General features: G+C 48.0%; 93 protein-coding genes (2 of these 93 cut by a window edge). 29 read left to right on the top strand and 64 right to left on the bottom strand.

Annotation, left to right across the window (positions count from 1 at the left end; all coding sequences use genetic code 11):
* The 4 genes from acpS to IEX62_RS11770 form a co-directional block, all read right to left on the bottom strand.
* Positions 1 to 296 carry the 5' portion of a holo-ACP synthase gene (acpS, locus tag IEX62_RS11755; protein ID WP_188775722.1) on the bottom strand. The gene continues 118 nt to the left of window position 1, outside the view, so the window shows 296 of its 414 coding nt (coding positions 1-296); it begins with the start codon at positions 294 to 296; its stop codon lies beyond the left edge, outside the window.
* A gap of 270 nt (positions 297 to 566) precedes the next feature.
* Positions 567 to 1,373, bottom strand: a complete 807-nt coding sequence (gene nadE, locus IEX62_RS11760) for an NAD(+) synthase (RefSeq protein WP_188775723.1) — start codon at positions 1,371 to 1,373, stop codon at positions 567 to 569.
* Between the two features lie 119 nt (positions 1,374 to 1,492).
* Positions 1,493 to 1,927 (bottom strand): BrxA/BrxB family bacilliredoxin, encoded by a 435-nt coding sequence (locus tag IEX62_RS11765; RefSeq protein WP_188775724.1) that lies wholly within the window; start codon positions 1,925 to 1,927, stop codon positions 1,493 to 1,495.
* Between the two features lie 99 nt (positions 1,928 to 2,026).
* Positions 2,027 to 3,733, bottom strand: a complete 1,707-nt coding sequence (locus IEX62_RS11770; protein WP_188775725.1) for an ATP-binding protein — start codon at positions 3,731 to 3,733, stop codon at positions 2,027 to 2,029.
* 317 nt (positions 3,734 to 4,050) lie between these two features.
* Between IEX62_RS11770 and IEX62_RS11775 the strand changes: the two genes are divergently transcribed.
* A complete protein-coding gene (locus tag IEX62_RS11775) occupies positions 4,051 to 5,322 on the top strand; it encodes a BaiN/RdsA family NAD(P)/FAD-dependent oxidoreductase (RefSeq protein WP_188775726.1) in 1,272 nt (423 codons plus the stop codon).
* A gap of 166 nt (positions 5,323 to 5,488) precedes the next feature.
* On the opposite strand, the gene IEX62_RS11780 is transcribed toward IEX62_RS11775, so the two are convergent.
* Positions 5,489 to 6,400, bottom strand: a complete 912-nt coding sequence (locus IEX62_RS11780) for a glycerophosphodiester phosphodiesterase family protein (protein WP_188775727.1) — start codon at positions 6,398 to 6,400, stop codon at positions 5,489 to 5,491.
* A gap of 750 nt (positions 6,401 to 7,150) precedes the next feature.
* Between IEX62_RS11780 and IEX62_RS11785 the strand changes: the two genes are divergently transcribed.
* Positions 7,151 to 7,618, top strand: a complete 468-nt coding sequence (locus tag IEX62_RS11785) for a MarR family winged helix-turn-helix transcriptional regulator (RefSeq protein ID WP_188775728.1) — start codon at positions 7,151 to 7,153, stop codon at positions 7,616 to 7,618.
* Positions 7,619 to 7,783: 165 nt separating this feature from the next.
* Here the strand turns inward: IEX62_RS11785 and IEX62_RS11790 are convergent, their stop codons facing one another.
* The 4 genes from IEX62_RS11790 to IEX62_RS11805 all read right to left on the bottom strand — a co-directional run bounded on the left by IEX62_RS11790 (position 7,784) and on the right by IEX62_RS11805 (position 11,795).
* The gene (locus tag IEX62_RS11790; protein ID WP_188775729.1) at positions 7,784 to 9,454 is read right to left on the bottom strand and encodes an ABC transporter ATP-binding protein; all 1,671 of its coding nucleotides are present in this window, start codon (positions 9,452 to 9,454) and stop codon (positions 7,784 to 7,786) included.
* The gene (locus IEX62_RS11795) at positions 9,444 to 10,046 is read right to left on the bottom strand and encodes an ECF transporter S component (protein ID WP_188775730.1); all 603 of its coding nucleotides are present in this window, start codon (positions 10,044 to 10,046) and stop codon (positions 9,444 to 9,446) included. Before IEX62_RS11795 ends, IEX62_RS11790 begins: the two co-directional genes overlap by 11 nt.
* Positions 10,047 to 10,148: 102 nt before the next feature.
* Entirely contained in the window at positions 10,149 to 10,889 is a 741-nt protein-coding gene (locus IEX62_RS11800) for an energy-coupling factor transporter transmembrane component T family protein (RefSeq protein WP_188775731.1), read from the bottom strand.
* A 570-nt stretch (positions 10,890 to 11,459) separates the two neighbouring features.
* The gene (locus IEX62_RS11805) at positions 11,460 to 11,795 is read right to left on the bottom strand and encodes a hypothetical protein (RefSeq protein WP_188775732.1); all 336 of its coding nucleotides are present in this window, start codon (positions 11,793 to 11,795) and stop codon (positions 11,460 to 11,462) included.
* 310 nt (positions 11,796 to 12,105) lie between these two features.
* On the opposite strand from IEX62_RS11805, the gene msrC reads away from it, so the two are divergent.
* Entirely contained in the window at positions 12,106 to 12,585 is a 480-nt protein-coding gene (msrC, locus tag IEX62_RS11810) for a free L-methionine (R)-S-oxide reductase MsrC (RefSeq protein ID WP_188775733.1), read from the top strand.
* Positions 12,586 to 12,943: 358 nt separating this feature from the next.
* Here msrC and IEX62_RS11815 read toward each other — a convergent pair whose 3' ends face one another.
* Positions 12,944 to 13,633 carry a hypothetical protein gene (locus IEX62_RS11815; RefSeq protein WP_188775734.1) on the bottom strand — a complete coding sequence of 230 codons (690 nt, stop codon included), beginning with the start codon at positions 13,631 to 13,633 and terminating at the stop codon, positions 12,944 to 12,946.
* Positions 13,634 to 14,144: 511 nt separating this feature from the next.
* Between IEX62_RS11815 and IEX62_RS11820 the strand changes: the two genes are divergently transcribed.
* The gene (locus IEX62_RS11820) at positions 14,145 to 18,041 is read left to right on the top strand and encodes an LPXTG cell wall anchor domain-containing protein (RefSeq protein ID WP_188775735.1); all 3,897 of its coding nucleotides are present in this window, start codon (positions 14,145 to 14,147) and stop codon (positions 18,039 to 18,041) included.
* A 203-nt stretch (positions 18,042 to 18,244) separates the two neighbouring features.
* Here IEX62_RS11820 and IEX62_RS11825 read toward each other — a convergent pair whose 3' ends face one another.
* Entirely contained in the window at positions 18,245 to 19,765 is a 1,521-nt protein-coding gene (locus tag IEX62_RS11825) for a dihydrolipoyl dehydrogenase family protein (RefSeq protein WP_188775736.1), read from the bottom strand.
* 317 nt (positions 19,766 to 20,082) lie between these two features.
* Between IEX62_RS11825 and IEX62_RS11830 the strand changes: the two genes are divergently transcribed.
* Both IEX62_RS11830 and IEX62_RS11835 read left to right on the top strand, forming a co-directional pair.
* Positions 20,083 to 20,814 (top strand): hypothetical protein, encoded by a 732-nt coding sequence (locus tag IEX62_RS11830; RefSeq protein ID WP_188775737.1) that lies wholly within the window; start codon positions 20,083 to 20,085, stop codon positions 20,812 to 20,814.
* A 202-nt stretch (positions 20,815 to 21,016) separates the two neighbouring features.
* Entirely contained in the window at positions 21,017 to 21,634 is a 618-nt protein-coding gene (locus IEX62_RS11835) for a hypothetical protein (protein WP_188775738.1), read from the top strand.
* Between the two features lie 124 nt (positions 21,635 to 21,758).
* On the opposite strand, the gene IEX62_RS11840 is transcribed toward IEX62_RS11835, so the two are convergent.
* From IEX62_RS11840 to IEX62_RS11890, 11 genes are all read right to left on the bottom strand, one after another.
* On the bottom strand, positions 21,759 to 22,976 hold the full coding sequence (locus tag IEX62_RS11840; RefSeq protein WP_188775739.1) for an ROK family protein: 1,218 nt from the start codon (positions 22,974 to 22,976) through the stop codon (positions 21,759 to 21,761).
* A gap of 490 nt (positions 22,977 to 23,466) precedes the next feature.
* On the bottom strand, positions 23,467 to 24,840 hold the full coding sequence (locus IEX62_RS11845; RefSeq protein ID WP_188775740.1) for a TraB/GumN family protein: 1,374 nt from the start codon (positions 24,838 to 24,840) through the stop codon (positions 23,467 to 23,469).
* 207 nt (positions 24,841 to 25,047) lie between these two features.
* Positions 25,048 to 26,001 (bottom strand): alpha/beta hydrolase, encoded by a 954-nt coding sequence (locus IEX62_RS11850; protein ID WP_188776056.1) that lies wholly within the window; start codon positions 25,999 to 26,001, stop codon positions 25,048 to 25,050.
* Positions 26,002 to 26,146: 145 nt separating this feature from the next.
* Positions 26,147 to 27,523 (bottom strand): TraB/GumN family protein, encoded by a 1,377-nt coding sequence (locus IEX62_RS11855; protein WP_229685743.1) that lies wholly within the window; start codon positions 27,521 to 27,523, stop codon positions 26,147 to 26,149.
* A 116-nt stretch (positions 27,524 to 27,639) separates the two neighbouring features.
* A complete protein-coding gene (locus IEX62_RS11860; RefSeq protein ID WP_229685767.1) occupies positions 27,640 to 28,761 on the bottom strand; it encodes a M23 family metallopeptidase in 1,122 nt (373 codons plus the stop codon).
* Positions 28,762 to 29,016: 255 nt separating this feature from the next.
* A complete protein-coding gene (locus IEX62_RS11865; protein ID WP_188775741.1) occupies positions 29,017 to 30,339 on the bottom strand; it encodes an ABC transporter permease in 1,323 nt (440 codons plus the stop codon).
* Positions 30,332 to 31,237, bottom strand: a complete 906-nt coding sequence (locus IEX62_RS11870) for an ABC transporter ATP-binding protein (protein ID WP_188775742.1) — start codon at positions 31,235 to 31,237, stop codon at positions 30,332 to 30,334. The genes IEX62_RS11865 and IEX62_RS11870 overlap by 8 nt, the downstream gene beginning before the upstream one ends.
* Positions 31,234 to 32,202, bottom strand: a complete 969-nt coding sequence (locus tag IEX62_RS11875) for an ABC transporter ATP-binding protein (RefSeq protein WP_229685744.1) — start codon at positions 32,200 to 32,202, stop codon at positions 31,234 to 31,236. The genes IEX62_RS11870 and IEX62_RS11875 overlap by 4 nt, the downstream gene beginning before the upstream one ends.
* 14 nt (positions 32,203 to 32,216) lie before the next feature.
* Positions 32,217 to 32,606 (bottom strand): GntR family transcriptional regulator, encoded by a 390-nt coding sequence (locus IEX62_RS11880; RefSeq protein ID WP_188775743.1) that lies wholly within the window; start codon positions 32,604 to 32,606, stop codon positions 32,217 to 32,219.
* 46 nt (positions 32,607 to 32,652) lie between these two features.
* Positions 32,653 to 33,369, bottom strand: coding sequence for a hypothetical protein (locus IEX62_RS11885; protein ID WP_188775744.1), 717 nt, complete (start codon positions 33,367 to 33,369; stop codon positions 32,653 to 32,655).
* A 371-nt stretch (positions 33,370 to 33,740) separates the two neighbouring features.
* Positions 33,741 to 33,929 carry a hypothetical protein gene (locus IEX62_RS11890; RefSeq protein WP_188775745.1) on the bottom strand — a complete coding sequence of 63 codons (189 nt, stop codon included), beginning with the start codon at positions 33,927 to 33,929 and terminating at the stop codon, positions 33,741 to 33,743.
* Between the two features lie 825 nt (positions 33,930 to 34,754).
* Here IEX62_RS11890 and IEX62_RS11895 point away from each other — a divergent pair.
* Entirely contained in the window at positions 34,755 to 35,969 is a 1,215-nt protein-coding gene (locus IEX62_RS11895; protein ID WP_188775746.1) for an MGDG synthase family glycosyltransferase, read from the top strand.
* 153 nt (positions 35,970 to 36,122) lie between these two features.
* Here the strand turns inward: IEX62_RS11895 and IEX62_RS11900 are convergent, their stop codons facing one another.
* Positions 36,123 to 36,695 (bottom strand): xanthine phosphoribosyltransferase, encoded by a 573-nt coding sequence (locus IEX62_RS11900; RefSeq protein WP_188775747.1) that lies wholly within the window; start codon positions 36,693 to 36,695, stop codon positions 36,123 to 36,125.
* A 591-nt stretch (positions 36,696 to 37,286) separates the two neighbouring features.
* Here IEX62_RS11900 and IEX62_RS11905 point away from each other — a divergent pair.
* The gene (locus tag IEX62_RS11905; protein ID WP_188775748.1) at positions 37,287 to 37,646 is read left to right on the top strand and encodes a helix-turn-helix domain-containing protein; all 360 of its coding nucleotides are present in this window, start codon (positions 37,287 to 37,289) and stop codon (positions 37,644 to 37,646) included.
* Between the two features lie 525 nt (positions 37,647 to 38,171).
* On the opposite strand, the gene IEX62_RS11910 is transcribed toward IEX62_RS11905, so the two are convergent.
* From IEX62_RS11910 to IEX62_RS11995, 18 genes are all read right to left on the bottom strand, one after another.
* Positions 38,172 to 39,497, bottom strand: coding sequence for a UDP-glucose dehydrogenase family protein (locus IEX62_RS11910; RefSeq protein ID WP_188775749.1), 1,326 nt, complete (start codon positions 39,495 to 39,497; stop codon positions 38,172 to 38,174).
* A 513-nt stretch (positions 39,498 to 40,010) separates the two neighbouring features.
* Complete coding sequence (locus IEX62_RS11915) at positions 40,011 to 41,159, bottom strand: glycosyltransferase family protein (protein WP_188775750.1); 1,149 nt, start codon at positions 41,157 to 41,159, stop codon at positions 40,011 to 40,013.
* Complete coding sequence (locus IEX62_RS11920; protein WP_188775751.1) at positions 41,123 to 42,490, bottom strand: sugar phosphate nucleotidyltransferase; 1,368 nt, start codon at positions 42,488 to 42,490, stop codon at positions 41,123 to 41,125. Before IEX62_RS11920 ends, IEX62_RS11915 begins: the two co-directional genes overlap by 37 nt.
* An 83-nt stretch (positions 42,491 to 42,573) precedes the next feature.
* The gene (locus tag IEX62_RS11925) at positions 42,574 to 43,866 is read right to left on the bottom strand and encodes a glycosyltransferase family 4 protein (protein ID WP_188775752.1); all 1,293 of its coding nucleotides are present in this window, start codon (positions 43,864 to 43,866) and stop codon (positions 42,574 to 42,576) included.
* Positions 43,867 to 43,899: 33 nt separating this feature from the next.
* Complete coding sequence (locus IEX62_RS11930; RefSeq protein ID WP_188775753.1) at positions 43,900 to 44,484, bottom strand: WcaF family extracellular polysaccharide biosynthesis acetyltransferase; 585 nt, start codon at positions 44,482 to 44,484, stop codon at positions 43,900 to 43,902.
* A gap of 128 nt (positions 44,485 to 44,612) precedes the next feature.
* A complete protein-coding gene (locus IEX62_RS11935) occupies positions 44,613 to 45,863 on the bottom strand; it encodes a glycosyltransferase family 4 protein (protein ID WP_188775754.1) in 1,251 nt (416 codons plus the stop codon).
* The gene (locus IEX62_RS11940) at positions 45,793 to 47,052 is read right to left on the bottom strand and encodes an O-antigen ligase family protein (RefSeq protein WP_188775755.1); all 1,260 of its coding nucleotides are present in this window, start codon (positions 47,050 to 47,052) and stop codon (positions 45,793 to 45,795) included. Before IEX62_RS11940 ends, IEX62_RS11935 begins: the two co-directional genes overlap by 71 nt.
* Complete coding sequence (locus tag IEX62_RS11945) at positions 47,049 to 47,663, bottom strand: DapH/DapD/GlmU-related protein (RefSeq protein WP_188775756.1); 615 nt, start codon at positions 47,661 to 47,663, stop codon at positions 47,049 to 47,051. Before IEX62_RS11945 ends, IEX62_RS11940 begins: the two co-directional genes overlap by 4 nt.
* Positions 47,660 to 48,820 (bottom strand): glycosyltransferase family 4 protein, encoded by a 1,161-nt coding sequence (locus tag IEX62_RS11950; RefSeq protein WP_188775757.1) that lies wholly within the window; start codon positions 48,818 to 48,820, stop codon positions 47,660 to 47,662. The genes IEX62_RS11945 and IEX62_RS11950 overlap by 4 nt, the downstream gene beginning before the upstream one ends.
* 370 nt (positions 48,821 to 49,190) lie before the next feature.
* On the bottom strand, positions 49,191 to 49,340 hold the full coding sequence (locus IEX62_RS11955) for a hypothetical protein (RefSeq protein ID WP_188775758.1): 150 nt from the start codon (positions 49,338 to 49,340) through the stop codon (positions 49,191 to 49,193).
* Positions 49,341 to 49,567: 227 nt separating this feature from the next.
* Positions 49,568 to 50,935 (bottom strand): flippase, encoded by a 1,368-nt coding sequence (locus tag IEX62_RS11960; protein ID WP_188775759.1) that lies wholly within the window; start codon positions 50,933 to 50,935, stop codon positions 49,568 to 49,570.
* 15 nt (positions 50,936 to 50,950) lie between these two features.
* The gene (gene gmd, locus IEX62_RS11965; RefSeq protein WP_188775760.1) at positions 50,951 to 51,934 is read right to left on the bottom strand and encodes a GDP-mannose 4,6-dehydratase; all 984 of its coding nucleotides are present in this window, start codon (positions 51,932 to 51,934) and stop codon (positions 50,951 to 50,953) included.
* 77 nt (positions 51,935 to 52,011) lie between these two features.
* Positions 52,012 to 52,947 (bottom strand): GDP-L-fucose synthase family protein, encoded by a 936-nt coding sequence (locus IEX62_RS11970; RefSeq protein ID WP_188775761.1) that lies wholly within the window; start codon positions 52,945 to 52,947, stop codon positions 52,012 to 52,014.
* 33 nt (positions 52,948 to 52,980) lie between these two features.
* Entirely contained in the window at positions 52,981 to 53,676 is a 696-nt protein-coding gene (locus tag IEX62_RS11975) for a sugar transferase (RefSeq protein ID WP_188775762.1), read from the bottom strand.
* Positions 53,676 to 54,581, bottom strand: a complete 906-nt coding sequence (gene galU, locus IEX62_RS11980) for a UTP--glucose-1-phosphate uridylyltransferase GalU (RefSeq protein ID WP_188775763.1) — start codon at positions 54,579 to 54,581, stop codon at positions 53,676 to 53,678. The genes IEX62_RS11975 and galU overlap by 1 nt, the downstream gene beginning before the upstream one ends.
* A gap of 452 nt (positions 54,582 to 55,033) precedes the next feature.
* Positions 55,034 to 55,702, bottom strand: coding sequence for a CpsD/CapB family tyrosine-protein kinase (locus tag IEX62_RS11985; RefSeq protein ID WP_188775764.1), 669 nt, complete (start codon positions 55,700 to 55,702; stop codon positions 55,034 to 55,036).
* The gene (locus IEX62_RS11990; protein ID WP_188775765.1) at positions 55,686 to 56,441 is read right to left on the bottom strand and encodes a YveK family protein; all 756 of its coding nucleotides are present in this window, start codon (positions 56,439 to 56,441) and stop codon (positions 55,686 to 55,688) included. Before IEX62_RS11990 ends, IEX62_RS11985 begins: the two co-directional genes overlap by 17 nt.
* Before the next feature lie 500 nt (positions 56,442 to 56,941).
* A complete protein-coding gene (locus IEX62_RS11995; RefSeq protein WP_188775766.1) occupies positions 56,942 to 57,319 on the bottom strand; it encodes a hypothetical protein in 378 nt (125 codons plus the stop codon).
* Between the two features lie 527 nt (positions 57,320 to 57,846).
* Between IEX62_RS11995 and mscL the strand changes: the two genes are divergently transcribed.
* Positions 57,847 to 58,329: a large conductance mechanosensitive channel protein MscL gene (mscL, locus tag IEX62_RS12000; protein ID WP_188775767.1), complete on the top strand. Its 483-nt coding sequence runs from the start codon at positions 57,847 to 57,849 to the stop codon at positions 58,327 to 58,329.
* Between the two features lie 680 nt (positions 58,330 to 59,009).
* On the opposite strand, the gene IEX62_RS12005 is transcribed toward mscL, so the two are convergent.
* Together IEX62_RS12005 and IEX62_RS12010 are read right to left on the bottom strand one after the other, a co-directional pair.
* Positions 59,010 to 59,315 carry a hypothetical protein gene (locus tag IEX62_RS12005; RefSeq protein WP_188775768.1) on the bottom strand — a complete coding sequence of 102 codons (306 nt, stop codon included), beginning with the start codon at positions 59,313 to 59,315 and terminating at the stop codon, positions 59,010 to 59,012.
* Positions 59,316 to 59,925: 610 nt separating this feature from the next.
* Complete coding sequence (locus IEX62_RS12010; protein ID WP_188775769.1) at positions 59,926 to 60,099, bottom strand: hypothetical protein; 174 nt, start codon at positions 60,097 to 60,099, stop codon at positions 59,926 to 59,928.
* Positions 60,100 to 60,322: 223 nt separating this feature from the next.
* Between IEX62_RS12010 and IEX62_RS12015 the strand changes: the two genes are divergently transcribed.
* Positions 60,323 to 60,979: an NUDIX hydrolase gene (locus IEX62_RS12015; RefSeq protein ID WP_188775770.1), complete on the top strand. Its 657-nt coding sequence runs from the start codon at positions 60,323 to 60,325 to the stop codon at positions 60,977 to 60,979.
* Here IEX62_RS12015 and IEX62_RS12020 read toward each other — a convergent pair.
* Entirely contained in the window at positions 60,963 to 61,748 is a 786-nt protein-coding gene (locus IEX62_RS12020) for a TrmB family transcriptional regulator (protein WP_188775771.1), read from the bottom strand. The two genes, IEX62_RS12015 and IEX62_RS12020, sit on opposite strands and share 17 nt — an antisense overlap.
* A gap of 302 nt (positions 61,749 to 62,050) precedes the next feature.
* Positions 62,051 to 62,911: a zinc ribbon domain-containing protein gene (locus IEX62_RS12025; protein WP_188775772.1), complete on the bottom strand. Its 861-nt coding sequence runs from the start codon at positions 62,909 to 62,911 to the stop codon at positions 62,051 to 62,053.
* Positions 62,912 to 63,205: 294 nt separating this feature from the next.
* Here IEX62_RS12025 and IEX62_RS12030 point away from each other — a divergent pair, with 294 nt between their 5' ends.
* Positions 63,206 to 65,290 carry an ATP-dependent helicase gene (locus tag IEX62_RS12030; RefSeq protein ID WP_188775773.1) on the top strand — a complete coding sequence of 695 codons (2,085 nt, stop codon included), beginning with the start codon at positions 63,206 to 63,208 and terminating at the stop codon, positions 65,288 to 65,290.
* Positions 65,291 to 65,820: 530 nt separating this feature from the next.
* Here the strand turns inward: IEX62_RS12030 and csaA are convergent.
* The 4 genes from csaA to IEX62_RS12050 all read right to left on the bottom strand — a co-directional run bounded on the left by csaA (position 65,821) and on the right by IEX62_RS12050 (position 71,358).
* Positions 65,821 to 66,153, bottom strand: a complete 333-nt coding sequence (gene csaA, locus IEX62_RS12035; RefSeq protein WP_188775774.1) for a chaperone CsaA — start codon at positions 66,151 to 66,153, stop codon at positions 65,821 to 65,823.
* A 58-nt stretch (positions 66,154 to 66,211) separates the two neighbouring features.
* A complete protein-coding gene (locus tag IEX62_RS12040) occupies positions 66,212 to 67,267 on the bottom strand; it encodes a M15 family metallopeptidase (RefSeq protein WP_229685745.1) in 1,056 nt (351 codons plus the stop codon).
* Between the two features lie 81 nt (positions 67,268 to 67,348).
* Positions 67,349 to 68,227, bottom strand: a complete 879-nt coding sequence (locus IEX62_RS12045; protein ID WP_188775775.1) for a hypothetical protein — start codon at positions 68,225 to 68,227, stop codon at positions 67,349 to 67,351.
* On the bottom strand, positions 68,224 to 71,358 hold the full coding sequence (locus IEX62_RS12050) for a DEAD/DEAH box helicase (protein ID WP_188776061.1): 3,135 nt from the start codon (positions 71,356 to 71,358) through the stop codon (positions 68,224 to 68,226). Before IEX62_RS12050 ends, IEX62_RS12045 begins: the two co-directional genes overlap by 4 nt.
* Before the next feature lie 476 nt (positions 71,359 to 71,834).
* On the opposite strand from IEX62_RS12050, the gene IEX62_RS12055 reads away from it, so the two are divergent.
* A complete protein-coding gene (locus tag IEX62_RS12055) occupies positions 71,835 to 72,551 on the top strand; it encodes a copper homeostasis protein CutC (protein ID WP_188775776.1) in 717 nt (238 codons plus the stop codon).
* A 462-nt stretch (positions 72,552 to 73,013) separates the two neighbouring features.
* Here the strand turns inward: IEX62_RS12055 and IEX62_RS12060 are convergent, their stop codons facing one another.
* Positions 73,014 to 73,946, bottom strand: a complete 933-nt coding sequence (locus tag IEX62_RS12060) for an ROK family protein (protein ID WP_188775777.1) — start codon at positions 73,944 to 73,946, stop codon at positions 73,014 to 73,016.
* A 273-nt stretch (positions 73,947 to 74,219) separates the two neighbouring features.
* Here IEX62_RS12060 and IEX62_RS23950 point away from each other — a divergent pair, with 273 nt between their 5' ends.
* The gene (locus IEX62_RS23950; RefSeq protein WP_268239810.1) at positions 74,220 to 74,345 is read left to right on the top strand and encodes a hypothetical protein; all 126 of its coding nucleotides are present in this window, start codon (positions 74,220 to 74,222) and stop codon (positions 74,343 to 74,345) included.
* 588 nt (positions 74,346 to 74,933) lie between these two features.
* Here IEX62_RS23950 and IEX62_RS12065 read toward each other — a convergent pair.
* The 4 genes from IEX62_RS12065 to IEX62_RS12080 form a co-directional block, all read right to left on the bottom strand.
* Complete coding sequence (locus IEX62_RS12065) at positions 74,934 to 77,378, bottom strand: glycoside hydrolase family 31 protein (RefSeq protein ID WP_188775778.1); 2,445 nt, start codon at positions 77,376 to 77,378, stop codon at positions 74,934 to 74,936.
* A gap of 778 nt (positions 77,379 to 78,156) precedes the next feature.
* Positions 78,157 to 79,431, bottom strand: a complete 1,275-nt coding sequence (locus IEX62_RS12070; protein WP_188775779.1) for an ABC transporter substrate-binding protein — start codon at positions 79,429 to 79,431, stop codon at positions 78,157 to 78,159.
* A gap of 318 nt (positions 79,432 to 79,749) precedes the next feature.
* Positions 79,750 to 80,586, bottom strand: a complete 837-nt coding sequence (locus tag IEX62_RS12075; RefSeq protein WP_188775780.1) for a carbohydrate ABC transporter permease — start codon at positions 80,584 to 80,586, stop codon at positions 79,750 to 79,752.
* Positions 80,586 to 81,515 (bottom strand): carbohydrate ABC transporter permease, encoded by a 930-nt coding sequence (locus IEX62_RS12080; RefSeq protein WP_188776062.1) that lies wholly within the window; start codon positions 81,513 to 81,515, stop codon positions 80,586 to 80,588. Before IEX62_RS12080 ends, IEX62_RS12075 begins: the two co-directional genes overlap by 1 nt.
* A gap of 1,041 nt (positions 81,516 to 82,556) precedes the next feature.
* Here IEX62_RS12080 and IEX62_RS12085 point away from each other — a divergent pair.
* Positions 82,557 to 83,315 (top strand): TspO-related membrane protein, encoded by a 759-nt coding sequence (locus tag IEX62_RS12085; protein WP_188775781.1) that lies wholly within the window; start codon positions 82,557 to 82,559, stop codon positions 83,313 to 83,315.
* Positions 83,316 to 83,525: 210 nt separating this feature from the next.
* Here the strand turns inward: IEX62_RS12085 and IEX62_RS12090 are convergent, their stop codons facing one another.
* Both IEX62_RS12090 and IEX62_RS12095 read right to left on the bottom strand, forming a co-directional pair.
* Positions 83,526 to 83,906, bottom strand: coding sequence for a RidA family protein (locus IEX62_RS12090; protein WP_188775782.1), 381 nt, complete (start codon positions 83,904 to 83,906; stop codon positions 83,526 to 83,528).
* A gap of 345 nt (positions 83,907 to 84,251) precedes the next feature.
* Positions 84,252 to 85,652 carry an ATP-binding protein gene (locus IEX62_RS12095; RefSeq protein WP_188775783.1) on the bottom strand — a complete coding sequence of 467 codons (1,401 nt, stop codon included), beginning with the start codon at positions 85,650 to 85,652 and terminating at the stop codon, positions 84,252 to 84,254.
* Between the two features lie 273 nt (positions 85,653 to 85,925).
* Between IEX62_RS12095 and IEX62_RS12100 the strand changes: the two genes are divergently transcribed.
* The 5 genes from IEX62_RS12100 to IEX62_RS12120 all read left to right on the top strand — a co-directional run bounded on the left by IEX62_RS12100 (position 85,926) and on the right by IEX62_RS12120 (position 92,707).
* Positions 85,926 to 86,783, top strand: coding sequence for a carbon-nitrogen hydrolase family protein (locus tag IEX62_RS12100; RefSeq protein WP_188775784.1), 858 nt, complete (start codon positions 85,926 to 85,928; stop codon positions 86,781 to 86,783).
* A 6-nt stretch (positions 86,784 to 86,789) separates the two neighbouring features.
* Positions 86,790 to 87,482 (top strand): GNAT family N-acetyltransferase, encoded by a 693-nt coding sequence (locus tag IEX62_RS12105; protein ID WP_188775785.1) that lies wholly within the window; start codon positions 86,790 to 86,792, stop codon positions 87,480 to 87,482.
* A gap of 16 nt (positions 87,483 to 87,498) precedes the next feature.
* Positions 87,499 to 88,170, top strand: a complete 672-nt coding sequence (locus IEX62_RS12110; protein WP_188776063.1) for a GNAT family N-acetyltransferase — start codon at positions 87,499 to 87,501, stop codon at positions 88,168 to 88,170.
* 708 nt (positions 88,171 to 88,878) lie between these two features.
* A complete protein-coding gene (locus IEX62_RS12115) occupies positions 88,879 to 89,601 on the top strand; it encodes a YoaK family protein (RefSeq protein WP_188775786.1) in 723 nt (240 codons plus the stop codon).
* A gap of 427 nt (positions 89,602 to 90,028) precedes the next feature.
* Positions 90,029 to 92,707, top strand: a complete 2,679-nt coding sequence (locus IEX62_RS12120; RefSeq protein ID WP_188775787.1) for a YhgE/Pip domain-containing protein — start codon at positions 90,029 to 90,031, stop codon at positions 92,705 to 92,707.
* Positions 92,708 to 93,326: 619 nt separating this feature from the next.
* Here the strand turns inward: IEX62_RS12120 and IEX62_RS12125 are convergent.
* Positions 93,327 to 94,844 (bottom strand): HD domain-containing phosphohydrolase, encoded by a 1,518-nt coding sequence (locus IEX62_RS12125; RefSeq protein ID WP_188775788.1) that lies wholly within the window; start codon positions 94,842 to 94,844, stop codon positions 93,327 to 93,329.
* Between the two features lie 248 nt (positions 94,845 to 95,092).
* Here IEX62_RS12125 and IEX62_RS12130 point away from each other — a divergent pair, with 248 nt between their 5' ends.
* Complete coding sequence (locus tag IEX62_RS12130; RefSeq protein ID WP_188775789.1) at positions 95,093 to 96,565, top strand: potassium/proton antiporter; 1,473 nt, start codon at positions 95,093 to 95,095, stop codon at positions 96,563 to 96,565.
* A 256-nt stretch (positions 96,566 to 96,821) separates the two neighbouring features.
* On the opposite strand, the gene IEX62_RS12135 is transcribed toward IEX62_RS12130, so the two are convergent.
* Complete coding sequence (locus IEX62_RS12135; RefSeq protein ID WP_188775790.1) at positions 96,822 to 97,784, bottom strand: anti-sigma factor domain-containing protein; 963 nt, start codon at positions 97,782 to 97,784, stop codon at positions 96,822 to 96,824.
* Positions 97,777 to 98,358 carry an RNA polymerase sigma factor gene (locus IEX62_RS12140; protein ID WP_188775791.1) on the bottom strand — a complete coding sequence of 194 codons (582 nt, stop codon included), beginning with the start codon at positions 98,356 to 98,358 and terminating at the stop codon, positions 97,777 to 97,779. Before IEX62_RS12140 ends, IEX62_RS12135 begins: the two co-directional genes overlap by 8 nt.
* Positions 98,359 to 98,626: 268 nt before the next feature.
* Between IEX62_RS12140 and IEX62_RS24110 the strand changes: the two genes are divergently transcribed.
* The 3 genes from IEX62_RS24110 to IEX62_RS12155 all read left to right on the top strand — a co-directional run bounded on the left by IEX62_RS24110 (position 98,627) and on the right by IEX62_RS12155 (position 101,686).
* Positions 98,627 to 98,671, top strand: a complete 45-nt coding sequence (locus IEX62_RS24110) for a hypothetical protein (protein WP_373289133.1) — start codon at positions 98,627 to 98,629, stop codon at positions 98,669 to 98,671.
* Positions 98,672 to 98,938: 267 nt separating this feature from the next.
* Positions 98,939 to 100,633, top strand: a complete 1,695-nt coding sequence (locus IEX62_RS12150; protein WP_188775792.1) for a copper amine oxidase N-terminal domain-containing protein — start codon at positions 98,939 to 98,941, stop codon at positions 100,631 to 100,633.
* A gap of 561 nt (positions 100,634 to 101,194) precedes the next feature.
* Entirely contained in the window at positions 101,195 to 101,686 is a 492-nt protein-coding gene (locus IEX62_RS12155; RefSeq protein WP_188775793.1) for a stalk domain-containing protein, read from the top strand.
* A 1,907-nt stretch (positions 101,687 to 103,593) separates the two neighbouring features.
* Here the strand turns inward: IEX62_RS12155 and IEX62_RS12160 are convergent.
* Complete coding sequence (locus IEX62_RS12160; protein WP_188775794.1) at positions 103,594 to 103,929, bottom strand: MTH1187 family thiamine-binding protein; 336 nt, start codon at positions 103,927 to 103,929, stop codon at positions 103,594 to 103,596.
* 726 nt (positions 103,930 to 104,655) lie between these two features.
* On the opposite strand from IEX62_RS12160, the gene IEX62_RS12165 reads away from it, so the two are divergent.
* The 4 genes from IEX62_RS12165 to IEX62_RS12180 all read left to right on the top strand — a co-directional run bounded on the left by IEX62_RS12165 (position 104,656) and on the right by IEX62_RS12180 (position 109,360).
* On the top strand, positions 104,656 to 106,599 hold the full coding sequence (locus tag IEX62_RS12165) for an anaerobic ribonucleoside triphosphate reductase (protein WP_188776065.1): 1,944 nt from the start codon (positions 104,656 to 104,658) through the stop codon (positions 106,597 to 106,599).
* A 14-nt stretch (positions 106,600 to 106,613) separates the two neighbouring features.
* Positions 106,614 to 107,117: an anaerobic ribonucleoside-triphosphate reductase activating protein gene (gene nrdG / locus IEX62_RS12170; RefSeq protein ID WP_188775795.1), complete on the top strand. Its 504-nt coding sequence runs from the start codon at positions 106,614 to 106,616 to the stop codon at positions 107,115 to 107,117.
* A gap of 449 nt (positions 107,118 to 107,566) precedes the next feature.
* Positions 107,567 to 108,394, top strand: coding sequence for a TerC family protein (locus tag IEX62_RS12175; RefSeq protein WP_188775796.1), 828 nt, complete (start codon positions 107,567 to 107,569; stop codon positions 108,392 to 108,394).
* 456 nt (positions 108,395 to 108,850) lie between these two features.
* Positions 108,851 to 109,360 (top strand): PLAT/LH2 domain-containing protein, encoded by a 510-nt coding sequence (locus IEX62_RS12180; RefSeq protein ID WP_188775797.1) that lies wholly within the window; start codon positions 108,851 to 108,853, stop codon positions 109,358 to 109,360.
* Between the two features lie 101 nt (positions 109,361 to 109,461).
* Here IEX62_RS12180 and IEX62_RS12185 read toward each other — a convergent pair whose 3' ends face one another.
* The 3 genes from IEX62_RS12185 to IEX62_RS12195 form a co-directional block, all read right to left on the bottom strand.
* The gene (locus IEX62_RS12185) at positions 109,462 to 111,168 is read right to left on the bottom strand and encodes an NAD(P)H-hydrate dehydratase (protein WP_188775798.1); all 1,707 of its coding nucleotides are present in this window, start codon (positions 111,166 to 111,168) and stop codon (positions 109,462 to 109,464) included.
* A gap of 308 nt (positions 111,169 to 111,476) precedes the next feature.
* On the bottom strand, positions 111,477 to 112,109 hold the full coding sequence (locus IEX62_RS12190) for an NAD(P)-dependent oxidoreductase (RefSeq protein ID WP_188775799.1): 633 nt from the start codon (positions 112,107 to 112,109) through the stop codon (positions 111,477 to 111,479).
* 79 nt (positions 112,110 to 112,188) lie between these two features.
* Positions 112,189 to 112,641 carry an Rrf2 family transcriptional regulator gene (locus tag IEX62_RS12195; RefSeq protein ID WP_188775800.1) on the bottom strand — a complete coding sequence of 151 codons (453 nt, stop codon included), beginning with the start codon at positions 112,639 to 112,641 and terminating at the stop codon, positions 112,189 to 112,191.
* Between the two features lie 364 nt (positions 112,642 to 113,005).
* On the opposite strand from IEX62_RS12195, the gene IEX62_RS12200 reads away from it, so the two are divergent.
* Both IEX62_RS12200 and IEX62_RS12205 read left to right on the top strand, forming a co-directional pair.
* The gene (locus tag IEX62_RS12200) at positions 113,006 to 113,356 is read left to right on the top strand and encodes a hypothetical protein (protein ID WP_188775801.1); all 351 of its coding nucleotides are present in this window, start codon (positions 113,006 to 113,008) and stop codon (positions 113,354 to 113,356) included.
* Between the two features lie 114 nt (positions 113,357 to 113,470).
* Positions 113,471 to 114,313, top strand: a complete 843-nt coding sequence (locus IEX62_RS12205) for a hypothetical protein (RefSeq protein WP_188775802.1) — start codon at positions 113,471 to 113,473, stop codon at positions 114,311 to 114,313.
* Between the two features lie 241 nt (positions 114,314 to 114,554).
* On the opposite strand, the gene IEX62_RS12210 is transcribed toward IEX62_RS12205, so the two are convergent.
* On the bottom strand, positions 114,555 to 115,343 hold the 3' portion of the coding sequence (locus tag IEX62_RS12210) for a lactonase family protein (protein WP_229685746.1). It continues 282 nt past the right edge of the window; 789 of the gene's 1,071 nt are visible here — the last part of the coding sequence; the start codon falls outside the window, past its right edge — the gene reads right to left on this strand; it ends in the stop codon at positions 114,555 to 114,557.

Here is a 115,343-nt window from a genome sequence, read left to right on the forward strand (position 1 = left end):
CGTTGCCAGGCAGCCCCGGAGAGGGTGACGTTCGGTTTGCCCAGTGGATCTGGTAAAATCTCGATATCTTCAAATCCGATCACTTTGCCGATGCCGCAGCCGAAGGCTTTGGTGATGGCTTCTTTGGCGGCAAAGCGGCCGGATACAAATTCGGATTGACGTGACCCTCGATGATGAGCCACTTCTAGCTCGGCTGTGGTTAGCACGCGTGCCATGAATCGTTCTCCATGTGGACGCTCCAGAATTGCGACTACACGCTCGATTTCCAGCACGTCATGCCCTATTCCATAGATCAATATGCTACCTCCCGATCTGTGTGTATCTCTGCTTACGCATATGATCTATTGTACCAAATTCTTTGCTCTCAATCTGCCGCCGATGCAGATGACTTCGCGTAAGCATGAACATGATTTCGTACGATGGTGAAGAGACGTGATTGAAGCGCATAAAAAAGCGACTACAACCATAGGATGGATTGTAGTCGCTTGGTTCACTTTTTAAAAGCCATAGATGGCATGCTTTGCACCTCTTACGCTAGGGCAACAACATCGCTATCTGACCAGCTATTAAATACCTGGAATCGGATCGCGCTTGTGAGCGGTGCGCTTGTAGTAGCTTTCCAGACGCTCGGCTACTTCTGGCGCCACTTCTTTGCCTTCCAGATAATCGCAGTTATCGGCATAGGTGATGCCTAGCTCAGCTTCGTCGGTCTGATTTTCCCACAGACCCGCAGATGGAGCTTTATCCAGTATGGATTGCGGCACGCTCAGGTGGGAAGCTAGCTCGCGCACCTGACGCTTATCCAGCGTGCTCAGTGGCGTAATATCGACTGCACCGTCGCCATATTTGGTAAAGAAGCCTGTGATCGCCTCGGAGGCGTGGTCTGTACCGACAACAAGCAGATTGAGCGAGTTCGCAATGGCATACTGAACGACCATACGCGTTCTTGCTTTGATATTGCCTTTCGCTTGTGGGCTGATTGCTTCTTGCTCCAGATGTGGCATTACGCTGTTCACGGTTTCTTCGATCGCGTCGACGGCTTTGTGCACATTCGTTTCTACTTTGTATTTCAGGTTGAACGCTTCGGCTACCGCGTAGCTATCGTCGATATCTGCCTGTGTGCTGTATGGCTGGAATACGCCAACCGTTTTGTACTCAGTACCCTTTTCCTCGGTCAGCTCATCGGTTGCCTGCTTGCACAGCCCTGTCGCTACTGCGCTATCAATCCCGCCGCTGATTGCGATCAGCAAGCCCTGAGAACCGGACTTCTCGATATATGATTTCAGAAAATCCACCCGTTTGCGAACTTCTGCTTCCGGATCAATCGTAGGCTTTACTTTCAGATCATCAATAATTTGCTGCTGCATACTCATAACTGTTATCCACTCCTTCTGCTGTTCTGAACGTTTCTCTTTATATATACCCACAAACAAGTGAATCCTGCAACATCACATGATGTGATAGTTGCAGGATTCAGGGGCTTACTTCTCAATTACAGGCAGTACTTTTCGAAAGCATCATTCAGCGCAATGGAGATATCCTCTGCGGAATTGTTCTCGATCTGGTGACGCTCGATAAAATGAACCAGCTCGCCGTCTTTCATCAGAGCGATCGATGGGGAAGATGGTGGGAACGGTGCAAAATATTCGCGCGCCTTTGCTGTTGCTTCTTTATCCTGACCTGCAAATACTGTATACAGATTGTCAGGCTTCACATCGCTTTGCAGTGCATGAGCCACACCTGGACGGCATTGACCAGCTGCACAGCCACACACGGAGTTGATTACGATCAGTGTTGTACCTTTCGCGTTCTCCAGTGTTTCCTCTACTTCTTCCGGTGTACGCAGCTCTTGAATACCGATGCTAGTCAGCTCGTCACGCATAGGTTGTACCATATCTCGCATATATTGATCAAATGACATTGACATTGAAGTTCACTCCTTACTTTTAATAAGCATTACCTCTATTATACACAGGTTCAGCCATAATACCACCGCCGAAGAGCCGATTTCCAATAAAAAACCGCCTTAATCCTCGTCTTCCTCCGTTAAGCTTTCCGTTTCCTCATTCGTACTCATTTGTTCAAAAATGACCGAAAAGGTCGTTCCCTTTCCTTCCACCGAATCCACGACAATTCGTCCATGATGCCGCTCGGCAATACTCAGACAGAGTGATAAGCCCAGACCTGTGCCTTTGGACTTGGTCGTATAAAAGGGCTCGAACAGCTTGTCCAGACGATCTGCTGGAATACCCGGCCCTGTATCGCCAATGCGCATTACAACCTCACCATCCACCAGATCGGTTTCGATCCGCAGCTCACCCCGATCATCCATCGCTTCCATCCCGTTACGCGCTAGATTCAAGATCAGCTGCTTAATCTCTCTGGAGTTCATCGCGATTCGTGGTAGCTGCTCATACGCATAGAATGCAATAGACTGTCCGCGTAGATTCGCATCTGCCCACATGAGCGGCAGCAGCTCTCGAATGACCGTATTCAGATCGCCAGCTTCCTTTTCGATAACTCGATTCTGCGCGAGCGACAGAAAGTCATTAATAATACTATTCGCACGATCCAGCTCCTCCATCACGATCATATAATAATGATCGAGCGTAGCTGGACTTTTCTCTTTCATGAGTTGCAGGAAGCCACGCACCACAGCCATCGGGTTACGAATCTCGTGCGTAATGCTCGCTGCCATCTTACCAACCAGACTGAGCTGCTCGACATGGCTCAATTCACTGCGCAGATTCTCGATCTCCGTCACATCCTGACCGACGATAACGAATCCGGTTAGCTGCTCCCCCGGCTCATACCATAGAGGCGCAACATTCATATATAATACAGCATGATCTAGCCGTAAAATCTCACTTTCATTGGCATGGCTTTGCCTGGAGCGCTCGATCATATGAATCGTCCCTGCCAGACCCTCTGTCATCTGTGGCTCCTCTACCTCGAACAAGCATATTTCATGGATTCGCTCCCGTGTAGCATGCGGGAATGCTCTGCGCAATTGCACCAATGCCGCATCGTTGATGGCGGTAATGCATCCGTTTGCATCAATAGATGTGATCATCATCGGGGCGACGTTCATAAGCTGACGTAGCTTTTCCGCTTCCAGAATGACACGATTGGATAACTCCATCATCTGCTGACTCACCTGCTTACGCTCGATCACACGCTCAATCGCCTGCACGCAGTAGTCACCGACGATCACACCGGAAGCAATAATGAGACCGATCAATATCAACAGCGAGCTATCCATCTGCTGAAGCCGCTGCTCTATAAATAGCACCACGATTCCAAATAGTGATCCTGTTAGGATGAGCAGCAGCGCAATCATTCGCTTGATCCGCAGCGAAGAACGCTGGAATAACGGCGCACAAAGACCTGCTACCGGATACAATAACAGCCCGGTTTGAATAAGGAGATCGCTTACATGATGCTCCGCACTAATTAACCAGTACATCGCCACACTTAATATAAATAGTATCAGTCCACGCTTTGCGCCTATATAAAGTACGCCAACCATCAATGAGACAGCACCTAACGAAATCTGGATATCCACCGCGCTATAGATCGTCAATAGCCAGCCAATCACAATACTACAGGCAAAAGCAATTAACAGCACCGGGGCATAGCCACGCCATTTCAGACGGATATCCTGAACAGCATCATCACCACTACGTTCTACAACAGCCGAGAAAATAAATACAGAGGAGCCTACAGTCAGCATTTGCAGCAGGATTTCCTTGACGGCAATAATAATGGTGCGCCCCTCCTTTAGTGTCTGTCCTATTTCGATTAAAGCATAGCCTGCTTTTCATTACAATATATAGTAGCTTCTACTATTATTTTGAATTCATTATTTGATTCAATTGTTATTTAGTTGTTACTGATTAGTATAGATCATTTTGTTGGTTAGTATTCAATCATTATCGCGAATATTCAACATAATTTTTCAGTAAAATGCAAACCAGACACTGACGCTCTCATGTTCATGGTATACTATAGAGATAGCTTCATATTATGTATATAAAGGAACGATTACGTTTGAAATACGATATTATTGTGATCGGCGGCGGTTCTGCTGGTTTGATGGCAAGTGTGGCTGCCAGTGAGAACGGCGCACGCGTACTGCTTGTGGACAAAGGTAACAAGCTGGGACGGAAGCTGGGCATCTCCGGTGGTGGACGCTGTAATGTAACCAATGCGAAGGAAATTGACGAATTAATCAAATACATTCCGGGTAACGGACGCTTTTTGTACAGTGCGCTGGCGAATTTTAGCAATCTGGATATTATGCGCTTTTTTGAGGATATGGGTATTGCACTAAAGGAAGAGGATAATGGGCGCATGTTCCCGGTATCGGATAAAGCGAAGACGGTTGTTGATGCGCTGGTAAGTCGAGTACGTGCGCAGGGTGTAGAGATTCGAGTAAACAGCCCGGTCGCTGAGGTGCTGTACGAGGATGGAGCGGTCGCAGGTGTGCGTCTACGTTCCGGTGAACGTCTGCGCAGCAAAGCGGTCATTATCGCTGTCGGCGGCAAGTCTGTACCACAAACTGGCTCTGAGGGCGATGGATATCCGTGGGCAGAGCAAGCCGGGCATACGATTACCGAGCTATATCCGACCGAGGTGCCGCTCACCTCGCCCGAAGCATTTATTCAAAGCAAGGAGCTACAGGGGCTGTCCCTGCGCGATGTCACCCTGACCGTCTGGAATCCGAAGGGCAAAAAGCTGATCATGCACGAGGGCGATATGCTGTTCACGCACTTTGGAATCTCTGGCCCAGCGGCTCTGCGTTGCAGCCAGTACGTTGTTAAAGCGCTGAAAAAGTTCCCGGTCACCTCGGTACAGCTTACCATCGATCTGCTGCCTGATCGCAGCACAGACGATGTGTATCGCGAGACACTACAGCTCGCCGAGCAGGAATCTCGTAAAGCGGTCAAAAATGTGCTCAAAGGCTATGTGCCGGAGCGACTCATTCCGCTACTTCTACAAAAATCAGGTATTTCCGGTGATATCACCTACGATCATATTCCGAAGCAGCAATGGATGGAGCTGGCTCGCCTGATCAAGGCATTTCCGGTAGCCATTCACGGTACACTGTCGATCAAGGAAGCCTTTGTTACAGGTGGTGGCGTGAACCTGAAAGAAATTCATCCGCAAACGATGGAATCGAAGATGATGCCAGGGCTGTATTTCTGCGGTGAGGTGCTGGACATTCACGGCTATACCGGTGGTTATAATATTACCGCTGCGTTTACGACCGGTCATGCGGCAGGTCGGAGTGCTGCGGAGGCTGTACAAGTGCTGGTGTAATGCACCATAACGACAATTCCGATTATCTTTTAAATTGAGTATAAAATAAACGACCTCCTGCATCGTGGAATGATGCTCAGGAGGTCGTTTTGTTTGTTCAGCTCTAATAACTATCATTCGATATGATCTCACCCATCATGTGTACATAAAGCGGGTCGTAGTCATTCTACTCCACCTTCACCGAGCGATGCGCAGCACGCTCTGGCTGCTCCACTTCATCCAGATACCGGCGTAGCTTCTCCGTATCATCCGTCTGAATCATCGTAAAGCCCTGCTGCAAATGAGCCTGCCAGTTCGCTTCCGCATCACCTAGCTCAGATTGACCTGCACACAATGAATCCCACATCGTGTTCACCCACAGGCGGCAATTATGCTGACGAATAGTACGCAGCACCTCGGGCGCAACCAGCGGGCTATCCTCTCGTTCAAAACAGATTTCCACCGCCTGTGGCTTCACATAGCGGCAGAAGTCATCCATCTGTGCGGCATGCTGCTCATTCGTACTATCTAAAACGTGCATATATAACGGCTTTTCCCCCACTCGGTGGATAAAACGATGGATCTCCTCAGGCTCTGCGGTGCTTTTGAACAGTGTTTGCTGCACGGTTCCGGTTCGCTCCAGAATCGGATAAATCTCCTCACGCCATGCCCAGCATTTATCCAGGTTAATCATCACCTTATTGCGCACAAGGATCATCACCTCTTCCAGCGTTGGAATGGTGTAGTTCGTCAGCAGCTTCGCCGAGCCGCCCTGATATTGACGTAGCCGCAACTCACGTAGCTCAGCAAGCGTCATCTCCGCAATCGTTCCACTGCCATTCGTCATGCGATCCACTGTCTCGTCATGCATCAGTACAAATGCACCATCGCGTGTCTGCTGTACATCGATTTCGATTAGATCCGCGTGTGCGACGATGGAATACTGAATCGCCGCCAGTGAATTTTCTGGCGCGTGTCTCCAGTCGCCACGATGGGCTGCAATCATGACACGTCCATCTGGATTATGGAAGCTGGATACAATCTCGTTATAGCCTGTCCGACCTGGTTCATGTTCTGTTGTCAGGAAGTCATCTCTCATTGGCGTTATCTCCAGTTCGTTATTTCCGGTCGCTGCCGGTAGCCTCGAATGCTTGTTATCCACTTTAACGTGTCAACATTAACGGGATTGGATATTTGTGCAATTTTTACGTAAACGTTTTGTAAACGCATCGATAAGTTACCAACATCCTATACACAAATTAGTACCAGATATTAAGTGCTTACGCACAAGTTATTAACAAGTTATACACAGCCTGAGGATAGAAATTAGTAAAATACTTCCACACTATACAGGACGGGAGATAATTATGCAGATAGGCATGTGAATAAAAAGTTGATTTGGAGCTATTTTATCCTCACACGGTGTATAAACTGTGGATTTTATGCAGATCGAACCCACTAAAAATAATGGATCGAATTTATTCACAAGGATATCCACAGTATTTATCCACTTTTCCACAGGGTATACACATCTTGCACACATATTTTTTCCATTTTATTTGTGCGTAGGAAAATGAATGTTCATTCATTTATCCACAATATGCTTGCTTTCTTTTTAATAAAATACGGTTATCTCCAGCGTCAATTGTGAAATATAGAACACTTCGCTTACCGTTTAAATGAAATTTAATCCTTAAATTTAATATTTAAAATGCGCGGCATTGTGACAAATCACACATTTTTTAATTTTAATTGCAGGTAAGATAAAGATAGTAATCATAACTACTTCAACATTTGTCTTAATAGATTGGATGCCGTAATGATTCCATACAGAAAGGATGACCGTATCATGATTAATATGTCTATGAATAATACCGAGCAATCTATGCATCTGTACCGTGTTTTTGCCAAAGCTTTTAAAAGCTTGAGTGAACACGCTGTAGCAGGCAGTAAGATCGAAGGCTTCAACTCCACCGCATTCTCTGTTATGGAGGTTTTGTATTTTAAAGGAGCACAGCCGATTCAGCAGATCGGTGCGAAGCTGCTGCTACAGAGCGGCAATGTGACGTATGTGATCGACAAGCTGGAGCACGGCGGCTTACTGCGCCGACACCCATGTCCAACCGACCGCCGCGTAATCTATGCTGAGCTGACCGATCAGGGACGTGCGATGATGGATGATATCTATCCAAAGTACGAGGAACGTCTGAACTTCGCTCTAAGCGGATTGAATGTACAGGAAAAAGATCAAATGATCTATCTGCTCAAAAAGCTAGGTATGGAAGCGGAGCGCCTGTCTCCATCCATGCGTAAATAATGTAGCGCTTCAGATCTATCTGGAGTCCAGCAACACGATAGAACCTAAAACAAAAAACGGATGCCCTATACGATAAGGACATCCGTTTTTTTGATGTTTGATATACGCCAGCTTACCTGTGTACTTTATAGGCTGGTAATCGTTTTGATCATCATTTATTCACGATCATTGAGGATTGATACTCATTCGACCTCGCTCTAATGTACACATACGAGACGCATAACGATGGAACAACTCCGGCTCATGCGTCACAACCAGCAATGAAGCTCCACGCTGTATCGCATCTCCACATAGCTCGAGCAAGCGCGCAATTGTAAAATAGTCCGCCGCCGAGCCCGGCTCATCTAAAATGTACAGTGGGCGCTCCAGTAGAAACTGTGCCGCTGCTGCCAGCAAGCGCTTCTGCCCACCACTCAAGCTATACGGCGAGGCATCGCGCTGCTCCAGCAGACCGATTCGCTCCAGCATCTGCTCTACTCTGGATGAATGCAGCTCTGGCAATTCCTCATGTCGACGCAAGCGGAGCTGAGCGCGCAGACCGAAGGCACATTCCTCCCATACGGTCGCCGCTACCCATTGATGATCTGGATGCTGGAACAGATAAGCGGTGTCCACTGCACGCCTGTCCAGCTTATCTCGATACGTGTCGTGTACGCCGCGATAGATCGTTCTCGCAGGAGGTTGAAGCAGACCGGATAGCAGACGTGTTAATGTCGTTTTCCCCGAACCGTTGGCACCACATAGCAATGTCATTTCGCCGGGAAATAGCTGCAAATCGATAGCCTGTAACGCAGGCAACGCCGCTCCTGGATAGGTGTAACTCAGCTGCTTGATCTTCACGACTGCTGTACGCTGCTTAGCAGACAGGGCAGTTGGGTTCGCTGCTGATTTTACCGCCATTACTCTGCCTGCGTCTGGCAGAGCGATAGACTGTTCAATCGAATGCTGTGCTGACTGCATCGTCATCCCTTTTACCAATCCTACTGATTGTTCTGTTGCCGAGTGTTCTCCTGCCGAACTTTCTGACGACCTTTTTATAGAAGAAACCGATGCTGATGGCAAAATAAATAACGTCTCGAGCTGCTCGCGATGCTGCTGCTTTATCGTCGCAGGCTCACCCTCCAGCAGCACCTTTCCTTCCTGGATAATGCTCACACGATCAGCTCGATCTGCAAGCTCATCCCAGCGTGCAGATGCAGTAATTAGCGTTTTGCCTTGATCATGCCAGCGCTGGATCATCTGTGCCACACGCTTTCTACCGATCGGATCTAAGCTCGCCGCCGGTTCATCCAGCACCAGCATTTCCGGTTCCATCGCCAGTACAGCGCCAAGTGCTGTACGCTGGCGCTGCCCACCAGACAGACGATGCACCGCCTGGGAACGCACATGCTCAAGCTCCAGCTCCTCTGTTAATCGATCGATGCGCTTCCCGATCTCTGTAGCAGGTAGGCGTAGATTTTCCGGGCCAAATGCCAGTTCATCCTCTACCGTACCGACGACCAGCTCTGCATCCGGGTCCTGTCCCAGTGTACCGAGCACATCCACCAGCTCACCCGGTGGTGCAAAGGCAGGATCAAATCCATGCACCTGTACGGTTCCTTCACGTTGCCCGCCAGCAAGCCGTGGCAGCTGTCCGTTAATCAGACGGCAGATGGTCGATTTCCCGCTACCACTTGCACCAATCATTGCCACCCATTCACCAGAAGCTACCGTTAGCGATAAGCCTTGAATAACAGCTGTAGAGCTACCCTCATATCTATACTGTACATCCTGTAACACAATCGCTGGATCAGACACCATTGCCGCAGAAGACGTTGTCGACGATTTAGCGTCCATTCGAGAAGGCTGCGAAACGGCGCAGCAGTCCTGTTTTGCCTAGTGCGCGTGCCAGTCCGACAGTCAGCAAGCCACAGAGCAGAATACCGCTCAGAATGCGTACAACCATCGCAATCGCCAGCACACCAAAGCCAAATTTACTATATCCGAACAATTGAATCGCTACGATAAACCAGATCGGCACCATCGCACCACCGACGAGCATCATCACACCTGTCGACCAGTTACGGTAACGCAGCACAGCGAAAATAATCTCCGCAATCGCCATATAGCATACCGCTGCTGCCAGCGCCGAGATCATCCCATACGACGTTCCGACAAAGCTCTGTACCAGCGCACCGAGCGCGTACGTAATCACGGCTGTACCAGGCTTACGAATAATATAGTAAGCGAGTAAGCCATATACCATATACAGACCGGTAATGGTCGATGTGAGAATCGGACCACCCAGACTGCTCAGCAGCTGATTCACACCGGACATGTACATCGTCAGCACGGCATTGGCTGTAGCCAGTAGCGCCATCAGCACGATATCCATCGTTGTGAACGCTTGAAATGTTTTGTTCATTGTATTCTGAATTGGGGTACTCATACATTCTCTCCTTACGGTATGCTCTAGCACACACTTATATTGTTAACCACGAATTATAATTTAGGTTAACAATAAACAGAAGTCAATCCCTTTTTTCATAGACTACAGTAGAATACATACTATTGCCGTCAGGATCAGACCGGTAATCATCGTCGGTATCGCTGAGGCTGGCAGTACAAATGGACGGTAAAATGTACGCTCTGTATACGCCCCAAAGCCCTTTGCATCCATCGCACCTGCAATATGCTGAATGCGGCGTATCGATCCAGTGAACACAGAGCCGAGATACTCGCGGTTTTGCCGAATCGCCTCCAGTCCGCGTCCACGGCGTTCGCCGCGAAGTCTGCGTGCTGCCAGCGCAAGCGTTGCTTCCTCACGCAATAACGGTAAGAAGGTGAGCGCCAGCGCCAATCCATAGGCAAATCGATACGGCACTCTCAGCTTCTGCACCAGCGCACTCACCAGCTCGCGATAATCGGTCGTGAGCGATAAGGCAACCGAGGTCATACAGAGGATAAAAATACGAAGCGTCATCACAGCTCCATAATCCATCCCGCCTGCTGTAATCTGTAGCGCTCCTGCTTGCCATAGCACCGTGCCACTACGTACCGTCAACAGAGATAAGACGAAATACGGAATGCCAATCACCAGCAATAGCTTGAATAATGGACGTCCAATGACCTGCCCCGATCCCCACAGAATCGCCAGCCATACACATGCAAATAAAATCGCCTGCGGCAAGGCATGCTGAATATGCACAGCCAGCACCGAGACGCACAACAACAAAACGATCTTCGTCAGCGGGTCCATACGGTACAGCCATCTATGTTTGTTTATATCCAATCGTTCCACTCCCTGTGCTCTGCCGAGCCTTACTAGATCACGTCTCTTATGTTCAGCTTCTATATCTTACACCCACCCGTACATGACCAATCATCGCTCAAGCATCGTTGCTCGTAATCGCTTGGACTTGGTTACCGGGAAGTACATTTTTTTGAGTCAGAAGCGCTGTCCGCAATCGGTGTTAGAATACCGCATGCCTGTCATTTACGCAAGCATGGCTGCATCCGTTTTATGTATGATTGCCGCATTTATCGTTACTGCTATCTAGCGCCTAGCACCTATCGTCACTTAGTAGGATGGTGCTGTTATTGTTGTAAGGGTACTGCTAAAATTTGCTGATATGACTGCTATAGCTATCGTGATGATACGTTCTATGCTCATCTATATGTAATTCGCATCTAGCTTTATTTCTGTACAAGCCAAAAACCGGTATCCGCCCCAGTTGGAACGAATACCGGCAACTTGCCAGAGTTAATACTACGATCATGTTATGTAGCATCAAGCCCTTTTCAGTGGCATCGAATAGCAGCTTTCTCTTATCCGAAATCAGAGAATGATCGGATTCGGTACTTAGACGACGACGGAAGATTTGGGCTTGGAAGAGCGAGCACGCTCTGGAGAATTGCCGGTATCCGCAGACACGACCTCGCCGCATAGCATAGCAAGACGTTTGCGAATCTCGCGCAGCTCACCGATACCAGTACCTGTAATCCGGTACTCTTCACCACTCACGGTCAGCATATTTTCGGCGGTTAGATGCTCAAGCTGCTGCTTGACCTCGCGATCACCGACACGATATCCCCAATTTTCCAGCACAGGCTGCATATCAGCAATGGTCAGCATATGCTGATTCGCCTGATGCAGCATATGAATCCGAATAAACAAATTTTGTACCTCCGCATGCATATACCCTTCTCTCCTTCCAATCGACTGATTGATATAGCGCTGAATAGATGTGCACAGGTCCGGAAACCGATTTGATTCAAGCTGTACTTACCCTGCCAGCCAGTGAGGTAAACATATTTCCAGTTTATATTCCAAATTTTACCTTACATTAAAAGTAATCGTCATCACTCCATCGAGCAGCCATCTTTTCCTAATCTTCATTGGCAAAATATTAGTACAGCGGTATACTAGGACGTACACGTCAACACATTAGCTGACCGCAGGATGAACCTGCGACCTGCAACCAATTTATACGAAAAAGGTGATTTCCATGTTTGAAAATATAGCGTACACTGGCTCACGTGAGGAGCAATATGCCACTGCACTAAGCCAGCTGAAAGCACTGATTCATGACGAAAGCGATCGAATCGCCAATCTGTCGAATGCGTCTGCACTGCTCAAGCAATTCCTACAGGATACGAACTGGACAGGCTTCTATCTGTATAATGGCACCGAGCTTGTACTGGGTCCTTTCCAAGGTTTGCCTGCCTGCATTCGCATTCCGCTTGGCAAAGGCGTATGCGGAACTGCTGCTGCGGAGCGCCGCACATTGCTAATTGCCGATGTGCATGAATTCCCGGGTCATATCGCATGCGATGCAGCATCTAACAGTGAGATCGTTGTGCCACTCGTTCGTGGTGATGAGCTGATCGGTGTGATCGATATCGATAGTCCGCTGAAAAATCGCTTCGATGAGCAGGATCAGCAATTTTTGGAGCAATTTGCTACCATTTTGCTAGAAGCAATCTGAGTGGCTGAGCCTCAACCATAGATCACTCGTTACACAAAAAGCCATTCCCACATCAGAGCAGCAATCGTGCATCTGATACAGGGAATGGCTTTTTAGGCTGAAACGATACTATAGTCGCTTCCATTCATTATTATCGTTTTATAAAAGGCAGCTACCTTATTAGAAGCCAGCTTATAGCATGAAGAGTTAGTGTATAGCTATAAGATGATTTCAAAAAGTTGTCCACATGTGGATACTTTTGATCGCTTATGCACTTCAACCTTATGCTCTACATGGGCTAAATGGAATGTATCATAAGTCAGAGAATATATCATGAGATAGAAAATACGCTATACACTCAGCTCAGGCAAGCAACGAATCAATCGCCTACGCTACTACCGTCCTGATACTCACCGCGTACACGCACGACATTGCCGTCCTTGTCCAGATCGACACGTACGGTTGTCCCTGCCTTACGCTCATTGGCTGGACCGTCTGTACCTTCAAAGTTCGCAGCTTTTTTATATTTTTTCTCATCTGTACCTTGCTTGATCACCACTTCGGTATCGGTTTCGGATACGAATTGACCTACGATATCACGCTGGGAATTGTCCATATCGTCTGCGTCCTTCGCCAGCTGTGCAGTAGCAATCGTGCTATCCTGCGCATTCAGCGTTACGCTCACCTCTTGACCGGGCAGGTCTACCGAGGTTGGTAGGCCAGCGGCTGGCTCGTAGGAATTGCTTTTTGGAATCACGAGCTGATTGCCACCCACATCGAGTGTCATCGTGTCGCCATTTTCAGATACATATTTACCAACTACGTTATAATCCGAGCTGGAATCACTTTTGTTCGGATCAGTAGAGTACTGACGGAAATCTCCCTCCAGCGTTTGCGCATTTGTGTTCGCCTGTCCAGTATCCTCTGGAGTCGCCTCACTTGCGCTTTGCAGAGGTGCGGTTGGATCGCCGCTCTGACTTGCCTCTTTATTATTCGTGTCGCCACATCCGGCAATCACACCTGATAATAAAACTGCCGCAGCAGTTCCCATCCATAATCGATTCTTCATACGAAAAAGCTCCTCTCGCTAGTAATATCCGTATTCGCAAGCAGTGTACATCGCTCATATGACCTTATACCCCAAACAACGGTCTTTCCAAACCTGCACCCTATGGAATCATTCGCTTCTTATCACTGACACGCTATGAATAGACAGCTATTTAGCAAGGATAAATGTACATTTTTTACCATGTTTCACCATAAACCGCGTGGTTTTAATAGTTCATACGGCTCGCTAAATGAAGCAGGTCATTGGAACTATAGTAAGGTGGTCAACTATCCGCAAAATTATTTACTAAATTCATTAATAAGTACGTTACATCAAAGGATGCAATAGAGTATAATCAAGTAGGTCACCTTACAGAAATTAACTATTTATTCATTGCATAGTTGCAGTGAAATAGTTAGCACATTTACTCCAATCTCCTCATTAGCACTTTAGCCGCAATGCTTCATCAGGGAGTACGGACACTTCAAGCTGACGACCGGAATCTATGAACTACATAAGAAAGGGGTTTTTTATGCATCTATTTAAGAAAGTTAGTGTAATAATGATCGCTGTCATTTTGTTGATGACAGGTACGCTCATGCCCACACTAACGTATGCGGAGGATAACACATCCACGACTGCGAATGATTCCAGTTCATCCAGTGCCTCCACAACGACAGTACAATCGGACACGTATGGAACGAATGGATCAACAACGGCACCAGACAATACGAGCGGAGCCGCTACACCTGATCCAGCAACATCAGCAGCCCCTGCGGCTACAACCCAGTCCACTCCAGCAGCGAAGAAAAGCATTTTAACCGATGCGTTTTTGACAGATGCGAATGGTAATGTCATTCAAGGGGACGGATCGGGCGCAGCGATCGACCCGGATGCACCAATCAATCTGAATTACAAATGGTCATTGCCGGAGGATGGCTCGTACAAAGCCGGATCGACATTCGAATTCGATCTGCCCTCTACGTTTACACTTTATAATGATATCAACAATGTTTCACTCGACTTTGGCGGTCAATCTGTCGGTAGCTTCAACGCTACACAAAGCGGTCATGTAACCGTTACGTTCAACTCTACGATTGAACGCTACTCGGATATTCATGGCACCATGCAGTTCCGCACAGCGCTGAGTAAGCAAACGGTAAGCGGTAGCACCGAAGTGAAGATTCCTGTTCCCCTCGGCGATAGCTCCCAGGTTATCATCATCTATATCAAGCCAGCCAAAGGCAACGCCATTAGCAAAAAAGGTGCTGTCATTACGGGCGGCAAAATTCGCTGGACTGTCGATCTGAACACCAACGGTGAGAAGCTCGACAATGCCGTTCTGAGCGATCCGATGCTAGCCGGACTCAAGCTCGATCCAGCAAGCATTCAGGTGTACACACTGAATGTCAAAGGCGATGGCAGCACAAGTCAGGGCTCACAGCTTAGCTCCGGCTACACACTGACAGCAGACGATAGCCAGTTCAGCCTATCCTTTGATAGCTCGACTCGCTCTGCTTATCGTGTGATCTATGTAACCTCGATTACCGATAACGCTCAAACGGTATTCAAAAACAAAGCAACTCTGAGCACAAGCAGCGGTAGCGCTACAGCCGAGGCACAGGTTACCGTACAACAGCAATTTTTGAGTAAAAAGGTCGATAGTTACGACTCTGCTACCGGAACGATCAACTGGTCGATTGGCTACAATCTGAACAATCAGTCGATTCCGCAAAGTCAGGCGATTCTAAAAGACCGCTTTAATAGTTCACAGAAGCTGGTTGCTGGTTCAGTCAAAGTCTATGACACGAACAACAATGTGCTGACCGAAGGCACGGACTACACCGTAACGACAGTAGCGCCGCAAAATGGCACAACCGGCTTCGATCTGCAATTTAATAAGGATGTCCAAACAGCCTATACGATCAAGTACAGTACAGCCCCAGTTGGACAGATTATTCAGAATGACACCATTAATAACACCGTTACAGCAGGCAATACAAGCGCATCTGCCAGTCAGCCGATCAAGGGTCTGTCCTTTGTCAAAACATTGACGGATGCCAACTATATTCGTAAGGATGCAACGTGGAAGCTCGCACTGGATAATCAGGGACAGCCTCTACAAAATGCATTGATCGATGATCAATTCCCGAATGGTGGACTGGAGTTCCTGCCAGATACGCTAAAGGTTATGCGTTCAGACGGTAGCGATTATCCTGCATCACTGTATACCGTAACTGTTAACGATGCACGCGCAGGCTTCCGCATTACGTTCCTTCAGCCGCCTAGCGAGCCGCTCAACATTACGTATCGCACGACATTCGATGCAGACTGGAAAAAGAACAAATCCGAAGTCTCCTATCAGAATATCGCTGCATTGTACTGGCAGGAAAACGGTACGTATCGTACTATTCCATCCGAAGCTCGCTTCTGGCCAGATAATCTGACCGTAAACAATGGCTCCAAAGATGGAACCTATAATGCGGTCACCAAAGAAATCACATGGACGATCAAAGCGAACTACAACAACAAGAAATTAACAAATGCAGTCTTAACCGATACGATCGAAGCAGGACAGAGCTATGTTCCTGGCTCACTCACTGTATCAAATATGACACTACTCGGCTGGTGGAATGGTGTAGAGCAAGGCGCACCGGTTAATCCAGCAGACTATACGGTCACCACTCCAGCCGATGGAGCGAATGGCGGCACATTGCAAATTAAGTTTGCCAAGCCGATCAATTCCGCTTACTGGATCACCTTCAAAACAACACTGACCGGTCAGGTCATCCCAAAAAGCGTGCACAATGCGGCAACGCTTAAAGGTAATGAAGGCGACTACCCATGGGCAGCGAATGTGAGCATCCCGAACGGTGGCGAGTACGTTAACAAAACAGGTGAGCAAAAAGGCAACAACATCAATTGGACGATCAATATTAACCGCGGCCAATCCTATGTTGAAAATGCCAAAATTATTGATACACCAACGTCCAATCAAATTTTGTTAACTGATTCATTCCATCTGTACAATGCAACAGTTGGGACGGATGGCTCATTGAAGCGTGGTACTGAGGCTGTTCAAGGTACAGACTACAAGCTGTCTGTCATTCCGGGCACACCGGAGCAGTTCGAGTTATCATTCACCAAGCCTATTCAATCGGCCTATATTCTCGACTATGCCACACTGATCACTGCGGGCGACCGTGATAAGGTGAGTAACAGTGTGAAATTTACAGGCAACGGTATTACAACCGGAACGGTGCAAACGAACAAAGAAATCATTGTACGTAGCTCCTCTGCCAGCGGTACAGGCTCCGGTGCTACAGGCAACCTGATTTTGCATAAGGTCGATAGTGCAGATGCAACAATCTCACTGGCAGGTGCCGTATTCCAGCTACAGGATACGCTGGGCTTACGCTCACCAATCACGCTGACGACCGATGCACAGGGACGTATCCTGTTCACTCAGCTTCTGTATGGCACGTATAATTTGCAGGAGATTACCGCTCCAGCAGGCTATGTGCTTGATCCAACTGTACACTCGGTGACGATCAATGCGGCGAATCAGCAGGCAGGTAATGTACTGTCGATTACACTGACTAATACGAAGGCGCCACCTGTTGTGGGCAGTCTGCTTGTGAACAAGGTCGATAGTGCGGATGCTTCTATCGCGCTGGCAGGTGCTGTGTTCCAATTGCAGGATGCAGCAGGCGCTAATGCACCGATCGTCGTAACGACCGATGCTCAAGGACAGGCACTGTTCAACCAGCTGCCATATGGCACTTACAACTTGCAGGAGATTACCGCTCCACAGGGCTATGTGCTCGATTCGACTGTGCATTCGATTACGATCGATGCTACGAATCAGCAAGCAGGAACAGGCTTGGTGATGACGCTAACCAATACGAAAACGCCAGTGACACCAACGCCGACTCCTACACCGGGTACGACGACACCTGGAACACCGACACCAACGCCGTCGAAGCCAGATAAGGATCGTCCATCAACACCAACGACACCTGGTAATGGTAACCCAACACCAGGCACGACAACACCAACCGATCCAACGGTTCCGATCAGCGATGATCCTGTACCGCAAGGTACGGTGACACCAGATCAGCCGTCCGTTCCACCGACAGATGAGACGACACCGGATATTCCAATTCCGGATGATCCGGTTCCACAGGGTACAACGCCACCAGAAAGCACACCGGACATTCCGGTTCCAGATGAGCCAGTTCCACGTGGAACGACGGTACCATCTGAGCCTTCGACTCCGGTGAAGCAACCATCTGTACCGATGCTACCGAAGACGGGTGAGGACAGCAATACACCATTCTGGATCGCTGGTGCTTCGCTTGTTGCTCTTGGTATTTTGTTGAATCGTATGAATAATCGTCGCACACGCTCAAGCGGCAAATCCGAATAATGTAACACCAAGTAGCTAACAAAAATCCCACCTTACAGATCATTCGTAAGGTGGGATTTTTCTGTCTTATTTCTTGCTCCATTTTTCTTACTACATTTCTGAATACATGTAAGTCTAATTCTACGTGCATCTGTAGCAAGCTATTCAGATATAGGATATAGAGATGGAATGAGTAGGCTATCCTTATTTTTCGTTATTTCTCCTCATTCCTCGTCGTCCAGATTCAGCATATAGCTAATATCGGAGGCGGCTGTTGGATAGGCATAGATCACACTTTTAAGCTGATCGACTGTTAAGCCGAGGCGAATCGCGACTGCAAAATGATTGATGAGTTCATCCGCTTCACCGCTCAGCAGATGTGCACCGAGTACCGTTCGCTTTTGCTTATCCAGAATGATCTTAGCAAGTGCCTTCTCTCCACCTGTACGCTTATAGGTGTACCAGGAGGACATATCGTAGGTCTTAATGCTGACTTCATCGCCCCGTTTACGTGCATCCTGCTCTGATAGCCCGACAGTTGCTAATCGCGGCATCGTGAAGGCGACACTTGGAATCTCGGTGTACTCTGCTTTTTGCGAAGGGCCATGCAGCATATTATTCGCCGCTATCTTACCTTCCAGACCTGCGATTGGAGTAAGTGGCAAGCCCGGCGATGCCGCACAATCTCCAGCTGCATACACCTGCGGATTGCTCACACTTTGCAAATATTCATTGACGGTGATGCCTTTCTTCTGCGATTCTACATTACCCTGCTCCAGCTCCAGACGATGAATATTCGGTCTACGCCCAGCACCGTGGACGATCAAGCCACATTCGATATGAAGCAGCTCGGATGACTCGTTCGTAATCGATTCAGATGTAGCGGAGGCTGACGACGGAGACTGTGCAGAAGCGTCAGCGTGCTCATTGTCAGCTTGCTTGTAACGCGCATGAATTCGGTATAACGGCTGATTCGGCTGTGCGATTGGCGCTAGCGAGGAAGCTGTAACTATGGCGCCACCTGTCTCGGAGTCAGGATGCAGCAGTTCAATCGATTCCAGCTCGACATTCAGATGAATCTGAATGCCTGCCTGTCTGGATTGCTCCACCAGCGCATCCACCTGCTCGGGATCAAAGCCCTTGAGTGGACGATCACTACTATGCAAAATATGCACCTTCGCTCCAGCACGAGCGGCAATATGAGCAAATTCAAATGAAATATAGCCACCACCTACAAAGACGATCTGCTCTGGCAAATGCTCTAGCCCCAAGAAGCCATCGCTATTCGTCATATGCTCTTCACCCGGAATCGATAACGGTGCAGGCTCCGCTCCGGTTGCAATGAGAATATACCGTCCGGTTAATTGCTGTCCGTTCAACTCAATCGTTTGCTTGCCTGTAAAATGCGCCTGTCCGTGTAAGGTATGAATACCTGCCTCCTGTAGCTTCTGTTCATGTGCTTCAGGCATCGGCTCGGTAAAGGTACGTTTGAATGCCATCAGATCCGACCAATCGATCATTGCCGTGACATCCATCCCTTTGCCACGCATACGTGCTGTTCGCTCGACCAGATCAGCAGCTCCAACCAGTACTTTTTTCGGATCACAGCCACGCAGGGCGCAGGTTCCACCATATTCCCGTTCATCGATAATGGCGACCTCCCAGCCTTCCTGGCGGCAAAGCTGTGCAGCAGCGGCACCTGCACTTCCGGTTCCAATTACGATCAGATCATAGGTTGATGTCACGTCGTATCGCCTCGTTCCCTGTAAGATAGTTAGGTGCTCTATTACCTTTTAACCTTGAATACAGGCACACAATCGATGAATATATCGTAACCAATGATTTGTCTATACCTGTGTAACAGGGCTTTCTTCCTGGTTAATATATAGAAGAGACAGGACAGATAGGTTAGCACGAATAAGACTATTCAACCAATTTGCTGTATCACTCGTCGGAAATGCTATTAACTGGGAATTGTCATCTTTTTATCCTTTCTTTTATTTACACACCATGTTAAATTGTAAAAAAAATCTATTAAATACAGATCAGAGGGGTTATGACGATGAGAAAATTATGGCTTACATTGACGATGACCGCTGTATTTGTCGGAAGTGCCGCCATTCCTGCTACACCGAGTTTCGCAGCTTCTAGTGATAGCAAGCCAGATGGCACGTACACGATGGATCTGAATGATGATGGGAGCTATGAAGGCGATGTAGAGGACGATACGTACGGTGATGAGGGCACGATGGATGATATCGATCCTGCACTGGTCGCTGAAGCGGATCAGTTCGATCTGTATCTCGGTCAGCTCGGTGCATTACTGGATTACGAAGACAAAGCGTGGGCTGCCTACAATACCAATGATTATGTCAGCTCCAAAAACCGTAAGCAGGAATATCAGCTGATGACCTATACGGTGATCCCGAACTATACCAAGTTTTTGTCTGGATTAAAGCAGATCAAGCCTGAAAATGCAGAGGTTGCCCGCATTCACGCTCAATATGTGAAGGGTGCGTCCGCTGAGTTTGAAGCCTTTATGCTTTACAAAAAATATGTATCCACTCCCAAAATGAACGACCAGCTTCTGAAAAAAGTTCAAGCTAAGCTAACTGAAGGTAGTGATCTGATCGACCAGTTCTATAGCGATATCGATCAGTATCAGGTTCGCTTTGATGTGTTGTACGATTATGAAGACGATGGTAGCTATGACGATGAAGGCTACTACGATGAGGAAGCTGACAATTCAAGCACAGATGTAACGCCAACCGCATCAATGGACGATTTTATTTAAGCTTTTCGTTAATATAGCTAATTGTATAGCGGTACAAGCTTGATCATGTTGCGGCGGATATGGATGGCTTTCTTGCAAAGCGTTCTATATCCGCCAATGTACAGGATCGTAGACGGGCTGTATTGTTCTATCCCTGCCTCACCTCTCCTTCACAGGATCAATAGGTTATAACCATCTCATATACATAAAGGAGCTCACCCCTATGAAAAAGAAACTTTCTTTACTGCTCGCCCTAACGGTTGTATTTGGCTTGACTGTCCCTTCTGTTGTCCCTTATGCACAGGCAGCTTCTACCGATACGACAACAACAGATAGTAGCACAAACAGTACGGTGCAGCCGCCAATGAACGAGGATACAGGCACAGATCCAGATCTCGATACAGGTGAAGATCCAGAGCTTGATCCTGCAATGCTCGCTGAAGCTGAGGCCATGATTTCCTATGGAGATCAATTGGATGCCATTGCTGTATATGAGGAACGAGCGGTTGATACGTACAATAAATTCCGCTATGTGACATCAGCGAATCGCAAGCAAGCGTATTCGGCGCTCACTTATACAGTCATCCCGAACTATACCAAGTTCCTGGCAGGACTCAAGCAAATTAAACCAGAAAGCGTTCAGCTCGCCAAAATTCATGCGAACTACATCAAAGCAACTTCACTTCATCTGGAAGCAATGACATTGTTCAAAAAGTATGTATCCAGTCCAAAGCTAGACGTATCCATCTTAAATAAGGCAAATCAAAAGGTCGATGCAGGTATGGCTGCCCTGAATAGCTATAAAAAAGCGCTCGATGCCTATACTGCCCAATTTAACTGAGTACAAGCCGAATCATATACGTAAGCCAATCGATACGATCTATCCCGTACCATTCGGAATAAAAACGTCAATAGCCGATACATCCACAGCTCGATCGCTGTGAGTGTATCGGCTATTGCTATGTCTACATCTCCATCCGCTCCAGCACCATTACCGCGGCACCTACCGAGGCGGCGCGCTCCTGTAAATAGCCACGCGAAAATTGGGGATATGTTGCTGGCTCCCCATAAATTTGCTGCTGTGCCACATGAATCGCTGTGTCGTAGTAGCCGGGCGCTGCTTGAATCAGGGCACCACCTAGAATGACACGCTCTGGCTGTAATGTATTGATCAGGTTCGCCAGTCCGATGCCCATATAGCCTGCCGAGCGATGGAACATCTCCTGTAGTGTCGGATCGCCCTGCTGTAAACGAGTCGTAATTCGCTCCCAATCGAGCATATCCATCGGTGCCGTATGCTGATCCTCATGCTCCGCTGCTACAGGTGTCCAATCCAGACCCATGCGGCTATGCTGACGCACCTGCTGCTCCAGCGCCTGAATCGACGCATACGCTTCAAGCGCTCCGTAGTTCCCCTGATCATGCAGCCTTGCACCTCCAGCCGCCACGATCATTTGCCCAACGGCTCCCTCCTTGTCTACCGCTCCACGCATCAGCCGTCCATCGGATAAATACGCAGATCGAATGCCCATCCCCGCATTCACATATAGCACATGACGCACGTTATCTTCACGCATCGCCCAGTGTTCCCCTAGCAGAGCCGTATTCGTTCCATTATCCAGTAGTGCAGGCAGCTCCGTGCGCTCCATCAGCAAGCGACAGATCTGCACCTGTTGCCAGCCCGGTGCATTAAAATAGATCGGATGATGAATCATCCCTGTCTCATGATCCAGCGGCCCTACCGCACCAACACCAATACCAAGAATCCGGCGGCGGCTCATATGCCGCTCAGCGAGCACCTGCTGAACCTGCTGCCCCACCTCTTCTACCAGCTTCTCCGGGGTCATGCTCTCATCCATCGACCAGCGATAGGAATACAATGTATTCATACGCAGATCGTACAAGCCCAGCACGGAGTATACCCGCGAAATATCCAATCCGAAAATATACCGATTATGTGCGTTCATCCGGTACAATACAGGCTTACGTCCTCCTGTCGATTGCCCCAGACCAGATTCGACGATCCAGCCCTCATGCAGCAGCTCATCCAGCACACGATTCAAGCTACTGCTCGTAATATCAATATCCTTCATTAACTCAAGCTTGGAAACGTCATCCTGTGCAGCAATCCGCTCATACGTCTGCCGCTTTAACGTTTTGGCTGTATTTTGGTACACATTCATTCTCCCTATAGATGACATCATACAATGCCATTTGATATGTCTAGTTACGTTCATACGTCGAGCTTCATCCACATCGTGATATGTAGCTCCTATACCTCACTCTATTGTAGCTACCTTATGACGGAATAACCACCATCTAAAATGATCCCGCTCCAATGTCCAAATTTGCATAATTCATCCTATGGGCAATGGAAAGTGATCAACGATGCATACAATAAAACGAAGCTCGCCAAGCTTCTGGATCGTGCTGCTGGCAGAGCGACTTCTTCTTCCTAAAAATTATCATCAGCGCATACAAAAACCGCCTGTCTCTTATCGAGCACAGGCGGTTTTTATGATCACGTTTGTTACTTGCGGGCAGTAGTAGTATCGAAGTTTGGTAGGTACGGATTCTAAAGCTATAAATACAGTAACGCTGTATAACCTTTGCTTTTACCAAAATCACTCGTATTAAACCGTGTGTTCAACCATAACCAGCACGGTATCCAAACTATTTACGTACTACCGTGTAGCCCTTCTTCTGTAGCAGATGGACAATGCCATCATCACTCAGATAGTGGGCTGCACCCACAACGATGAAGTACTTTTTGCCGCCGCCATTTCTCAGGTAACCATCGATTTTGTCGACCATACCGATATTACGATCGACCAGCATCGCTTTGTGGTATTCTGGAATATCTTCGGAGCTTGTGGTCATTTGATACAGCTCGACTTCATTACCCGTTTTCCAGGTTTCCGCCATTTTGTCGACCGAATCATCGGTTTTGCCATCGGCATAGTCTTCATAGCCACGAAGCGCAGAGTACAATAGTAAATCCTGCAATTCTGGCGAGAAGTTGTTCAGCATACCGAGCTGAGACTGATCGGATTCCAGTTCAATTACAGGCAGCTTACGCGCGACTGCTTGCTTGAGGAAATACAGATCGATTCCGTTGTCCGCCTGGTACTTGGACGTGGAATTGGCAATGGAGTCAACGATCATTTCGACAACCCATGGCTTGAATTCATTGAGTGCATCGGGTTCTTTTCCATTTTCTTTCAGGAATTTGCCAAGTTTGGCGTATGTATCCGCAGCGATATGATTAGGGAGTATGCTGCCATCCTGATACGTGCCCATTTGTGCGATTTGCTGGTAAAATTGATCATCTGTCGTTTTGGTAATGTCTACTTCAACGCCAAGATAATCGGCTTGAGCGAAAGCATCCTCATATTCCTTACGCAGCGGATAAAAGCTGTCGTTCGCAATATGCATGGAACCGACCAGATAGACGGTATTGCCATTCGCTTGCACTTCCCACATAAAGCCTTTGCCACCCGTTTGTACAGCTGGCGTTGCTGGTTCTGTCGTGGTCGCTGGTGGTGAAGTAACAGGTGGTGTTGCTGGAGCGACAGGTGCTACCGTATTGTCTACCGACGGTGCCGCTGCGTTATCTGCTGGTGCAGTAGACGGCGCTGGAGCTGCTGGAACGGTTACAGGAGCGGTGATTTGAATCGTGCGCGTTTTGGCATTCCAGCTTACCGCGTATCCGGTCAGATCGCCAAAAGTACGAATCGGCACGTAGATCGTACCATTCAGCTTGGTCAGCTTGCTTTTGACAGTGACGCTTTTGCCATTCACGATGGCAGTGATGTTGTTGCCAGATACGCTGGACAGGGTGATGCCCATCGCTTTGAGTGTAGAACGCAGCGGTACAAGTGTCGTCTGCTGCTGTACAGTAGGCGCTACGCCTGTGCTGTACTCTACTTTCTTCTCGTTGACTTTGACCGTCAGCGGCTGGGCTGCGGATGCCAGCGCCGGGGTAACGGTTACAAGCAGACCCGCTGCGAGAACCAGGGACAGTAATGGATGATGCCAATTTTTCATTGCAGGACTCCCTCTGAATGTGATGATATCCGAACTGTCCCATTCCTTGAATGATCAGGGATGATGCAAGTCAAACGTGTCTCTATTAATATTGCATATTCTTATTTGGAGTACAATATCCTTGTTACTGTATATTCATATTTTCATAAAAAATAGGGAATCGCTGACATGGTGCCTGTTGTCAGCGTATTCCCTATTAGCTTCGTATCAATTAGCTTGTTTCTTACTATTATTACTTTCCAAAAAGCTCCGCAAATCCTCCGCAATCGTCTTGGACTGTGTATAGTGCAGATAATGCGTGCCATTCAGCGGTACGATCTCTGCGTGTGTGGAATTCGCGATCTGTTCTTCATGCAGTGGAAGCCAATTTTTGATCTCTGGATCATCCTTCACGAGGAAGAAGATGACAGGCAAGTTTTTCGGGAATTGTAGCCCTTGTACCGACTCGAAGTTCTTCGGCAGAAGCTGTGCTTCACTCTGAATATCGGCATTCATCATATTTTGCAGGGTAATCATCTTGATCTGCTCCTGGGTGGGCTCGTCGACGCTTGGGGGTGTCATGATCTGTGCTGGATTCATTTTTACAATTAAGCGGTAGAAACCCGACTGTTCCAGAAAGCTCAGCGACTGTGTATCCATTACCTCGGTTGGCTGAGTTGGTACACTTGTATCAATTCCGGCAAAGGCCGTCACTTCATTCGGGTATTTGTTCACATAATCCAGTCCGTAGATACCTGCGATGGAATGACCCATCAGGATATACTTATTAATTTTGAGCTGGGATAACGCTTCGTGCAGCTCATTCGTAATATTGTCTACGGTACGTGGCTTATCTGTCACATCGCTAAGTCCATAGCCAAATGGCTCTACGACAACGACCCGATAGTGTGGCGATAACTGCGCAATCAATGGCTTGAAATCCAGTGCAGGTGAAGCGGTAGCAAAGCCGGGTAGCAATACGATCGTCTGCTCGCCTGAGCCTTGAATTAGCACATTCATCCGCTTGCCCTCTACAGTTACGGCTTGTCCGTAGGACTGAATCTCCTTTTTCTCGGAGTTACTTGCGACGACATTCACGGTATAGACGGTAGCTACAAAGAGTACAATTAAGAGCAAGACTGTAGCCACAGCGATGAGCATAAACTTTAACAATTTCTTCAGTTTCATCTTTTTCATTCCTTCTCACGCACGACATGACGGTGACGTTAGTATGGTATGGTGCCAAACGCTAGATTAGTACGGATATTTTGCTGTGCAAAAATCCCTTTCTCATTTCACCTCGCGTTTATAGTGCCAAACGCTAGAACTACTTACGTTCGACCGTATATCCTTTGTTCTGTAATAGTTGTACAATCCCATCCTGACCTAGATAATGACCTGCACCGATTACGATAAAATACGTTTTGCCGTCGCCTTGTTGTAAGTAGCCGTCGATCTTATCGACCATATGAATGTTGCGATCAGTCAGCATTGCTTTTTTATATTCGGGCTCGATGCCCATGCTGTTCGTTAGCTCTAGTAGTTGCTCATCATTACCGCTCTTCCACATCTCTGCCATAGCTTTAAGCGTCTCCTGCTGGCTCTTACCCATCTGATCTATCGCCGTATTCAGATTCTTCTCCTGCAATTCCTCGGAGAAGCCGCTAATCATCTTCATCTGGGAGTCAAACGTCTCCAGCTCCGTGACAGGTAATTTACGCTCGGCTGCTTTTTGTAAAAAGTGTAGATCAATGCCCTCTGTTGCTTCATAGCCAGATTTTGCCGCATCCAGTGTGGCTAAGGTGAGCTCGGCAAACCACGGCTTGAAGGCATCCAGCTCATCCGGTTTCATTCCATTCTGCTCTAATACTTTGCCAAGCTTAGCATAGGCTGCTGGAGCGATATGATCCTGAAGCTTGCTTCCATCCTCGTACATGCCCAGCTTCAAGCTTAGCTGTTGATCGGCTTCCGTCACTTTGGAAATATCGACCTCTACGCCGAGCACATCCGACTGCTGAAATGCCTCTTCGTACTCCTTACGCAGCGGGTAAAAGCTCTTATCTGCGATATGCATGGAACCGACCAGATACACGGTGTTATCGCCATGCTTCACTTCCCAGAGGAAGCCGCGTCCGGTACTTGTATTCGTCTCACTTCCTGCTGGAGCGTTACCTGATGGTGAGTTGCCACTACCTGTCGGACGCTCAGCTGTAGCTGTACCTGAAGACAACGTAATGATGCGCTTCGCGCTGTTCCACGTTACGGTATGTCCAGTCAGCTCGGCGAATGTGCGAACCGGTACATAAGTGACACCATCGACCATTGTTAGCGATCCGCTCGCCTGTACACGTTTGCCATGGATGCTAGCGGTAATCGTCTTGCCGGATATTTGTACCAGCTTTGCTCCCATGGCTTCCAGCGTCGCCCGCAGTGGCACAAGGGTAGTCTGCTGCTTCATTACAGGTGCTACCTTTGTATAACGAATCTGCTGTCCGTCGATATGCAGCGAAGGGGTAGAGGATACGATAGATGTCGCTGCATTCGCTTGTATATTTGTTGTTAGTAGACTTATAGTTAGGAATAGTGCTGTCCAGATCGATATCCATTTGCTCGCATTTTGCTTGCTTGATTGTGAGCGGTCTGACTCGTTCATCCTCTGCTTGGCGTCTGTACCAAAGTTAGCTATTCGATTTCTCAGTTTCATGGTGTTTCCCCCGTCCTGTAAAATGAGTGATCGTACCTGGAGCCATCCAATCGCGATAACGTTACAAGGGCTGGTGTAGGCGAATCTCGCCTGCTGTACTACTTCAACTTACGAACTTACGGATTGTTATGAACAGTCTCGCCTTTTAGCGGCTTCATACCCTCAGGCCACCGAATCGCGATCGCCCGACCTTGGAACAGGTCAGCATGATCAGATACTTGAAAATGCATATGTGCTTCACTGGAATTACCAGAGTTACCTACATTCCCGACCTTTTGCCCTCGCTTCACCATATCGCCCTTTTTCACAATAACGGAGCCTTTTTCCAAATGTGCCAGTGTGCTGTATTCATCGCCATGCTGGATCACGACCATATTGCCAGCAGGCTGATCGGGATTCATTTTACCGACTGGCTCGTTATCTGGAATATCGTTTACGACGCTGACCACTTTGCCATCTGCGGGTGCAAGTGCTGGCTGTCCGAAGGCATAGTAGCTCTTATTCAGTTTCGGATCGCCGCTATACGAGACACCGTCTTTCATTTGGATAAAATCATACGCATAACGCTGTTCAGGTACTTCATAGTGATAGTTCTGCATCACATTATTGCCGCCCCAGAATACGAACCAGTCGCCATTAAAAGGTAAATGATACGTTGTACGAGTGAGCTTACTATCGGTATCTGGGAACGTTTCTACCGCTTTCATCACTATTCCTGAGATTTGACCGTTATCATTGACTGCTGCGATCAGACCGATCTTGCCTGTATCGCTAAGCCACTGATGAATGGTACTGCCATTCATATCCTGGGGTTTACCGAGTGGTGTGAATGCCTTGATATTTTGTAGCACCTGCTTTGTCGTTGCTGCCAATTGCTGTTCGGTGATGTCCTGTTGGAACTCTGGCGTAAATTGAGCATACACCTGCTTCGTTTGCCCGGCTAACAGGGCATCCGGGATGCGTTCAAGGGTAATCGGATCATTCGTTTGCTCTGCCGTTGATGCATCTGGTGCTTGCTGCTCGTCCATAGCCGTTGCCTCCTCTGGTGAAGCTGGCTGCTGTGCTGATGTATCGGAAGGAGCGGATGCGTTATCATTGGAGGTGCACCCGCTAAGTAAAAGCAGGGTCATACCTGTAGCTACAACAAGAGGGAAGAAGGGACGGCTGACAGGATGAATAACCGAAACGTCTTTAGGCTGAGGTGAAGTCAAAAGGGAACGTAGCGTATCTTTTATCATTTTCAAACTCAATCTCTCCTTTATCTTCAGACGATGAGTCGATCAGGACAGATTCACAATTATCGACTCATCGCTAAAGGTATTGGGCTATCACGTTCTCTGCTGGAGCAAGTTACAGCTAATCTACATTAAAGCTTCTAGTTATAATGACTACGAGATGAGGACTATTCTTACTAGAATGTTACTTGCTTGCTACGGATGGCTTACATGCTATCGTGTAGCTATTCATATTTCTCGCAACTAACTGCATCTTCCTTAAATCTTGTACGCCTTCATCGCGCGGCGTAGCTCCTTCCACGTTGGGCGCTTGCCATACATGAGTACGCCAGTACGATAGATTTTGGTGGAAATCCAGCCACAGACCAGAATGGAAACGAGTAGAATAATCGTGGAGACGAGAACCTCCCACCATGCGATCGTGCCAAGACCGATTCGGATTAGTGCTGTCGTTGGAGCGAAGAACGGCACATACGATGCAATCCGAATGATCAATGAATTCGGGTTCGAAATGCTGAAAATACCGATATAAAATGCCGCCAGTGTCAATACGGTCAGGATCGATACCGCTTGACCCAGATCCTCGGTACGGCTCACAATCGAGCCAACCGCTGCATACAGTGTGGAATACAGGAAGTAGCCAAGAATATAAAACATAAAGCCAAGTACTGCGACATGCCACGATAGATTGGATACATGCAGATTGAACTGAGCGAGCACATCCTGATAATACGGTAAGAATAGATGTGCAATGACGACGACTGCATATACCCCCATCTGCGTAATACCGACCAGGAAGATACCGATAATTTTGCCAAACATCTGGGTTAATGGGGATACACTGGTGATCAGAATCTCCATGACACGCGAGCTTTTTTCCGACGTAATCTCAGACGCGACCATATTGCCGGTCATCGTGAGCGAGATGAAGAATAGAATCATCAGAATATAGACGAGGATAAAGTTTTCACGCGTATACGAGCGACCATTGTCGTCTGTGCCGCCGCTACCCTGCTGATCCGGTGACTGATGCACAATCGTAACCGGGCTGCTCAGCTCCTGAAGCTGCTGTTCATTCAGCTGTCCACCTGCTACACTGCGTAGCTTGACTATCTGAGCGGCACTTTGTAATAGCGTTTGCGCGCTAGTTGCGTCGTTATCACTCACCAGCGTTACCGTTGGGAAAGCATCCTTGCCTGCTCCCTTGAGCAACAGATATCCATCCAGCTCCTTATTTTGAATCAGACGATTCAGCTCTGCCTCACTGCGTGGCTGTTCCTGCCAATCGATCTGCGTTGGCGCTGTCGTATTGCTTGTCGTAGCTGATGCTGCCTGTGTCTGCTGCTTCTGCGCCTGTACAGCGACCTCGCTAATCTGTTGTGCCAGTTCATTGTACGAGCCTGTCGCAATCCCTAGCTTCAAGGCACCCTCTCCATCGTTGCCGGAGAACAGCTGGATGGCATACGGGATATTCAGAGCGACGATCAGTAGCACAGCAAGTAATAATGTCGTGATACGAAAGGACTTTGTTTTCACCTTATTTCGATACGTGAATGCGATTACAGCTCCGAGTTTATTCATGGGATGAACCCACCACCTTAATGAAGATTTCATTCAATGTTGGCTCTTGAATCTCGAAACGATCAACTGTGCCCTGCGCAACCGCTGCCTGCAAAATCCGCTGCGCGGCTTCTTCATTCGTAATATGAATGCGGTAATTCCCATCATCATGACGATTGACAGACTGCACACCTTCCAGCAGTTCCAGATTCGGAACAGGCTGCGGCGTACGAAGCAGCACATGCTCGCGTGGATATGACTTTTTGATCTCACGAATATCGCCTTGAAGTACAGGCTTCGAGCGGCGCAGCATTGTTAAATGGCGACATAGCTCCTCGACATGCTCCATACGGTGAGTCGAGAATAGAATAGCAGTTCCTTCGCTTCGTAGCTCCAGTACGACTTCCTTGAGCATCTCTACGTTGACGGGATCGAGTCCGCTGAACGCCTCGTCCAGTATAAGAATCTGCGGACGGTGAATGACGGCGGCGATAAAGCCCATTTTCTGCTGATTCCCCTTGGACAATTCTTCAATCCGCTTGTTCTCGTATTCCATCGCATCGAATCGTTCCAGCCAGTAGCGCAGGCTTTGCTTCGCATCGGCATTTTTCATGCCGCGCAGATTCGCCAGATACAATAGCTGATCGCTAATCTTCACCTTTGGATACAGACCGCGCTCCTCTGGTAAATATCCCATCAATGGCTGGAGTCCACTATGATAAGGCTTGCCATTATATAAAATGCTCCCCTCGTCGGGATAGATCAGACCGAGCACCATACGCATCGTTGTCGTCTTGCCAGCTCCGTTCGCTCCGAGCAGTCCGTAAATCTCCCCCGCTTCCACCTCAAGTGATAGTCCATCTACTGCGGTATGCCCTGCGTACTGCTTGACGATGCCATTTAACTGTAATGGATTCATACCTTCGCCTCCCCAAGATGATGGATTCGATAATCGTTCACCCAGCATGACAACAATTCTTCCCATTCCAGACCGTTAACCTGTACCGGAATATCGTTCTCCTCTGCAATCTGCTGAAGCTCGGCGGGCTGAGAGGTGTGCACTCGTACGCTTCCATCGGGTTTCGCGTCCCAATCCAGTATGCCGGGCAGCTCCTTCAGATCGTCCAATAGCTGTCTGTCTGCTACCGGGCCGAGCCATACTTCCTTCCACTGCTGATACAGCTCGTCCTTTTCCTTCATGCCGCAGATTTGCCCTTCATACATGAGAGCGACATAATCCGCCAGTCGCTTGACCTCTTCCATCCGATGCGTGGTGATCAGCACTGTCACATCGCCGCGCTCCATCTCGCTATGCAGTGCGGACAGCATATCCTTCCAGGCAAAAGGGTCAAGCCCGGATGAAGGCTCATCCAGCAATAATAGCTTTGGCGATGTTGCCAGTGCAGCCGCAAAAACAAACTTCTGCTGTTGACCCTTGGACAGCTTGGACAGACGTACATCCTCAGGCACCTTGAGCTGATGTAGTAGCTCCTCAAATCGCTGTTGGTTCCAGTTCGGATACCACTGCGAACGAAAGGCTGCGGCTTGCCTTGCTGTAGAGCGATTCTCCTCCAGCATAGGCAGCTCGGCTACATAGGCAATCTGTTGTCGTAGATGGACTGGCAATTCGCCTTCACATGCTTCGCCCATCCAGGTGATACGGCCGCTATCCGGATACAGGGTGCGCAGCAACATGTGGATCAATGTACTTTTACCTGTACCATTCTCTCCGACCAGCGCAGTCACATACCCACGCGGTATACTCCAGTTAATCGGTCCGATCCGATGCTCACGACGTTTCTTACATACCTGTTCGAGTGTAATCGCCGACTCCAATTCTGATTGCATCATGCTAGCTGTCATTCCTGTATCCTGAATACTCATGCCTGTTCATCTCCTTAGGGTAGCTGCCGTTCACTCAGCAATTGTTCAAATAATTCATGCAACTGCTGACGATTCCAGCCAAAATTCGTTCCTCGTGTAATCACTTCATCCAGTAGCTGGCGAATCTGTTGTTCGCCTAAACGTACACGCTGCTCTTCCTCTACCTTCGTAACAAAAGTACCTGTTCCCTGACGGGTTCTTAATAAGCCTTCATTTTCTAGATCCTGATATACACGCCGGATCGTAATCACACTGCACTTGAGCTCTGCCGCGAACTCTCGAATGGAAGGAAGCAGTCGTCCTTCTTCAATCTGTCCGCTTAAAATAAGCGCTCGTAGCTGATCTTCGACCTGGCGGTACAGAGGCTCTGCACTATTTTCATTAATCTGTACTGGTATTCTCATACATCTCGCCTCCGTCTTTGACCCGTACCTCTCTCTCGCTTCATCTTCATACTAGATCACGTACTCTTGCTTTGCGATAGATCACACGAAACGCGATGAATAGAGTGACCGCCGCTAGCGCCAGCCCGATCCACATAATTGGAGAAGCGAGCTGATCTTCAATCGCTGCCTTCATCACCATACTGCTAGCATGCTTGTTAATCACAATTCCAAGGATCGCAAGTCCGAGTAACAGCACGGTGCTAACGATACTCCAGAACAGGTATGTCTTTTGACGAACTGCATATTCCATATAGACATAAAGTGAAGTAAGGATCAGCCCCAGTGAAATCCAGCTAATCGCATAGGTCAGATAAGCAGTAATACTCATACCTGGAATCGTACGCGCTCCGACAAAATAGATGAGTCCGAAAAATAAAATGCTGTTGTATAGGAGCATAATGCCCATAACCTGCAATCGACTGCCCAGCACCGCTGAAAAGGGAATTGGTAAGCTACGGAAGTAAATCATCTGTTTCCGATACGTATCTTCCTTCATCAATCGGAAGGAACGACGGGAGTAATCGATACTCAGAAGCGGTGATGTGACGAGCATCAGAATATCTAACAACCCATAATTTAGAATTTCGTTTTGATTGGTGTAATACAAAAATCCAACAATCACACCCATGTACACCATCATAATCGTCGACCAGATAAACATGACACTATTCGATTGTAGTTCCCGCTTGGTTATGAGCCATCCCTGTTTGAAATCAAACATACGTACACCCTCTCTGTTATGAATAACAAGTTTATCGTTAGATTACTTTGCTCGTATGTTGTGTGTGTATAGTGTATATATCGTTATACACAGTATATACACAGTATGCACACTGCGGCAATATCTTTTTTGAATATTATTGGAATGAATTTGAAATTCAATTGCTCACTGTATCGCTTCATTGTAGACAGGACAAGGGTTGGGTCACTGATCGAACATGATCTATAAACAGAAAAAAAGTCCTCTGGCAAATTCGCCAAAGGACATATTTTCATACTCATCATATTTTAAAATGTTACATACAATTATCAAAATCATCATTCTCATAAGCATCAGCCAGCATAACCGATGCGTTCGTTATCTTCGTATGGTCAGGACACGGACGAATTAATTTTGTGCATTTCGTCCTCTACGAGAAGCGTGAGTTCTTCTTCGTATCCACCAGTAATATGATACTTACGCACATATTCCTTTACGAATTTTTTTGGATCCTTAGGCCGGAAGATTCTTGTCATCTCCCGTAGACTTTCCTTGACTTCATTGTGACCTTTAGTTGCCATGGAATTCCCTCCCCAAAACGTGCCTTGTTTGTGAGTCGCCGAAAAGATCCTTAGCTGTGTCTTATAGTATGAAGTTATCTGTCTGTAGTGTGATCTTCTTAGCACGTGCCAACAGGCATTTATCTCAAAAATTACCCCTGGCTCATGCATGTGAATCAGTCCGGCTGTAGCTCCTATCTTGTTATACAAGGCCGATATTGCCCTTCATATTGCTGCAATTGTCTTGCGTTAGGGCGCCTCTCTGGCGTGCTGACCCGGTCAAGAATGCTGCTATGTTATCAGCACTTATCTAAGCACCATCTTTCCCTATCATATCACATTCCAAACGCGAAAAGCACACTCAGTTTGTAAATTGAGCAATTTGGCAATGCTTCCTGAATCGATGGCACACCCGGCACCGTTCCCAAGCATCAAAAAGCGGGTAATAGACGTTATAATGAGAGCCCTCATTGCGTGCTCTGTATCGTATATGACTCGGATCTTCCACTCAGCTTGATCGGAGCAAAACTGGACAACGCCTATAAAGGAGCTTTACTATAAGGTACTTAGCTATTCTCTTATCTAAGATTATGTATAGTTGTTAAGTGAAGCTGCATGAGATGAAGCAATTCCGGTAAGAACTACATCGAAATCGGTCACAAACATCGGAAAGCGATTATAATAGAGCTGTACGAATCAGTAACCCCTTTCTAAACGAATATAAACGAATCCCAGGGTATGCCTGTGGCTACCTATGCAGTGACACCAAGCGGTGCAGGCTTCAACGAGCGACCTCGTAGCATAAGGCATCGAAGCCAAATCATTTGACCAGGAGAGGACATCCGTATGCAATCTAACTCTTGTGTTCTGATCTTGTATGCAAGCTATGGCGATGGCCATCTTCAGGCAGCGCGATCACTACAGGAAAGTCTGTTATCGCAAGGGATCAAGCGTGTGCTATTACTTGATCTGATGGCTGAGGCACATCCGTTTATTAATGATCTGACTCGTTTTGTATATATGCAAAGCTTCAAAACGATCCCGCATCTGTACGGCTGGGTGTATCATATAACGCGCAATATGAAGGCGGAATCGCCCTTTTCTAACTGGCTTCACTCCTTTGGCATTCGCCGCTTGCGCGAGGTACTAGAGCAGGAGCGTCCACAGCTCATTGTGCATACCTTCCCGCAGCTTGCGCTTCCGCATCTCAAGACGCGCTGGGGCTTAACGGTGCCGCTCATTAATATTTTAACCGATTATGATCTGCATGGACGCTGGCTCCATCCGCATATCGATCATTATTATGTTCCTTCTCAGGCGATGCGCAGCGAAGCGATTCAGCGTGGCGTAGCTCCAGCTCATATTACTGTGACAGGTATTCCGCTGCATAGTAGCTTTGAGGCGATTCCAGTAGAGGCGGAGGCGCGCTTACATAAACGCAAGCAATTGCGGCTGGAAGCAGGGCTAGATCCCGATAAAAAGACGGTGCTGCTGCTTGCTGGAGCGTACGGCGTACTGAAAAATGTACGCGATGTGAGTGAGGTGGTCGCCCAGCGTGAGGATGCTCAGCTCGTGATCATCTGTGGTAAAAATGAACCGCTACGCCGTGATCTGGAAAAGCGCTATGGTAGCCTGGACAATGTACAGGTGCATGGCTTCACACGCCGCATGAGCGAGTGGATGCTATTAAGCGACTGTGCGGTGACGAAGCCAGGTGGCATTACCGTATCGGAATGTATCCGCTGTGGACTGCCTGTATTCCTGCTTCGCCCGGTACCCGGACAGGAGCTAGCGAATGCACTCTATCTACAGCAGCAGGGCATCGCCGAGGTATGCCAATCGCCTGCACTGCTCGCTCACGCGCTGAGCGATATGCTGGATCAGCCGCAGCGTTTGGACATGATGCGACAGCAGATGGAACAGCTACAAATGCCAGATGCCGCCGCACGTATCGCTGGCGATCTGGTCACACGCTATATGAAGCAGACCACGCTGGGAACGAAGCTGGCGCCGATTCCTGTTTTACAGGGGAATGCACGTACTGCGAATGTAGAGCAGTAACGGGAAGAGACATGGTATCAGGCATACAACTTCCATTTCAGAAATGTTAACGGAATACATCATACAAACAGGCGGCGTGAATGCTCGGATTCGATCGAGCATTCACGCCGCCTGTTGCTGTACATCCACTAGATTATTCCCTTAGATCATTCCCTAATCGATAAACTGTACCTGTCCGCCCTCCAAGCCAGCGATCCGCACGAGCGATTCCAGACGATAGCCTTCATCGGTCAGCAGCTTGGCTCCTGGCTGGAAGGACTTTTCGATCACGATCCCGATTCCTGCCACCTCCGCGCCTGCCTGCTGCACGATACGAGCCAGCGCAAATGCAGCCTCACCGTTAGCCAGAAAGTCATCAATAACAAGCACACGGTCCCCGGGATGAATAAACTTTTTGGAGACGGTAATATCATTACTTTGCTGCTTCGTATAGGAATAGGCTGTTTCCACGAAAATATCCTCGGTCAATGTGAGCGACTTTTGTTTACGGGCAAAAATAAGTGGAACGCCAATCTCCAGCGCGGTCATAATGCCCGGAGCGATGCCGGACGATTCGATCGTTAGCACGCGTGTCACACCTGCCTCAGCAAAGCGTGTGCGGAACTCACGTCCGATCTCCTGCATGAGCACCGGGTCCATCTGGTGATTCAGAAACGAGTCGACTTTAAGCACATTACCAGGAAGCACGATGCCCTCAGCGATTACTTTGTTGCGTAATAATTCCATATTATTGTAGCTCCTTTGGCATAGATTGATTGAACAGGCATAGCTGCAAATATGCACGATCTTGAGGTGCTAAAAGGTACCCCTACTATACTCGATTTGGGCTATTCCTGAACAGTGAATATCCTGCTCGGCTGCTCCATATTATTGGATTAACACAAATTTGTTACAGTTTTTTCCCAATTTCAATTTAATTTTACGTTAAACTAACCGATATAGATGTAGATTGTTCAAGTTCATGTAGCCATTATTCGTATAAAATTAGAACATCGTAGCCATTACTTCACGTATTTCCAGAATGTGAGGATTCTCCAAACAGGCTTTACATAAAATAGCCAAGCCGGTTTTGCATGAACATGGAGTATAATTTTTATGAAATATTTTAATTATTTCGATATTTTTGTTTATTTATAAAAAATAAGACTTATATGTTCATAAATAGCATATAAGGAAATTGCATCTATTTTTGCGAATCAGATGCCAAGTGGGAAATGCATGCACATCGTGCTATAATTTATTTACTGTCTGCGGCTTTTTTCCTATTTCTTGATTGCTGGGTCGCATACATTATTGCTTCACTAGGAGGTCTTTGTATTGTTTGCCCAACGCCTCAAACAACTTCGCAAACGACGAAATATGTCGATGAAGGAAGTCGCGGATTATGTCGGAGTAGCCAAAAGTACGTATGCGGGCTACGAATCAGGCTATCGTCAGCCTACCCTGGAAACGATCCAAGCGATTGCTACCAAGCTCAGCACCACTTCCGATTATTTGCTTGGTTTAACAGAGCAGTATGATCCTACCCCACAGAACACCAATGCCCGGGAATTTTTGAATTATGCCCATCTACACTGGGATGGCGTGCCTCTTGAGGATGAAGATCTACAGTTGATTCGGCAATTGTTGGAGCGTGTTGTGCGAGATCGTGCGCACTCGGAGGAAGAACACCATTAATCATATTCCTATCCTCACGTCTGGAAATACAACTGTCGCAACGTCTAGTTTTTCCTTTCTTTTATCCGAGCCCTGTGTGTTCTGTCCAGAGCGCTGCTCGGAACCCTTTAAAGTAGCTTATACCGTACAACGTATTGTAACGACTTGATGAAGCCGGCTTCACCGCTCAGATGAAGTCGGTTTTGTGCTGTCTTTTTCCGTGCATGCTATGTATGTCTATGTCCTGAGACATGGTTCATATGCTAGCGATAGACTGGTTCTTATGGCGCATATCCGTCTTTTATCTATTCATACATAGCTGAAATAGCTTGTCTGAGGCTATACCGCCTATGCTTATCTCTCATATAACAATACAGAAATAAAAAACAACGTAAAAAAGCCACCGACGTGTATACATACAAGCGTCGGCAGCTTTTCAGCATGGTTTGTGAGCGCTATACTTATCAAAATAACGTCTGCCTCCACCCCACTATAACGGTGGAATGGAGGCAAACAGAAATTTACAAATAATGGTTCAAATTTGGGTTATTGGGCTACTATAACATTATCACGAAGCAATGCTGGGCGACCCATCGAATGGTAATCAAAGCGTGTAGCCTTGATGCGATCGGCGCTGTACACATTTCGTCCATCGATCAGTACTGGATTACTCATCACGGCTTCCACCTCTGCCAGATCGATATGAACAAATTCGCCCCACTCGGTCAGCAGGCAGATCGCATCGCAGTCACGCGCTGCTTCCAGTGCGCTGGATGCGTAGCTGATCGCAGGATGATTATACTCACGACGGAAGTTGTCCGCAGCTACAGGGTCAAATACCTGTGGCAGAGCGCCAAACTCAACCAGCTTCGGTACGATCTCCAGTGATGGTGCTTCGCGCACATCGTCTGTATCGGGTTTGAAGGCAAGACCCCATACCGCAATCTTCTTATCCTTCAGTGTACCCAGTGAATCGAGCAGCTTGTCGATCACTGCCCAGCGCTGAGATTGGTTCACTTCAACAACCGATTTGAGAAGCTTGAAGTCGTACTCTACGTTACCAGCAATCTGGATCAGTGCATGGGTATCTTTCGGGAAGCAAGAGCCGCCGTAGCCGATCCCTGCGTTCAGGAACGATGCACCGATGCGACGATCCATTCCCATGCCGCGTGCAACCTGATCCACATCCGCGCCTACTTTGTCGCAGATATTAGCAATTTCGTTGATGAACGAAATTTTGGTTGCGAGGAAGGCATTGGATGCGTACTTGATCATCTCTGCACTGCGGATGTCGGTAACGACCAGATTTTCAGTGAGTGGCTTGTGCAGCTCCAGCAGCAGGTCTGCGGCTTGCTGGGATTCGACACCGATAACGAGGCGATCCGGATTGAATGCATCCTTAACCGCGGAGCCTTCGCGCAGGAATTCTGGCATCGATGCGGTATCGAATGGCTGATCGGTCAGGCTAGCAATGATGCTGTTCACACGCTCATTCGTACCTACAGGTACGGTACTTTTAACAGCAACAACGGTATAGCCATCAATCGAAAGTGCAATCTCACGTGCAGCCGCTTCGATGTATTGCAGATCAGCTTCACCGGATGGAAGCGGCGGTGTACCTACCGCGATGATGATCAGATCGGATTCCGGTACGGAACCGCTCAGGTCGGTTGTGAAGGACAGTCGTCCTGCTTCAACGTTACGCAGCATGATTTCCTGTAGACCTGGCTCATAGATCGGCACGCCGCCCTTGTTCAGCGTTTCGATTTTTGCCGGGATTTTATCTACACAGGTAACTGTATTACCGATCTCTGCAAAACATACGCCGGACACCAGACCCACATATCCTGTACCAATAACCGTAATTTTCATTATCCACACTCCCATTTCCGATTTAGTTTGACGTTGTCGCCATTATTTAAAGGGGCATTCATATTTGGCTGTTGTAAATATCCCTTTTTCATTGCACTTCGTGTTAGAAGTTCGCTAACGAGGTATAGATATTTTGCTATCGCAAAAATCTTTTTCTCATTTCACCTCGTGTTAGAAGTTCACTAACACTTAAATGACTGGGAAAACTCTATTCATGGTTCATGCATATCAACCGATATAGTTTGTATAGCCTGTCTCTAGGACGATATCGCTCATTCTCACTAGCTTGCTTCTGGGTGGAATGAATGCCATACAGCGATGGATCAGGCAACCTACCTTATCTATATGTGGAGGCTGATTATGATGAAATATCAGGGAAATCCGTCATTTGCCAAAGGCTGTCTCTGGGGTACTGCATTGTCTCTGCTGCTATGGGCAGCCATTTTCACCGTTGCTATCGCGTTGCGCTGAATGAACGCCTGGACTGACATTAAGCCTGCTGTGAGCGATCGTTCAGACGCTCACATGCTGAAGCAGATTACTAATATAGCGAGTAATGTCGGCTAGCACACGACTGCCTGACCTACCGCTGGAAGGTAACGGCTCTGCTCCTGCTGCATGCACATTGAGATCCAACCGATTCAGATCGAGCTGGCTAATCTGCTCCCAGGACATCAGCTGCATGGGATGATCCACCGGAATGGCATCCAGTGTATGTCGATCCTCGTAAAATCGTCTGCGATTCAGCAGCAGTAACGGCTTGTTCAGCACAACCGCTTCGCCGATCGTCCCCCAACCGGGCTTGGTAATGACCAGATCGGCAGCGGCTACATAATTTTGTGATTCGCTGTAATCGGGCGGAATCCGATAAATATGCTCTCGCTCCACCATCATATTCGAGGACACGATAAAGCTGACATTTTCGCTGTCCCAGATCGGTAGTGCCTGTAATTCCTCCACCTCGATACTCATACCGAGTGCAAAAAATACGATGCGTCGTCCATCTCTCGCCAGCCTGTGCCGAATCCGTCTTACCTCAGCGGCATCCGGCTGGCGACAGAAGAAGCCGGTATGGATACGATCCTTGCAGCCCCACGCTGGCTCTGCACAGCCTGCCAGACCGATAAAATGATCCATCTGTGCATAAGCAGAACGCAGTTCATTCAGCTCCTGCGGCTCTAACATATCCTGATAGGCGGTATACCAGGTAAAATTCGATATGCCCAGTGATTCGATACCAGCACGGGCAGCAGCCACGATCGGAATCGGCGAAATATCGCTAATTACCAGCTGGGCACCGATACGCAGTAGAAACTCACCCTCCTGCTCCACTTTTTCACCAAACAACGACATATCCTGCCTGTATTGCTTTCTCAGCCCTTCAATATCGGCTGCAATCGAATCATGCTGCAACACATAGCCGGTATCCGAATACATCGTTCGGAATTCTAGCTGATGGTTCCCTTGAAAGGGCTGCAACGATTCGTATAGAAAGCCCAGCGCCTTGCCACAGTTGATCACCAGATGTAGCGGTACGGGACTGTCCGCTAGCAATTGCCGAATGACCGCAATACTGCGAGCCGCATGGCCGTATCCATAATCGGATACGTAATACGCGATGACTGTTAGATCTTCATGCAGTTCTGTGCGATGTCTTCCCATGAATGGAACAGCTCCACCAGTCTATTTTCGCGTTCAAACATTCCCGTTTGTACGACGATAAACTCCATCTCGCTTCGTGCCTTCAGACTGTGCATCGCCTTGACCGGGATATGCAGTACGTTCCCTGCACTCACCTGCATCATATTGCCGTTCAGAACGAATTCGCCTTCACCCTTTACAATCGTCCATACCTCTTCACGCTCGGTATGGGAGCGATAGCTCAGGTTATGCTCCTGCTTCAGACCGATTCGCTTCGTCGATACGCAACGTCCATCCTCGTACGTCTGATCATCCAGCACATGCACCCAGCCCCATTGACGCTCTTCAAACATCGGACCCTGATCAAAATTCACCAGTTCCTTCAGCTTCGGACTGCTTGCTTTGTCAGACACGAGAATACCGTCCGGGCTTACTGCAACGACTACATCCTTCATGCCCAGCACCGTTACCGGAACCTTCGTTTCGTTCACCAGATGCGTATTTTCGCAGTCTTCACTGATGATGCCGCGTCCGATCTGTGTATTGCTCATTTCCTCGGTCAATGTGTTCCATGTACCAAGGTCTTTCCAGTAGCCGGTATACGGTACAGCGACGATATTCGCTGCCTTCTCGACAACCTCATAGTCAAAGCTGATCTTAGGCAGCTTGCTATAGTTCATCAGCAGCTGCTCGTAATGGATTGGCAGACCTTTTTGCTCCAGCAGGTTGATGATATAACCGAGACGGAAGGCGAATACGCCACAGTTCCACAGTGCCTTCTCAGCGATCAACTGCTCTGCATAGGCTTCGGTCGGCTTTTCCTGAAAACGACTAACCTGACGAATGCCTGTTACTGTCGTTTCACCGGAAGGAATAATATAACCGTATTTGGAAGACGGATACGTCGGCTCTACACCGATCAGTGCCAGATCAGCCTGCGATTCTTCAATCGCATCCTCCAGACTGCGTACCGTCTCGAAAAAGTGATTGTCTACATAAGGATCAACGGGCAAAATCGTAACGACCTCATCCAGGCTGACCCCCTTGATGGAATACAGATAGGTTGCCGCCAGTGCAATGGCGGGAAACGTATCCCTTCTGTCCGGCTCTACGATCAGCGGTACGTCCGCACCGACCTGACTGCGCATAATCTCAACCTGAGATTTGCCTGTTGCGATGTAGCTCGACTCGCTCAGTCCGCTAGCATCTAGCTGGTTCCACACCCGCTGTACCATCGAGACCAGTTCGCCCTGCTCATTTTCCAGCACTCTCAAAAATTGCTTGGATCTCGCATCATTGGACAGAGGCCACAGACGCTTTCCTGAACCTCCGGATAAAAGGATAAGTTTCACTCCAATCCCTCCTATGTTTTCTGTAGTTTGGGTATTCCGTTTATGCGAAATGAACGTATGTCGACGTCCAGTCCCTGTTCCAGTTACCTTGATTCAGGCAGCATGCTTGGGGATGAAGACGGTGTAACCATCGATAGCAATAGCTGTCGGTATTTCTCCAGCGATACATCGCGGCGTAAGTACTTTTCCAGATAGTCGCGGCCATTTTGACCGACACGCTGTAGCTCAAAGGCATCCAGCTCGTACAGCTCGCGAATGCGGCTGGCTACATCGTCATACTGCTGTGGCTCGGCAACCTTGCCGCAATAGCTCTCCACGATCAGACGATGTGCTTCACTGCCTTCCTCCAGCACGCCCATCACCGGCTTGCCGGCTGCCATAACGCCGTAGATTTTACTCGGCACAGACACACCCTTGATGCCCTTCTGGTTCACGACCAGATGCACATCGGCGGCATTAAGTGAGTACTTGAGGTCTTCTTTGGGCTGGAACGGTAGGAAGCATACCTGACCGGATTCGATCAAGCCGTGCTTGGCAGCGTACTCCTGCATCTTGCTCTTCATCGCACCTTCACCGATAAAGGCAAACACCAGATCCTTGCAATCCTTCAGCTTCGGTACAATCGAGATCAGGTTTTCCAGATCGTAATACAGACCGAGATTACCGGAGTACATCACAACGAATTTATTTTCCCAGCCATGCTGACGTATAAATGCTGATACACGCGGATGATCCTTCGCCAGCGGTACAATCTCCTGCTCGTTCGTCCAGTTGTTGATGACCGTATTGGCAATCTGCTTCCGTCCACCAAAGCGGCGATCCAGCGTCTCCTGCATATCCTTACCGACCGTGATCACATGGTCAGATAAGGAACAGTTGATATTGTCGATCATACGAGCGATGTTAAAGATCCATTTGCGATCGGTATAGCCAACTGCCTCCGCTTGCTCCGGATTGAAATCCTGAATGTTATAAATATGCTTGGAGCGCTTGAGCAGCTTGCCGATTGTACCGATTAGTCCACCGAGTACCGGCGGTGTTGAGATCGTATAGATAAAGTCCGTGTTCTTTTCTTTGAGCAGCTGATAGGTCGCGAACCAGAAATACGTGGAAATGTACTTGATTCGGCTCAGCTTGTTCTGCTTGTCGACCTCAGGGAGACGGATACGCACAACCTCGATATTTTCCAATCGATCACGCAGTACGCGTCCCTTGCCTGCGTCTGTACCGCCATACCCTGGCGGGCATTCAGCGATGACAGTAATGTCGAAATCGTGCTGTAGGTATAGACATAGCTCCGTCAGCAACTGTCCGGTTGAAGCATAATCGGGATAAAAATAGTTGATGACGAACACGATTTTCGGCTTGTCTTTCATAACGGTATCCCTCCTTTGCATCCAATGTTGAGCTTATTTCACGATGTGTACAGCAGGCTTTGGTTCCTCCTCGGGAAAGCGATGTTTGAAAAAGGCTGCCGGGAAACCGATATGCACCTCATTGCGCGGAATATCCTTCACAACCGTACTGCGAGCGCCCGCAACGCCAAGTTCATGGATCGTAATACCCGGATAAACGAATACGTCACTGGCTACCCATGCTCCATCCTTGATCACGATTGGCTTCGTAATCAGTCCGAAGGTCGGGTCACTTAATTTATGACTGCCGGTGCACAGGTACGTATTTTGCGAAATGACACACTGGCTACCGATAATAATCTCATCCAGACTGTAAAACTCGACATCGTCACCAATCCAGGAATGCTCTCCAATGGTCACTTTCCATGGATAGGTGAATTTGGCTGAGGCACGAACTCGCACACCTGGTGCAAGCTTTGCTCCAAATAGATTGAGCAGGAATCGTCTCCAGCCGTACATATTATGCAGCGAGAAACGGAACAGCGTTCCCTGAACGAACCACCAGATCAGGCAATACCAGCCTGGCTTGCCGCGTGAATATTCCGCCTGACTGTACTGATCGAGCCGGATTTGCGTCATCTCCGTTCTCCTCCTTGTTAGTTAAGCTTCGCTTCATCATCTCCATGAAGATGATCTGTCATGAGTTGTAGCTCATCCTTATCATGAGATTATGAGCGACTACATGTTGACTTACGCTTCATGTACGTTTACTCTGCCTGCGGCGACTCCGATGAATACACCGGCTTGCCGGGCTGACGATCAATCGCTTTGTTGAGTACACGATCCAGCTTGTCAGCAACAACCTCATGCGCACAATCGCTCACGAGCCATTCCATCGCACGTACTGGATACAGATTGTATTGCTGTGGATGAGCGAGTATTTCATTCAATCCAGCTGCAAGCGAGCGCGGATCATCGTTGTCATAGGTGACGAACATTTGCTGATTAATCGTATTGATATCGGACACGCCGGAGGTAAGCACCAGCTTGCCGTATTTGATATATTCGACGACCTTGGACGGGAAGGAGCATTCACTAAATGGAATCTTCTCCCGCTGGGTGTTAATGAACAGGTCTGCCGTTTCCATTAGTTGACCGTATTCGTGATCGTCCAGAAAGCCGTGGAACATAATAGAAATGTGATTATGACGGAAATCCTGAATGAACCGCTTCAGCTTGTCCTCTACAGGCCCGTAGCCGGTAATATGCAGCTCCAGCGGACGATCGGTCTGGATATGCGGCAACGCGTCCAGCAAAATCTCAATTCCGCGGTCATAATCAAGTCGACCAGAGTAGACCATGCGCAGTGGACGATCGGTTCCCAGATCCACCTCGCGTACCGGCTTGAGTCGTGCCGGATGAACCGTACCACCACGTACAACCGTATAGTTGTCAGTGCTGACTCGTTTTTTCAACACCGAGGTGACTAGCACGGCGCCATCGAGCAATCGGTTAGCGAACTTCTCGACAGCAACTGAGATTTTTTTGTAATGACGGTTCGTTTCGGTAACCGCGTATATACCATCCTCGTACTCGATCAGGAGCGGCACGCGGAACAGCATTTTGAACAGGATAGCTGGAAGCGCCGTTTCCAGTCGATAGTTGTAAAATACGACCGCGCGTGGCTCCTTCTTGTGCTGGCGATTCCAGCGTACGAGCTGGAAGAAGACCGTGAACAGCGTGACGAACAGGCTGACACCCTTCATATCGATATTGCCTGGATACACGACCTCACTGCGCTTGCCGATCGGGTACGTATCCCGCTGGAACCATTTCATCGTGCCGCGCTTGAGCAGCAGCGGTGAGATCACTGTAATATCGTTACCGCCTTCCTCCATCGCATGCAGGATGCAATCGATTTTTTTGTTACCGGCGGTATGCTTGGCACTATAGCCCCTTTTCTGTTGCAACTCGCTGTTGACGTAGGGAGCTACGTATGCGACTGACTTCGTTGGCATGGACTTCACCTCGCTCTGTTTGTTCCTGCATCTGCAATCGTCTGGTGTCAAGGAACATCAGCACGATGAACAGCGGCTGGAACAGCATATTTTCGGTAGAGAATACGATCAGCAGTCCGATAAAGACCAGTAGCGCCTGCACGACGCCTCTAATCGGCCGAAGCAGCTGAAAGTAGTAATAGATCATCAAAATAAGCAGCATCGGTAATCCAAACTGATAACCGAATGTGAGTAATGAATTGGATGAATCCGGAATGCTGTAGCGCTCCATCAAAATCTCATTGTTCTGGAAGCCCCAGCCGAGCAGCGGCTTCTCAATCATCAGCTCCAGATTCGAGCTGGTATCAAGTGAACGACGATCAAACGAAGCATTACCATCCTGAAACTTATCCGTGATGACACCGCTCTGAGCGATAAATACCGCCAGCGGTACGAACAGGAACAGCGATAGTAGCATACGCGAGATTTGCTCACGTTTGCCATTACGAATGACATAAGCGAGATACAGCAGCGCACAGATCATGTAGCCCGATGTCGACATCGTGGTCAGCAGCGTTGCGGTCAGGATGATCAAGCGCCATTTCATCAGCTTCTTGTTCATGAATAGCGTTAGGAAAATCCCCAGATTCAGAAACACCTGATACGCACCAGGCTCCCAGAAAATGCCCTGGTTCCGCGACATATTCCATAACCCGTACACATGAAATGGCGTAATCCGGTACGCACCGCCCCAGACGCTCGTTGGCGGAATCAGCTCACGCACTAGCGCAGCATCGAACGCGCCGAGCAGGTAGAATGGCATCCCGAGAATCGCGAGCGCCAGAATCAACCATTGGTAGCTCTTCGCCGCCTGCCGTAGATCCAGTCGATTCAGCACCATAAAGACCGCCATAATCTTCAAAATCAGCCCGGCATAACCACCAATATTCGTACGGTACAGCAGCATATTGCCGAGAATCACGATCATCACCAGCAGCAAAATCAGAAACTGCCTCGGCTCAATCCGCTTCGGAAAATAAAACACCACCGCTACCGCGAACAGCACCATAATGAAATCCGAATACAGCAGCTTGCCGAACAGCACCGAACCCGAGGTAACGACAATTAGCGCTACCGCAATAAAGGTTAAAAACTTATTTTTCACCGTGATGTCCGGCTGAGCGGACAATGTATAAGGATTGGTCATCATGCTTCTATCACATCCAGATGTTTAATCACCCGGGCAGGCACCCCAGCGGCAATACAATTCGCTGGTATCGATCCTGACACAATGCTGCCCGCGCCAATAATACTGTTTTTGCCAATCGTTACTCCCTTGAGCACGACCGAGTTGGCGCCAACCCATACATTGTCTTCGATTATGGTAGGCGCTGTGCCGATATCGGCACTATTTTTGTTAAACCGTCGTCCCTCCGGCTTGATCGGATGGAAGTCGGTATCGCTAATTTGCACATTGACGCCAAGCATGACTTCGTTGCCAATCGTCACACTCGACATGGCGCAGATGCTTGCGCCGCTAATGCCCACATCATCACCAATCGTGATCGTGGCGCCGCTTGCGAGTGTACGGATAACGGTGCGATGATTCAGACCGATCGGGTTGCTGTAGTCATTCGAGCACAGGATGCAGTTGCGACCAATCGTGATGCTACTGCCCGGCTCCTTGTCTACAATCGGCACACCGACCGCAATCAGATTCGCTCCCGTCGTAATCCGCTGCTCGCGGAATAGGCGACGCGTCACCCAGGTGGCGCATTTTTTGGAGATTTTACGTTTGATTCGGATAAAAGAAGTGATCATACCGGCTCCCTAACAAAGAATCGATTATAAAATTCAAACGTGCGTTTTGTATTTTTACGAGCGTCAAAGTTCTCCTGTGCAAATTCCAATGCCTGCTGTCCTAGCTTCTCATGCAGTGCACGGTCATTACCGATCCGCACCATATACTGCGCCATTGCATCATAGTCACCTGCTTCAAACAGATAGCCTGTTTTGCCTTGCAGGATCAGCTCGTTAGGACCACCGATATTCGTACCGATGGAAGGCTTTCTCATCGAAGCGGCTTCGATAATGCTACGCGAGAAGTGAGGCTCCACGAATGGGCACATCATCACATCGCTGGCAGCGATCATTTGCGGCACATCATCACGGAAGGCCAACGGATAAATCTGGTCATTACCTTCACATGCCTGCATCACCTTATCTTCATAGGCATTGTTTTTGTTGAAATAAAAGCCTCCGACGATCAGCTTGAACTTCGGATTGTCTTTGGCAATTTTGTTAAATGCGTTAACCATATCGAGTACGCCATTACCATGTACGACGCGGCCGATGTACAGGAACACGATATCGTCATCCGCCAGCCCCAGCTCGCGGCGTACCGGCGCTCCATTCACATCCGGGTTGTACGATTTGAAGTCAACGAAGTTGTACACCACATCCAGCTCGCGACCGTCGCTATCCACCGTTTCCGAGTCAAACTGGTCAATTGAGATGTAGCCATCCACGTATTTGTGATTCATACGCTTCAGAATATTACCGGCAAATGAGTTCAGCAGTGGTTCGCGCACATGACAAACGACCTTTGTCTCTGGCGATACTTTCTTTGCCGCTCTGGCAACCTGGAATAAGCATGTGCTATTCAGATGGATAATGTCTGGCTTGTATTTACGAATGTATTTTTTGGCTTGAAAGTATGTTGGCAGTGCGCCGATCAGATTGCGGATGAACAGCTTCGGCGTCATACCGGATACCGTTGAACCGTGGAAAGGAAACATTCCCTTCGCTACCTCTACTGGTAACCCCCCTGATTCCAGCAGCTTCACCGCAGGGCCGTTACGGATCGTGAGCACATTGCCCTGGAACTTCTGCTTATCCAGATGACTGATCAGATAAGTAAGACTTCGTGGTGCGCCACCCATGTGACCCGAATGATGGACATACAGTACCTTTTTCAATGCTTACGCCTCCTTAGTGAGTTTAAGAATTAACTTTATTTAGATTAGATTGAAGTTGGTTTTAGATATGTTTTTTGAATAATTCCATAAGTGAAATGAGTGGCATTTGCTTAAATGCACTTGAATATAAAGCAGCTAAGCGTTTGGCATTTTAAACGCGACCGAAAAGCGTGTGACGCTTGAAACGCGTTCTAGCTGTAAAGATAATTTTGCCTTGCGGTGCGCGCAAGCTTTATATGTTGAAGCCTCCATCACTCCGGTAAGGAATAAGGGAACGTCCTCAGGTGGAGCCCAGGAATCTTTTGGATAAGGGGTGAATGAAGATTCCCGGGCTCCAAAGTCGTCCTTTTCCCTTATTTCCTTCCCTTCGTTACGTGGTTGTTGCAGCATACTGAGCTGCGCACACAGCGGCAAAATTTCTTTTAACTATTATGCTTGCTGCATCACATTCAAAAATATTTAAGACTTGGTGTTCAAGTTCAACTTTTGAACTTGAAGGCAGTTTTTTAACTTCGTTCATTTGCGACATCTTATAGATGCTGTCTCAAAATTAAGCTTGGGATCGATGCATTCGTTCGGCTATATCAAATGAACACGTCAAGCATTCATTTGAATGCATCAAACTCGTATGGCGATTCCAGCCTTTTCATGAACAGTTTTCACAAATTTGAAGTTTATTTTCAATTTAGGAAGCAGGAAAGCATCGGTTCCCCGACAGGGGGGAACCTGATGATCTGCTTTGCCTATTTATTCTTGATTGGTAGAAAGCTTCGCCTTGCCTGCTTTCAGTCTGGAGATCAGCGCCGTAATTGGCGAAATCAGCGTTTTGGACATCATCATGCCGGATACCCGCGTTTCCTTGAACATGAAGGTGAAGGCGTAGCTGGATACGATAAAGGCAAATACCGTACCGACCGCAGCACCCATGCCGCCGAATAGCGGGATCAGAATCAGGTTGATGATGATCTTCGTGAGCGCGCCCATCACCTGGCTGATCAGCTCGAACCGATATAGTCCTTCGCTAATAATCCATTTGTTCAGGGCAGCGCGCATGAAGATGAACAGACATGCCCAGACGTGAATGACGAGAATGCTGATCGATTCCAGATACGCTTTACCGTATAGGATCGAGATGACCGGTTTGGCCATCAGGGTGACCGCTATACAGATGGCGAGCGCGAACCAGAACAGTAGATTGTACAGCTTTTGCAGCTCAGCATGATAGACAGCCGGGCCTAGCTTTTTGTTTTTGATCATGCTCGGGAAGTACGAAGCGGCGACGACGGTCGGAATAACGTACCATACTTCGGACAACCGGGCAGCTACCGCATAGATACCAACCGCTGTATCGTTAATCATGTAGCTCAGCATAACCTGGTCGATCTTCAGATAGATGATCGTGGAAATACCGGCAACAATGAGTGGCCATGAGCTATTCGTTAGTCGTTTGCCTAGCTTCCAGTTAAAGCTCCACCTGGTCAGCGACACGCGCTTCATCTGAGTGAACAACAGGAACAGGTAACCGAGAATGAGCTCAAGTGCATACGATGCGGCGAACCAGATGAGCGAAGAATGGAAGACGATCAGCAGTACCTTCATAACCGAGGTCATGAGGAAGGCGATGCCCTTCGCATATACGGCATACTTCGCTTCTACGGTGGAATCAAACCACTGGGAAATGACATCCAGCGGCTGAAACAGCATATTCGCTGCGATGATGATAATACTCCAGCGCACCATCGCATCCTGCCCCGGAATGGCAAAGGCCAGTGCGACCGTGATCGCAAAGGCGATCAGGCCGCTGACCATTCGCAGTGTCGATACCGTACCCAGAATCTCGTTCTTATTATCCGGGTGCTCGACCAGCTCTTTGACGATAATATTTGCCAGACCGAGCGGCACAACCGCCGCAATGATCGTTACAAATGAGATCGCAAAATTGTACTGACCGAACTGCTCTGGCCCCAGATAGCGCGCAATCCAGATACTGACGATCAGGTTGATGCCAAGTCGCAGGAACTTGTCCATCAACTGCCAGTTGCTGTTAAAGAAGATTTTGCGCTTTTCGGGAGTCATCGATAGCTTGCGTTTTATTTTGGCAATCGGATTAGCCATTCATAATCATCTCGCTTAATAGACAGGTACAGCCGATGGCTTCAGGGAATGACGCTTCAGATCAGCATCTACCATGTTTTTCACCAGCTGCTCAAAGCCAACTTCCAGCTCCCAGCCCAGCTTTTCCTTTGCCTTCGTGCAATCGCCGAGCAGCAGATCGACTTCTGCTGGACGAACGAACTTTTCATCAATGACAACATAGTCTCTCCAGTTCAGACCCACATGGTCGAACGCGACTTGTACCAGCTCTTCTACCGTGTGCATCTCACCTGTAGAGATGACATAATCGTCCGGTGTGTCCTGTTGCAGCATGAGCCACATTGCTTTTACGTAGTCACCTGCAAAGCCCCAATCGCGCTTAGCATCCAGGTTACCGAGACGCAGTTCTTTTGCCAGACCTAGCTTGATCTGTGCTACACCGTCCGTTACTTTACGTGTGACGAACTCCAGTCCGCGGCGTGGGGACTCGTGGTTGAACAGAATACCGGAGCAAGCGAACATATCGAAGCTCTCACGATAGTTAACGGTAATCCAGTGACCGTACAGCTTGGCTACACCGTAAGGGCTACGTGGATAAAATGGTGTTGTTTCGCTTTGCGGAATCGCCTGTACTTTACCGAACATCTCACTGCTAGATGCTTGATAGAAGCGTGCTTCCGGTTTAACGAGACGTACAGCCTCCAGCATGTTTGTTACGCCCATTGCTGTCATTTGACCCGTTGCTGTTGGCTGTGGCCAGGAAGAAGCAACAAAGGATTGTGCACCCAGGTTATATACTTCATCTGGATCGGATTCACGTACTGCCTCGATCAGAGAACCGAGGTCAGTCAGGTCAGCGGAGATCCACTGAATTTGATCCTTGATATGCTCCACATTTTCGTAGTTTGGTGTACTTGTTCTGCGGCGTACGCCGTATACTTTGTAGCCTTTTTCCAGCAGCAGCTCTGCCAGGTACGATCCGTCTTGTCCTGTTACACCCGTAATCAATGCAGTTTTCATAAATGAATTCCCTCCACCATATGTTTTTTTAGGATATCTTTTTATATTCACTTGAATGAAATGAAAATGATCATGGATTAGCGAACAGCCAGGCTGCTCCGGTAATCCTCATATACTGCGCGAATGCCTTCCTCCAGCGGAATACTTGCTTTCCAGCCCAGCCCATTGATTTTGGTTGTGTCCACCAGCTTGCGTGGTGTACCGTCTGGCACGGAAGAGTTGAACACCAGTTCACCCTGGAAGCCGACGATGTCCTTGATCATGAGCGCCAGATCCTTGATCGCAATATCCTCGCCTACTCCTACGTTCACAATCTCATTGCCCTCGTAGTTGTTCATCAGGAAGATGCACGCATCTGCAAGATCATCGGAGTGCAGGAATTCACGCTTCGGTGTACCTGTGCCCCAGATTTCAACGGTGGCTGAGCCATTTTCCTTCGCTTCATGGATTTTGCGCACCAGTGCTGGCAGCACATGCGATGTTTTCAGGTCAAAGTTATCGTTTGGCCCGTACATATTGGTTGGCATCGCCGAGATAAAGGTGGAGCCGTACTGTCGGTTGTACGATTCGCACATTTTGATACCTGCAATCTTGGCGATTGCATACGGCTCGTTGGTTGGCTCTAGCTCACCTGTGAGCAGATACTCTTCCTTGAGCGGCTGTGGTGCAAACTTTGGATAGATGCACGTGGAGCCGAGGAACAGTAATTTTTTCACGCCATTCACATAAGCGGAATCGATCACATTCGTCTGAATGAGCAGATTGTCGCGAATGAAGTCTGCCGGAAAATCGTTGTTAGCCGCAATTCCGCCTACCTTCGCGGCAGCTAGGAACACATAATCGATATGTTGCTCCTTGAAAAAATTGTTGACCGCATCTCGATTCCGTAAATCTAGCTCAGAGCTGGTACGGTAGATGAGGTTGGTATAGCCTTGCTTTTCAAGCGCGCGCAGAATCGCTGAGCCAACCAGACCGCGATGTCCGGCTACGTAAATCTTGGAGTCTTTGTTCATCAATAATCACCTCATCAAAATTTAAATTGGTCATTAAAACGCGTCTTTGGCACCGAATAGCACTTTAACCGTTTTAACGAGAATAAATAAATCGAAAATTATCCCTCGTTTTTTGATATAATGTAAATCGAGATCAACCATCTCATCAAAGCTTAGCTCGTTCCGTCCGCTGACCTGCCATAACCCGGTGCACCCCGGTGTTACGCTCAGTCTCAGCTTGTCGCGTGGACTGTATTCTTCAACTTCACGCGGCAATGGCGGACGAGGTCCAACCAGACTCATATCGCCGCGTAGTACATTCCACAATTGCGGCAACTCATCAATACTTGTTTTCCGAATAAAGCGACCGACTCTCGTGATGCGAGGGTCGTTTTTCATTTTAAACATCGCGCCTTCGACTTCATTTTGCGCAAGCAGATCCTTTAACCTCTCCTCCGCATCTGAAACCATTGACCTGAATTTGTACATTCGAAACGGCTGTTCATCTTTACCGACTCGGGTCTGATAGAAAAACACCTTTCCCTTCGGGTCTTCCAGCTTGATCAGAATGCCAAGTACAATAAAGAGTGGTAACAGAACGATTAACCCCAGCAGTGAGCAAATAATATCGAGCGTTCGTTTCACCAGCATATAAAACCGGAGTTTGGTGGTCATGCTGCCTACATGTCTCGCATAAAACTCGCTGTAGCTTGCTAAAGCCTCGGCTTCACTCCCATGTCTTGGAGTCATTACGCTTCACCTCTTGCCATCAGCACGTCCTTCTGCGCTTCTCTCTCCAGTACGTCCTTGAGAGAAGACAACAGCGGTGCTTTTAAATCTTCATTTTTCAAGGCAAATTCAATTGTTGTTTGAATAAACCCAAGCTTCTCGCCCACGTCAAAGCGTGTGCCCTGGAAGTCATATGCAAATACCTGTTGCAGCTCATTCAGACGCTGAATCGCATCGGTCAGCTGAATCTCGCCGCCAGCACCGATCTGCTGCTCACCCAGGAATTCGAAAATTTCCGGTGTCAGTACATAGCGACCCATGATCGCCAGATTCGATGGTGCTGTGCCAGGAGCTGGCTTCTCCACGAATTGACGTACCTCATGCAGACGTCCAAACTGCTCAATCGGATCGATAATGCCATAACGATGTGTCTGATGATCCGGCACGGTTTGTACACCGATAACCGATTTCTCTGTCACTTCGTATTGCTCGATCAACTGGCGTGTGCAAGGTGTATCGGATTCAACGATATCGTCACCAAGCAGTACCGCAAATGGCTCATCACCAATAAAGTTACGTGCACACCATACGGCGTGACCCAGACCTTTGGCTTCTTTTTGACGAATATAGTGGATATCGACCTTGGATGACTTCTGAACCTCATCCAGCAGATCCAGCTTACCCTTCTCTAAAAGCGTCGCTTCCAGTTCAAACGCATTATCAAAATGATCCTCGATTGCGCGTTTCCCTTTACCTGTAACGATAATGATGTCTTCAATACCCGAAGCAATCGCTTCTTCTACAATGTACTGAATGGTCGGCTTGTCCACGATTGGAAGCATTTCCTTAGGCATTGCCTTGGTTGCAGGCAGGAAGCGTGTTCCCAGACCTGCGGCAGGAATGATTGCCTTACGAACTTTCTTCACAAGATCACACCCTATCCCTTTTTTATTTGTTTCCCATGGTGACCAGCTGCACATATGTAGACCATGCCTTCTCCATATCCTCCAGAGACAGCACAGCCTTCCAGCCACTGCTTACCGCTCTGAAAGGATGCGTTATACTCTCTCCTTGCTCTGTATGGGATATAACGTATCATTTCAGGGCGCTTTGTAAGCAGCGCTGGTAAAAGCCGTTACCGGGCCTTCAACCCGTCCTCATCTTCATGCCTTTGACGATGTACGTCTAAGGCTGCATATGCAGCCCACAGCATGACCGAGTGTCTCCAGTGATATGGGTGCAGGAGGCATTACCCCAAGCTTGGCCTGTATTCTGTGCTATCGAGCCTGCCGAACCACCGTGATACGCTGTGCTTCATGCAGGGTAAATCGTCATTTCCTAACCGTAACATGTGCGGTCATATTCCCGTCACTTGCACCTAATCGTGATAGGCGGCAGACAATGTTTTGCGACTCGCCTGATTCAGTACAGCACCCAGAATACGAGCGCCTACAAATTCCAGACTGGTGATCGCCTTCGTAATATCCTTACGACTCTCGCCACCGGACTTGATCACCAGCACAACGCCATCGCAAAGCGTGGTCGCTACCTGTGCATCTGTAAATGGAAGAATCGGCGGCGTGTCGAGAATAACGAGATCATATTGTGACTTTACTTCATCCATTAATGCTTCCATCTGAGGTGAGCCTACAATCTCGGATGGATTCGGTGGTACAGGACCTGACGTGAGTACGCTCAGGTTCATTGTACGACTCGGCTGAATATTCTTTTCCAGATCGGCTGTGTTGAACAGCACGTTGGATAGCCCTTTTTCATTCGACAGGTTGAAAATGCGATGCATCGCTGGATTACGCAGATCGCCATCAACGATCAGCACGCTACGTCCTGTTTCGGCATAAGCAATCGCGAGGTTCGCTACCGTAGTACTCTTGCCCTCACCAAGCGCCGCCGAGGTGACGAGTACGCTTTTGACACGTGCATCCAGACGGGAGAAATCAATATTGGTACGCAGTCCCTTATACGACTCAGCGATGAGCGACTTCGGATTCTGCTTTGTAATGAGCGGCCATTTAAGTGTGGTTGGCACGTTCTCCACCTCCTACCAAAGGCTTTGCAGGTACATGTTCCTTCGCAGTCATATCGTCCTCCGTCATCTTAGCAATCACGCCAAGAACCGGAAGTCCAAGCACATCGCGAATGTCTTCCTCCGTTTTGATCGAGTCATCCATGTATTCCAGCAGGAAGGCTACTGCGATACCAATCACAACCGATAGAATCAGGGCAATCAGTACGAACAAGATTGGACTGTTACCGATTGGAACGCCTCCAGCAGCCGGGTCAGCCTGATCCAGCACAATGATATTATCCAGATTCATAATCTGAGGCACTTCACTCTGGAACACCTTGGCAATCGCATTGACCGTCTTCGCAGCACGCTCATACGAGCCATCGGTTACCGTGAGCGACATGACCTGCGTTTCGTTAACTGAGCTTACACTCACCATATTGATGAGCTGCGTTGCATTCAGTCCAAGCTCTGGATGATCCTGAACGACCTTATTCATAATCGCTGGCGTTTTGATTATCTCCTGATACGTCTTGATCAGTTGAATGTTGGAATTGATCGTTCCCAGATCCAGCTGATTACCAGTGCTGCCATCCGACGATTTTGGCGTACTGTTTACCACCAGCTTCGCCGTGGCTGTATACTTGGGCGCATTCGTCATAAACGCGTACGCAGCCGTTGCAGCCGTAATCACAACGACGATCAACATAATGAGCCAGAGGCGCTTCTTGATGATATTCAGATACTGTTTAATCTCCACTATATTTCCTCCAGTAACTGTTAAGATGTTGTCCTTACCTAACAACCACGTTTCATCGAACCTCTCTATCTTTCATTTCGAAGTTCGCCAACACTACGCTGTACAAGCAAGCTATCTGCTTTGTCATGCTGTGTTTGCTGATGTGGCCCGCATATCCGGTTTGCATTCTCCTTTCCGGCTTCAAAATCAACATGTACGTGTATTAGTTACATTCTGTCATTTTTAAATTACAAATTTGTAACATGTTAAGAATAGAAAATAACGGCGTTCACTTCAATGTCAGACCAAGAGAGATTGCCGTTCTGTATATGATGACTGTTACAAAGCTACGTACATTGCTTCTTACATCCATATTCCATATTTCGCTATGCAGTTGTGGGATGAACTCTGTACCCGTCCTTAATAGTTATTCGTTTTGAATAACTTATGCGCTCATTATACTGCCTGATGAAAGCTTTGTAAACCACCTTCACTTGCGAAAATGGTTTCATTTACCATTTTTATGAAGATTGGTTATCCTCTGCTGTCATGAATCCTTCCAATGTTCCTCCATTGTTGATATGGTTCATGAGATCATCTACATTTCCTTGAATGCCCATTTTCTCGAAAATCATATCAATCAACAACGCCACATTGATGCTCTTCGCGCTCTGTTCTGAAATTGGACGATACATTTTATCTTGATAAATCCCCTGCTGATACGATATTTCCTGATTCAACGGGTAACGGGCCAACGACAACCAGTCTGCCAGATGTCCATTCGATTTGCAAGTTTTGCTGTCTTGTAGTGCTGGATCGGTGGAAAGACGGTGGAAGAATGTCTTCACCTCATTCTTCTTTTCGATCCATGCTTGATTAAGGACTTGCTGATTTCTCACATCAATTCCCTCCTATGATCCAGTTGGCTCTTATTCGTTTTGAATAAATTATAATTTAGGTTATCTGAAAATCATGTCGAATGCTAGTCTAAAAATAAAACTTTATTTTTTTAATTTTCGACTTTATATATCTTTGGTTTTGGGCATTAAGGAATATAAAATGTCGTATTCTATCCCTTTAGACTCAGCCTTTTTTTCTTTTCAGAAATTTACAGGTCTTTCCGTCTAGTTCTCACCCCATTTACAGTTTACTTGGTAATTTAAACACTATTTCAAGTTTGAAACTGGTTAAATCTGTTAATTACGTTGGTTAATTATTTGTTACTATTAAGTGTATCCGTTTACAATTCTTTCACCTCATGAATCTTGCTTCAAAAGGAAGCAGGAATTCATACTTAATTTAGCAAATATGTTAAAATGAAATCTGCCTGCTGATATGTCCAAAGTTCCAAATCAGCCAAAACGACATTTTTTACTACGAAATGTAGCAAAACTATCCATTTTTGAATAAAAAGGAGCTAAGAACTATGGGATTAGTGAAAGAATTTAAGGAATTTGCCGTGCGCGGCAACGTCATCGACCTCGCTGTCGGGGTTATCATCGGTGCAGCATTTGGTAAAATTGTTACTTCCCTGGTAAATGACATCATTATGCCCCCTGTCGGGAAGCTGCTCGGTGGCGTCAACTTCGCCGATCTGTTCATCAATCTGGATGAATTAACAGGAAGCAATGCGAAGCACTTCGTATCGCTCGCTGAAGCTCAGCAGGCAGGGGCAGCGGTCATCGCATATGGTCAGTTTATTAACAACGTAATCGACTTCCTGATCGTAGCATTGTGCGTGTTCTTGCTGGTGAAAGGTATCAATATGCTCAAGCGCAAAGAACACGCGAAGCCAGAGCCAGAGAAAACAACGCGTGCATGCCCATATTGCACAAATGAAGTATCGATCAAAGCAACACGCTGCCCGCACTGCACATCTCAGCTGGATACGGCTGCGCCGACCGTGTGATGGTATAGGTATTGAAAGATAAAAGAAGAGGGACTGCCTTGACGGGCAGTCCTTTTTGTTTTGGAGATTGGGTTTGTATAGGCTTTGCACATGTGGGAGTCGTTAAAAATGAAGGTGGCAGGTAGCACTGTATTATGTATACTCCTGCTCCTTCTATTTTACCTTCAACCCGATCTTTCATTTCTATGTAACTACGCTGTCTACTTCTACTTCTACTTCTACTTCTACTTCTACTTCTACTTCTACTTCTACTTCTACTTCTACTTCTACTTCTACTTCTACTTCTACTTCTACTTCTACTTCTACTTCTACTTCTATCTACTTCTACTTCTACTTCTACTTCTACTTCTACTTCTACTTCTACTTCTACTTCTACTTCTACTTCTACTTCTACTTCTGACCAATGATGCAATTTCATACTTTCCCCGTCTACACTCTTCTTCGGAGTATCTTCAACACTTCGCTATTCCTTACACTTTAATCCTTTATATGATACGACTGACTTTACATCCTCCTTACTCGGTTGGCTCTCCCCCTCGTAATATTTACGTTATTCTAAGCATTACGTAAATATGCAAAACAAAACGCCTTGTGAGCATGAAATGCTCGGTCAAGGCGCTTTATCGGATACGATCAAGTACTGTATGCTCATTTTTATCCTGCCAGAGTCCAGGCTGATGTTAGATCGGACGGTTTTGGCTGGGAAGAAGATTCGATACAATATTCTTTAAGTCCCGGTCTTCCTTATATGTCTTATCACCTGTATCCAGCTCACGAATATGGATATATTGGTAGTCCGCTTGTGGATTTACAGGGTTGTAACGCATCGGATCAGATGGGTCGGCTTTTACTTCATACTTCATATCAGTTAACATCTCGGTCAATTGATTTACATTTGGAAGCTCATCTTCGTTTACAAAAATAAGTCCTCGTAGCGACTTCGTCTCCTGTTCGTGAACCACATCAAACTTTACGATACATTCCATTTGGCTCTCCAACCTTTCTCTATTGTAGGGTATGGTATGCTGTAGTGGCGGCACCGTTTTAATCTCGATATAATGATGAGCATACATGACGTTCATACTTACACGATGCCAGATTATTTCAACCGCTTCTCACCCATTTCACGGCTCACTATTATAATAGAAGAAACTCGATTAAAAAGATGTAAGATATTTAACTTTGCACAGATTATTTTTTATTTAGTTTAAAAAATATTCACAATTTTTCTTCTATTATAATAGTACATATCCATGCAATCTTAGAGCAGTTAAGACACAGGCAAATGCTTTGTGCAGGAAGCAGACACGACTCTGGTAACCGGAAAAGAATAAAGGAATGAGCTTCCTTATTTCCTTTGCTCCGTTCCCTGCGGCTCACATCCATACGCCTTTGCACACATGCGCTAATACCTGAACTGCTCTAAAGACGAATCCTGATATTGTACAGAACGATGAAGTCACTGTATGAGCAGCTATATTTCTTATAAAATGGAATAGACCGAATTTTACATTTAAGCCGTTCATGATACTAATCCATATTAAAGTAGTACGTTTGTATGCTACAATTCGCGCTTCGAACGTAAAGCTTCACATTTTAAAGCGTAACACTTGCACTTGCACTTGCACTTGTACTTGCACTTGCACTTGCACTTGCACTTGCACTTGCACTTGCACTTGCACTTGCACTTGCACTTGCACTTGCACTTGCACTTGCACTTGCACTTGCACTTGCACTTGCACTTGCACTTAAAAATGCTGCGACACGCACAGAGCGAGGGCAAGGAAATAAGGGGAAAGAAGTGTTAGCGATTTTCTAACACGGGGTTCTAATGAAGAGTGATTTTTGCGAAGCAAAATATCTTACCTCTTTGGAGGGGCGGGAATCTTCATTCTTTCCAAATTCAAAAGATTCCCGCGGCTCCACCGAGTCCGTCCCCTTATTCCTTGCCCGAGCGGTGTAAATCTAACGACAAGGATGTGACTCCTTCATCATGGCAGATCACGAACTACTAGATATTTACGACGAACAAGATCAGCATATCGGTGTATGTCCGCGCTCAGAGGTGCATCGTGTTGGACACTGGCATCATACCTTTCACTGCTGGCTTGTACGCGATACCGAAGCAGGTCGTATGCTCGTTTTTCAACAGCGTCAGCATAATAAAGATACATTTCCCGATCTATACGACATCACCGCCGCCGGACATTTACTCGCAGGCGAGACGGTAGAGCAGGCGGTGCGCGAGCTGGAGGAAGAGTTAGGTGTGCCGCTTCGCTTCGATCAGCTCACCCCACTCTTCATCACGCGCGATGGATGGGAGTTTGAAAGTCCCTCTGGAACATTGATTGATCGTGAGGTAAGTAGTGTGTTTGGCGCATGCAGTCCACTCACATTACAGCAATACGAGCTGCAAGCGGACGAAGTGGCTGGTGTATTTGAAGCACCACTCTCGCAAATGCTGGAAATGTTCCACGGGGAACGTGCCTCCGTAACCGCAACGGGTGTATATGGTCAGCCAGCAGAAGCGCCTGCGGGCGATCTACCCTATGTACATGTCGAGGTCACTGTAGAGCAATTTGTTCCACAGTCGCCTGGCTATTATGAGAAAACCTGCACCTTGCTACAACAGCTCAGTCCGCTGGAATAATACCGGGCAAATAGCGATCCAAAATGCGCGTATAGCCCTGTCCATAACGCCGGATTAGCTCCTGACCCAGATCATTTTCCATTTCATATAAAATAATCTCCTGGGAAAAATGCTGCAATAGCAGCTCAGCCATCAGCGGATGCTCGGTAACAAGTGCCTGCGCAGGAATACCATCGCCGCGCATGCCGACAATGCACCAGTGACGGTCGATGACCATCCAGAATTTGCGTCCGCTGATCCCTCCCTTGAGTAGACGAATCCCCGGATGCCCATCCTCCTCCAGACCCTCGAACGACCATAATACTCGAACGCCGCGCTGCTCGGCATTTTCTAATTTTTGGCGAAACCATGCCGCTTCCTCACGCCAGATTCCCGCGACGATCTCTTCGCCCGCCTTATCCAGCTCCCGATTGATCAGCTCGATCACATTACGCTCTCCCTCTACAATATGAAACGAAGGACTTTCCTCACGACTACTCGGCATTGCCTGTTCCAAATACGACAGTGACGCATCAATCTGCCCTGCGATCATACGAGTCAGCTCCTTTACCGGAAGCATGCTGTACCTTGCTGGCTCACCAGGTGTCAGTTGTACAACGCCACGTGTGAGTAAACGCTGTAATGTCGCATATACGTTAGAGCGTGACACGCCAAGCCGCTTGGCCACCTCGTATCCCGACTGTGTAGATTGCTGTGCCAGACAAACCATGACCTTTGATTCGAGCTCGGTAAATCCAAGATTACGCAAATGCTGAAGCAGTTGTTCCATCAGGCATACCGTCCTTTGCAGTCATTTTGATGCCCGGCAGACAAGCTCAAGCGGGCGTGAACAAGAATAGGCTGGAACACGTTCCATTCGCCAATGCTCCGACTGATCCGCGATACATTATGTATATAGACAGCAGCAGGCTGATCGGTAGGTAGTGATCAGCCTGCTGTTGCCTGGTTCGTATGTGATTCATGATGTGTGTATAAAATAAGTCAGCATGGATATGGGAAAATGCTATGATCACCACCGCACGCGTGAATTACGCTACAAAAGCAGTGCGATTCCCCCTATTCAATAAGGAATTAAACGACCTGTTCGGTTCCGCAGCTTGGACACCATTTGGAGCCTTTAGGCAGTGCTTTGCCGCATACCTGACAGTTAAATGTACCGGGATCTACCGTTTCCGGTTCCGGTGCTTCCACTGGCTCGGTTGCCAGCAGGGTATCCCCCTCCGAAGCAGTTGCGTCTCGCATTTTCGTTAACGATGGAAAAGCCGCTGTTGGCGCTGGCGTAGCTGTCTGGCTGGTAGAAGAAGCTGACTTGGCTGCTTGAGCCGTATTTTCTTGCTCCTCCTCTAAAGGAATGCCCAGATCCTGCTTCCATGCACGTACCAGACGATCCAGCTCATCCTGGCGCTCCTGATCTTCACGTAAACGCTCTGCGCGGCGCTGTTCCGTTTCTTCACCTGTCAGCTCAGACAGATCGAGCTCCTGCTCATCGCGACGTGGCGATGATACCAGCGCATCCAGTCCACTCTCGTACGAAGCTTCGCGCTCATCTGTCGCTTCACGCTCACTACGTGGTGTGACGAGCTTTTCCATTTTGCGTCCGCAGTTCGGGCAGAAATTAGCATCCAGTGCCACCACCGTACCACATTCGCAAATACGTTCATTTTTCAAAATAGCAATGCGCGTACGAATCTCCTCGATCTCTTCATTCAGCAGATCGCACGCCTTGCACAGCTCGGTCATCTCTTCCTCGGCAATCGACATATCCCCTGCACGATAGCCTTCATAGAATACCTCGCCCATACGCATATAATGTACGCCAATTTCGCGCTCAATGTCCACGATATGTCCATTCATCCGATTGACCTCTACCGCATTTTGCGCTCGCTCGGTTGCTTTACCAGCACCGCTCTTTAGCCGTTGTAAGATATTCATGACTATTCTCCTCCTCTAATTCCACGGACGGCTGCTACATTTTCACCGTGCAGCGGTCACTATCCCGTTACCAATCACAACAAGCGCTCTATTGGGGGATTACTCAAAGAGTATACATCCATTATAATAGAAGGATATGTATAAAAGTAATCGGTTATAACGAATATACCCTCAATCAAAACGGCTTGTAACCCTATCATAACAAAATTTTCGCTCAGTTAAAAAAAACGGGCATAAACCCGCTTCGTCCCACCTATTCGGACGCTGCGAATAGCAAGGAAAGGAAGATCCCTTTTGAAAGACACAATAATGAAAGACTCCCTACGACCACAGGGGGTCGCCCTGCATACTACACTACCTGCCGCTGCCATCGCGCCATCCGATACGAGTGTCACGCTCGTACCGGATAGCATGGAGGATGCTTTTTTCTTCCGTGCCTTGGAGAAGCAGGGCATTCTGCTCAATGCCCCTCAGATTGAAGCGGTTCGACATGGAGATGGCCCGCTGCTCACACTAGCCGGTGCGGGCTGCGGCAAAACGACGGTGCTGACGGCACGAACCGGATATCTATTATCCGTACGCAAGGTTGATCCGAAGCAGATTCTGCTCGTTACCTTTACGACCAAGGCTGCCGCCGAGATGAAAAGCCGGATTGCTGCGCTACCCGGCGTGAACGCTCGGACTGCCAAAGCCATTGAAGCACGAACATTCCATGCATTCGGCTTGTTGCTGCTCCGTCGTTATGGTCAATTGACCGAGGACATCTTCGGGGATACCCGTGCGCAGCATGGCGTCATCCAGCGTCTGCGACGCGAAATCAATTCAACCAGCACGACTCCGCCAGAAACGCTACTCGCCATGCTATCTGCGATCAAGCTGGAAGGCAAAACAGCAGAGGATCTGCCTAAGGATACACCGGAGGAGCGCGATCGCTGTGCTCTGCTCTGTCGCTATGAGGAATGGAAACGTAATTATAATCGAATCGACTTTGACGATATTTTACTGCGTGCTGAGCAGCTATTAGAAAATGAAGGGCTGCTCGCTACGCTACAGCAGCGTTTTCAATATATTATGGTGGATGAATTTCAGGATACGAACCGCCTGCAATACGGTATGGTGGACAAATTGGCACAGCAGCATCGCAATCTGATGGTTGTGGGTGACGATGATCAGACGATCTACTCCTTTAACGGGGCGCGTCAAGAGTATATCCTGGATTTTCCAAAGCGCTATCCGGGCACACGCATTATTGCGCTGGATATTAATTATCGCAGCCACCCGCAGATTCTAGGGCTTGGTGTGAAGCTGATCGCTCATAATGAGGCACGTCATGCGAAGACGCTGCAAGCTGGGGTCACCGAAGGACAAAGCCCACGTTATCTGCGTCCTGCCCATGCGGATGAAGAAGCGGATTGGATCGTGAAACGACTTCGTCAGCAGCAAGAGGATGGCTATGCGCTGGGCGATATTGCGATTTTGCATCGTACAGTCAGCGGAACGCGTGCGATTGCCGAGCGTCTGCTGATGGAGGATATTCCATTTATTCAGTATGGAGAAGCGCCGGTGTTTTATGATCATTCACTCATTCGTCCGGTCATGGATCATTTACGGCTGGCGGTCAATCCGCGCCGGATGGAAGCTTTACCTGGCGTGATCGGGCCGCTGTACATTTCGCGCGATACGGGTATGGATTATATTATGAGTCAGGAGCAAAAGCAGGCGAAAAAGTATCCGCTGATTCATCTGTATCACTGGGAGCGCCTGCAAACCTTCCAGCGTCAGCAGGTGAAGGAACGGATCGTATTTTTGAAAAAGCTACGTGAGCTCAAGCCGCTGTATGCGATTCGTGAGATTCGCAGAGTGTTTTACGATAAATTTGCCAGTGCAGACTTTAGCGGGCCTGCTACCCGTCACAAGGATACGATTCGCGAAACACTGGATGAGCTGGAAAGCGCGGCTGGTAAATTTGCAACGGTAGAGGAAATGGTGACTTTTGCCGATGAGCTGACGATCAAGCGTGAACAGATGATGGAGCTGATGAAGCAAGCCGATCCGCAGGGTATTCATCTGATGACGGTACACCGAGCGAAAGGGCTGGAGTTTCCGTGTGTGTATTTGCTAGGAGCCTCGGAAGGCATTTTGCCGCATAAGGCAGCTTTGCAGGATGAAGCGCCTGAAGATGTGAAGGCGGGTCAGGGTGTGAGTGGTGCTGATCCCGATGGGAAGCTGATGCAGGCGGCATTGGAGGAAGAACGGCGGATTGCTTATGTTGCGGTGACACGTGCGAAGCATGAGCTGTATGTGTCGTCGCCGGCGATGCATCATGGGAAGACGGTGCCGCCGTCGAGGTTTTTAGTGGAGGCGTTTCGGGGCAAATAATTCGGATTGGTGCAAATTATAGTTGCTTGCCTCAATCACTCCGGTAAGGAATAAGGGAACGGACTCCCGTCTCGCACAGGAATCTACGTAGTAGGAGACAGTTGTAGATTCCCGTGCTCAACAACTGTAAGATATTTTGCTTCGCAAAAATCACTTTTTCATTGAACCTCGTGTTAGGAGAACGCTAACACTGTAAGTCGTCCGTTTCCCTTATTTCCTTCCCTGCGTTCTGTGCGTATGCAACAGGAATAGTTTTGCGCAGGTGTTGGTGAGGTTCTTTTAGTAAAGCTGCAAATGTAGGACTATTATGAAAATAACAAAAAGAGCCTGACAGCATTAATGGAATGATATCCCGTAGCTGTCAGGCTCTTTGCGTGTGTAATAAGCATGGTAAACTTCATGCCTAACACAATAATTTATATCCAGGTTAACATCAATGGCAGTATCTCGCTGTGGATGTTCTATCCATTTGGGATGACATGCATCTACCTTCTATTTTCGATCTGCAATCCGCATTCTAACATCATACCTCAAGCAATGGGCGTGCCGTTTGGCAGTTGTTCATCTGCTTGCAGCAATACAACATCGCCTTCGCCAGGGACGCCGCCGAGGACGAGGACTTCGGAGTCGAAGCCTGCGATACGGCGTGGGGGGAAGTTGACGATGGCGATGATCTGGCGTCCGATGAGCTGTTCTGGTGTGTAGCGCTTGGTGATCTGGGCGCTGGAGCGTTTGATACCCAGTTGCTCGCCGAAGTCGATCTCTAGCTTGATGGCGGGTACTCTTGCTTTTTCAAACACTTCGGCGTGGATGATTGTGCCAGTACGCAGGTCTAGCTTGTGAAAATCTTCAATCGTTGCCATGTCGGGATTCCCCTTTCGCGTTGTACATAAAGGCGTGTAGCTGAGCTACTAGGATGAATTAGGACTTGATATTTTTCTCGTCAAAATATTGCTCCAGCGTCATGCCTTTGCTGGTCACATCTTCTGCCAGTGCCTTGCCGATGTAGCGGATATGCCATGGCTCCCATGTGTAGCCCGTGCTGGATTCGCCATTCTCGGTGTAGCGGATCACAAATCCGTATTCCGGAGCATGCTCCTTCAGCCATTTGCCTTCCTTAGTTGCGCCAAAGCTTTGCTCCAGTCCGTAGCCGATGCCCGGGCCAGATACGTCGATGGCAAGACCGGTCTGGTGTTCACTCGTACCTGGACGTGCGCTTACGCGGTCGGTATATTCCTGACCTTTAGTAGCGACGTTATTTTTGTAGATCGCGACCTGGCGCTTATAGGAACGGTAGCCAGACACTGCACGCAGATCCAGACCGTCCTTTTTCGATGCTGCAAATAGCTGTTCTAATGCTGCGGCAGCTTCCTTACGCATATGGCTCTTTTCCAGTACGCCGCTGTAGGAAAAGGCTACGTTAGGAACGACCAGATCCGGTGGAATATAACCGTCTGGTAAAGAGCGTTTTTTGTTGACGATAACGGTGATTGATTCGGGATCGTTCACGACCATTTTACCGCCCTTTTCGGAGATCGTGGATTGCAGAGAGCTCTTCTCGCGGATTTGCAGCAGACTGGAAGCATCGCCGCTAGTAGCGGAGGTATTCGTAGTGTCGCTGCTGTCTGTATTCGCACTTTCGCTGCTCGTGCTATCACTGTTGCCCGTACTGGTCTGTCCGCTCGATTCGCTACTCGATGCAGACGAATCACTCTGGCTACCGGAGGTCTGACTGTTATCTGTCGCTTGCTCCGAACCGTTCGTATTGTCTGTCGTGCCCGTATTATCGGTAGCACCTGTACTTCCTGTAGTATCTGTACTGCCTGTATTACCTGTCTGCGTACTTTCGGCTGTGCTACCTTGCTGTGCAGCTGCACCCGTGTCGTTCTGTGCATTTCCCGCGCAGCCGGCAAAGATCATACCCGACACCAGAATGCCTGCCGGAACTGCCCATTTCCAAGACGTTGATTTGTTCATTAATGGTCTCCTTTGTTAGTCACCGTTGACTGGAAATAAATAGAGCCGGCGATAAAACACTCCGGCTCTGCAACGTTAACATTAGGTTTTGCCGCGCCGGGCGGCTGCATGACGCTGCCTTGTCCGCTCCGCGATTCGGCGTCGAATCTCTTCATAGCCGTTCGGTGCTGCCGTAATCTCCGGCAATAGATCGGACAGATCGGGCAATTCCTGCTGCTCTTCCTCGCTCGCTCCGAATACTGGAGCTTTGCTAGCCGGGATCTCCCATGCGGGCTCATCCTGCTCCAGATACGCTTGCACATCAGCCAGTAGCTCTCCAACCTGATGAAGCGTTCCAGCTGCTGCTGATTCAGCCAGCAAGCTACCGAGACTCGGCTCATCTGACAGTACACTTTCATCGCCAACCTCATCCAGTTCCTCCGAAGTGGACTCCGGTGCGATCAGCATATCTCCACGCCATAGCTTCCAGATGCGCTCCTGTAGCTGCTCACGCTCCAGTCCAGCGAGTCGCCAGGCAAGTAGCGGTTGCTCCTTTAACCGCTCATGCGTCTCTTTTAGTATAAACAATCCCGCTTCATCCTGCACCTTTGCATCATCGAGCCGACTCACCCACTGCTCCAGCGGCTCACTCGCATACGGTGTGCATGCCAGCAATCGCTCTGCCGCAGGTGCTTCGTCCTCATCCTCACTATCTGCTAATTGAAGATTCCATATCGACAATCGCTGTGTAGACGAGTGATTTTTACTCGAACGTGCAGGTGACTCTGTACGCAGCAACAGCTCGACGAGCAATGCGGACAGGCTCAGCTTTTCCAGCATCAGCTGCAATTGCTGTGGCTCTGGTGCGGTAATATGAACGGTCAGCTTCTGATGGTCTGCGCCAGCAGAGGGGCGAACGGTCGCCTGAATAACGCCAGGAGTGATCTTCCAATCCTGCATCGTCCATTGCTCCTTACTCATTCTTCCGTCCCCCATTCTGCCGCCTGTAATGAAACGAGCTGCTTCAGCTCTTCATCCGACATTTCAGTAAGCCATTGTTCCCCTGCGCCTACGACCTGCTCGGCAAGTGTCTTCTTGCTTTCGATTAATTCGTCGATTCGCTCTTCCAGCGTCCCCTGACAGATCAGCTTGTGCACCTGCACATTACGCTGCTGTCCGATGCGGAATACGCGGTCGGTCGCCTGATTCTCTACCGCCGGATTCCACCAGCGATCATAGTGAATAACATGGTTCGCACGCGTCAGGTTCAGTCCAACACCGCCTGCCTTGAGCGACAGAACGAAGATTGGCGGGCCTTCTCCCTGCTGGAAGAGACCGATCATCTCATCCCGACTTGCCTTGCTCACACCACCATGCAGGAAAAATGGCTCCTGCCCATAATGTCTGCCGAGACGAGCCGTTAATAGCTCACCCATCTCCACATACTGAGTAAATACGAGTGCAGCCTCGCCGCTATCTCGAATCATATCCAGCAGCTCGATCAGACGTGCCATTTTACCGGAGCGTTCCTGCTTGCCGGTATCCTGCTTGCCTGATGTGCCGATCAGATACGGGTGGTCACAGATTTGCTTCAGCTTGGTCAGTGACGATAGCACGATCCCTTTGCGAGTAATACCTTCACTATTACTCATTTTGCCCAGCATATCGGATACGACGCTCTGGTACATACTCGCCTGCTCGACCGTCATGTAGCAATATGATTTGAGCTCGATCTTATCTGGCAGATCGCGACGGATATCCGGGTCGCTTTTAAGACGACGCAGCATGAATGGCGCGACCAGCTTGCGCAGCATGGATAGACGCCCTTCTGCTTCGGGTCCCATCGCGGTATTGTACGTTTGCCGGAATGCAGACGATGTCCCCAGATAACCCGGATTCAGGAATTGGAAAATCGACCATAGCTCACTCAGGCGATTTTCCACCGGTGTACCCGTCATGGCGATCCGGTGCGGCGCGTTCAGCTTCATGACACTTTGCGCCTGCTTGGTACGGTAGTTTTTAATATATTGTGCTTCATCCAGTACGATCGAAGACCATTCGACCTGTCGTAGATCCTCGCCATCTCGACCTGCAAGATGGTACGTCGTAAGCACGATGTCATGTGCCTTCGCCTCGGCGATAAACTCTTCTCCGCGTGGACGACGGCTACCATGGTGAATATACATTTGCATATCGGGAGCAAAACGCTCCAGCTCACGCTGCCAGTTGCCCAGTAGTGAAGTTGGGCATACGATCAGACGCGGTGCTGTCACAGGTTGATCCAGCATACACGTGATGACCTGTACCGTTTTACCGAGTCCCATATCATCGGCAAGACATGCGCCAAAGCCTAGATCGCGCATCGTCGCCAGCCATTGGAAGCCGCGTTCCTGATACGGGCGCAGTGTACCATGCAGCCCTTCCGGCACCTCGCGCTTGGACAGCTCACGCCATGCGCTACCTTCCATAAGGCTACTCAGCAATGGATTTGTCTCAATCTCGAAAATATGCAGACCATTCCATAGCGCATCCTGCTCTTCGGCATAAATGTGCATCAGCTCGTTAAACGAAATCTCGCCTTCCTCATGCCGACGAATAAAGCGCAGCACCTGCTTGATCTCATTCAGATCAACCTCGACCCAGCCGCCATCCAACTGAATAAGCGGAACACCATTTTTGACAATCTCAGCAAGCTCGGCTGAGCTGAGTGTTCTGCCATCCAGCACCGCTTCCGGTTCAAAGGAAACCATTTGCTCCATGCCAAGTCGTGCCGACTCATTCGGACTGCGCTTTTCATGAAGCTGTGACGTTTTCACCTTGAGCTTCAGACCGGTACGGCGTTTGCCTTCACGCGTCCAGCGCGAAGGAATCTGTACAATAATGCCTGCCTTACGCAGACGCGGTACATCATTTTTCAAAAAGGCATATACATCTGCCGCTTCCAGCGTTCCACCGACCGGATGCGAATGGTCGATCCAATAACGCACGATTGGTGAGCATTCTGCTGCCTGTCCAAGCTGGGACAGCATCGAGCGCTGTACATGCTGGTAGGTGCGTCCGCGTACCATCAGATCCTCGTCTTCATGACGCCATAGCAGCGCAGCCGGAAGCAGCACTGCTGGATCAGACTCGTCGCCTGCCCAGAAGCTCATTCGCCATTCCTGCATCCCTGCTGCCCCCTGCTCCTGTGGCGGCTCCAGGCGTACGACAAGCGATAGCTCACCTGCTGTGCTGCTAACCGCACCTGCTTCGGGTACAGGCACTTCGGCATAACTGTGCACGCGAATATCCTGCTCCAATACCGCCATATCCTCAGCGGTTCCCTGCACTGCCAGCTCGCTAGACGCATCATATAAAGTATTCCACCATAGATGTGCCTGCGGTGAAGTGCCGCGGCGATAGTTGGCCTGATACATGCGGAACTTTCCATAGCCAGCATCACGCAGCATACGCCGTATTTCGGCATCCATCATCGCCACGAGGAAGGAATGCAGCACCTCAGCACGTGCGCGTGAAGCGACAGGCGGCTCCGATGAAGCAAATAAGGACAGCGCCGATAAACCGATCATCGGAATCGCTTCGGCTAGCTTGGCAAATATCTCGCGATCTTCGCCGACGAGCAGTGGCTTCCATACGCCATAGAGCGATGCCTGCGCACTGCGTCGTCCGGTACCCGCTACGATGCGGCTATCCGGTACAATTTTGCCATCGCGCAGCAGCTTACGTGCAAAGCGTGCGACCGTTTGCCAGTAGACCATCTCACCGCCAGGCTTGATGCCTTGAGCTGTAATCGCCTGTTCATCCCATGCGAGCAGTAGATCATATGCCTGCTCTGCGGAGAGAGCCAGCCCCTCCACCATGCGACCCGGTAGCCGCTTATTGCGCCCGGCGCGTCGTACGATAGGCTCGCGTGTCGTAGGCGCGTTGCCATTTACAGGCCCGGACTTGAGCTCTGCCAGACGCAAACCAGATTGCGCAAACGGGCGAATACCCGCTGGCAATTGCAATCGCCGCATCACCTTCATCCATGCGTCTACCTTCGGCTCTGACATTTCACCGGAAAAACAGAAAAATACGTCTCCAATCCATATTCCATATAACGGTTGATCCATCATCGTCTCCCGTCCATCTCGGTCAAATCTTTGCGATCGTTGTATTTGGTGTTTAAGTTCATCACAGGGTATCCCTTTCATGACTTGAAAACAAGCTTTTGTCGGTCCTCTGTTACTTCTCCTGTCCGGGCACGAACCATGCCTTCACCCAGTACAGGTATCTTATCTATTATAAGATTGGTTCTCGAAAAATGCCATCCCTCCTTTAGTTATAAACCCGTTTAATTACGCGGTTTCTGTGCCATCCATACGTATATTTTGACAAAATTCTTCTTGAAATCTGCAATTTTATGATTTAAAAGTTTATCCTCGCACTGGTTCAGACCTGCCTTTCTCTCCCATTATGTCGTGTATACAAAGGAGATATAGGAGGCTGAAACAGCCGTTTCACCTGTATACACAAATATGTAGCCAAAGATGCGATATAATGAATTTTAAAGATAGAGTATTTATTTTATGTCAAAGGAGAACACACGATGAATCGAATCCTGCTTGAAGTCATTGCAACTACACCGGAGGATGCTCACATCGCTGAGGCTGCTGGTGCAGATCGGATTGAGCTCATCTGTGCACAGGGAGAAGGCGGACTGACCCCGAGTCTGGGCATGGTAGAGCAGATCGTGTCAGAGCTTACGATCCCGGTTCATGCGATGATTCGTCCGCATAGTCGGAGCTTTAGATATAATGAAGCAGAGCAACGGAGTATGCTGCGCGATATTCGTTATTTTGCCCGCAGTGGTATGGCAGCATTAGTTCTTGGTGTACTGGATGGAAATGGGCATATCGACGAAGTAGCATTACAGCGTATGCTCGCTGCTGCCAGTGACGAACGAGATGATCTACAAATTACGTTTCATCGTGCGATCGACGAGGTGGACGATCTGAATCCAAGTATTGAGTTGCTTGGCAAATACAGCACAATCACGCGCATTCTGACTTCTGGCGGACGACCATCTGTATTGGAAGCAGCGGAGGCATTCCCTGCACTGATTCGAGCAGCAGAGCAGCATTCGCTATCCCTGATTGCAGGCGCAGGACTCACACTGGATACGCTGGAGAGCTTTGTACGTCAGACAGGAGTACGCGAGGTGCATCTAGGCAGTGCTGTGCGCCAGCAGGGAAATATTCAGCTTCCACTGGATGCCGAACGGATTCAACAGGCACGGAAAATTTTAGATGCTTGCGTTAACTAAGCCGTATGCTATTTCTACACCATAAATAAGCTGAATACGCTCTACAGGATGCACCGAATGGATATTGCGGATTATAGTACGTATCTCTAAATAGTATATATCTCTAAAATAAAGCGGCACAGCTACTCCATTCACTTCGGAGTAACTGTGCCGTGAGTATGTGTGTGACATTAAGTATGTATGCGACATGAGTTGGTATGAGATCAGGTATGAGATAACGTAAGTAACCCCAGTCCAGCAAGTAACTCCTTTATAATGAAGCTCTATAGACAAGCGATGCTCATTCTATTGCGCCTACTATCCGCTACTGCTCACGCCATCCACCATAGCTCCATCCCGATAACTACAGATCATTTTCACCGGATCGATTCCAGACAATAATACACCGAGCATCATTATATTCCGTATGTATAGAAACAGATGACGCATATCAGCAGAACGGCTGCTCTATTGCTCGCCAATTTAGCCGAACAACAGAGCATGACGCTGCATCGCAATTCGTGCGGCACCCACCATTCCTGCTTGATTACCCAGCATCGCTGGCTCCAGACGAACCGGATAGCCGCCCAGCTCATCAATACGCTGAATGAGTCGCGTCCACCATGTTTCACGTGTAACAATAATGCCCCCGCCAATAATAATCGCCTGTGGATCAAAAATCTGATCCAGATTAATGATCGTATTTGCCAGATCATTCAACCAGTTATCCAAAAGATAATGCGCACCTGTATCTCCACGCTTGGCTGCCTCCAGCAGACTGCGAGATGTCCAATCGGGATGATACTCACGCGCCAGTCGATTCAGTGCTGTACCGGATACATACTGCTCCACACAGCCACGCTTACCGCAATTGCACGGCAACCCTCCTGGATGTAAAATCATATGCCCCAGCTCGCCTGCACCACCATACTGACCGGAAATAATCTCACCATAATGGACCAGCGCACCACCGATGCCCGTACCAATCGTCAGCATAATCCATGACTGAATCGTGCGTGCAGCACCGATCCAATCCTCACCTGCTGCTGCCGCGTGTGCATCATTTACCGCGTATACAGGCAAGCCTGTCGCCTCCGATACCTTTTCCGCTAGACGTAAGCCTTTCCAGCCAGGCAAATTATCGGTTGCTTCCAATACAGCTCCCGTTTCACGATCAATGCGTCCAGCCGAGCCGATGCCAATCCCGTGTACCGTAATAAAAGAACGTTTCACATTGTCATATACGATACTTTTCAGCTCATTCGCGATATACAGCACACGTCCGAGAATATATTCTGCGCCCTGCTCTGCACGAGTAGGCAGCTCCATTCGTTCAATCATCTGCCCGTGCTCATTCACCAGTGCACCCTTAATCGCAGTACCGCCTATATCTATTCCAATCCAGCATGATTGCATGTCGATCATCTCCATGAATGCAAGGTAATATGTGTCGTACGTTGATCTGCCCACTATCATGTTATCGATGTTTTACTGCGAAAAGATTATACCATGTCAGGTATTTACTTATTCAGCACGGATCATAGCACGATTTATGTGATTACTGCCAACTTGCCCGTCGAGATCAAGATTTTACTTGTGCTAAATAGGTGACTTTTTTATATTTTTGCAGAAACAATAATGACTTATTTAAGTTATTATTATATAGTTAAAACGTTAGGAGGTGATACTATGCTTACACTTCTGACGGCGCTGATTAATTTAGCCATTGCAGCGATGACGTTGTATGGAAAGTTAATCCCCAGCCCAAAGAAAAAGGTCTCCAAGCGCTCGCAACGCTTGAAGACCCGTAAGTAAAACCACCGAGGGGATTTTATTCCCCTCTCCCTAACATCATTATACCCGTTCAACCTCACGTTTAAAAGCTATTTTCTAGTAAAATATTCAAATCCCCTTAAAAAGTCTGAATCTACATCACCTAGCCACTAAGCCCATCTATGTTAACGTACTTAAATTTTGATAAGGAGGTGTTCCGATGCTCGAATACGTGACGCTAGCGATTACGCTTGTTGCATTAGCGATCAGCTTATACAATCTAACTACTACCATTCGCAGCAAATAAGTAGCTTTTATTCATCCTAGCTTGAATACTAGCAGCTTGATTCGCTCCAAAAATCAGCGCTTCCGAATCTAGCCATACTATAGCTACACCTATACTCAATAGCATCATAAGTAGCTTTTACATCTCATCTTGATATATCTACTCTTGTATATCCAATCCATTACTCCATAGTCGAACAGCTATTTATCACCCTCCTTACACGCACATATCAAAAAGCCCGCTCTATAGGCGGGCTTTCCAATTGCACTTTACATTACATTCAACGAAGCACCATCATTCAATGTGCTATCCTACATATTTCATCTTACATCATTCACCTACACTTATACCTTCAGCACCAGCTCATCCAGCTTCCGGTCCTCGATCTGGATCAAAATATCTCCACTGCTCTCATCCAGACTCCAGCCAATACCACCCTCAGCTAGCTCATCCAGTGAAATGCGCTCCAGCTGCTCAATCCCAGACGGTGCAAAGCCCGGCTGACGCAGAGTAAAGCGCAGATGCTGACGCTTCGCTACATACGCATCCTCGATATAATGAATCGTCAGACGCAGTGCATCCTCTTGCCCTTGCGCACGGATGTACAACTTGGACGTCTTGCCACTTTCATAGGCAAACGTCTCACCATCATCCTCATACAGCGTATACTCTGCACGGAAGTCTGGCTTCGCCTCTGCACCGTACACATGGAAGGTGACCACATCATCGCTCTCATGATCATCGCTATACTGATGGAGCGCACCCTCGGCAACAATTGCTCCTGCACGTACATAGATCGGCAGCACATCCAGCGGCGCATCCGCCAGAATGGTACGTCCACCCTCATGCTTCTCGCCTGTCCAGTAATCGTGCCATACCCCTTCTGGCAGGTAGACCGCACGGTAATCCGTATCTGGACGATACACCGGTGCAATGATCACATCCGGGCCAAACAGGAACTGGTCGCACAGATTGGTTACCTTTGGATCATTAGGATATTCTAACAGCAGCGGACGCATGATCGGCATGCCCGTCTGCGAGGATTCATAGAACAGATTATACAGATGCGGCATCCAGCGATAACGCAGGCTGATATATTCACGTACAATCTTTTCGACCTCTTCGCCAAACGACCACGGCTCCTGACGTGTCGTGCCTAGCGCCGAGTGGTTACGACAATACGGGAAAAATACACCCATTTGCGTCCAGCGTACAAGTAGCTGTGCCGATGTATGATACGCGAAACCACCGATATCCGGGCCAGCAAATGGTAAACCGGATAGCCCCATATTCAGCACCATCGGAATCGCCATCGCCATATGCTCCCAGAAGCTACGGTTATCGCCTGTCCAGATCGCCGCATAGCGCTGAATACCTGAATAACCCGCGCGTGTCAGAACAAAGGGACGTCGTCCATTCATATGACTCTTCATACCTTCATAGGTCGCACGCGACATCAGCATACCGTATAGATTATGGATTTCCTCATGGGTCACTGGATCACCATCGTTCAGATGCATCACATCCGGGTCCATCGTTTTCAGCGTATTAAATACCGCTGGCTCGTTCATATCATTCCAGATGCCATCGATACCGAGCGAGGTATAGAACTCGTGCTGATCGCCCCACCATTTGGCGGTACGTGTCTCGGTAAAGTCAGGAAATGCACTCGTTCCCGGCCATACATCACCAAAATAAATATCGCCCTCCAGACGGCGGCAGAAATGCTCCTCCTGCACACCCTCGCGGTAGATTTTATATTTCGGATCTTTTTTCACGCCTGGATCGACGATCGGTACGATGCGGATGCCCATCTCACGCAGCTCCGCAATCATGCCCTTCGGATCAGGGAAACGAATTTTATCAAATGTAAATACACGGTACTCATCCATATAGTGAATATCCAGATAGATCACATCGCACGGAATTTGCTTATCGCGGAAATTACGCGCCAGCTCCATCACTTCGGTCTGGTTCATGTAGCTATAACGGGACTGATGATAACCGAGCGACCATTTGGGTGGTAAGGTGATCCGTCCCGTCAGCGCAGTATAACGACTCACCACATCCTTCAGCTCCGGGCCATAGATAAAATAAATATCGTACGCGCCAGTCATACAGCCAATCGTATACGCTACACCATGCGAGCGCATATCGAATTCCGAGCGCCCCGGGTTATCGAGGAACACACCATAATTGATGCCGCTGTGCATATGGATCAGCAGCGGAATGGATTCGTACAATGCCTCAATCTCTGGCATATGCGGTGCATACACATCTGTATTCCACATGGTATACCGCTCACCGCGCTTGTCTAGAAAGCTCGACTTCTCGCCCAATCCATAAAAGTGCGAGTCCTCCTGCATATTAAATAACGCATTGGTTGCACCGCGCGGGCTCCAGCTCAGTGTCTCCTGACGAGCCACCTCAATGCCTTCTTTATTCGTAACCGTTAGTGCAAACGTTTGTTTATCAATAGAAACCGTTAGCTCTCCTGTTAGAAAGTTCAGCTGCTGCTCATTGTCTTCAATCTCCGGCTTGAAAATTTCCTTCGGGGGCAGGACAGCAATCGTTGTAGTCAGATCAATGACACCTTCGCCAAACACCTTAAAACGAAACTCTGTTGGTGAAAAAAACACCAGCGCAGCCCCTGCCTTTTGACCGTGGCACAAGTAAGCGCCATCATATTCGCGCCAGTCGCGTAGCTGTCCGAATGTGTTCCAGACCTCTTGTATGACCGGGGCGTCGGCTTTGTCGGGGTGTATCGCTTCGCTTGTATCTTCCATCATTAGTTTTTCCCTCCATGGCTGGTATTTTGAAATAAGGCACAGATTGGGGCAAGCCGCCTGGATGATCGTACGGTGAATGGGTCCTGGTGAAGGGTCTTTTCAGGAGTAGAGCGGCTATGAAGTATAAAATGTATATAAGCCGTCTGCCCTGCCTTCAATCTGCCGATAGAGAAAAATTTCTCCTTGATAGGATGCATTATAGCATTTGTGCTAACGTTTGCACAATAACTGTTTGTACATTCATATGAAAGCCGGATGATCTACTTTTGATCGATCATCCGGCTGGGTTTGAGAATGGTACTATTGAGTTTGTAGACGTGTGCTTTTAAGTAGACTCCACTCCGGGAAGGAATAAGGAGACGGACTCTGGTATCGCACAGGAATCTACGGAGTAGGAGAGAAATGTAGATTCCCGTGCTCAAATATCGTCCTTACCCCTTATTTCCTTCCCTCCGTTCTGTGCGACTTGCATCAGATCGTACAAACCGAATAATTTCCATCTGGCAGGTATACAAAATTGTTGATATATCGCATTCTTTTTACATAGTTGGATGAGCAATTACTTCATTGTTACTCAGCTAACTAAAGAATTTGGATAGCTAATACTTTAGTTAAAGTCCAATTATTGCTATACGATATAGCGTGCACATATCCGTTTAACAATCCTGCATTAACTCTGCATGCATGGTATAGATTCGCGCTGTATTAGCACTTCACTGGTACTAAAGAATGCTGAACGAGCGTATAACATGCACTCCGCATCTCTCTACTCAGCAGACTAACGCAATTGGAGATTGACCCATTGCTCCTGCATTTGCTGTAGCATTTCCTCGCGATTTAGTTCACCGGCGAGGTAGGCTTGCATGGTGCTGGCGTAGTCTTTACTTAGTCCCATCGGGAATTTGGGGAAGATCCATGGGAGGATTTTGCCTGCATCATTGTAGCGGACGATGTCGGCGCCGATGGGGCCTAGCTGTTTGTCTGTTGTTTTGATGCTTTTGAAGGCTGGGACGAATTTGAATTCGTCGGTGATGTAGTGACGACCAGTGTCGGAGGTGACGAGCCAGTTCAGGAATTCTTTCGCTTCCTGTTTTACTGGAGAGTCTTTGTAGATGACCCAGTTGTTTGGCACGCGGACGAACAGACGGTCGTTTTCTTCTTTGTTATTGTTGATTGGCATCGGCATGAGACCGATATTCATGTTGGGCTTGATGCCATCGATCTGCACCTGTGTCCAGTTGCCCTGCTGCATCATCGCCGCTTTACCATTGGCGAACAGCGTTACCTGCGTATTATAGTCGGTTGTCAGTGGGTTCGGGTTACCGTACTGCACCATGAGATCGAGCAGGTTCAACCACTCATTGAACTTTTCGTTCCCCGGAATTTGTGCGGTTCCGTTATCCAGCTCTTCGATGAATTTGTTCGGATCAGGCTGGTGGGAGAACGGGATCGTTACATTGTGATTGCCCAGCACCCACCACTCCTGAAAACCGTTGGAAAATGGCGTATAGCCTGCTGCCTTGAGCTTTTCACATACGGCACGCAGCTCATCGATTGTGGTTGGAACTTCTTTGATACCTACTTTTTCAAAAATATCCTTATTGTAAATAAAGCCGTAGCCCTCCAGACCGTTCGGCTGACCGTAGATGTGTCCGTCCTTACTGATCTGGTCGGCTGCACCGTCTACCAGATCGCTAACCCACGGTTGGTCAGACAGATCCTCCAAATACTCCTGCCACAGATTCAGCTCCTCGTCCCCACCATTGGTGAAAATATCCGGCACGTCGCCTGCGGCAAATTTGGCTTTCAGCGATGCGGCATAGTCTGCACCACCACCGACGGACTGAATTTGTAGCTCCACATCGGGGTGCTGCTTTTCGTATTCGACCTTGAGCTTGGCAAGCGCATCTGCAATCTCGACCTTACCCTGATAAATTTGAATTACCTTTTTCCCGCTGGATGAAATATGGCTGTTGTTATTATTGCCGCAGCCTGCGACGATGAGCGCCATAATCGTCAGCAGCATCAGGGGAGTAAGCCACCGTTTTTTCATTCAAAGGTCCTCCCGTCCGTAGATTTCTTTGTTAGTTTGCCTGTTGCCTGTCCGTACACTGTGCTTATGGTCTGACTGTACGCTATAGTTCGTGAATCCTTTTATAGTCGCGCACGTTTAGGGTTATGCACGTTTCTAGTTCATTCACTACCCGTTCCTAATGAGCATGTTCATCTCATAATGATTTGTGCATTAGCATGAATAAACATGAACCATTGCATCACTGAACAACTCGATCATCCATATGAACACTTTCATCCTATACATTCCATCCTTATGGATGAATCGATCCATAACAGTCTCAGTTAACTGCCCAACTTATCCTTTTACCGATCCAGCTGTAATCCCTTGAATGATATACCGCTGCAAGAACAGGAAGAAAATAATAATCGGCGTAATGCCCAGCACCAGCGCTGGCAGCGCCATATCCCATTGCTTGGTGTATTGCCCGAAAAAGCTATACGTCGCAATCGGAATCGTCCGTAGCTCTGGACTCGACAGAATGAGTGACGGTAGCAGATAGTCATTCCAGATCCACAATGTATTCAAAATGATAACGGTCACAAACATCGGCATCATCAGCGGACAGACGATACGGAAAAACACACCATAGCGATTCGAACCGTCCACCCTTGCCGCCTGCTCAATCTCCAGCGGCACCGTCTTCACAAAGCCGTGGAACAGAAACACCGACAATGGCGCACCAAAGCCCAGATAGCTAATGATCAGACCGATACGGCTGTTATTCAGACCATATTTACTCGCCATCTCCACCAGCGGCAGCATGATCGATTGAAACGGAATGACCATCGCCGCGACAAATACAAAATACAGAATCTGATTAAATCGACTCGGCTTACGTACCATCTGGTAGGCTGCCATCGAGCTAATCAATACGAGGAAAATATTACTCACTACCGTAATAATGAGCGAGTTCCCAAATGCAGACGGGAAATCAATCGCCTTCCACGCCTCTGCATAGTTACTCCATACAAACTGCTGTGGCCATGATGCGGAGTTGGATAAAATATCACCGAACGACTTGACCGAGTTCACCACCAGAAAGTAGAACGGAATGAGGAAGATCAAGCCGACGATAACAACGATAATTTCCAAAATTAAAGTACGAACGGTATATTTGCTCTGTACGTCCATTACATCTCAACCTCCCTGCTCTTGGTCGCACGTACCTGAATGGTCGTAATGATCGCTACGATGATGAAGAAAATAACGGCCTTCGCTGTGCCTAAGCCCAGTCGGTTATTCGTAAAGGCTTCATTGTAAATATCGAGCGCCACCGATTCGGTCGCTTTGAATGGTCCCCCTGCGGTGAGTGCGAGGTTCAGGTCAAACATTTTAAATGCCCATGAGATCGCCAGGAACAGACAGATCGTTACAGCTGGCATGACGAGCGGCAAGATGATATGACGGATCACCTGCATCCGGTTCGCCCCATCGATCTCAGCCGACTCCAATACATCCTTAGGAATATTGTTGAGCGAGGAAATGTAGATAACCATCAAATAACCCGCCGTCTGCCATACAAAGACGATGACAATCCCCCAGAACGAGGTTGCCCGATCACCGAGCCACGGTAGATTGAATAGACCAATCCCGGTCGCTTCGCCAACTGCTGCAAAGCCGCGAATAAAGATAAACTGCCAGATAAAACCGAGCAGCAAGCCGCCGATCATATTCGGCATAAAGAAGATCGTACGCATCATATTTCGTGTGCGAATCGGTTTGGTAAGCACATACGCGAGGACAAAGCCGAGTAGATTGGTCAGCAGAATACCAACTACCGTAAAACGAACGGTAAACCAGAACGCATTACGAAAATCGGGGTCCTTGGTCAGAATATGCGTATAGTTCTCAATCCCAATAAAATTAATTTGGCGCGAAATCCCATTCCAGTCGGTAAACGAGTAATACACGCCCAGAAAGAACGGAATCAGCACAATCAAAATAAAGAAAAATGTCGCCGGGCCTACAAATACAATCTGGTGAAGCCATTGCAATAGCCGCTTACGCCCAGCGCTTTTGGCGGCACCCTGTGTTGCCTCCGATACCCTGATATCGTTCATCATCTCAACCCCTTTAGCATCAGCATTTTCCTTCGGCATAGTTGTGGAAATCGTCCTGTTCGTATGTATACTGCGATGAATAAGCTACGCCAAAAATTGATAGACCATTTCCATATTTTCAATCGCAATATATTGTTATATACCCAAACATTGTAAAATTGATGACGTCGTTGGGATAATTTTTGGTAACGCTATCATTTGGGAGTTGATTAGATTAAACATGGGTGTTGGGTGGGCACCACTCCGGCAAGGAATAAGGGGACGGACTCGGGTATCGCACAGGAATCTATAGAGTAGGATCAAATTGTAGATTCCCGTGCTCTGAAACGGTAAGATATTTTGCTTCGCAAAAATCACTTTTTCATTGAACCTCGTGTTAGAAAGTCGCTAACACTATAAGTCGTCCGTTCCCCTTATTTCCTTGCCTCCGTTCTGTGCTACTCGCAACATGACGGTTTAGATCCAGTAACTCTTTTTAGCAGCAATTATTAACTTAAGTTGGTTAAGTGATTTTAAAGATTGGAATTTAAGTTGCCTAATATAACTCAATAAATTCAATAATTTATATGTATAGCTACGATATATATTTTAAGTTAGACCTGGTTCTGGATGGTCGTAATACGGTTTAGAAAGCAGGTTTAAACACACTTGCTGTATTCGTATGCAAAACTCTTGGTTCGGATTAGCACTTAACGGAAGCAAGGAAATAAGGGAAAAGGACGATTTATAGTGTTAGCGATCTCCTAACACGGTGTTCCATAAAAAGTGATTTTTGCGAAGCAAAATATCTTACTGCTCTGGAGGGGCGGGAATCTACATTACATCTTAATCCAGTAGATTCCCGCGGCTCCACCTGAGTCCGTTCCCTTATTCCTTGCTGGAGTGATTGATGCAAAAAATCCATAAGCTACTTGCACATCAATATTAAGATTTTCTTTTAAAATACAAAGCATCCTGTTGGCGATACCTCGATTGCAGGGTATATAATTAACGTACTGTCCTCTAACAGCACTATTACCTTTGAACAAGGAGGCAATTCATTTGGGAAAATTGAATATGTATCGCTGGCTGAACGTGATTGGCATTGTGGCGGTGCTTGTGGTGAATTACATGGCATCGGCGCTACGGCTGTTCGGGAGGGACACAGGGGATATTTCGGATCAGTATCAGCTGTATATTACACCTGCTGGCTATGCGTTCTCGATCTGGTCGATCATTTATCTGCTGTTGATCGGGTTTGTCATTTACCAGTTCCGCAATCGCGAGGATAGTCAGGAATCGGTGCTCACGATTGGGCCGTGGCTGTTTTTGAACTCGCTCTGTAATATTGGCTGGTTGATGCTATGGCATACGTTGCAGCTTGAAATTGCGGTGCTTGTGATCGTATTGCTACTCGTCACACTGATCGTGCCGTATCTGAAGATTCGCCGAATCGTTCATCCGACGATGGGACAGATCTGGTTCGTGAAGCTACCTTACAGCATTTACATGGGCTGGGTATCGGTCGCTACGATTCTAAATGCCGGGATCGCGCTAAGTAAAAATGAATGGTCAGGCTTTGGACTTTCACCGACTGTCTGGTCAGTCATAGGTCTGGTTGTCGGTGCGCTCATTGCGCTATTAATTAGCTACCGTTTCCGTGATAGCATCTATCCGCTTGTATTCGTCTGGGCGTATGTGGCGATTGCGATGAAGCACCCGGATATTCAGACGGTATGGTGGACATCGCTAGTTATTGCTGCTCTGCTGCTGGTGGCAGCAATCTGGATGTTCTTTGTACGGAATAATGCGAGGGACTGAATAGGGATCGCAGGATTGAGCTATTGAATGAATGGCTGCGTATTCTGCTACACCTCTGCGTCGATTTTGTCATTTCATTCCGCTTTAAAACTATAAAAGCTTTGCCTGCACAGATACCGGAAGGTAATACACCGGAACCTGTATAAAGGCAAAGCTTTTATTCGTATATCTATTTTTACATCCTGACTTCAAATTACGTATTCATCGTCATTACTTCTTGAGCGCAATAACTTCAATCTCCACCAATGCATCCTTCGGCAGACGAGCGACCTGTACGGCACTGCGTGCTGGATAAGGCTCCTGGAAAAATTGACCATAAATCTCGTTCATTGCAGCAAAGTCGTTCATATCATGCAGGAACACGGTTGTTTTTACAACCTGATCCAGACTGCTGCCTGCTGCTTCCAATACAGCAACGACATTTTGCAGAGCGACACGCGCTTGCTCCTGTACGCCTTCTGCCAGCTCACCACTTACCGGGTCAAGACCTAGCTGACCGGAAGCGAATATGAACATACCTGTATCAATCGCCTGGGAATACGGGCCCAGTGCGCCCGGTGCACGATCGGTTGCAATCGGTTGTTTGCTCATAGATTAACGTCCTCTTTTCGTATGGATTCATGAAGGATGACGTGCCGGATATACCTGTAGATCAGCTCACGGCTCGTCATTTTTCTTCACAGGGATCATCTTCATTTATTCTATCGGGCGAATCTTGCATTGGCAACCATTCGATATTTTTCTTACAGAGTGGATTAACTATATGAAGTTCTTACTGAAGTTCTTACTAAAGTTCTTACTAAAGTTCTTACTCAAGTTCATGCAGAAGTTCTTCTATAAGCTCTTGTGCAACGTTTATAAAATTAAGACTATCGCCTCGACACCTCTCTATACACCGATATACCTTCATTTTCATAAGCACGTCAGCTGTACGCCTCACCGTATCGGCAAATACAGTGAAAAGGTACTGCCCTGCCCCTCTGTACTTTGTAAACGAAGATGACCGCCCAGCAGATGTGCCAGATCGCGGCTGATCGACAAGCCCAGTCCAGTACCGCCATATTGACGTGTAATCGAGCCGTCCGCTTGCTGAAAGGCTTCAAAGATCAGCTGGTGCTTGGCGTCAGCGATACCAATTCCGGTATCGGTCACATCGAAGACGATCCAGCTTAGCGACTCATCCCCCGTATGCTCTTCCTCCACCCGAATACATAGCGTCACACTGCCTTCTCTGGTGAATTTGAAAGCATTCGCCAGCAGGTTACGCAAAATCTGCTGTATTCTCTGTGAGTCCGATAAAATAATTTCAGGCAACGGCTGCTCCTGAAGGATATGAAACTGCAAGCCTTTACGCTCCGCCGTCATCTCGAAGTGCATATGCAGCAGCTCTGGTATCTCGCTCACATTCACTTCCTCCTGAACAATCTCCAGCTTCCCTGCCTCCACCTTGGACAGATCGAGCACATCATTAATCAGCTCCAGCAGATCAAGTCCAGAACGGTAGATCATACCACTATATAGCTTCGTTTCGCCCGGTGTGCGCTCATATTCCTGTTCTGACATCATTTGCGCCAGATTAATAATACTATTCAGCGGTGTACGCAGCTCATGCGACATATTCGCTAGAAATTCGGATTTGTACTGGGAGGATAATAGAAGCTGATGGGCACGCTCCTCCAGCACATGATGTGCCTCCTGCAATTCTTCCGTTTGCCGGGACAGTAGACGATTGGCATGCTCCAGCTGTAAACGACGCTGCTGCTCCATATGAAATTCACGTAGCAGAAGCATCATGACCATACTCAGGAAAATACAGATCGGCAGCATAATCGGTACGATTTCGATCAAATACAGCTTTACTGGCAGCAGTCCAATTAATGCCAGAATCGCAACATTTACAATATTAACGACCAGCACAGTGATCGCGCCTTTGACCGCTAAGCGCAGGCGACTTTTCCGCATCCATATGTTAAGCAGCGCACAGACGATTCCCAGCGTCGTGGCATTAATGAATCCGATCAGTGCCGCCTCGGAAATGCCAAACGTAAACCGCATGAGTCCAATCCCGAGCCCGATCACGATAATGACCCATGGGCGTGCATACACCATCGCCGCGACGATCAACGGCACAAAGCGTAGATCAAAGATTAGATTTTCCGGTAAACGAAAGCCAAAGAACGAGCTAAGCCAACCAGCGAAAATAAGTAGAATAACAGAAAGGATATATTTAGATCGAGGTGATACACGAGTCAGGCCGTATTTGTACAGTAGATTCGCCAGGTAGGCTAGCGTAATCATCATACCGGCATTCATCAGGAAGTTCTTTACAAATTCCATTTGCTCACTCCTGAGTTGGGATAGGATGGGTATTAGGTGTTGGGCGCGCTATCGGCAGCAGTCCCCGTATGTATTGATATACGTGAGTCTGGATGATTTGTAAAATAATTGGTAATGTTCCTGTTTATCATACCACATAATTGTGGGGATTCCTCCCTTTTGCCGTTATACGCCTTCTGTTATGATGAGTGAAGTGTACATCCTGTGTGCACCTTGATCATACGAGTGGTGTCTGCTTGAAAGGACCCCTACAGAGGAGGCTGTTATACGACAATGAAATTCCGTGTATCTGCTGTGCAATATCATCTTCATACGATAGCTTCTTTCGACGAATTTGCAGCGCAGGCGACGCATTATGTACGCACTGCGCAAGAATTTGATGTCGACTTTATTTTATTTCCAGAGTTTTTCACGACGCAGCTCCTATCGATCGGTGATGAGAATGGCGTAGCGCTTGGTATTGAGCGTTTGCCCGAATTTACCGATGCCTATATCGAGCTGTTCCGTGACCTAGCTAAGGAAACCAATACTCATATTATCGGCGGCACCCATGTGATTGAAAAGGGCGGCAAGCTCTATAATACGGCGCATCTATTTTATCCAGATGGACGTGTAGCTGCTCAGCCTAAGCTCCATATCACCCCGACCGAGGTGACCGAGTGGAATATGTCTGCTGGAGATGAGCTGAATGTGTTCGAGACAGACAAAGGCACGATTGCACTGCTCACCTGCTACGATATTGAATTCCCTGAGATCGTACGGATGGCAAAGGCGCGCGGCGCAGATGTGATCTTCTGTCCATCCTGTACGGATGACCGCCACGGCTTCCACCGTGTTCGGTACACCAGCCATGCGCGTGCAGTGGAAAATCAGGTGTATGTAGTAACGACAGGCACGATTGGCTCTCTGCCAACGGTTGACTTTATGCGTGGTAACTTCGGACAGGCAGCCGTGATTACACCAAATGATGTACCGTTCCCACCTCGCGGCATTCTGGCGGAGGGTGAGATCAACGACGATATGATCATTACCGCTGATCTTGATCTAGAATTACTCTACAAAGTACGTGAAAAGGGCTCAGTAACCACCTGGCGGGATCGCCGTACCGATCTGTATACCGATTGGAGCTGATTCGCGATGAACCGGACCGTACAGCACTATGCCAAAGCCTGCTATGTGTACCATGATAAGCATCCGCATCCCGCAACCGTGCGTTCCTATACAGTCGAGGATTTTGAACAGCTGATTGCGATACAGGCAGCCGCATTCCCCCCACCTTATCCAGAGGAGCTATGGTGGAATCAGGAGCAGCTTCATGAGCATATTACTCGCTTCCCACAGGGAGCGCTCTGCGTCGAGATCGATGGCAAGCTGGCAGGATCGATGACCGCATTGGTGATTGCCTTTGACGAAGCTCATCCGCAGCATACATGGGAGCAGATTACCGATCATGGCTATATCCGCAATCATGATCCACAGGGCGATACCTTGTATGTGGCTGATCTGTGTGTGCATCCTGATTATCGTCAGTGGGGACTGGGCAAGCTGCTGATGCAGTCGATGTATGAGGTAACTGCCGCACTGGGGCTCAAGCGATTACTCGGTGCAGGTCGTATGCCCGGCTATCATCGGGTAGCAGACCGCTACTCCCCAGTGCAATATGTCGAGCGTATTACTTCCGGTGAGCTGTATGATCCGGTTATTTCGTTTCTTATGCGCTGTGGACGTACGCCGCTAACGGTAATTGCAGATTATCTGGAGGATGAAGAATCGCTGAATCATGCTGTTTTAATGGAATGGAAAAATCCACTACCCCCAGCACAATTCTAAGGAGGATAACATGACGATGGACTATACTCGTATTACACATATTGATGATCCCTTATTTGCTGATATGCATGCTCTGATGGGACGTATTTTCCCACCGGAGGAAGTGCTGGAATTTGAATTATGGCGCGAACCGCTCGAAGACCCGGGTATCCGTGTTTTTGTCGCAGTGCATGAAGGACGCGTTGTAGGCGCAACAGAGTATCGGTATTATGAGGACGATAATGTAGCAATGACGGATTTTACAATCATTGGTGAACCCGGTCTTGGTATTGGGCCGTTTCTCGCTCAGCATCGTCAGCAGGATCTACAGCAGCTGGCTACAGCCAATGGTAAGGAGCTATTCGGAATGTTTGCTGAGATTTATGACCCTTATCGTGCCGAGCGTCATGAATTTGGTGGTGTGAAGCCGATGGACCCGTTCGTTCGCCGTGAGGTGCTGGCGCATCTGGGCTATCGCAAGCTGGACTTTACGTATGTGCATCCATCCTGGAACAATGATGGTGAAGCGGTGTCCGAGCTGGATCTGTGCTTCCTTGCGTATGGCGTAAATACTCAATCCCTGCCTGGCGCACTGATCGAAAAGTTCCTACGTCGTTATTATGCGGTGCTGGCGCAGAAGCCTGCGGCATGGGAGGATATGGTGAGTGAGGTCGGTAAGCGACAGCAGGTAGCGCTATTGCCGCTGTAAGCACTCGTTTAGATCGTAGATTCTGCGTTAATACGGTATAATATACATTTTACATGACATATTATAACCTTTACGCGTTGTCTTTATCGCTTACAGACAACAGAGATAAATAAAGCGTGCTTCTCCATTTCATACAGGAGAAGCACGCTTTGCTTTTGCATATTACCATTACTGCTCGTTATATTTGCGGTACTGGTGAGGTTTGTACAGACTGGAGTACTTGTAAGTCTTATAGTGATTATGAACTTACGACTACTGTGGTTTGTATCAGTTCGCACTACATTACATCTGAGAGTACCGCTTCATGTATCGCAAAATAAAAACAGACGGCTGTAGTCCCTTTGCAGGATACTACAGCCGTCCTTTATGTTATGTGCCTTCTATGTCGTTGTCACATGCAATGTAATACTAACGCACTTTGGGCAAACTTGCAACCCCTTTTACGAATATAATTGCCATTTGGTAAATATTACATATTTGTAATTTTTGTGTTTACAATTTAATTGCAAGCAAGCAAAAGTTCATACTACACCGTTAAATGCAAGCATCGACTATGGTAACATAATAGTGACCATTGGATAGAGTATGCCAGCCTGATCTGTAGGATACGTCTTACCGCCTGAAAAATAAGGGTAAATGCTACGGACGTATGTTAGCATACTTACGTGATCCTAAGAAGGTTATCGTTGCTCGGAAGGAGAATGAGTGTTGAAGACAAATTTTTACCGTAATTTGATTATTATACTGCTCTGCCTGGTCGCAGGCATTGTGGATGTGATCGGTTATCTGAATCTGGGGCGGGTATTCACCGCCAATATGACCGGGAATATTATCATTATGGGGATGGCGATTGGTAATCTGCATACCGTATCCTTTCTGCGTTCGGGTGTCGCATTTGCTGGCTTTATCGCGGGCAATGCGATCGCAAGGCTCTTTTTAGGAAGCCGTAAGCCAGATGGCCCGTGGTCGTCTCGTCTGACGATACTGGTCGTCATTCAGCTTATCTTTTTCCTGATCTTCGCCCTGCTAGCACGTGATCTATTGATTCCAGCAGTGGAATATAGCTTGATCGTTCTACTAAGCTTCACGATGGGTATGCAGACAACGATGGCGCGTCGACTCGGCATCGCCGGAATATCGACCACGGTACTCACCAACAACATGGCAAGCATAGTGGAGGATGTGACCGCACGTCTGCGCCAGCTTGCACGCCGAGATGGAACAGCTGCGCGTGAGAGCTGGCCTGCCGCAGAGACATTGCTGCGCGTACTGGCGATCCTTGTTTACGGCGGTGGAGCTGTGATCGCGACCGTTGTAGAGCAGCGGATTCCACTGATCGCCATCTGGATCGTGATCGTGACGATGCTGATCGTGCTGGGGATCGTGCTTGCTGTCTTTCATCATAAAAAACAGCTGTGTGAAAGCAAATAATACTAGCTCTATACGTTCTATATGTGTTCTATGTGTGTTCTATGTATTCATTGTGATTTCGTGTCATTTTGGATGGATGAACTCTATAGTATATTGAAGCACTTAGAGCACTTAGAGCACTTAGAGCACTTAGAGCACTTAGAGCACTTAGGGTATGTAGAGCCCCACTATACTGCATCTACTCCGTATATTCCCTCTTCATGAAACCGAACCGTGCAAAACGATGCGTATTCTTTTATAATTAGATAGCATACCTAATTATTTTGATTCTGGTTCATTTATCCTTTACTTCAGAAGCTATACCGCTATCACAGATCGAATCCTTTTTTCATTTGGAAGCAACCAAGCTTTTTTGGGTAATGGAGATTACTGTCGAACCGAGATTCATGCATACCAACACTATAGAACCGGGTGGTTATCAGAACCTATGAGAAATATATGGAGCATTTACAAATCCGACTGGAAAAATCTATTTAGCGTCTCGACCGGCATTCTGCTGGCTGTGGCGATTATGCTGCTTCCATCGGTGTACGCCTGGTTCAACATCAAAGCGATGTGGGACCCGTACAGCAATACGTCCGGCATTATTATTGCCGTGACCAATGAAGACAAAGGCACGAAGATTCAAGACAAGGACGTGAATGTGGGCGAGCAGGTCGTCACCAATCTCAAGCAGAACAAAAAGCTAGGCTGGACGTTTGTCGATGAAGACCAGGCGAAGCGCGGATTGGATAATGGCGATTATTATGCGACTATTCTCATTCCGCCGGACTTTTCCGAGAAGATCGGTAGCATACTGACCGATGATCCGGTGAAGCCAGAGATTATTTATACCGTGAATGAGAAGATTAGCGCCATTGCGCCTAAGATTACCGACAAGGGCGCAACCACATTGACGCAGGAGATCAGTGAGGAATTTATCGAGACAGCCAGTGAAGCGGTACTCACGAAGATGAAGGATGCTGGCATCAAGCTGGAAGAAGAGCTACCGACAATCCGTAATATTGAAAATAAGATTTTAACGCTAGAGGCACGTTTACCGGAGATCAATCAGTTTGCTGATCAAGCGCTCGTGCTGGAGAAAAAGCTGCCTGAGATCAATGCGCAGGCGCAAAAGATCGTAGAGCTGCAAAAACGACTGCCTGAGATCGAGCAAGCCGGACAAATGATCCTGAAGGTCGAGCAGAATCTGCCCAAGATCAAGGAAGCAGGCAATGCCATTTTAGAGCTGCAAAAGCGCTTGCCTGAGATTCGTAAGGCTGCCGATAAGGTGAACGAGCTGGATGCGAATTTTTATAAGGTAGAGGATGCGCTGAATCAGGCGATTACCGATGCCGACAAGCTCGCAAGCATCATTGCAACCGCACAACAGACATTGCCAAAGGTGCAGGAGATTACGAATATTGGCGCGGACTTTAGCGATCGAGTGAATACTTTCCTGAATGATAATGATGGTGCATTCGATGCGATCGCTCCGGTCATTCGTCAAAATCTCGTGCTGTTACAGCAGACGGCCGATGCAACGACGCAGCTTGTCGATGCAGTTGATAACGCCAATATCGATCCGCAAACTGCGCTGGATACATTATCCTTCGCTGAAACGAGACTGACACGCGGCGCAGCGATCGTTGAGCGTATTACCGATCTGCTGACCAGACTGAACAATGTGCTACCGAATCAACCGCTGAGTGACCGGATTAGCCGTCTGAATAGTATTCATGATCTGATGGAGCGCCAGATTACGCTTGTTCAGGGCATTAGCGATGCGATCCGAAATGGACAGCAGCCGGCGCGCGATATTCTTGATAATCTGCGTCAGCTCTCCACGCAGACGAGTGATGCGCTTGGCGATCTGATCTCCGTTTACGATTCGCAGATTGTACCTGATATTAACAAAGGTCTCGACAATCTAAAAACGGTCGCTCGCGACGCATCCGACGTACTGCATACAGCTAATAACACATTGCCTGATATCGCAGCTGTACTGAGCGATGCACAGAGCGGCGTTGCCTTTGGACAGCAGGAGCTGGAACGAATTAAGCAGGACTTGCCGCAGATTCGCGCCAAGCTTCACGATGCGAATGAGCTCATTCAGAGCCGAATGGATCAATTTGACGAGCTGGTCAATACGGCGGCGAGCTTCGTGAACAATGATCTACCTGGCATTGAGAATAAAGTACATGAAGCTGCCAACTTTGTGCGTAATGATCTTCCACGCGCGGAGAAGGAATTGAACAAAATTACCGACCTGATTCAAAACAAGCTACCTGAAGCAGAAAGTGCCGTGCACAAGGTCGGCGACTTTGTACGTAACGATCTACCCGGTCTGGAGAAATCGGTTCATAATGCAGCCGATAAGGTGCGCTTGCTGAAAAATAGCGATAGTGAGCTATCCCAGATCATCAAATGGCTCAAAGGCGATATCCAGCAGGAAAGCGACTTTCTATCCAGCCCGGTCGAGCTGAAGCAGGTTCGCACGTATCCGATCCCGAACTATGGCTCGTCAATGTCGCCATTTTATACCACCTTATCGATCTGGGTCGGTGGTATGCTGCTCATCTCCATGTTCAAGGTCGAGGTTGAAGACCCGGAACGACGCTTCCGCCCATATCAGGTATACTTCGGACGTCTCGCTACGTTTATGACGATCGGACTGGTGCAGGCATTCGTAATCTCAATGGGGGATATCTTCATCCTCGGTGCGTATGTCGCAGATAAAGCATGGTTTGTCGCGATGAGTATGCTGATTAGTATGGTATTTGTCACGATGGTATACACGCTTGTATCCGTATTTGGCAGTATTGGTAAGGGGCTGGCGATTATCTTTCTCGTCTTGCAATTTTCCAGCTCCGGCGGAACCTTCCCGGTCAGCATGACTGGTACGTTCTTCCAGGCGATCCATCCGTGGTTCCCCTTTACGTATGCTGTGGAGCTATTACGCGAAACGGTTGGTGGTATGCTGATGTCGATCGTTTACCGAGATATTCTGTATCTGATCGGGTTTATGCTATTGTTCATCCTGTTTGCACTCTTGCTTAAAAAGCCACTGGGGCCGTTGACGGAAAAGATGGCGGAGAAAGCGAAGAAAACCAAACTCATACCTTGATTGGGGCGGGAGTGGACTACGCTGTGACTTTTGCTGGGGAGTGGGCACCACTTCGGCAAGGAATAAGGGGACGGACTCCGGTATCGCACAGGAATCTACGAAGTAGGATCGAATTGTAGATTCCCGCCCCTCCAAAGCTGTAAGATATTTTGCTTCGCAAAAATCACTCTTCATTGAACCCCGTGTTAGAAAATCACTAACACTATAAGTCGTCCTTTCCCCTTATTTCCTTGCCTTCGTTCTGTGCGGCTTGCAGCAAAAGTTGTGTATGGCCTCTCACGCAATCGGCGGTTAGCAGGAAGTGCACTTAATGCATTCGCGGTAAGGGCATTCGTTGCATGGAGTGCATGTAGGTACATTAACTGTGTTACTGACCTATTATCGATACAAAAAACCACTTATATCCAACCCAAAAACAGCAAAAAGGTCTGATGCTTTTAAAGGATCAGACCTTTTTGCTGTTTCGTTATCGTCCAAATGAGGTTTTTGATAGTAGGTAGGTTGCAAGTGAATGAGGTTATATCCATTGTTGAATGAAGGATATGACATTTTGTACGCTTGTTCGGTGGGAGTAGCTTCATATAGATGGGTACTCTATCAATCCGTACACGCGATACATTCACTGGGCTTCAGCGTTGTGTAGCTCCTGCTGCTTGCGGCGGTAGTCTTCGATGAACAGGGTGGCGAGCTGTGGGTCCCACTGGGTCCCTCTGCCTTCTTCGAGAATCATGATCGCGCGATCTTTGGGCATCCCTTTACGATAAGGGCGGTCGGAGGTCATAGCGTCGAAGGCGTCGGCTACGGCGATGATGCGTCCGAATAATGGGATGCTGTTCCCTTTGAGTCCATCGGGATAGCCTTTTCCGTCGAAGCGCTCGTGATGTGAGCGTACACCTGGCAGATAGGGGCGCATGGCGTCGGCAGGCTCGACCTGACGCAGGATGCTTTCGCCCATTTCGGGATGCTTTTTGATCTGGTCGAATTCTTCATCGGTCAGCTTGCCATCCTTGAGCAGTACGGCATCCTTGACACCGATCTTGCCGATATCGTGCAGGAGCGCAGTTTTGCGGAGCTGGTCGATGTCGTATTCACACAAGCCAGCACGCAGGCCGATCTCGACCGCATAGGCAGCTACGCGCTGTGAGTGACCTGCTGTATACGGATCACGGGCATCCAGTGCTGCCGCCAGTGTGGCAAAATAGCTGTCCAGCAGCTGCTGATTACGGCTATCTCGCATATTCAGTCCTCGCACCATATGATTGAAGCCGAGGATCAGGCGGGAAAAGTCATCGGAATACTCGTCATGTGCAATCACGCCAAAGTCCCCTGCTTCTACACGAGACATAGCGTTAAACAGATTGTTGATCGGATGCTCCACATCACGTGCCAGCAGAAAAGCACCGCACAGACTGAATACAATACTTACGCCGATGACCAGCCCTGCCCATTGCCAGTATTGCATCGCATCAATGCCTGTCATCTCCTGTAGGCGAATCTGGGCAGCCAGACTGAATAATGTAACCGGAAATACACCGATCAGGAAAATGCTCAGCTGATACTTCTGGCGCACCGTGAGATACACATGCGCTAATGCAAGTGTATCGCGACCATGCTGCTTGTACAGCTTGTCCTTGACTACACGCAACAGCGGACGAATCGTAATCGAGGTCAGGAAAAATTCAATAAACGCGTGCATACTGGCGACCATAATCGCGCCGGCGATTCCGATCCCGATGTAATACCACGGCATCGTAATCCATTGTTCTGAGATGGCCAGGCTTACCAGTGCAATAGCCGGGATCGTCAAGCCTAGAAAGTGAGGCAGCATAATACGATAGATGGCGAGCTTCGGGAATCGATGGAGCTGAACATACGCATGTTCCAATTGCTCAATGCTGGCAATGTCCGGTACTAACGCTTGCCGAATCGGAGCAAGATGCTTGGAAAAGGTCATCCCTTCCAGCAGCATCATAATCATAAAGGACACAAACATAATGCCGAGTAAAATTAGATTTTGAAAAAGTGTGGTATTGATGGTGGTCATAATCATTAGCCCGCCCACCACAGCGACGGCCAGCACGGAACCCATCACGTAATTCGCAATCATTTTTCTCAGAAATTTTTTATATTCATTCACAGAGGGTTCCTCTTTTCCGCACATTAAAACCTATAGTCAGGCTCAGGCATGATGTCATTTGCCTGATCCCTGGATGACGTCGATGGAGAAATGAGAGCGGTAGGTTCGTTTCCAAATATAGAGTCTCACTATTATATTTCGGCAAATCGAGCAAAAAGTTGATGCTTTTCCGATGGCGACTCTGACTTTACGACAAAATTCGAGAAGCTACCGCTAGAATATAGATTGGAATGACAGGAGGGCTTAGCATGGAAGCAACTGAAATGACAAGCGATCTGATTTTACTGCTGGGCACATTGCTGCTGCTTGGCGTACTATCAGCCAAAATTTCCTCACGATTCGGCATGCCAGCACTCGTCTTTTTTATTATTGCTGGTATGATTCTGGGCCGATTCATTTATTATGATAATGCGTTTATTACGCAGTGGTTTGGTGTACTTGCACTCGTCATTATTTTGTTTGAAGGTGGGATGCAGACCGATTTTCGGCAGATTCGTCCGATTATACGCCCGGCGCTATCGCTGGCGACGATCGGTGTGCTGCTGACAGCATTTGTGATCGGGTATTGTGCCCATCTCATTCTTGGTGTGAGTCTACTGGAGGGGATGCTATTCGGCTCGATTGTCGGCTCAACCGATGCGGCGGCGGTATTCTCTGTACTCGGCGGCAAAAATGTACGTAGCTCGCTCACCTCTACACTGGAGGCAGAATCCGGTAGTAATGATCCGATGGCGGTATTCTTGACGATTATGTTCATCGAGCTCATTCAATCACCGGATACGAGCATTGTGGGCAAAATTTTGTCCTTTGTCTGGGAGATGGGCTTTGGACTTGTGCTTGGTCTGATTTGCGGCAAGCTCGCGGTATGGCTCATTAATAAAATTCATTTTGAGACGTCCAGTCTGTATCCGGTGCTCGCCATCTCCAGCGCCCTGTTCACGTATGGGATCAGCTCGATCACCCATGCGAGCGGCTTTCTCGGTGTATATGTGATGGCGCTGGTGATGGGGAATTCCGATCTGACGTATCGTCGTACGATTTTGCAATTTAATCAGGGCTTTGGCTGGATTATGCAGATTTTGATGTTTGTCCTGCTCGGTCTGCTCGTCTTTCCAGAGCAGCTCCCATCGATTATCTGGCAGGGTCTGGCGCTGTCGATTTTGCTGATGATCGTGGCACGTCCGATTGGCGTATTCGTCAGCCTGATGTTCAGCCAGTTTAACTTTACCGAAAAGACGCTGCTATCGTGGGCAGGCTTGCGTGGTGCGGTACCGATCGTCCTCGCTACCTATCCGTTACTGGCAGGCATTGAAAATGGACAGTTATTTTTTAACGTGATCTTCTTCGTTGTACTCACATCGGCATTAATTCAGGGAACGACCATCTCACCCCTTGCCGAAAAGCTGGGTCTAACGGAAACGGACAAATACGCACAGCCGTCCATTATGGAGCTGGTGGCAACTGGACGCACACAATCGGAAATCAGTCATATGACACTCACACCCCATAGTCAGCTTATCCATCGGCAACTACAGGATATCGATCTACCACCGAGCGTGCTCATTACCGCTGTGCTTCGCAATGAGGATATCGTTACACCGCGTGGCGATACCATACTTCTACCAGGCGATAAAATCTATCTGCTCGGGCCAAAGGATAAACGTGAGGATATTCGGCGACTATTTACAGGAGAAGGGAAGCCTTCCCCATCTGCTTCATGATCAGTAGACCCTATCATTGAGACGCAATCATGACAATTGGCACGTCAAGCGCTATACTTTCGAGCGCTCCGATCAGTAATCCATGATACCAAAAAGGCAGTGTGTCTCTACCTCTGACACACTGCCTTTTATTCATATTCATTCTTCGTTTGTCCTATCATGGAAGCTCCAATGTGGTGCATTTATCGTGCGATCGCTAAGCGGTTCCCAGGGCAACATCACCACGTGATCACCCTGCCCTAGCGATCCTACTCACTTAACCCTGATCGGCAATATTCGCGGCAAGAATAACCTGTCCGCGTGGCTGACTGCCCTTCTCATCTGGCTCCAGTGTAATCGCAATCGTATCGTAATCATCCGGCTGGAACGTATAATACATGGCACCTGTGCCGTCCCTTGTGAGGAATGTACCGGCACTCTGCTTTACATTGCCTTTAATTAACCAGACCTGAAATGCCTGCGAGCCTTGTAGCTTCGGCAGATTATCTGCCTGTACGAGTAAGTGCGTGCCTTTGGCATCAATCACGATTGTTGCCAATCCCTGCGCGACAATATCCTTCGCAGCCGGGCTCAGCTTGACCGCTTCATTCACCTTTAGTCCCTGACTTGGCATCGATGCCGATACAATCTTCTGCTGCAAGCTACCCACCTCATCGCTGGTCATGGCTAGCTGCTGCTGCAAATTCCCGATTTCACCGCGCAGATTACCAGCATACATACCGATAAAGATAGCCGCAGCGACAGCGACAGCGGTAGTCATCTGCCAGATTGTCGCCTTATTACGTGCGCTACTGCGTCGTCCGACACTAGCTGTCTCCGTACGTGACGGTGTTGGCGTTGCTGCTGGCGCTTCGGTTGCTGTAGGGATCGTGCTGCGCGCTGGCTGCTGTGGCTTAGCTGACGCTGTACTGGAAAGCGTAGCCTGTGTTGCTTGTACTGGTGTTGTATTTGCTACAGTATCTGCCTGCCCCAACTGCTGCTGATCCTCTGCAAATACACGTTCCAAAATACGATTCTTCATGCCCTGTGGCGGCTCTATTAATTCAACGGATAATGGCAAAAATCCGACAACTTCGCGCAACTCCTCAACAGCGAGACGGCATTCCTTGTTATCCTTCATATATGCCTCAAATCGCTCCTGTTCTTCACGATCCAGCCCGCCGAGTACATACATTTCGACCATATCCATCCACTCATTGTGTTTGTGTTCATTATTCATATGCGTTTCCCCCCTTTACCGCTTCAGCAAGCTTCCCATGAAGCTGCCGTATCGCAAGTCTGACCCTGCTTTTAACGGTTCCAAGCGGAATGCTAAACTTCTCGGATACTTCATGCTGCGTCAATCCTTGAAAATAAATTGACTCGATGACCTGCTGCTGTTCTTCACGGAGTTCCAACATTGCTTCACGAATACGCTGGCGTTCAAAATTCATTGCCACCTCTTGCTCCACATCGGCGCCGGTATCCGGAAGAACCTGCAGAGCTTCATCACCGACCGGGTCGGCTACAGCTCGCGATGCTTTGCGCCGTAGCATATCTACGGCTATATTGCGTGCAATTGTGAACATCCATGTCGAAAGCTTCCCCTGGCTCCGATCATAGCGTTCCGCGTTATTCCATACTCTCAAAAATAACTCCTGTACGACTTCCTCCGCCGCCATCGTATCATGCACAATCCGATAAGCAAACGAATATATCGCACGTTCATAGCGATCATATACCTGTTCTAATGCCTCTGGCTCCTTTGCGGCAATCCTTCGCATTAGCTCTCTATCGTCCATCAGTTCATTCATCCAAGGGCTCCTTTCCCATTCCCCTCTATTATAACGTTCGCACAAAAATTTGCGATGGATGACTTTTATATGCAAATATTTTCTGGTCGTTATGCTAGAGGAGAGTTATGTCTACTTCTATATTATTTGTTTAAAATTAAATTTCGTCACATCTAATGTCAGTTATAGCAGGATTGAGTAGGTAAAGGCAACCCTTACAGTTTCTTTATCCATCCAGTACTGGCGCCCATTCACATGAATTATTTACCAATATTTCCATAATTATATACTGCATGCATACTGCCTTACCGTACCGTTTCATCATATATTTTAGTTCCTTAATTTTATATCGCTGGATGTGCATGAAATGATTCCAGACGGTTTAATAACAGCATATAGCCCTTTTGTACCATCCAGAACCTACATAAACGGGCTGGCAGTATTCGTATGACCGTAGCTTTAGGTAATTCCTGCAAGCCTTTTCACGACCAGAGATTTATTTTGCACTGTCGTATGATCTGATTTGCCGCTTTACACGTTTTAACGGATAGACAAGCTGCGATGTGGCTGCCGTCTATTCATCAATTTGAAGGAGTGTGGGATGATGTTCAAATCGGTTCTATCCAAAATCGGCATTTTGCTGATGGCTGTTGTATTGATCGTACCAACAACAGCAGGTGCAGCAGCAACAAGTAAAGGGGCTGGCGCGGATCTACGTGCTACGCTGGGACAAATTCTTGGTGAACATGCGCTACTTGCCATTATCGCCATGCAAAAGGGAATTGACGGCAAAGCTGATTTTGATCAGGCTGCCGCTGCACTGAACGCGAACACGGACGATCTGTCGGCTGCGGTTGCCAGCGTATACGGTAATGCTGCTGGCGATGCATTCAAAAAAATCTGGTCGTCTCATATCGGCTACTTTGTCGATTATGTCAAAGCGACAGCTGCCAACGATAGTGCTGCCAAGCAAAAAGCGAAAGATGAGCTGAATGAGTACAAAGTTACTCAAGCCAAATTCTTCGCTGATGCAAACCCGAATCTGCAACAAGCAGCTCTGGAAGCAGGACTGACTGAGCATATCAATATGCTGCTGACTGCTTTTGATGCTTATGTAGCCAAAGACTACACCAAAGCATACGATACAGCGGATCAAGCGTACAAGCATATGTTTATGTTTGGCGACATCCTGAGCGCTGCAATCGAGAAGCAGTTCCCGAACAAATTCACAAGCGACATGTCTACTACGCAAGCGTCTGATCTGCGCTCCGCACTGGGTATCATCCTGGGCGAGCACGCGACACTGGCAGTATGGGCTATGCAAAAAGGAATTGACGGTGCACCAGACTTCAATCAGGCTGCTGGACTGTTGAACAAAAATACAGATGAGCTGTCTGCCGCTGTAGCAAGCGTCTACGGTAATGCTGCTGGCGACGCCTTCAAAACGATCTGGTCATCCCATATCGGCTACTTTGTTGATTATGTAAAAGCGACTGCGGCAAAAGACGAAGCAGCGAAGAAAAAAGCAAAAGATGAGCTGAATGAGTACAAAGTTACTCAAGCAAAATTCTTTGCTGATGCGAACCCGAACCTGCAACAATCCGCACTGGAAGCAGGTCTGACTGAGCATATCAACATGCTGCTGATGGCATTTGACGATTATGTAGCGAAGGATTACACCAAGGTGTACAGTCAGGAGCGTATGGCTTATGCGCACATGTTTATGTTTGCTGACATCCTGAGCGAGGCAATCGTAATGCAGTACCCTGACAAATTCGGCGGTACATCCAGTGGTGGCTCCACTACACCTTCCACTGGCGGTACAATGCCTTCTACTGGTGGCATGGACGGCATGAATCACGGTGGTACAACGGGTGGTATGAACGGTACAACCTCCGCAGATGCAAGCCCTGAACTGCAAACGAAGGTCATTCAATTCACTGTCGGTAGCAAAATGTACATGGTGAACGGTCAATCGATGATGATGACGACCAAACCAATCATGTACAACAACAGAACGTATATCCCACTGCGTTATCTGGCAGCTAATATCGGTGCGAAAATTTCCTTCAATAACACCATGAAATCGACTACCCTGAACACAGGTAGCGATGTACTGGAGTTCTGGAACAATTCCCGCCGTTACAAAATCAACAACATGCTCATGATGACTGATTCGATGGTCATCTCCAGAGACGGACGTACACTGGTGCCTGTTCGCTTTGTAGCTGAGACATTCGAATGGAATGTAACGTACAACAGCAATGGCATGGTAACACTGAGCAAAACGTATTAATCGTTAAACTCATAACAGAGTAACATCTGTTCAAACATGCTACACTACCAGCCAACCCTATGAGCAGGGCTCTGCCTCTCCATAGGGTTGGCTTCTTTTATGCTACCGCTACAAGCTGTCCATTGCTGGAGGTGAGACAACCTACGCATAATCATGTATACGCAATGCTTCAATGATCTCAAGTAATCTTCAAGTGATGCTTGATAAAAAACCTACGTTTGCCTGGCATCCGGTACATCCATCATGCTCGCTTGCTTCCCTATCTTTTAGCCTGTACATTAAATCTGGAATCTGTTTCCATAGTCCTGCTTCATTCGGTAGAGGAATTTACCATTTCCAATCAAAATCGATCCTTTTTTGGTACTATCTGATTAATTACTTTCGAATCCGTTTATACAATACATAGACAGCAACAACATAAGCAAACGATTCTCCAACATACAGCAATGCGTTGACAGACGAATTAGATTGGAGAACGATGACGCTTTTCCTGATTGGTGGAAGCGCTATATTTCCTTGCAGTCAGGTCATACATCAACTTCAGTAAAGGGGTAATAGACGATGAAAATGAGAAAACTGCTTGCACCTGTTCTTGGACTCTCCCTGATGCTTCCTGCTGCTGGCGCATTCGCCGCAGAAGGCACGAGCGCTGACTACAATCCTGAGCTGCAAACACGCGCGATCCAGTTCAACATGGATAGCAAAATGTATATGGTGAATGGCATGTCCATGATGATGCCGATGAAACCAGTTGTGTACATGGGTACAACCTACGTGCCATTGCGCTACCTGGCAGCTAATGCCAACATGAAAACATGGTACGATCCAATGACCTCCACTACATGGCTGGATACAGGTCTGGCACGCTACGAGTTCTGGACAAAAGGCGCTAACGCAAAAGTCTACAAAGTAGATAACATGCGTAAAGCTCTGAACGATCCGATCATCTCCATGAACGGTCATACGCTCGTTCCTGTTCGCTGGTTCGCGGACAACTTCGAGTGGAACATGATGTACAGCAACGGCATGATCACACTGAGCAAAACGTACTAATCGTTTAGATAGATCGATACGGTGATGCTGGAGTATATACGAAATGCTGTCGTGGAGATCAACCACTGCGGTAAGGAACGACTCCATCATTCACAACAGTAAAACCCAAAGCCTCTTTTAATAGAGAAGCTTTGGGTTTTGCTATGTTATCCAACCTGTTCGCTTTTCTGTTCTATGTATTGTAAAATTTGACTTCTGGATCAATGTGCGGTATGCTATTAGATGTTATTTTTAACCCTCGGTTTTATCCTTCGCAATTTTCCGGATGCTGCCGGAATCATTTCAAATTTCCTTTTTTCCTAAACCCATTGAAATTTGACAATCTGATTCACACTGGCGCGGTCATCGGAGCCGCAAGGACAAAAGAGAGGTAGGGCTTTTGTTGTTTTAGATTCATCGTGTATGCTCACATACCCTATTCCATGTACGGCTATGTGCATACCCTACAAGCAAGCGAACCAAAACCGTCCTCATCCACATTGCTTTTTCACCGCACACATGAGGTTACGGGTTAACAAATAGCTGCAGCAGGCAGCCATATGAAACCGGAGGGCAGGTCTACGCATCCTGACTCTACGCACGCTGATCCATCCCAGCGCTCGAACCGGCATAACGCCTAGTTCGACTTGAACCGGTCTTGTTCACGTATAACAAACGCACATGAAGCATTTCACATATGGCTCGTAAGCTGCATGATTGGCTTATGACATGAACGTATAAAACATAAGACGCAACAAACCAAAAAGATCCCCGGTCACGACAACCATTCAGGTTGTAAGGCCGGGGATCGTCCAATTTTATGAAGATTTCCTCGTTATAGACAAAAAAAAGGAACCCTATCATTCGCAGTTGATAGGGTTCAAGGTATAGTAATTCAAAAGGGGTTATTACAGACATTATAGCCTGCTCATCTTAAAATTACCTGATAACAACCTTAAAGAAACATTAATTTTATAATTTTAGGTATCTTCTATTATAATATTTGTCCAAAAAGAGAACGCTACGGTCGCAGTCCGTAGCGTTCCATGTTTATATATTCAAAAAGGGGTATGACATAACTATACCCAGGTTATCTTAAAGGTTTATGAAATGGAACTAAAAATGTTATTAATTTTGGTGGGATTGCTGGGTGGGTGAGAAACTTATCTTGTTTTTGCAGGCACCACTTCGGCAAGGAATAAGGGGACGGACTCAGTGGAGCCGCGGGAATCTACGGAGTAGGAGTCATTTGTAGATTCCCGCCCCTCCAAAATCGTCCTTTCCCCTTATTTCCTTGCCTGCGTTCCGTGCTTGTTCAATAGTGTAGTTCTTTTCATTTCCTTGGTTGAGTCGCAATCCTACTTAGGTGGGTGGGAGCCTGAGGAAGATCGGTAGTTCTTAAACATTTTTGGATGTATAGTGTTTGGCTTGGATGAATGTGGTCGGGTGCAGTTGGTACATGTAGTTGAATTGAAAATGAATGGCGGCGTCCATACGGACTGCTGTCGGAATCCAGGCTGCAATTGGTACATATATTGGAATTGAGGATTTAGGATGAATGGAATAGTGTATGTGCTGTGTTTGTTTCTATGTTATTCGCTGATATGCTGGATTGATTGGATTATTGGCTGAATGGGTTGTTGGCGCTTTGCGTTGTTGGGTATAGTTCGCTTATGGTTTGATTGAATTATTTAGTTGTATGGCTTGTTCTGGATTTTGTGATATATCGATGCTGTATGAAGGTTGGTTGATTTTGAGGTTGATTTTGAACTTGTTTTTTGTCGTTAGAAAAAGAGGCAATTACCGTTTATGTGCGGTAGTTGCCTCTTTTATGTTCTGGGGCAGGTTAGCTGATGTGTTGTGGTGGTCGGTATCTTTTGTACTTTGGTTAGGAGCATGTAGTCATTGGGTCAATGGGTGTACTTGTCTTACTGCGGCTTGGCTGTTGTTGCGCTGGTGCCGTTGGATAGTTTTTCGCGTACGGAATCTAGTTTGTATTGGGCGGATGTGGGGTGGTCGCGGCGGTCGTCGATTTTGATTGATGTGGATACGCGGCCTGCGCCTGCCTGGAATGGGCTTTCGTGCAGGGCATGAATTGCGCGTAGCACGTCGGCGATGTCGCCCTCGATAATGGTGCTCATCGGTGTGAGCTGGACGGTAATGTTGGACTGGGTGTCTAGCACGCGCTGCATGTCTGCAACGTATGCGCTCAGGCTGGTACTACCTGTTCCGATTGGAATGACGGTTACTTCTGCAATTGCCATCTTTCATTCCTCCTTCGCTTTGATTGTATTCTACCCCTGTTTTACCCAAATTCCAATGCTCTGCCAAAAGGGTCGGTTGCTTCGCTGTTAGCTGATCATAATGAATATGGAAAGAATGTCAATATATTGTGTCATATCTGCATCCAATCATCTATATGTAGAATGATTATAGATTAGGTTGCCGTGCCTCGGGCAAGCTGAATGTTTCGGAATGATGTTATAGATAACAAGGAATCGTGTGATTTTCTAACGTATCAGCTATCGTCTGAAGCACTTGTATACTTTCACTTCTTGAACGCATTAAACGCTTCGTTTACATCTATGAAATGAAGAAGCTAGAACAAAAATAACCTCATCTCCTGCATAGAGATGAATACCATCATTCATAAACAGAAAGGAATGATCGCCATGACCGTTCAGCCATTCGAGCTGGAAACTAAACATACGATTAAGCTACCACATACACGAGTCGATCGTTTATGTTTAGATCATCGCACATCTCAAGCTATACCTGATGCTACGTGTCCCCATACATCTACATCTACATCTACATCTACATCTACATCTACATCTACATCTACATCTACATCTACATCTACATCTCACATTTTAGGAGATTCCTCGTCGTATGAAAGCAGAGATTATGTGGGGCTAGACCATGTAAGTTTAGACGATCAGCCTGTTGAGCAGCCTCTCCATCCACTCGTCGAGCTAGGGCAGCATATTATGCATGGCGAGCACGAATCTGCACGCGAAAATGCGAATCTGAATGGCGATAGCTTTTCCGGCAAAATGAGTCGGCTGGGCAGTGAGTATTCCAAATGGTATACCGAGAATCATATGCTGCCTGCTCCGATTACGGAGGCAGTGCGAGCCAATCGGCTATATATTCATGATCTGGATCATTATGCGCTCGGTACGACGAATTGTATCTTTATCCCGTTTGAACGACTGCTTCGTGAGGGCTTTAGCAGTGGTAACGGCAGTCTGCGTACGCCGAACTCGATCATGACAGCGATGGCGCAGGTGGCGATTATTTTCCAATGTCAGCAAAATTCGCAATTCGGTGGAGTCGCTGCCAACAAGCTCGACTACGATCTGGCTCCATATGTCACCCGCTCGTTCCGTAAGCATTTGCGTAAAGGGCTGCACTATCTAGGTGAATGGCATCCGATGGCAGGACAATCCCCAGAGCTACAGCAGGCGACTGCCGAAGCGCTGGAGCGCCTGCTAGCGCGCGCTGAAATGAGTGATCCCAGTCTAGCCAAGCAATATCCGCTGGCCTATGTCTATGCACTGGAGGAGACGCGTAGTGAGACCTTTCAAGCGGCAGAAAGTCTAATTCATAATCTGAATACGATGTCGAGTCGCGGTGGGGGTCAGATTCCGTTTACGAGTATTAATTATGGCACCTGTACCTCACTGGAAGGACGACTCATTGTTGAAAGTCTGCTTGCTGCAACGGTACGCGGTCTGGGAAATGGGGAAACTCCGATTTTCCCGATTCAGATTTTCAAATGCAAACGTGGTGTTAATCAGCAGCCCGGCGAGCCTAATTACGATCTGTTCCTAAAAGCGATCGATTGCTCGTCCAAGCGATTATATCCGAACTTCGCTAATCTGGATGCGCCGCTTAATCTGGAACATGTGGTGCCGGGTGATCCAGATACGGAGTTTGCTACGATGGGCTGTCGTACGCGTGTAATCGCTGATCGCTACGGTCGCAATCATCTATCTGGCAAAGGGAATCTTTCGTTTAATACAATTAATCTGGTGAAGCTGGGCATCGACTACGGTGTGCAGCAAGGTAGCCGTACAGCAGCTGATGAGCAGGGCTTCCGGCAAGCGCTGGATGAATGCATCGAGCTTGCCGCTGACGCATTGCTGCATCGGTATCGGATTCAGGCATCACAGCCTGCCAAAGCATCGGATTTTATGATGCGTGAAGGGGTATGGGAGGGCGGTGAACAGCTGGCACCGGATGAGCCCGTTGGAGAGCTGCTCAAGCATGGCACCCTGTCGATCGGCTTTATCGGTCTGGCAGAGTGTATGACGGCTCTATATGGTCAGCATCATGGCGAGGATGCGTCTATTCATGAACGCGCGTTGACGCTGATTGCGTATATGCGGCAAGCCTGTGATGAGCTAAGCGAGCGTCATCAGTTCAACTTCTCGCTAATGGCAACACCAGCAGAAGGGTTATCCGGTAAATTTGTACGCCGGGATCGCCAGCATTATGGTCACATTCCCGGTGTTACTGACCGCGAATATTATACAAATTCGTTTCATATTCCTGTCTATTATGAGATCGGCGCTGCCCGTAAAATACAGCTGGAGGCTCCTTTTCACCATTATTGTAATGCGGGTGCAATCTCTTATATCGAGCTGGATGGTAATGCCCGTCACAATACGGCGGCTATGCTTCGGATTGTGCAATATGCGCTGGAGCAAAACATTAGCTATTTTAGCATTAATCATCCTATCGATCGCTGTACTTCCTGCGGGCATGAAGGGATGATTGGCTCACATTGCCCAGCGTGTGGTGCATCGGAGCAACAGGTGCATATCGCCCGTCTACGGCGTGTAACCGGCTATCTAACCGGAGATTACCAGACTCGCTTTAATCCTGCCAAGCAAGCCGAGGTACGTGATCGGCTCAAGCATCATTGAGCTGGTGATAAGGGATGAACATTTGCGGGTATATTCCTGAATCGATCAATGAAGGCACTGGACTGCGTGCGGTCGTATTTATTAGCGGATGTCGCCATGGCTGCCTTGGCTGCTTCAGTCCGCATACCTGGTCTTTTCAAGCAGGCGAGCCGTTCACACAGGCGCGGCAGGAGGAGCTACTTGCAGAAATGGCAGCTAATCCGTTACTCGACGGGCTTACGATTGCTGGAGGCGATCCCTTTTTCTCGGTTGCTGAGGTGGCTGACTTTGTAGAAAGTGTGCGAAGGCGACTACCGCATTTCTCGATCTGGGCGTATACGGGATACACATGGGAACAATTATTTTCAGAACCCGATAAATATTTGAAACTTCTATCCGTATGCGACGTATTGATTGATGGAAGATTCGTTCAGGAGCTACGGGATGTATCGCTGCGTTATCGCGGAAGCTCAAATCAGCGCTTGATCGATGTTCCTGCCAGTCTGATCCAGCAGCAAGCGATTGACTGGAAGCTGTAGATTACGCTGTAATGTATGAATTGTAAAATTAATCAACATTTTCCGTTAATGCAAAATTTTATTGAATAAAATATTGACTTATACGATTGGTTTGTATATGATTCATCTAGATAATTACACAGTGCTTCAACTGCAACACTGGTTGTTTATATAATCAGTAGCAATGATGCATCTGAACTGTATCTCCGATCATGGAGAACAGACTAACCTCATAATTCTATTCCTGTTAAAGGGGAGTAGCTGTACAGGCAAGTCGTCATTACGGGTGAATAACCCCGGCTGTGCTTGGCAATGAAAATGAATTTAAACTCATTGTTAGCGAGACCTTTACCACAAATTTGGTGAAGACTCGCTATCTTTTGGAGACCTTTACCTTTGTGGTAAAGGTCTCTTTTATATATATGGCTCCTTTTGAGTCAGATCTATCACTTTATTTTAGGAGGAATCTTATGGATGCAGCATTATTGTTAGAGTATGGCTGGGTCTTGCTCGTACTGATTGCGCTGGAAGGCTTGCTCGCTGCCGATAACGCACTGGTACTGGCAATTATGGTTAAGCATTTGCCGGAGGAGCAGCGTAAAAAGGCTCTGTTCTATGGTTTGTTCGGTGCATTTGTATTCCGTTTCGGTTCATTGTTCCTGATCTCGTTCCTTGTGGACGTGTGGCAGGTACAGGCGATTGGTGCACTTTACCTGTTGTATATCTCGATTAATCATATCGTGCGTCACTTCTTCTCCAAGTCGAAGACCGACGAAGCTTCTGAAGATAAAGGCCCTGCGGCTAATCCGAAAAAGCAGTCTGGCTTCTGGATGACAGTATTCAAGGTTGAGGTTGCTGATATCGCGTTTGCCGTGGACTCGATCCTTGCCGCTGTAGCACTTGCAGTTGCCCTGCCAGCAAGTGGTTTGCCACCAATCGGTGGTCTGGATGGCGGACAATTTATCGTCATCTTCCTGGGTGGTCTGATTGGTCTGATCATCATGCGCTTCGCCGCTTCGTTCTTCGTGAAGCTGTTACAAGAGCGTCCAGGTCTTGAAATTGCAGCCTTCGTTATCGTCGGCTGGGTCGGTGTGAAGCTGGCTGTGATCACGCTTGCTCACCCTGCACTGGCTGTGATTCCAGAGCATTTCCCAGAGAATAAGCTGTGGAAGCTGAGCTTCTATGTGGTACTCGTAGCTATCGCACTTGCTGGCTGGTTCCTGTCCAGCAAACGCGAAGTGCCTGCGGAAGACAATGCGGTGAAAGAAGTGAAGCAGGAGATTAAGGAAGACCTGTAAGCTATGCAATGGTATGATTACAAATAATAAGTATTATTGCTTAACTCCCTCAGTATGGTTCATCTTTTGCTAATACGAAAACGCGTATAGTATGAAGGACTAAGCACTGATCAATATGTATGCTCAACAAAAGACGACTTTTTCTCAACAATTTCGAGAAAAGTCGTCTTTTCGGTATTAACGTACATATTTATCGTGTATTCATCATTATAAAAGATGACAAAAGCAACACCTTACCTAGCAAATATTGATTATAGATTTTTTAATTTTAAGGCTGAAATAACTACATAAAATCGTGATTATATACTTCTCTATATAAATCTGACATGCTTCTACATCTTTTTGCTAATATAGATTATTCCATGTGAAAAATTAACCATTTTAATACAAATAATCCATTTAACTTCAAATCAATAAAATTAACTGCTATGCTTTTAGGAAAGGAGGAGATTCACAATGAAAACATTTAAAGCATCCATACTATCCATCGCCGCTACTTCCCTGCTATTCGCCAACGTATCATTTGCAGCAGAAGAGATACCTAACGTAGATTCAAATACATACACTGCTCCATCAGCAGTGTTGAGCGAGCCTCTCCCATCAGATTCAGGCTTGTCTGCTCAAGCAGCAAACTATGCTTATAATTTTACGATTAAAACTCAAGCAAGAGAAAATGCAGGTACTGATTCTAAAATTTCGATTACTTTTTATGGCTCCAATGGAACTTATCTAACTCAATCCTTCCCGGGAACCTTTGAACAAGGTGATATTGACACCATGCGTCTGATGCTTCCAAATATGGGCAAAATAACGAAAATCACTTTGCGTTCAGATGGCTCTGGCTATAAGCCCGGATGGAGACCGGAATATGTAACCATCGATGGACCTTCTGGAACTTCTAAGTTTACAAACTTCACTAGATCTATAGGTGCTGGTGGTGCTGACGCTTATACTACGACCAACTAATCCATATGACAAAATTACGTATAAATACTGAAAAATACCGAGTCCATTGGCTCGGTATTTTTCAGTATTACTATCTAATAAAAATGAAGACATATTCACTTTTACAAATGCTCAATAATATCCCCTGCCAGTAGTGAAGCCGGATGACCGGAGCGTGCCAGAGCAGCCACTTCACCCGCATGACCATGTAAATGCACGCCGAATGCTGCCGCCTGAATGCCATTTAAACCCTGAGCGAGCAAGCCTGCGATCACGCCAGTTAGCACATCGCCAGAGCCTCCAGTTGCCATACCGGGATGACCTGTCGTGTTAACTAGCACCGTGCCGTCTGGAGCTGCGATGACGGTACGCGCTCCTTTGAGCACTAGAATAATATGGTGCTCCATGGCAAAGCGTCGTGCCAGACCGAGACGATCTCGCTGTACCTCTTTGGTGGATACTCCTGCCAGTCGCGCCATTTCGCCTGGATGCGGTGTCAGGACGGTCGCAGCAGAGCGCTTGCTCCATGACGTTAGACCGCCTGCTTCAGCGAGAATATTAAGTCCATCGGCATCGATGACTAGCGGTTGATCCAATTGCCCCCATAACGTGCGTAGCCATTCCCCATCTCCATCGAAACGACCAAGCCCTGGCCCGATCGCGACTACGTCTGCTTTAGCCGTCTGCTCTAGGATCGCCTCTGTCGTTGCCGCCGTCCATTGTCCACTAGCTTCCTTCGATACAGGTGCCATCATCAGCTCTGGCACATGACCAACCATATGCTTCATAAGCTGCTCTGGTAATAGCCATGTGACCAGCCCGCTTCCGATACGCAGGGCAGATCGAGATGCCATCAATCCGGCACCGCTCATATTGAGACTGCCGCCGATAATCATCACATGACCATAGGTGCCTTTGTGACCATCTACTGCACGGGCGCGTGTCGTATCAATGCCCAGCCCCTGTTTTAATACCGATTCTGTAATCAAATACGTGGACACATTAGCACGTTCAACCGCGATGCGCGGAATGCCAATATTACGTATAACGACATCGCCTGCGGCATTCGCACCGGGATACTGGGTCAGACCCTGCTTGAGAAATGCCAGACAAACGGTTCGGGTAGCTTGGATACAGCTCTCTGCTACCTCTCCTGTATCGGCATTCAATCCGCTTGGAATATCGGCAGCAATGATCGGCTTACCCGTAGCATTAGCCGAACGGATCATCGCTCCATAGGGCTCACGGGGCTCGCCCTTGCTGCCTGTTCCGAGCAGCGCATCGATAATGCCTGTGTAGCCGTTCCAGCGTTCTGAGATCGATTGTGCCGTCTGAGATAACGAGGCTGCGATAGCGCCGCCGTTGGAACCGGATATCTCTACCTGACGTGTAGCAGCCGAGCAATCCCACTCCGCATCCCAGACGGCATGCGGAATACCAGAACGCTCGGCAGCATCACGCTGAATCGCTGCATCTCCACTACATTGCTCAGGCGGCATCGCGTATAACAGAGTTACACGTATGCCCGCATCCTGAAGGTAACGAGCAGCGACCAATCCATCGCCGCCATTATTGCCTTTCCCGACCAGAACAAGCCAGTGCTGCTCCTGTCCCGGTAGCGCATACTGGTCGCTATGTATGGCGCTACGATGGGTTAATGCAGGCCCGGACGGAATATCGGCGGATTCGTGCTGCTGTCCACACCAGCTGAGCACCTCCTCAGCGATCGCTTTGCCTGCCACCTCCATCAGAGATAGAGAAGGAATGCCTAGCTCCTCAATGGTGTAATGATCGAGATCTCGCATCTGCTGTGCGGTAACGATATGCATATGAACGTCTCCTTTCTCCTTTGCCTGATTTGATGATGATCGTATAGGGTCTATGTTTGTATTAACCGAAATGAAGCAAGAGGTGGCAGATGAGAGGGAATTTATGGCGCTATCTCATCCATCACCGTGCTATATCAAAAAGAAAAGCACCGCCTCGTAGGCGATGCTCGGGTTGAGTTTCCTCATTATCATAACACTTGATGATATCGCTATCGCGATTCAGCGTAGGATTACAGCTTTTACAAGCATCGCTACAATCAGGTGATATCGATAGCGACACTTCTATTGGAGCTCTGCCAGTACGTTTATCAATAAGCGACTGTAAAACGATCACGTACAAATGCAGGCTCTTCCACTTCGTCGAAGAAGGCTGCGGCATAGTCTTCAGCGGAGATGCGGCTTGCCCCTTCATCATCTGTAATCAGGCGTGTCGTTCCAATACGGAAGTTACCCGTCCGTTTGCCCGGTTCGATCCAGCTGGCAGGACTAACGTACGTCCAATCCAGATCACTCTGACGATAGATTTCATAGGCATCGGCATGTGCCTGTGCCATCGGGCGAACCTCATCCGGGAATTGCTCGGTATCCATAAGACGTACGCCAGGCTCGACCTCCAGACTACCTGCACCGCCTACAACCAATAGTCGACGAATACCTGCATTCTTCACACCCTCGCTAATACAGCGAGCAGCCTCAAGCAGTTCTTCCTCCTGACCGAGCTGTGGGCCGTAGGCGCTGATCACGACGTCATGCCCAGACACAGCTGCTTCAACGCTAGCCGGATCGAGTACGTTTACACGCATGACATGCAGCTTTTCATTGGTCGTATCGAATTTGGATACATCGCGTCCAGCTGCGGTAATCTCATACTTGCGGCGCAATCCCTCCTGTACAAGACGCTGACCGATCATGCCGCTTGCACCGATAATGATAATTTTCATAATTGATTCATCCTTTCCGTCATGGCAACCTTCATGTGCCGAGTTCTGTCCTTTAATACCCGGTACACTCGCCACTGATTCAGCCCTGCTGGCTAATCGTTTGGCGGATTTCTTCCATTTGCTGTAGATCTGTCGTTACCTGGCGCAGGGTAATCTGCTCCAGCTCACCCTCCATCGCACGCTGAGCACGGGCAAAGACCTGCTCCAGCTCCTGCTGAATATTGCGTCCGATATCGCAGTTTGGATTCGGATTCTCATGAATCGCAAACAGATCGTCACGGCTATCATTTTGTACAGCACGGTATACGTCCAGCAATGTAATCTCACTTGAAGGGCGTGTAAGCTGTGCTCCTGCTACACCAGGCTGGGTACGCAAAATTCCTGCTTTGGTTAACAGGCTGATCATACGACGAATGACGACCGGATTCGTATTCACACTTCCTGCAATCAGCTCTGAGGTAATCCGTCCTTCTGTACTATCCAGTAGCGATAATGTATGGATCGCTACGGCAAAACGGCTATTATATGCCATGCGAACCCCTCCTCTCATCTCTTATTTTCATACACATCATGCAAGGTCTATTTGCTCTATATAGTATCTGTCCTAATGACAATTACAAATGATGTCAGTCCATATCTTAGTATACCAATATTTTACCTAAAACGAACCCCTTCGTATCTAAATTTTCTGCACGTCATCGTATGGAAAAATGGTTCCAACGAGCGCAAATGCTCCTTTTTCGTTTAATAATACAGTAGAGCACATCCCAGCAAGAAAGCATGGGTAGTATGCTTGCTGATCATGCGTATACAGCGCCTGCTCATTCATCGCGTTACCTTTTCCATTTGACCGGGTAAAGCGGTGTAATCCGTATACAATGAAGGAGGGAAAAAGGATGCGAAACGATAATACACTGCCTATTTTAAAATGGCTGACGTTTGCATTGGAAGCATTGATGGCGATTCCGCTCATCGGGGGTACTTTTGTTATTAGCTATGGCTATACACCGTTATTTATAGCCTTTGTTCTCCATCTGGTGGCACTGGTGCTCGCGGTACGTGCACGTCGTTCACCATTTGGTAATGCCATCGGGATTGTTACGTCGGCGATTGCCTGGATTCCGCTAATCGGCTGGGTGATGCATACGATTACGGCAATCATTTTGCTGCTTGAAGCGATTGCTGTCACAGGAAGAGGCTATATGCGTGATGATCGACGCTATGATGATCGGTATAATCGCATGTAATGACGAGTAGTCGCTCCATAGCTCTTGAATCGTGTACAGGGTTATGTAATAGTGATATCAGCATGTGTCATCGCTATTGTATTTATTATTATTTTATATAAAGGAGTGAATCGGGTGGAAGCTCTGCAACTCACCCTTTTTCAGCAGAGCCCGGCTGTGCTCATCGGGGCGCTGATCGCTGCGCTTGCTTTACTGGCAGGTGTGTATGGCTTTTCCGCTGCTCAGCGCAGACGGGCAGAGCGAGAACGGATGCGCCGCATCGAGACCAGTCTGGACTACTGGACACGGGCAGCGGGGCATCTGTATCCGCTCATCTCGCCAGATCCATCCTCACCACGCCGAGCACAGCCTGCTGCATCCGAGCTACCGCTTATGGCTGAACGCATTCTGGCTTGCAAAGCGGCACCTTATGCTGATCAGGAGCTGATTGAGCGGATTGATCACTATTTGGATAAGCGTGATCGACAATCGATGCTGCTTCTGTATCGTACACTGGAGATGCAGATCAGTCGCTTAACTCGTGAACGTCGCAGTCTACTCGCTCGTGGTGAACAGCCACACTGGGGCATACTGTTCGGGCTAATGCTACGTCCATTGCTGCCTTTTATCGCGTTGCTATTGGAAGGCGCACTGCTGCTCTACAGTCTGGATGATATACATAATGCCTATGTAGCAGGCCCGCCGTTTCCTTTCTTCGCCATCCTGCGATTCATATCCTGTACTGCCGCCTTACTGCTGCTATATGGCGTATTAAGCGCTGGATTTCGCGAGAGTGGTCGCCGGGCATCATTTGTCATTATGGCACTGCTGATTGCTGCGATTAGTTTACTCCATTTACTGGGGTTGTCTGCTGCACCGTATATTTTGATCGTACAGGTGCTCGTATTTATCGTCGGCTTCCGTTTCACCCGTGAGCCGAAGCGGAAGGAACGTCCGTATGCCGGAGAGTATGAATAAGCGCTCTGTTGATGGAGTGCATGTATATGTGCAGGAATGTAGCTTCGTATACGGAAGGGTAATGAAAAAGGTGTACCTCTATCGCCGATGGATGGCGATGAAGGTACACCTTTTGTTATTCGTCTTTTATGGTTTGTTAATCGTCATGTATTGATGGAGTGCTTTTCGTTAGTCTTCTGAGCGATTTTACAATATGAAGTGAGCACCTGCACCTACTCGTATCGCAGGATTAAAAGCAAGCTCAATCCTCGATCTCCAGACGATCCGCCATCACGCATACCGGACGATTCAGCGTCAGCTCATGCCCTGTTGGTGTCAGACGACCGGAATCAGGCTCTGTAGCGAACTGAACGATATTATTCGAATCCTGATTCGATGCCAGTACATAGCCGCCCGGCAATACGGCCAGATTACGCGGTGTGCGTCCTTTGACAGGAACCCATTCTACCGTTTCCAGCTTACCGGATTGTTCATCGATTTGGTATTGCACAATGCTATCATGTCCACGGTTGGACGCGTACACATATCTTCCGCACAGCGACAGACGAATATCACCGCCTGTATTTTCCCCTTCAAAATCCTCTGGCAGCGTAGACAATGTGCCCAGCGCTTCCAGAATACCTGTCTCCACATGGCGCATATAGGCGGTCACCGTGCTGTCCAGTTCATTCACACCATAGGCGAGCTGACCATTCGGATGAAATACGAGATGACGTGGCCCTGCCGCTGCTGCGCTGGATGTATGCCCTGCCTCCTTGATTGCTCCTGCTTCATCCAGCTGATACGCAGTAATACGATCCGTTCCCAGATCGGATACATATACCATCTGTCCATCCAGCGCTGGCACGATCGAATGCGTATGCGCATGATCCTGTCGCTCTGGATGTGTACCGCTACCCTCATGCTGGGCATGACCACTCATCGGCGCGAGTGTTCCATCCTCACGAATCGGAAATACACATACATTTGCACCTGTATAGTTAGCTCCAAGCAGATGACGTCCATCTGGCGTTAGCTCCACATAGCATGG

Origin of the sequence: Paenibacillus hunanensis (assembly GCF_014645615.1) — a bacterium.
In the GTDB taxonomy this organism is placed as follows: Bacteria; Bacillota; Bacilli; order Paenibacillales; family Paenibacillaceae; genus Saccharibacillus; species Saccharibacillus hunanensis.

Coding starts and splice junctions, on each gene's coding strand:
- IEX62_RS11860 (WP_229685767.1), bottom strand. CDS start 28,761: ATGATAAAAGATACGCTACGTTCCCTTTTGACTTCACCTCAGCCTAAA.
- IEX62_RS11835 (WP_188775738.1), top strand. CDS start 21,017: ATGAAAAAGAAACTTTCTTTACTGCTCGCCCTAACGGTTGTATTTGGC.
- IEX62_RS11910 (WP_188775749.1), bottom strand. CDS start 39,497: ATGAAAATTACGGTTATTGGTACAGGATATGTGGGTCTGGTGTCCGGC.
- IEX62_RS11795 (WP_188775730.1), bottom strand. CDS start 10,046: ATGAGTACCCCAATTCAGAATACAATGAACAAAACATTTCAAGCGTTC.
- IEX62_RS12040 (WP_229685745.1), bottom strand. CDS start 67,267: ATGAACAAATCAACGTCTTGGAAATGGGCAGTTCCGGCAGGCATTCTG.
- IEX62_RS11940 (WP_188775755.1), bottom strand. CDS start 47,052: ATGATGACCAATCCTTATACATTGTCCGCTCAGCCGGACATCACGGTG.
- IEX62_RS12065 (WP_188775778.1), bottom strand. CDS start 77,378: ATGATGGAAGATACAAGCGAAGCGATACACCCCGACAAAGCCGACGCC.
- IEX62_RS11930 (WP_188775753.1), bottom strand. CDS start 44,484: ATGACGCAAATCCGGCTCGATCAGTACAGTCAGGCGGAATATTCACGC.
- IEX62_RS12075 (WP_188775780.1), bottom strand. CDS start 80,586: ATGGACGTACAGAGCAAATATACCGTTCGTACTTTAATTTTGGAAATT.
- IEX62_RS12180 (WP_188775797.1), top strand. CDS start 108,851: ATGAAAACATTTAAAGCATCCATACTATCCATCGCCGCTACTTCCCTG.
- mscL (WP_188775767.1), top strand. CDS start 57,847: ATGGGATTAGTGAAAGAATTTAAGGAATTTGCCGTGCGCGGCAACGTC.
- IEX62_RS23950 (WP_268239810.1), top strand. CDS start 74,220: ATGCTTACACTTCTGACGGCGCTGATTAATTTAGCCATTGCAGCGATG.
- IEX62_RS11770 (WP_188775725.1), bottom strand. CDS start 3,733: ATGCTGACTGTAGGCTCCTCTGTATTTATTTTCTCGGCTGTTGTAGAA.
- IEX62_RS12135 (WP_188775790.1), bottom strand. CDS start 97,784: ATGAATAATGAACACAAACACAATGAGTGGATGGATATGGTCGAAATG.
- IEX62_RS11955 (WP_188775758.1), bottom strand. CDS start 49,340: ATGAACGAAGTTAAAAAACTGCCTTCAAGTTCAAAAGTTGAACTTGAA.
- IEX62_RS11895 (WP_188775746.1), top strand. CDS start 34,755: ATGCAATCTAACTCTTGTGTTCTGATCTTGTATGCAAGCTATGGCGAT.
- nrdG (WP_188775795.1), top strand. CDS start 106,614: ATGAACATTTGCGGGTATATTCCTGAATCGATCAATGAAGGCACTGGA.
- nadE (WP_188775723.1), bottom strand. CDS start 1,373: ATGAGTATGCAGCAGCAAATTATTGATGATCTGAAAGTAAAGCCTACG.
- IEX62_RS12020 (WP_188775771.1), bottom strand. CDS start 61,748: ATGGAACAACTGCTTCAGCATTTGCGTAATCTTGGATTTACCGAGCTC.
- IEX62_RS12190 (WP_188775799.1), bottom strand. CDS start 112,109: ATGAAAATTATCATTATCGGTGCAAGCGGCATGATCGGTCAGCGTCTT.
- IEX62_RS11875 (WP_229685744.1), bottom strand. CDS start 32,202: ATGAGTATTCAGGATACAGGAATGACAGCTAGCATGATGCAATCAGAA.
- IEX62_RS11845 (WP_188775740.1), bottom strand. CDS start 24,840: ATGAAAAATTGGCATCATCCATTACTGTCCCTGGTTCTCGCAGCGGGT.
- gmd (WP_188775760.1), bottom strand. CDS start 51,934: ATGAAAACTGCATTGATTACGGGTGTAACAGGACAAGACGGATCGTAC.
- IEX62_RS12050 (WP_188776061.1), bottom strand. CDS start 71,358: ATGGATCAACCGTTATATGGAATATGGATTGGAGACGTATTTTTCTGT.
- IEX62_RS11830 (WP_188775737.1), top strand. CDS start 20,083: ATGAGAAAATTATGGCTTACATTGACGATGACCGCTGTATTTGTCGGA.
- IEX62_RS11900 (WP_188775747.1), bottom strand. CDS start 36,695: ATGGAATTATTACGCAACAAAGTAATCGCTGAGGGCATCGTGCTTCCT.
- IEX62_RS12080 (WP_188776062.1), bottom strand. CDS start 81,515: ATGAACGATATCAGGGTATCGGAGGCAACACAGGGTGCCGCCAAAAGC.
- IEX62_RS11935 (WP_188775754.1), bottom strand. CDS start 45,863: ATGCCAACGAAGTCAGTCGCATACGTAGCTCCCTACGTCAACAGCGAG.
- IEX62_RS12185 (WP_188775798.1), bottom strand. CDS start 111,168: ATGCATATCGTTACCGCACAGCAGATGCGAGATCTCGATCATTACACC.
- IEX62_RS11855 (WP_229685743.1), bottom strand. CDS start 27,523: ATGAAACTGAGAAATCGAATAGCTAACTTTGGTACAGACGCCAAGCAG.
- IEX62_RS11945 (WP_188775756.1), bottom strand. CDS start 47,663: ATGATCACTTCTTTTATCCGAATCAAACGTAAAATCTCCAAAAAATGC.
- IEX62_RS12055 (WP_188775776.1), top strand. CDS start 71,835: ATGAATCGAATCCTGCTTGAAGTCATTGCAACTACACCGGAGGATGCT.
- IEX62_RS11975 (WP_188775762.1), bottom strand. CDS start 53,676: ATGACTCCAAGACATGGGAGTGAAGCCGAGGCTTTAGCAAGCTACAGC.
- IEX62_RS11790 (WP_188775729.1), bottom strand. CDS start 9,454: ATGGACGCTAAATCGTCGACAACGTCTTCTGCGGCAATGGTGTCTGAT.
- IEX62_RS11865 (WP_188775741.1), bottom strand. CDS start 30,339: ATGAATAAACTCGGAGCTGTAATCGCATTCACGTATCGAAATAAGGTG.
- IEX62_RS12060 (WP_188775777.1), bottom strand. CDS start 73,946: ATGCAATCATGCTGGATTGGAATAGATATAGGCGGTACTGCGATTAAG.
- IEX62_RS12175 (WP_188775796.1), top strand. CDS start 107,567: ATGGATGCAGCATTATTGTTAGAGTATGGCTGGGTCTTGCTCGTACTG.
- IEX62_RS12090 (WP_188775782.1), bottom strand. CDS start 83,906: ATGAGCAAACAACCGATTGCAACCGATCGTGCACCGGGCGCACTGGGC.
- IEX62_RS12155 (WP_188775793.1), top strand. CDS start 101,195: ATGAAAATGAGAAAACTGCTTGCACCTGTTCTTGGACTCTCCCTGATG.
- IEX62_RS12200 (WP_188775801.1), top strand. CDS start 113,006: ATGCGAAACGATAATACACTGCCTATTTTAAAATGGCTGACGTTTGCA.
- IEX62_RS12005 (WP_188775768.1), bottom strand. CDS start 59,315: ATGGAATGTATCGTAAAGTTTGATGTGGTTCACGAACAGGAGACGAAG.
- IEX62_RS12140 (WP_188775791.1), bottom strand. CDS start 98,358: ATGAATGAACTGATGGACGATAGAGAGCTAATGCGAAGGATTGCCGCA.
- IEX62_RS11925 (WP_188775752.1), bottom strand. CDS start 43,866: ATGAAAGACAAGCCGAAAATCGTGTTCGTCATCAACTATTTTTATCCC.
- IEX62_RS11815 (WP_188775734.1), bottom strand. CDS start 13,633: ATGAAGAATCGATTATGGATGGGAACTGCTGCGGCAGTTTTATTATCA.
- IEX62_RS12070 (WP_188775779.1), bottom strand. CDS start 79,431: ATGAAAAAACGGTGGCTTACTCCCCTGATGCTGCTGACGATTATGGCG.
- IEX62_RS11880 (WP_188775743.1), bottom strand. CDS start 32,606: ATGAGAATACCAGTACAGATTAATGAAAATAGTGCAGAGCCTCTGTAC.
- IEX62_RS11885 (WP_188775744.1), bottom strand. CDS start 33,369: ATGTTTGATTTCAAACAGGGATGGCTCATAACCAAGCGGGAACTACAA.
- IEX62_RS11785 (WP_188775728.1), top strand. CDS start 7,151: ATGATTAATATGTCTATGAATAATACCGAGCAATCTATGCATCTGTAC.
- IEX62_RS11765 (WP_188775724.1), bottom strand. CDS start 1,927: ATGTCAATGTCATTTGATCAATATATGCGAGATATGGTACAACCTATG.
- msrC (WP_188775733.1), top strand. CDS start 12,106: ATGTTTGAAAATATAGCGTACACTGGCTCACGTGAGGAGCAATATGCC.
- IEX62_RS12100 (WP_188775784.1), top strand. CDS start 85,926: ATGAAATTCCGTGTATCTGCTGTGCAATATCATCTTCATACGATAGCT.
- IEX62_RS12015 (WP_188775770.1), top strand. CDS start 60,323: ATGGCAGATCACGAACTACTAGATATTTACGACGAACAAGATCAGCAT.
- IEX62_RS12025 (WP_188775772.1), bottom strand. CDS start 62,911: ATGAATATCTTACAACGGCTAAAGAGCGGTGCTGGTAAAGCAACCGAG.
- IEX62_RS11915 (WP_188775750.1), bottom strand. CDS start 41,159: ATGGGAAGACATCGCACAGAACTGCATGAAGATCTAACAGTCATCGCG.
- IEX62_RS12045 (WP_188775775.1), bottom strand. CDS start 68,227: ATGAGTAAGGAGCAATGGACGATGCAGGATTGGAAGATCACTCCTGGC.
- IEX62_RS11820 (WP_188775735.1), top strand. CDS start 14,145: ATGCATCTATTTAAGAAAGTTAGTGTAATAATGATCGCTGTCATTTTG.
- IEX62_RS11890 (WP_188775745.1), bottom strand. CDS start 33,929: ATGGCAACTAAAGGTCACAATGAAGTCAAGGAAAGTCTACGGGAGATG.
- IEX62_RS12150 (WP_188775792.1), top strand. CDS start 98,939: ATGATGTTCAAATCGGTTCTATCCAAAATCGGCATTTTGCTGATGGCT.
- IEX62_RS11780 (WP_188775727.1), bottom strand. CDS start 6,400: ATGAGAGATGACTTCCTGACAACAGAACATGAACCAGGTCGGACAGGC.
- IEX62_RS12110 (WP_188776063.1), top strand. CDS start 87,499: ATGGACTATACTCGTATTACACATATTGATGATCCCTTATTTGCTGAT.
- IEX62_RS11870 (WP_188775742.1), bottom strand. CDS start 31,237: ATGAATCCATTACAGTTAAATGGCATCGTCAAGCAGTACGCAGGGCAT.
- IEX62_RS12195 (WP_188775800.1), bottom strand. CDS start 112,641: ATGGCATATAATAGCCGTTTTGCCGTAGCGATCCATACATTATCGCTA.
- IEX62_RS12160 (WP_188775794.1), bottom strand. CDS start 103,929: ATGGCAATTGCAGAAGTAACCGTCATTCCAATCGGAACAGGTAGTACC.
- IEX62_RS11840 (WP_188775739.1), bottom strand. CDS start 22,976: ATGAATGTGTACCAAAATACAGCCAAAACGTTAAAGCGGCAGACGTAT.
- IEX62_RS11970 (WP_188775761.1), bottom strand. CDS start 52,947: ATGAACAAAGACTCCAAGATTTACGTAGCCGGACATCGCGGTCTGGTT.
- IEX62_RS12130 (WP_188775789.1), top strand. CDS start 95,093: ATGGAAGCAACTGAAATGACAAGCGATCTGATTTTACTGCTGGGCACA.
- IEX62_RS12105 (WP_188775785.1), top strand. CDS start 86,790: ATGAACCGGACCGTACAGCACTATGCCAAAGCCTGCTATGTGTACCAT.
- IEX62_RS12120 (WP_188775787.1), top strand. CDS start 90,029: ATGAGAAATATATGGAGCATTTACAAATCCGACTGGAAAAATCTATTT.
- IEX62_RS12165 (WP_188776065.1), top strand. CDS start 104,656: ATGCATGGCGAGCACGAATCTGCACGCGAAAATGCGAATCTGAATGGC.
- IEX62_RS12095 (WP_188775783.1), bottom strand. CDS start 85,652: ATGGAATTTGTAAAGAACTTCCTGATGAATGCCGGTATGATGATTACG.
- IEX62_RS11805 (WP_188775732.1), bottom strand. CDS start 11,795: ATGCATGCGGAGGTACAAAATTTGTTTATTCGGATTCATATGCTGCAT.
- IEX62_RS11960 (WP_188775759.1), bottom strand. CDS start 50,935: ATGGCTAATCCGATTGCCAAAATAAAACGCAAGCTATCGATGACTCCC.
- csaA (WP_188775774.1), bottom strand. CDS start 66,153: ATGGCAACGATTGAAGATTTTCACAAGCTAGACCTGCGTACTGGCACA.